Genomic DNA, 115,343 nt, shown 5'->3' on the forward strand with positions numbered 1-115,343 from the left:
GACGTGCGTGTCCACCGGGAAGCCGGGCACGCCGAACGCGTTGCCGAGCACGACGTTCGCCGTCTTGCGGCCGACGCCCGGCAGCTCGACGAGCTCCTCCATCGTCGACGGCACGACGCCGCCGTTGCCGTCGGCGAGCGCCGACGCGAGCGACAGGATATGTTCCGTCTTCGCGCGGAAGAAGCCGAGCGAGTGGATGATCTCCATGACGTCGTCGGGATTCGCGTCGGCGAGCGACTCGGGGTCCGGATACTTCTCGAACAGCGCCGGCGTGACCTCGTTGACGCGCTTGTCGGTGCACTGCGCGCTGAGCACCGTCGCGACGAGCAGCTCGTAGGGATTCGTGAAGTTGAGCGCGCACTTCGGATCCGGAATCTCCTCGCACAGCTCGGCGTACTCGAGATGCATCCTCTTCAGCCGCGCCGCCTTGCTCTCTCGTGCCACGATTCCTCCGTTCGTCGGTAGCCCGTTCCTTAGCCCGCCATTCTAGTCCTCCTGATGATGTTGCGAACCCGAGATTGCATCTCAGGATCGTGACATCACAAGAATCGGCTGAATCGGGATTTGTGTCTCGGACGCGGGGTGGAAAGGAACAAGACGGGACGAAAAGGTGTGTCGAAAGAATGGCAAGCCCAATAATATGAAGACCTCGCGATTGATGCATATTCTATGCTTATGTGCAAAAACCGACTTCGGCAATGAAGCGGGGTCGGCGACCGGTTGACAGAGAAAAGACAGAACCCATGTATCGCGGAGTCGTCGTGGCGCTGGATCCATCACCTGCTCAGAAGAAGCAGCTGGTAGGTCATGCCGGCGCGTACAGATTCGCCTACAATTGTGTTCTTCGGCACGTGCTTGAGGCGAGGAACAACGGTGACTCTATCTCCTGGAGCTTCTATTCTCTGCGCAAGTGGTGGAATCTCCAGAAAGATACAGTCGCTCCGTGGTGGCGGAAATACAGCAAGGAGGCTTTCAGCTCCGGCATTGAATCTCTCTCCCGAGCGTTGAGAACTTTTGCGGATTCCCGGGTCGGCGACAAGGGATGCGGAAAGATTGGTTTTCCGAAGTTCAAGTCGAAGAAAGGCGGTCGGCTACATTTCGCCTATACCACCGGCATATTTGGAATTATCGAAAACGATTCGTACGGTCTCAGGCTCCCAAGAATTGGCCGCGTTCATTGCATGGAGAATGTCAGAAAGCGTGTGGGGAACCGCCATGTCACTCGGATGACGATCTTTCTCGAAGCAGGACGCTGGTATGCCAGCTTGACGGTACAGGATCCAGAAACGCCAAATGCTCCCGCTCGATCTCGGGGCAAGACCGTTCGCTCTGTTGGCGTGGACTTGGGGTTGAAATCGTTGGCCACGCTTTCGGACGGCGTTGTCTTTCCCAATCCGCGCGCACTGGAAAAGCATGCGCGTAGCCTGCGCAAGGCGCAGCGCAAGCTGGCCAGAAAGCGGCCTGGCTCGAAGCGTAGAGAGCGTCAGCGTAACGTGGTCGCCCACATTCACCGACATGCCGCGAATTGCCGCAATGACGCCATTCACAAGACGACGACCTTTCTGGCGAAAACGTATGACGAAATCAGTGTCGAAGACCTGAATGTGAAAGGCATGATGCGGAATCATCGGTTGGCTGGTGGACTGCAGGATGCCTCCTTCGGAGAATTTCGGCGGCAACTTACATACAAGTGCTTGGAGAACGGGGCTGCCCTTCACGTAGTGAATCGTTTCTATCCCAGTTCAAAGACGTGTAGTTCCTGCGGAACAGTAAGAACCAAGCTGTTCCTCAAGGAAAGAGTGTTCCATTGTCCGAACTGCGGGTTGACGATCGATCGTGACCTGAATGCGGCCATCAACATCGATGTCGCCGGAAGTGCTCCGGAGACGAAAAACGCACGTGGAGTGTTGACAAGACCTTGAACTCAGTCGAGAGGCACAATGCAATGAAACGTGAACCAGAAAGTTGGTACTATCCGCGATCTGGAGCGTCTTCTGGCAACGGAAGGCTGCGGGCGCGAGCTCGTAACGGCATGGATTTGAACCATGGAAAGCATGGGGCTGACACACGCCTTTCTAAAAATGCGTGCGCGGCACTGCCTTTGTTGATGATGGTGGCATACGGATTGGGTGCCCCCCTGAGTTTGGCTCGTCGCGAGCTGAACCCCGCCGTTCCGTCAAGCCTGTATCCCCGCGGTTCGTCGGTTTCAGTTCACGCGCGAAACTGGAAGAAAAGTACTGTTCGATGATCTTTCGGACGGTATCTTGCTTCCAGTCCCGTGCGCGAACTGGAAGCAAGATACCGCCTCAAGGGCCGCGACCTCGCTGCCCTTTCCAGTTTCCGGAACTGGCTGGAAGCAGGGTCACGTTCCGAGACATCCGGGTATGACATTCCTGCCAGTTTGCCAGACGAGATGGAAAGGAAGTCACGCTTCGGGGGCTTCCAGCGTGACCCGGCTTCCAGCTGGGTCGGTGAATTGGAAGCGGGGTACCGCGATGGAAGCCGCTGGCATGACTTGTTCGATGCGACTGGAAACGGGATTGCATGGGACCGCCGTGGTTGATGGCTTTTCCCGTGTGGGGTCGGTGACGGATGCTGGTCGCCGGAGGTGACCGCCGGTTTGCGGGGACGGGACATAGCCCCGGCTGCGGCGAACCGATCCCAAAAAGGCGATGGCCTTACTTCGGAGAGAACTGGTTGCTCCCGCCACTTCGCAACTGCGCCACTCAGCGACTCCCTCCAAGGAGAGAGTTCGCCCCCCCATCTCATCACGTTTTGGGAGGAACGGGTTTCCTAATATCCGGTTGCGTCAATGAAACATGGTTTCCAGTCTGGAAAGAGTTGATGCTTCATTATCTTGAGTGCGCACTGTCATGAAAACTTGGGGGGCAACTGAGTTTTCCGTCGACTCCGTCGTTAAGGAAGTGATCTGGTAAGGCTTTGCCTCGTTGCTTCGAACAGTTCGACAGTTGTTGGATAGGTGCCTGCAGGATTTGTTGTTGAAATACGCAGAGGCCGGAAATCTTTCGATTTCCGGCCTCTGTTATTGGTAGCGGGGACAGGATTTGAACCTATGACCTCTGGGTTATGAGCCCAGCGAGCTACCGAGCTGCTCCACCCCGCGACGGCTTGCTTGCTTTCAAGCAGCTCTATTAAACATAGTCAGCAGCGGGTGATTGTCAAGCTCGGCGTGTCGGACTGAAGTTTGGTTTTATTTGGCGGTCTGTTTGGATGTCGCAAACCCGAGCTGGCAGCTCGAGTTTGCGATATCTAATACTGTCACCCGTCGTCCTCGTTGCGAGGAGGGACCGGTGGTCGGCGGTGGGCGTGCACCATCATCGTCAGGGACGACGCGAGCATCAAGACGGCGGCGATCGCGATGACGATCAGGCCGGGGACGGACGTGCTGGTCGCAAGTGTGGTCGTGCTTGCGAGTGCCGAGGCCGGGGTGCCGAGCAGCGTCAGCAGTGCCGCCAGTACCGACATCAGTTTTGTCGCAAGACTGGCGGGACCTCGCGGCGAACGGGCGGTGTCGCGGGTGCCCTGCCGGTTGCCCGGTCGGCGGCGAACTTCGACGGTGCGGCGACGTTCGTCGGGCCTACGCGGGATTCCGGACGTGAAGCTGTCGGCTGCGGCGGCCGTGGATCGGTCGACGGCGGGGCTGTCGGCCGTGCGGTCGACGAGCGACCAGCCGGACGGGCCGGGATCGGGACCGTCGGGAATGTGGACGAAGACGCCGTCGGGCATCGGGCCGTCGTCCCATGGCCAGTTGTCGCCGAGTTCGTCGGCGAACAGGCCGCCGCCGGACTGAAGCCGTGGGTCGCGATTGCCGTCGAACCCGCAGTCGTGCCGCCTGCCGTCGAACCGGCTGTCGCGGCGCCTGCCGTCCAGAGAGCGGCCGTCATGGTGGCGGCCGTCGTTGCGTCGGCGGTCGCGCTCACCGAGCGGCGGCCGGGCGTGATCGTTGCGAATCGTCATGGTTCCTCCTTCTCGTCGTGCGCGGCCTCGTCGCCGCCGCCGGAGCCGGAAGTCGCCGTCGTCTTCCGGACACCCCCGAGCTTGGCACGATCCGCACGCCGCACGGAAACCGAAAGGGGGTGTGTGGACGAATCGTTCGTTTTCCACAGGCGGTCAAAAATGCGACGGAAGCGAAGGAACCGTCCATATCTCGGGACAAAGGGATAAAAAATAGTTCATATTCGCAAAAAATCAACATTTACTTCACTTTTTTGACCTTTTCCACCATAGAATGAGGAACCATGGTTGATAACACATACGAAAACACCAACGCAGGAGCGTCCGGGCAGGCCGCTCCCGTCGGGGGCGGCGACGTCGCGGCGACGGGGGCATCCGCCGCCACGGCCGCCGCCGGCACCCCTGACGCCACCGTCAACGCCGCCGCCGGCACCGCCGCGAAGACGACGAAAACCACGCGCCGCAAGGCCGCAGGCTCGTCCTCGAAGTCCTCGAGGAGCGCCGCGAGGACGAGGTCGTCCCGATCCTCGAAGGCCGCGAAGCCGGTCGTCGAGAACGGCGCCGGCCATGCCGTCCCGATCGCGATCGGAGAGCCGAACGAGTTCGGCCGCGTCGACATCATGAGTTTCGCCCCGAGCGTGGAAGACGATGTCTTCCCGGCCCGCGTGGAGCTCGGCGAACCGTTCCATGTCAGCGCCGAAGTCTTCATGGAAGGCCGCGCGAAGGTCGGCGCGACCGCCGTGCTGCGCAACGCGCGCGGCAAGGCGATCTGCACCGTCCCGATGACCGAGACGAACGCCGGCCTCGACATCTGGGAAGCCACGCTGCAGGCGGCCGACCACTCCGACCTGCTGCCGTGGGAAGACGGCTACGCCGACATCAAGAAGCAGCTCGGCCACCACACCGTCGTCATCCAGGGCTGGGAGGACACCTACGCCTCGTGGGTGCGCGACGCCCGCATCAAGATCGAGAACGACGACGACGTCGAGAACACGCTCGAGTACGGCGCCAAGCTGCTCGTGCGCTGGGCGAAGACGAGGGACGCCGGCCTGTCCGCCGCCGGGAAGAAGCAGCTGACCGAGGCCGCCAAGGTCGTCGCGAACACCGACCTGTCCTCCGAGGAACGACTCGCCGCCGCCGACAACGACGACATCGCCGTGCTGCACGCCGAGCACCCGCTGCGCGACGGCCTGACCGAAAGCCGCCCGCACCCGTTCAGGGTGGAGCGTCCGAAGTCGAGCTTCGCCGCCTGGTACCAGTTCTTCCCGCGCTCCGAAGGCGCCTACGTCGACGAGGCCACCGGCAAGATCGTGCCCGGCAACTTCAAGACGGCCGTCTCCGGCCTCGAACGCGCCAAGGCCGAAGGCTTCGACATCGTCTACCTGCCGCCGATCTCGCCGATCGGCACGACGAACCGCAAGGGCAGGAACGGCGCGCTCGTCGCCGGACCGGACGATCCGGGCTCGCCGTTCGGCATCGGATCGGAAGAAGGCGGCCACGACGCCGTCGACCCGCAGCTCGGCACGATGGACGACTTCCGCGCGTTCATCGCCCGCGCCCACGAGCTCGGCCTCGAGGTCGCGCTCGACTTCGCGCTGCACTGCTCGCCGGACCACCCGTGGGTCAAGGCGCATCCGGAATGGTTCAACACGAAGGCCGACGGCACCATCGCCCACGCCGAGAACCCGCCGATGACGTACGAGGACATCTACCCGATCGCGTTCGACAACGACCTCGAGGGCATCGAGAAGGAATCCGTGCGCATCATGAACCACTGGATCGAGGCCGGCGTCACGATCTTCCGCGTCGACAACCCGCACACGAAGCCGGTGCGCTTCTGGCAGGACGTCATCGCCGCGGTCGAGAAGAAGCACCCGGAAGTGCTGTTTCTGGCCGAATCGTTCACGCGTCCGTCGATCGTCCGCGCGCTCGCCTACGCCGGCTTCACGCAGTCCCACTGCTACTTCCAGTGGCGCAACACGAAGGAGGAACTCGAGGAGTTCCTCGCCGAGACGAACGGCGTCGGCGGCTACTACCAGCACAACACGTTCTGGCCGACGACTCCGGACACGCTGACCGAGTACGTCCGCGACAACGGCGTGGCCGGCCACGCCGTGCGCGCCGTCCTCGCCGCGATGGGCTCGCCGAGCTGGGGCATCTACAACGGCTACGAGCTCATCGAGAACCACCAGATGCCGGGCACCGAGGAGCAGGCCGACAACGAGAAGTACGAGATCAAGGTGCGCGACTGGTCGAAGGCCGACGAGTACGGCATCTCGGTGCTGCTCGCGTCGCTCAACGCCGCCCGCGCCAAGCACCCGGCGTGCCGCTCGTACCACAACCTGACGGTCCTCAAGACCGACGATCCGTCGATCGTCGCGTTCGCCCGCCGCACCGACGGCCGCTACTCCGGCACCGGCAAGGACGACACCGTCATCGTCGTCGTCAATCTCGACGGCCACAACGAGCACAAGACGCTCGTCCACGTGCCGCTCGACGAGCTCGGCCTGCCGACCGACCGCCCGTTCAAGGTGCGCGACGAGCTGACCGGCCGCGAGTTCGAGTGGAGCTGGGAGAACTACGTCTCCCTCGCCCCGTGGGCCGACGTCGCCCACATCCTCTCCGTCGAGGTGTGAGGCAGTAGAAGCTCCTTTTCCAGGGAGCCTGGCTGTTCCGGACATGGAAAAGTCCCCTGCTGGTGCAGGGGACTTTTCCATGAACGCTTCAGTTCGGCAGTTTAGCTCACAGGCCGAGGTCCTCGGAGATCGCCTTCTGCTCGACGGCGTCCTTCTTTTCCTCTTCCTTCAGCGAGGCGGCGAGGCGCTCGCGGGCGGCCTTGATTTCCTTCTCGGCGGTCGCCTTGTCGGCCCAGTAGTCGCCCGGCATGACTTCCTTGCCCGGCTCCAGCGCCTTGTACTGCTCGAAGAAGTGCTTGATTTCCGCCTTGTGGTACTCGGAAACGTCGCTGATGTCCTGGATGTTGTCGTAGCGGACGTCGTCCGGCACGGCGAGGACCTTGTCGTCGCCGCCCTCTTCGTCGACCATGTGGTACAGGCCGACGGCGCGGCACTTGATGATGCAGCCCGGGAACACCGAGTCGCTCACCATGACGAGGCAGTCGAGCGGATCGCCGTCTTCGCCGAGCGTGCCGTCGATGTAGCCGTAATCGTCCGGGTAGCCCATCGCCGTGAACAGCGTGCGGTCCAGGAACACGCGGCCGGACGCCTGGTCGACTTCGTACTTGTTCTTCGAGCCGCGCGGGATCTCCACGACGACATTGAACGTTTCTGCCATAGTAAGTCTCCTTAGCAGTGGTTGCGGTACAGGCAACACCTTACCCGCACCGCTTCCGCGGGGAAGAAAAAGTAGGCGGCCAGCAATATAAAACGGGAGAATCGTTCCGATTTCGAACGATTCTCCCGTCCCGAAAGCGAGCTTTCCGACTCAGCACAACGCGTTCGCGAGCGCCGCGACGGCGACGATGCCGCCGAGGAACATCGCCGGCGTCAGGCCGATGCCGAGCCACGGGCAGTGCGCGCCGGGGTACGGGTCGGCGTCGCGATTCCACGTGTACGAGACGCCGCCGAGGCAGATCGCGACGACGGCGATGCAGATCCAGCCGGCGAGCCACGCCGCGTGCAGCGACGAGTTGCCGTAGAAATTGACGACGGTCGCGTTCGAGAACATCGCCGGCAGGAAGCACCAGCCGGCCACGGCGATCGACGCGATGCCGTCGAGGACGGCCGCCGACAGGCTGACGATCAGGTGGGAACGATCCTCGCGCGCCATCTGGCAGACGAACGCGGCGACGATGACGACGACGAACAGGATGGCGGCGCCGGCGAGCCACGCCTGCGGCATGATGTAGCCGGCGGCGACGGCGCCGTCGCGGTCGACGATCTGCTGGCCGTGGAAGAACGCGTTGCCGAGGATCGGCGTCGTCGCGAAGATCATCGACAGGAAGCCGCAGACGAGCGCGACGATGCGGCCGGGAATGCCGTCGCGCAGCGGGTTGAAGAACGCGTAGATGACGATCATCGCGACGACGGCCGTCGTCGTCAGCGAGAACGACAGCGAGTCGGGGTCGAGCTGGTCGCCGTTCGAGCAGGCGCCGAGCACGATCATGATCGCGTAGACGACGAGTTGCGTGAGCAATACCCAGCCGAACGGCCGGTGCGTGCCGGTCGCCGCTTCGAGCCGATCCTGCCGATCTCCGTCCGTGCGCTCCGTCATCTGTTCCTCCATGTCGTCGATGCCAATGCAATCCCAATGTAGTCGCAAGTGCCCACATAGTGCGGGCGAAATTGCGAAAAATGCCCGGGTAAGTAAACTTTATGGGCATACGGCGCCATGCGGCGCCCGCGGAAGCGCCCGCGGATGCGCTCGCGGGAGCCCCGGCGAAAAGCGCAGGGACAAGGGGGACGGCCGTGACAGACCTGACATTGATGACGTTTGCCACGGATCCGGCCACCGTCCTGCCGTCGCTGGCGCTGCTGTCGCACCGCGTGCGCGTGCTGCCGATGGACGCCGCGAGCCTCGTCAAGATGCCCGAGCAGACCATTCTCTTCCTCGACGCCCGCGACGACCTCGCCACGGCGAAGACACTGTGCCGGCTCATCCACGCGGCGTCGCTGTCGACGCCGATCATCCTGATTCTCACCGAGGGCGGCTTCACCGTCATCAATTCGCAGTGGGGCATCGCCGACGTCATCGTCAACACGGCGTCGCCGGCGGAAGTCGAGGGCCGGTTGCGGCTCGTCTCCGAGCGCGGCAACATCGTCGGCATGGCGACGGCGGGCACGATTCCCGCGTCCGGAGCCGATGGCCAGGAAGACGGCCTGATCCGCTGCGGCGACCTCGTCGTGGACACGAACGGGTACACGGCGAGCCTGCGCAACGTGCCGATCGACCTCGCCTACAAGGAATTCGAACTGCTCAAGTACCTCGTCCAGCATCCGGGGCGCGTCTTCACGCGCGCGCAGCTGCTGCAGGAGGTGTGGGGCTACGACTACTACGGCGGCACCCGCACCGTCGACGTGCATGTCCGCCGCCTGCGTGCCAAGCTCGGCGGCGAATACGAACACCTGATCGGCACCGTCCGCAACGTCGGCTACCGCTTCGACCCGCCGGAATCCACCGACTCCGCCGACTGATTTCCGGGCCTTCCGTCCCGCTACGGGGAGGGCCGTTTTGATATATCGCGGGGACGACGCGACGGGGCGCGACATAATGACGGTATGCCTATCAACATTCCAGCCGGACTGCCGGCGCGTGCGATCCTCGACTCCGAGCGCATCTTCGCGCTCGAGAAGCCCGAGGCGGAACAGCAGGAAATCCGTCCGCTCAAGCTCGTCATCCTCAACCTGATGCCGAAGAAGATCGAGACGGAAACGCAGCTGCTGCGACTCATCTCGAAGAGCCCGCTGCAGGTCGACATCGACTTCATGAAGACGAGCTCGCACGAATCGACGCACGTCAGCGCCGACCACCTCGTCAAGTTCTACGAGACGCTCGACGCGTTCGAGGACAACTGCTACGACGGCCTCGTCGTGACCGGCGCGCCGGTGGAGCACATGGCGTTCGAGGACGTCGACTACTGGGACGAGCTCGTGCGCATCCTCGACTGGGCAGGCAGCCACGTGTTCTCGACGATGTACCTGTGCTGGGGCGCGATGGCGGCGCTCCACCAGCGCTACGGCGTGCACAAGATCGACTTGCCGGAGAAGCTGTTCGGCGTCTTCCCGCAGTTCCTGCAGGACGAGTACTGCTTCCTGACGAACGGCTTCGACGAGGTGTGCCTGCAGCCGCATTCGCGCGTGGCCGGCGTCGACGAGGAGGACATCGCCGCGCGCTCCGACGAGCTGCAGGTGCTGACGTGGGGGCCGGCGGCGGGACCGGGACTGATCGCCACGCGCGACTTCTCCGAGGTCTTCGCGCTCGGCCACTGGGAATACGCGAAGGACACGCTGGCCCAGGAATACGAGCGCGACATGAAGAGGGGCCTGACGAACGTGCCGTTCCCGGCCAACTACTATCCGGACGACAATCCGGCGCTCGAGCCGCTGTTCTCGTGGCGCGCCCACGCCAACCTGCTGTGGCGCAACTGGCTCAACTGGGTCTACCAGACCACGCCGTACGACCTGTCCGAAATCCCGCGTCTGCGCGCCGAGAAGAAACTCGGCACCGACCGCACGCTGCGTCACGCCCCCGCCGGCCCCCGCGCCGACGGCTTCGAACCGCTGCTCGGCGACGGCTACGGCCTGACGGAACGGTAGCGCCACGCCTATGGCGAAGTCGGACATTCCCGGCGGCTTCGAATGGACAACACGAGGCCGCCGGACCAAACTTCGCGACATGCCGAAACGCCATCGTAACGCGGGAGTCGATGTGGGGGAGTAAAACTCCATCGTGCGTTTGCGGAGGGACCCCGAGGAAATGTCCTGCACGCGCGCGAACAATACGACAAGAGAAAAAAACGAATACGGTGACGGCATGGGCCGCCTCCCCGGCCAGCGGAACTGCAGGACTCCTGCGGGCAGCGCTGCGGCAGGACTGTGGACGATTCCGCGGGTTGACACCGCGCCGGTCGACGCAGCGGGCACCGCGGCACCGTCGCGGACGACGCTGCACAACGACGACGCGGAACATCCGCGGAACGGCGCGTGGCAAAGGGGTTTGGCACGGACCCGACCGGACGACGGCATCGACGCCCCCGACGGGACCCGATCCCCGACACGCCGCGGACAGCTACCATTCCAAAGACAGCTGAAAAGACTCGACAATTTGGCGATGGTTGCTGGACTAGACTTGACAACTGATAGAGAGATTCAGGAGGCATGAATGATTGATGCATTCAGCGCGGGCGCCGTCACGCTCGCGGCCACATCGATGGATATGCCGAGCATCGACGACTTTCTCCCCCCGGAGATCCTGTTCCAGGGCACGCCCTTCGCGATCAACCGCATCATCTTCGTCCGCATTCTCGCGACGATCATCATGCTGCTCGTGCTGGGCATCACGGCCGCGCGCGCGAAGCTGATTCCGGGCCGCTGGCAGGGTGCCGTCGAATGGATCGTCGAGTTCACCGAGAAGAACATCGTCTACCAGGTCATGGGCGAGGTGCGCGGTCGCCGCTACGTCCCGATGATCCTCACGGTGTTCCTGACGATGCTCGTCTTCAACCTGTGCGGCGAGGTCCCGGGCTTTAACATCGCGGCGAGCGCCACGATCACGTTGCCGCTCGTCTTCGCGATCTGGTGCTTCGTGCAGTACTGGATCGCCGGCATCCGCGAGAAGGGCCTCGGCCACTTCCTGCGCGACGAGATGTTCCCGAAGGGCGTTCCGGCCCCGGTCTACATCCTGCTGGCGCCCATCCAGCTGCTCGAGCTGCTGATCATCCGCCCGTTCTCGCTGACGATCCGACTGTTCGCGAACATGGTGTCCGGCCACCTCATCCTGGCCCTGTGCCTGTCCGCCACGCAGTTCTTCCTGTTCGAGGTCGTCAACAAGGCCATGATGCCGTTCGGCATCATCACGTTTGCCGCCGGCGCGTTCATGTATCTGTTCGAGATGCTGGTCGCCGCGCTGCAAGCCTACATTTTCGCCATCCTGACGACGGCGTACATCAACATGAGCTACCCGGAAGTCGACTGAGTCGGCGGGTTGCGCCGTCGCGTGCCGAATCGTTCAAATAAACAGAGAAATAAAGAAATTCACGATTCGCCACGGCGGCAAGGAAAATTTTTTGTTGCTGCAATGCAATAAACCAGAAAGGACACAACCATGGATATCGTTACCCTCGCTGAGGTCGCCGGCAACCTGAACGTCGTTGGCTACGGTCTCGCCGCCATCGGCCCCGGCATTGGCCTGGGCATCCTGATCGGCAAGACGATCGAGTCCACGGCCCGCCAGCCCGAGCTCGGCGGCCGCCTGCAGACCCTGATGTTCCTCGGCCTCGCGTTCGTCGAGGTCCTGGCCCTCCTCGGCTTCGTCGCCGCCTTCATCTTCAGCTGACCGAACGATTCTTCCATCAAGAATCCAACGCGAACCTGAAGCACTGAAAGCCCACGAAGACGAAAGGAGGAAGGCACATGATGACTCTCGCTGAGGACGGCGTCTCGCTGTTCCTGCCGAAGAGCTACGACATCGTCTGGTCATTGATCATCCTGGTGATCGTCGCCATCTTCTTCTACAAGTTCTTCCTGCCGAAGCTCCAGTCTGTGTTCGACGAGCGCGCCTCCAAGATCGAAGGCGGCATCGCGAAGGCCGAAGAGGCCCAGAAGGAAGCCGAAGAGGCAAAGAAGAAGTACGAAGCGCAGCTCGGCACCGCCCGTGTCGAAGCCTCGAAGATCCGCGACGACGCCCGCGCCGAAGCCTCGCACATCATCTCCGACGCGCGTTCGCGCGCCGAGTCCGATGCCGCCCAGATCACGGCGAACGCCCAGCGTTCGATCGAATCGCAGCAGCAGAAGGCGATGGTCAGCCTCCAGGGACAGGTCGGCGTGCTCGCCACCGCCCTGGCCGGCAAGATCCTGGGCTCCGAGCTCAAGGATGCCAATGTCCAGTCCGACATGATCGACCAGATGATTGCCGACATGGACACCGAGGCCAAGAAGTAAGAGAACCGAACCGTAAAGGAAGGGAGGTGAACGTTGCGAGGAGAAGCCTCACGCATGTCGGACCGCGATTCGCGTGACCTGATGGCGAAGAAGATCGCCGCCCTGGGCGACGACGCGTGGCAGCTCGGCAACGAGATGTTCACGATCACCGACGTCCTGGACGCCAACCCGCGCCTCCAGCGCGCACTGACGGACCCGGGCCGACCGGTTGCGGACAAGACCGCCGTCCTGCACACGCTGCTGGGCGACGAGGCGCTGCCGCTGACCGGCGAGATCATGTCCGATCTCGTCAATCGCACGTGGAGCCGCGCGTACGACATCGACAACGCGGTGGAGGACTTCGGCGTGGACGCCATGATGTACAAGGCGGACGCGGACGGAGACACGCTGCAGGTCTCGATCGAGCTGGCACAGCTCCAGTCGGCGCTGCTGAACCTTCCCGTCGTTCGCTCTCGCCTGTCCGACGCCCAGGCGCCGGCGAAGGCACGCATCGAGCTGCTGCACGCGCTGATCGACCCGATGAACATGAAGCCGGTCACCGTCCGGCTCGCCGAGCACTGCGCGTCCAATCCGCGCAAGCGCCGGTTCCTGGAGACGATCCAGTGGCTGATCGAGAAGTTCTCCCGTCACATGGGAGAGTCGCTCGTCGTCGTCACGACGGCCACGCCGCTCAAGCAGGAACAGATCGACAAGCTCGTCGAGATCTACTCGAAGAAGGTCGGCCACCCGGTGCACATTAACTCCATGGTTGATCCAACCGTGTTGGGTGGCATGCGAGTGCAGGTCGGCGATGAAGTCACGGACAACACCGTCGTCGCGCAGCTCGAGAACCTGCAGCGCAAGGCGAAGGCCGGCGCAGTCCTGTGACGGGAGAATCGTTTAGTAAATGAATGTAATAAAAATTTTACTGAACGATTCACGCCCCGCAGGCATTGAAATTTAACCAAAACAATAAGGAGTGATCATGGCAGAACTTACCATTGATCCCGCCACGATACGAAAGGCGCTTGACGACTTCGTCGACTCGTACAAGCCGTCGGAGACGCCGACGGCCGAAGTCGGCCACGTCGCGACTGCCGGCGACGGCATTGCGCACGTGACGGGACTGCCTGGTTGCATGGCCAACGAGCTGCTGACGTTCGAGGACGGCACGCTCGGCCTGGCGTTTAACCTTGACGCCCGCGAGATCGGCGTCGTCATTCTCGGCGACTTCGCAGGCATCGAGGAAGGCCAGGAGGTCCGGCGTACCGGCGAAGTGCTCTCCGTGCCGGTCGGTGACGGGTTCCTGGGTCGAGTCGTCGACCCGCTGGGCAACCCGATCGACGGCCTCGGCGAGATCAAGAGCGAAGGCCGCCGCGTCCTGGAAGCCCAGGCTCCGGACGTCATGCACCGCCACCCGGTCGACGAGCCGATGGCGACGGGCCTCAAGGCCATCGACGCGATGACGCCGATCGGCCGTGGCCAGCGCCAGCTCATCATCGGCGATCGCCAGACCGGCAAGACGGCCATCGCGATCGACACGATCATCAACCAGAAGAAGAACTGGGAATCCGGCGATCCGAAGAAGCAGGTGCGCTGCATCTACGTCGCGATCGGCCAGAAGGGTTCGACGATCGCCTCCGTCAAGCAGAGCCTCGAGGAGGCCGGCGCGATGGAGTACACGACGATCGTCGCGTCCCCGGCGTCCGATTCGGCCGGTTTCAAGTACATCGCTCCGTACACCGGCTCGGCCATCGGCCAGCACTGGATGTACTCGGGCAAGGACGTCCTCATCGTCTTCGACGACCTGTCCAAGCAGGCCGAGGCGTACCGTTCGATCTCGCTGCTGCTGCGCCGCCCGCCGGGGCGCGAGGCGTACCCGGGCGACGTCTTCTACCTCCACTCCCGTCTGCTGGAACGCTGCGCACGCGTCTCCGACGACCTGGGTGGCGGCTCGATGACCGGCCTGCCGATCGTCGAGACGAAGGCGAACGACGTGTCCGCGTACATTCCGACCAACGTCATCTCCATCACCGATGGCCAGATCTTCCTGCAGTCCGACCTGTTCAATGCCGGCCAGCGTCCGGCCGTCGACGTCGGCATCTCGGTGTCGCGAGTCGGTGGCGCCGCGCAGACGAAGGCCCTGAAGAAGGTCTCCGGCACGCTGAAGATCTCGCTCGCGCAGTATCGTTCGCTGGAATCGTTCGCGATGTTCGCTTCCGACCTCGACGCCGCGTCGAAGGCCCAGCTGAACCGCGGTTCCCGCCTGACCGAGCTGCTGCGCCAGCCGCAGTTCTCCCCGTATTCGATGGAAGAGGAAGTCGCCTCCGTCTGGGCCGGTACCAACGGCAAGATGGACGACCTGGAGATCGTCGACGTCCTGCCGTTCGAGAAGGGCATGCTCGAGTACCTGGCGAACAACACCGACATTCTCGACGTCATCCGCGAAACCGGCGACTTCACCAAGGAAACCGAGGCGAAGCTCGACAAGGCCATCGAGGCCTACCGCGAGACGTACGTCACGAAGGCCGGCAAGCCGCTCGTCAGCCACGAGGAAACGAAGGCCACCGCCACGCCGGTCGACCAGGAACAGATCAAGGCCAAGGGCAAGGCTCAGGCCGCCAAGGCTTCCGACAAGAAGACGGCAGAAAAGAAGTAACCCATGGGATCGCAACTCGCATTGAAGAGCAGGATCGCCTCCACGGGGTCGCTGGAGAAGATCTTCAACGCCCAGGAGATGATCGCGGCGTCGCACATCGCACAGGCCCGTCAGGTCGCGATGAACGCGAAGCCCTACACTGATGCGATTTTCGATGCCGTCCAGACACTGGTATCCCACTCCCATATCTCGCATCCGATCGCCGAGAAGAAGGAAGACAACCCGCGCGTTGCCGTCCTCGCCCTGACGTCGGATCGAGGTATGGCCGGCGCCTATACTTCGTCGATCATTCACGAGACCGAAGATCTGCTCGACCGCCTTGACAAGCAGGGCAAGCAGCCGGAGCTGTTCGTCTACGGACGACGCGGCGTGACGTATTACAAGTACCGCAAGCGCAACCTTGCGCGTACGTGGGAAGGCGATACCGAGAAGCCTGGTGTCGAAGTCGCCGACGCCATCTCCAGCGCGTTGCTGGACGCCTACATGAAGCCGGCCGACGAGGGCGGAGTTTCCGAACTCTACATCGTCTACACCGAGTTCATCAACATGGTGGTCCAGAAGGTCCGCGTGCTCCGCATGCTGCCGGTGGAGATCATCGAAGCCGAAGTGCATACGCACACCGAGGTGCAGGACGATGCGTCCGTCGCCAACGGCGTGCGCCCGCTGTACTCCTTCGAGCCGAGCCTCGAGGAGGTGCTCGACGCCGTGCTGCCGAAGTACGTCCGCTCGCGCATCCACGAGTGCCTGATGCAGGCCGCCGCCTCCGAGGTGGCGAGCAGGCAGAACGCCATGCACACGGCCACCGACAACGCGCGCAGCCTGATCGACGACCTGACCCGCAAGCTCAACGCTTCGCGCCAGGCGGCGATCACCCAGGAACTTACCGAAATCATCGGCAGCGCCGATGCACTCAACAAGGAAGAGTAGGAATCGCGAAATGGCTGAAACTACAAGCACTCCGGCCGCTGCGGCTTCCGATGTGACGACGGCTGCCGAGCCGATCGTCGGTCACGTGACCCGTATCCAGGGCTCCGTCATCGACGTCGAGTTCCCGGTCGGCCACATGCCGGACATCTACAACGCGCTGACGGTCGAGATCGCCGGCACGGGCTCCCAGGAAGAGGGCGAACAGAAGAACCAGACGATCACGCTCGAGGTCGAACAGCACCTCGGCGACTCCACCGCCCGCTGCGTGGCGCTGAAGTCCACCGATGGCCTGGTCCGCTCCGCCGAGGTCCACGACACCGGCGGCCCGATCAGCGTGCCGGTCGGCGACGTGACCAAGGGCCACGTCTTCGACGTCGCCGGCAACATCCTCAACAAGAAGCCTGGCGAGAACATCACGGTCAAGGAACGCTGGCCCATCCACCGCAACCCGCCGGCATTCGACCAGCTGGAGTCCAAGACCCAGATGTTCGAGACCGGCATCAAGGTCATCGACCTGCTGACCCCGTACGTGCAGGGCGGCAAGATCGGCCTGTTCGGTGGCGCCGGCGTCGGCAAGACCGTCCTGATCCAGGAAATGATCCAGCGCGTGGCCCAGAACCACGGCGGCGTCTCCGTGTTCGCCGGCGTCGGCGAACGTACCCGCGAGGGCAACGACCTGATCGGCGAGATGGACGAGGCCGGCGTTCTCGAGAAGACCGCCCTGGTCTTCGGCCAGATGGACGAGCAGCCGGGCACCCGTCTGCGCGTCCCGCTGACGGCACTGACGATGGCGGAGTACTTCCGCGACGTCGAGAACCAGGATGTGCTGCTGTTCATCGACAACATCTTCCGCTTCACGCAGGCGGGCTCCGAGGTCTCGACGCTGCTCGGCCGCATGCCGTCGGCCGTCGGCTACCAGCCGAACCTCGCCGACGAGATGGGCGCCCTGCAGGAGCGCATCACGTCGACCCGTGGCCACTCGATCACGTCGCTGCAGGCCATCTACGTGCCTGCCGACGACTACACCGACCCGGCCCCGGCCACGACGTTCGCGCACCTCGACGCGACGACCGAGCTGTCCCGTGACATCGCGTCGAAGGGCATCTACCCGGCCGTCGACCCGCTGTCCTCGACCTCGCGAATCCTCGATCCGCGCTACGTCGGCCAGGCGCACTACGACTGCGCCAACCGCGTCAAGGCCATCCTGCAGCGCAACAAGGAACTCCAGGACATCATCGCCCTGATCGGCATCGACGAGCTCGGCGAGGAAGACAAGACGATTGTCAACCGCGCCCGCAAGATCGAGCAGTTCCTGGGCCAGAACTTCTACGTCGCCGAAAAGTTCACCGGCGTCGAGGGCTCGTATGTCCCGGCCGAGGAGACGATCGAGGCGTTCACCCGCATCTGCGACGGCGTCTACGACAACGTCCCGGAGCAGGCCTTCTCGGGCATCGGCGGCATTGACGACCTCGAGAAGAAGTGGCACGACATGCAGAAGGAATTTGGTGAGTGATGGCTGGATCGACGATGGAAGTGAATATCGTGTCCGCGGCCCGTCCCGTCTGGAGCGGCACCGCGAAGTCCGTCACCATCCCGGCGTACGCGGGCGGCATGGGCATCCTGCCGGACCACGAGCCGGTGCTGACGGTGATCAAGGAAGGGACCGTCATGGTCGTTGAACCCGACGGCGGCAAGCGCTCCTTCGAGGTGACCGACGGCTTCATTTCCTTCGACTCCAACAAGCTGACCGTCGTCGTCGAGCACGCCCGTTCCATCGCGAACGCCGCCCCCGACGAGACCAGCATGATGACGGTGGGCGACGGCTTCGAGGGCCGGCGCCAGAACCGCCAGGAACGCGGTCGGAACTGATCCGCGGTCATTGTCTCCAAGCAGAATGTCACAGGCCCGAGCCTCCGGCTCGGGCCTGTGACATTCTTGTCGGGAAATGGGTGGTCTTGATGGGAAAAGAAGGGTAGGAGAATAAGCTGACCTCGCACTTTCTGAAGAGGCATTTGAAAAGTGCGAAGTTTCCGTAGGGTCCAGTCTCGCCATGGAAGCACAAGCAAGGAAAAACTTCGCACTTCTCAAATGACACCTTGGAAAGTGCGAAGTCTTGGTAAAGACTGCGGCGAATTCTCACGGCGTGTCATTATCCTAGGTACTCATGCACACTTCTCATCATTCCCTCGTGGGCCGGCTGGTCGCCGGCCTCGCGGCCGTCTGCGTCTGCATCGGCCTCGCCGGCTGCGGTTCGGGCAGCGACGCCAGTTCCGACAGCTCGACCAGCAGCTCGTCGAGTTCGTCGAGTTCGTCGAGTTCGTCCAGCTCGACGAAACTCAACCAGATCTCCGGCGTGACGCTGACCGGCACCCCGGGCGAGAAGCCGACGATCAAGCTGGGCAGCACGCCGATGACCGTCGAGGACCAGAGCTACGTCATCCTGCAGGAAGGCAACGGCGACACGATCGCCGACGGCAACCGCGTCTGCGCGCAGGGCATCGCGATCAACGTGCAGGACGGTACCGAGCTGATGAGCACCTGGGAGGACAACACGCCCGACTGCTCGATCGTCATGAGCGAGTCGGGCATGGGCAACTACTACAGCGTCTTCAAGGGGTCGAAGATCAACACGACCGTTGCGATCGGCGTCAACGACTCGAGTTCCAGCGGCGTCTCCTACATCATGGTGCTCACGTTCGTCTCGCAGTCGACCGACCTGACGAAGGCGACCGGCACGAAGGTCACCGACATCCCGTCCGACCTGCCGATCGTGACGACCGACTCCGACGGCAAGCCGTCGATCAACATGAACGGCTACAAGGGTTCCGACAGCCTCGTCACGCAGGTGCTGATCCAGGGCGACGGCGACGAGATCGGCGAGGACGACACGGCCGTCGTCAAGTACACCGGCTGGCTGCTCGACGGCACGCAGTTCGACTCGTCGTGGGATTCCGGCTCGACATTCGACGCGTCGATGTCCGGCGGCGTCATCCAGGGCTGGATCGACGGCCTCGTCGGCCAGAAGGTCGGCTCGCAGATCCTGCTCGTCGTCCCGCCGGACCTCGGCTACGGCGACACGGCGCAGGGTTCCATCCCGACGAACTCGACGCTCGTCTTCGTCATCGACATCCTCGCGAAGTACTGATTGGTTTTGATGTCGCAAACCCGGGCCACCGGCTCGGGTTTGTGACATCTTCTTGAATTCGGCTTGGTTTGGTAGGGTAGGGGAACTATGCGTATCATTGTCGCCGACTGCTCGGCTGAATACACCGGCCGCCTGCAGGCGTCGCTTCCGCGTGCCCGTCGCGTCGTGCTCGTCAAGGCCGACAACAGCGTGCTCATTTTCTCGGAGCTCGGCTCCTACAAGCCCCTCAACTGGATGGCGGCTCCCTGCACGCTCAAGGACATTTCGAACGATTCTCGCAAGTCGGACGATTCTTCCGCCGATGTCGCGGCCGACGCCGCGGCCGACACCGCAGATGCCGCCGCGGGGGAGACGCTGCCGGAGAACGAGGTGCCCGAGAAGGTCATCCGCGCGTGCGCGGACAAGGGGTGCGACGTGCTCGAGATCACGTTCCACAAGATCTATTCGGACGAATCGTTCGACCTCGGCGAGGATCCGGGGCTGAAGAAGGACGGCGTCGAGGACCATCTGCAGAAGTACCTCGCCGAGCAGATCGAGCGCATCGGCGAGGGCGCGCGGCTGGTGCGGCGCGAGTACCCGACGGCGATCGGTCCCGTCGACATCATGGCGATCGACGGATCCGGCCAGCACGTCGCGATCGAGATCAAGCGACACGGCGGCATCGACGGCGTCGAGCAGCTGACGCGATATGTCGAGCTGCTGAACCGCGATCCGCTGCTCGCGCCCGTCCGCGGCATCTTCGCCGCCCAGACGATCGCCCCGCAGGCCAGGACGCTCGCCGAGGACCGCGGCTTCGAGACGCTGATCCTCGACTACGACGACATGCGCGGCTACCAGGACGACACGCTCCGGCTGTTCTGATTCCTGTTCGCGTCGCAATTCCCCGGTCCGACCACAGGATTGTGACATGTTCGATATTCCGGGCAATTCTCCAGCTGGTTGTCAGCTGACAGGGGTATTCGCCGGGTAGACTCGCGCGTCGTGGAAGAATGGGACTACTGGGCCGCCGCCGGGCTGTCGTTGACGGCCACTGTAGAATGGATGGCGTTATGAGTGATGCAGATGAGAAGCGGGACGACTCCCGCGGCAAGAATGCGCCGTCGCGCCACGCCAAGTTCATGCGTGGCATCGTCACGCCGGTGCTCGGGTTGCTGGCCGTGCTGTTCATCGTGCTCGGCATCCTGAACCAGACGACGTGGGCGCCCAGCACCGACATCAACGCCACCGCGACGACGAGCGGCAGCGAATACATTCTCACCGATCCGGGCGTGCTCGACCTCGTCGACAGCAACGTCACGCTGACGGTGACGGAAACGTCGACGGGCTCCACCGACACCAACAACACCGACGCCAACGCGACCACCCCGACCGTCTGCATCGCCGTCGGCTCGGCGAAGGACGCGGCCGGCTGGGTGGAGGGCTTCCCGTACACCCGCATCACCGGCCTGAACGACTGGTCGACGCTGTCGACGTCGAACGAGGCCGCGCAGGGCGACAAGAAGACGTCCGACACCGACGTCGCGTTCGCCGACTCGGTCATGTGGACGCAGCATGTCTGCTCGGCCGACGGCCAGAACACCGTCACGCTGAACCTGACGAACGCCAGCGACACGTCCGTCGCGATCGTCGACCTCGGCACCGACACCGGTTCGGCCGCCGTCACGATGCACTGGACCCGCACGAACCCGCCGAACTTCGCGATGCCGTTCTACTTCGCGGCCGGCCTGTTCGTCATCGCCGCCATCCTCGCTGCATCGGTCTTCGCCTGGCCGCCGGAAAAGCGCCGCAAGCTCGTCCACCGCCACACCGAGCAGGAGCGCGAGGAGCGCCGCCGCAAGAAGAAGGAAGCCCGCGAGCAGGAAGTCTCGATCGCCGACGCCGTCACCGGCACGATCGCCGTCATGAAGCCGAAGAAGCGCGACAAGTCGAAGCCGCGCCGTCGCCACGCGCCGGGCGTCACTCCTGTCGACATCGACATGAACGATTCGTCCGCCACGGCCGGGTCCGGCGACTCCGCGCCGTCCACCCCGACCGTCGTCGACCCGGGTTCCCGCAACCTCGTCGCCGACGTCGCCGCGGCCAACGGGTCGGCAGGCGACGCCGCGGGCGCCGACACGGCAGCCGCATCCGCGACGTCGACCGGCACCGGCACGATGACCGCCGCCGACATCCTCGCGGCAGGCACTGCGGCCGCGGTTGGCGAGACGAACACCACCGCCGCCGGGCAGCCCGCCGACGCGGATAATGCTTCCAACGCGACTCCCGCTTCCGACGCCGCCGCGGCCAGTGCCACGACCGACATGTCCGCGACGGGCACGCTGTCCGCCGCCGACGTGCTCGCCGCCGGAACCGCCGCCGCGAATGCCGGCACCGCCGTCGCATCGGCGGAAGAACCGGCACGGGAATCGCAGGAATCGCCCATTACCGAGGAGAAGCCGGCCGAAGCACAGCCGACGGAGCCGACGACGGAGACCGGCGAGATCACGCTGACCGGCATCAGTCGCAAGGCGCTGCGCAAGCGCCGGCAGCGCCATCAGGACGCCGACAACGCCGCGGACAGCACGTCGAATGCGGACGAATTGTCGCCGCTCGACGGTAACGACGGCGAGACGACGTCCGTCATCACGCAGGACGAGCTTGCCGCGTACTTCGCGCGCCTGGCGCAGGAAAGCCAGGAAGCCGGGTCCGCGATCGAGGCGGACGAATCGTCCGTCATTCCGACGATCGACGCGACCGACCACGACTCCGCATCCAAGCCGGCCGGTTCCGGCGCCAAGGAGGCCTAAATGAAGAAGCGTTCACCGATCACGATCGCCGTCGCCGCGGCACTGGCGGTGGCACTGGGCGTCTCGCTCGCCGCGTGCGAGGGCGAGGTGCCGACCGTCAGCAGTTCCGCGAGCGCGAGCGCGGCCGCGAGTCCCGACCTGACCGAGGAGCAGGAGAAGGAGATGCGCGAGGCGCTGCTCAAGACGATCACCGAGTGCAACGACGCGAAGACGACCGAGGGTCTCGACACCGCGATGACCGGCCCCGAGCTGCAGATCCGCACGAGCGAGATCGAGATCGCGCAGAAGACCGGCAACCTCGACGCGAAGACCGAGATCCCGACCGACATCACGCAGACCGTCATCCCGACCGACTCCGGCTGGCCGCGCTCCGTGTTCTCGATCACGACGACGACGAGCGACCAGCAGAGCAAGCGGCTGCTCGTCTTCACGCAGGATTCGGCCCGCTCGAACTACAAGCTGTGGGGCGTCGCGAGGCTGTTCCAGGGCGTCAGCCTGCCGAAGTTCGAGATTCCGTCGATCGGATCGTCGATGGGCACCGACGACGATTCCGGCCTTGTCATGACGCCGAAGGAAGCCGTCGAGCGCTACGCCGACGTGCTGACGAACGGCGACAGCTCGCAGTACGCGGGCGATTTCACCGACGATTACTTCCGCCAGGAGCTCGCGCAGCTCGAACAGACCGTCGCCGAGGCGATGCAGAAGAACGACGGCACGTCCGAGCAGGTCTTCACCGCCGACCTCGACGAGATCAAGGTCATGCGGTCCGCCGACGGCGGCGACCTCGTCGTCGCACAGATCAACTCGGTGTGGACACGCGCGGCCGGGTCGGGCCGCGAGTCGCAGCCGGCCAGCGACGCCGAGCGCGCGCTGTTCGGCGACGGCACCGCGACGAGCACGATGAAGGTCACCTACGTCAACGTCGTCGCCCTCTACGTCCCGCCGGCCTCCTCCGGCGACAAGGTCACCGCCGTCGGCGCCGAGCGCCAGGCCATCAAGGTCGAGGCGGTCTGAGAGACCGTTCAGGCTTGGCTCCCTGGAAGGGAGCTGCCGAGCGTAGCGAGGCTGAGGGTCGACCGCCGATGCCGCCGAAGGCGGCGAGAGCGCGCCGGGACGCGTGCGCGTGATGGGACTCAAGTCACGTCGTGACGGGACTCAAGCCACGTCGTAATCGAACGTGCCAGCGCGCACTCGTCGCTACGCGACGTCGTGCGGTCGACCCTCAGTCGGCTTCGCCGACAGCTCCCTTCCAGGGAGCCAAGTGACGGAACCCCCGAAACGCGCGTAGAATCGTTCCATATTTGTCCTACGAAACGAAAGAAGGCAGCATGGCACAGCAGCAGCCGTTCAAGCCGGGCATTTCGATGGCCGGGGCCGTGGATCTCGAGGCGCTCAAGCACAAGGTCGAGGCGGAGCCCGGCGAGGCCGGCGGCGCGCCGGCGGCCGGCGGCTACGTCGTCGACGTCACCGAGGCGAGCTTCCAGTCGATGGTGCAGAATTCGGCGACGTTCCCGATCCTGCTGCTGCTGTGGGTCAAGTCGGACGACCGGCTGTTCCCGATGGCGAAGGCGCTCGGCGACGCCGTCGACAAGCTGAACGGCCAGATCCAGCTCGCCCGCATCGACATCGCCGAGAACCCGACGATCGCGCAGACGTTCCAGGTCGCCGGCGCACCGGCGCTGTTCGGCCTGATCGGCGGCCGCCCGATGCCGATTCTCGCCGGCCTGCCGTCGCCGGACGAGCTTACGCAGATCGTCGAGCAGGTCATCCCGCAGCTCGTCGCCGTCGCCGCGCAGGCCGGCGTGACCGGCACGGCTCCGTACATGGAAGCGTCGAACGATTCGTCCGCCTCCGGCGACGGCGCCGATTCCGCGGCCGCCGGCCTCGATATCGTGCCGCCGGCCCACGAGGAGGCGCACAACCTCGCGCTGCAGGGCGACTACGCCGGCGCGGCCGCCGCCTACGAGCAGGTCCTCGAGTCCGACCCGTCCGACCAGCTCGCCGCCCGCGAGCGCGCGAAGGCGCTGCTGCTGGCCCGCTCGGCGACCGCGAACGTGCGCGACGTGCGCACCGCCGCCGCCGACAATCCGAACGATGTCGAGGCCCAGCTCGCCGTCGCCGACGTCGACATGATCGGCGGCCAGATCCAGGACGCGTTCGACCGCCTCCTCGACTTCCTCGCCGCCGGCCACAAGGCCGACATCGAGCCCGTCCGCCAGCGCCTGCTCGAATACTTCCTGATTCCCGACGACGGCGACCCCCGCGTCGCCCGCGCCCGTCGCCGGCTGGCCACGCTGATGTACTGACGTACTGACGTCATATGGAAGAAGCTCCCTTTTCAGGGAGCTTCTTCTCTTTGATGTCTCAGGAGGTTTTATGACATCTCGTGGCGATCGGCCTAGACTGGACGTATGTCTGACGAATTTTCGGTGCTCGACGACTATGAATTCGAACGGCGGTTCTTCGTGCGGGAAATGCCGTCGGAGCTGGACGACGGGGACGCCCAGCTCATTATCCAGAGCTATTTCGTGCACGCCGACAGCTACGCGCTGCGCGTGCGCATGACGAGTCGGACAGCGAAGGTCGAGATGTCGGCCGCGACCGATCCGCTCGACGTCCTGCGCCGGCATCGCGACGAGTTCCGCGCGGCGACGGTGACGGTGAAGGGGCCGTCGGTCGGCGGCACCAGGTACGAAGCCGAGCGCGAGGTCGACTCGCGGATCGCCGCGGAGCTCATCATGCGCGGCGGCGACGTCATCGTGAAGAATCGCTACACGGCGTGGATTGGCGAGGACGGCTGGAATCTCGACGTCTTCGGCGGCCGCAACTACCCGCTCGTCATCGCCGAATGCAAGCGCTCGTCGCCGGTGACGAACCTCGTCATCCCGAAATTCTGCGTCACCGAGATCACCGACGAGAAACGATTCAGCAACGACGAGCTGTCCTGGAAGCCCTACGGCGACTGGGCCGACAGCTTCGAGCAGGAGCTCGCGGCCAGCGGCCCCCACTTCGGCGAGCTGTTCGGCACGAACACGATGGAGGAGTAGGACGGCCACTCCCTCCGCTGCGCCCACTCCCTCTTCAGAGGGAGTCGAACATCGCGAAGCGATGTTCGGTGGGAGTCGCGGAGCGGCGAAGCCGCGAAGCGCCGGGAGTTTCCGGCGAAAAAACGCAATCCGGCTGGACACTGTCCGCGAGTCGTGTAAAGTAGTGCCTCGGAAGGGCTCGTAGCTCAGTGGATAGAGCGTTCGCCTCCGGAGCGAAAGGCCGTGGGTTCGAACCCCATCGAGCCCACCATTGTTCTTCAGGTGTCACAGGCCCGAGCCGATGGCTCGGGCCTGTGACATTTTTGTTATCTCAACCCCTACAAGGAATCGGCGCTGCTCCCTCGGCTCCGGCAGGCACGGCGTGCATTTAATCCCCTGGAAGGGGATCGGCGAGCGCGCAGCGCGAGCCGAGGGGTCGACCGCCGACGCCGCGAAGCGGCGAGAGCGCCCATGAACGTGACAAGTACATGAGAATTGACCAGTAAGAGTGCGGGGGCTCGGGACCAGTCTCGCACTTTTCGGAAGGGCATTTGGAAAGTGCGAACTATTTCGCTGTTCCGGCCTATCTGCCGACCCGTTTTCCGGCCCTGAACCTGCGTAATTCCTCGCACTTTCCAAATGCCCTTCTGGAAAGTGCGAAGTCGCTCCTCGAACCAGACATCTTGTATGGCTTTTGTGTCCATTTTGTGGGGGTGCAGACCGGACGCGCGGGGTTTGGTAGCGTGGAGAATCGTTGACATTCCAGCGATGCAGGCCGGCGGCGCCGCCGGTGGCGTTCGCGGCGGGAAAAATTGCCGGGGAATGGATGCGCGGGGTGCCGGTTGGACATCCCGGAAGACAGACAACGTGCCTGGCGATCACGACGGCCCCGACGACAGAAAGCCCCGACCATCATGACCCGATCCCGTTCGCATGCCAGCCTGCGCAGGCGGCGTGCCCCATGGCGATTCGCCATGGGATCGATCGTCATGTTCGTCGTCTTCGTCCTGTTCGCCGTCCCGGGTCACAGCGCCGTCGCCGCCGAACTGCTCGAGGTCGGGCACGGCAACACGGGAACGTCCGTAGCCGGAACATCGGCTGTCGGAACGTCCGCCGGCGTCACGCTTGCCGATGAAGCATCCGTCGCCGACGATCCCGATGCCCAGGCCGCCACCGAGGCCGAGCTCGAGCACGCCCGCACGCTGCTGTCGAAGGCGCACTACGGCGAGCAGAGAGTCAACGAGGGCAGCTACCTGAATAACGCCGTCAACTTCACGCTCGTCATCAACCCGGCCGGCGACGACCTCGACGCCGACAGCCCCACGCTCATGCTTGACGACACGCTGTCGTACGTGCACGATCCCTACTACGGCAGCGCCCTGGTTTCCGTCATCAAGCAGTCGGTCAGCGTGTTCAAGGCGACCGACTGCCAGCAGAAGGGCTACGACGCGTTCATGCCTAACGGTGTCAACTCGGCAAACGCCGGCTGGAGCTGTCTTGTCGACAAGGAGCTCAGGCTCGGCGTCGACTACGCGATCGAGTACGAGGAGCAGCGGCCGGCGGAGTTGTTGCCGGGACAGTATCCGTACGTTCAGTATCTCGAGAATTATCTCCGGATCGTCGTGCCGGACGCCACGCCGCTCGTCATCGAGTATTCATACCGCGTAACCGCCGAATACGACATCTGGACGGCGATTGTCAACACCATCGGCATCCACGATCACACCGTCGCGCTCGCCGATCGCGCCACCGTCAACGTGCAGCAGGCGAACATCGAGGACGACTTCGAGGATGACGACTGGAACGATTCGTCCGCCGGCGACGACTCCGAGGATGGTGACGGTTCCGACGGCGAGGACGGCGGCGAGACCGATGACGATTCCTCCGTCGAAGGCGACGATCCCGACTTTGACTTTGACTTTGACTTTGACTTCGATTTCGATTTCGACATCGATTTCGACTTTGTCGGTGGCGCATGGCCCGGCTGGCCCGGTACTGGCGACGGCGACGAGTCGGAGGACCCGGACGGACCGGAGGATTCGGAAGAACCGGAAAATCCGGATGAATCGGAAGACCCGGATGATTCGGAAAACCCGGACGAGCCGGACGACGACGAGGCAATGCCCGACGATTCCGACACCGATGGCAATCCCGACGACAGCGACGGTGCCGCCCCGGACGACGAATACGCCCTGCCGTCCACTGGCGGCTCGGGCTCGATGGCGCTGCCCCTCATGCTCGCTGGCCTGGCCGTCACCGCCGTCTCGTTGGTCGCCCTGGCCTCCGCCATGCGCCCGGCCTCCCGGCGCCTCTCCTGAGCAAGTCCTTGAATACGTCTTGATGTCACAAACCCGAGCTGCCAGCTCGGGTTTGTGACATTTCGGGGGAGCGGCGAGGCTTACGGGGGACGGATGCAAGCGGTTTCGCTCTCGGGTGGCTAAACGGACAGGTTTCGTGGTCGTGCATTGGACACGCCGCGAATGATAGCCCGCCGCGAACGTCTATTTTTTCGCGCGAATCGTTTTTCTACACTCGGCAATCACGAAGCTGAAAACCATGGTTTTGCCACGGTTCTCCCAGTCTTCGTTCAGGAACGGGGGCCGCCGTGCAGGCCGCCGTTCCTCTCAGGGAGAGCAAGGAACCGAGAAGAAGGGGCAGCCGTCCGATGACTGAACCTCGCGTCAGCGCGGCCGCCGACCGGCGCGCCGTCGGCATCATCCGCAGCATCCGCCGCGTCATCGCGGCCGTCTGCAGCCTGCTGGCCGTGTTGCTGTTCGCCGTGCCGGGCAACGTCGCCTTGGCCGACGACCAGCAGGAATCGTCGTCGGCCGCCGATGCCCAGGACGCCACGTCTTCCAGTACGTCCGGCACCGACGCCACCGACACCACTAGTGCTTCCAATACGTCCAATACATCCTCCGGCAATACGTCCTCCGACGTCATCGACACTTCCGTCGACTTCTCGCCGTTCATCACGTCGGTGACGGCACAGTACCGGCCGAACGACTGGAGCGACTGGCAGACGGTCGGCGACGACACCGTCATGGACTCGGGCGGCAGCGTGCGGTTCACCGTGCGCTACTCGCTGCCCGGCGGCACGCTCGCGACCGGCCGCAACACGATCACCTACCGCATCCCCGCCGCGATCAAGCTCTCGCAGGGCAGCTCGGGCACCGTCTTCGCGAGCGACGGCAGCGAATCGGGCCGGTACGTGATCGGCACCGACGGCATCGTCACGATCGTCTTCAACGACGAGTTCGTCGCGAAAAACGCCGCCGGCGCGCCGGTCGACGGCTCGGTCATGTTCAAGGCGTCGGTCGACGACATCGCCGGCGGCGACGGCGGCAGCGTCCAGTTCAACGATTCGTCGACGCTGACGTTCCGCATCCGCGCGGCCGCCGACCTGACCGTCCAGAAGACGGCGGCGAAAGTCGGCGACGACGGCACGATCTCGTACACGATCGTCGTGTCCAGCAAGCAGGGCACCGCCACCGACGTCCAGCTGACCGACGTCATGTCGGCGAACGCCATCGCCGGCCTCGTCACCGTCAGGAAAAACAACAATTTCCTGCTCGATTCGTCCACCCCGCTCTCCGCCGACGAAGTCGGTCCGGCGGACGGTTCGGCATCGAACGATTCGTACGGCATCACCGTGGCCGCGGACGGCGCCGGATTCACCGGGACATTGCCGCAGATGGCGGCCGGCGACACCTATGTCATCACGTACAAGGCGCAGGCCGACGGCGTGGGGGAGCGCGACGTCAACGCGACGAACGAGATCACGGGGACGTCGAAGGACCACAACGGCAACGAGATCACGTCGAAGTCGTCGACGTCGACGACCTACTCCAAGCCGGCCGACCCGACCGAGCCGACAACGCCGACCGACCCCACGACGCCGACGGATCCCACCAATCCCACCGAGCCCACCAATCCCACCGAGCCCACGGAACCGACCGAGCCCACGGAGCCCACCGAGCCGGTCGAGCCCACTCCGGACCCCGAGGAACCGGCCCGCGAGGTGCTGTCGAAGTCCCATTCGGGCGAATCGTCGCCGGGCAACGGCGAATACGACGGCAACGCCGTGCTCTACACCGTCGTCGTCAACCCGAACGGCGACGACCTCGTCGCCAACGGCGCGACGCTGACGCTCAAGGACACGCTGACCTACAAGTACGACCCCTGGTACGGCAAGTACAAGGTCGCCATCGTGCCGAACTCGATCAAGGTCTATCGCGCGACCGACTGCACGGCCACGGGCGGTTCCGACTACATCCACCGCAACGAATCGAACTCGGCGAACGCCGCGTGGCAGTGCACCACCGGCGAGCAGCTCGCCGTCGGCACCGGCTACACGTTCCAGTACGCGGCGCAGGCGCACGGCAGCGAGCAGCAGATCGTCACGCTCAACGACACGCTGACGTTCACGCTGCCGGACAGCACGCCGCTCGTCATCCAGTACAAGTACCGCGTCACCGGCCAGGACAACACGTGGACGAAGCTGTCGAACAGCGCCGAGCTGACCGGCATCGGCTCGCTGACCGACATCTCCACCGTCCATGTTTTCGATTCCGGCGCCTCCGCCGACACCGGCGACACTCCGGACAAGCCCGACAACCCGACGTTGATATCGGTCGCGCTGCCGGGCACCGGCGGGGCCGGATCGGCCTGGGTGCTCGTCGCCGGCTTCGTCGCCGTCGCCGTCGCGCTCGCCGGATTGCTGCTCGCGCTGCGCCGGCACCTGTAGCGATTCGTCCGGCGGCACCGCCGCGAATCGCCGCAACCGCCGCACAACACCGCACAACACCAAGCTTCGCCTCCGCCTGTTCGGGGAGACGCTCCCGGCCAGACACCGGGAACCATGGAGAACCAAAGAGAACAACCAGAGAAGTCCACCCGAAGGGGGAACCACGATGACCACCAACCAGTTACGTCGATTAGCGCGCGTCGTCGCCGCGCTCGTCGCCGGCGTCGCGTTCATCGTCGCCGGCATGACCGGCGGCGCGCTGTTCAGCCGCCCGGCGAAGGCCGCCGAAGTCGTGCCGGCCGTGAAGGCTTCCGCCACGACGACGATCACCGTCACCGGCGGCGCGGCCGACACGTACACGGCCTACGAGCTGTTCAGCGCGACCGACCTCGGCTCCGACCTGTACTCGTACACGATCAACGAATCGTTCCGCAGCGCCATCATCGCCGGACTCGATGCCGCCGGCGCGAGCGTCGCCGACGACGCCGACAGCGCGACGATCCAGGCGGCCATCGCTGGCCTCGACTCGTCGGCGATGACGACGTTCGCGCGCACCGTCACGCAGAACCTCCCGGCTGACGCGACCGGCACCCAGTCCGAGGCGAGCGGCGACGACGCCGTCATCGCCGTCGAACCGGGCTACTACCTCGTCGTCCAGACGAGCTCGCCGGCCGACGGCGACGCCGCGTCGGCGACGATCGTCAGCACGGCCGGCAACGCCGGCGTCACCGTCTCGCCGAAGAAGGACACGCCGACGCTCGTCAAGAAGGTGCAGGAGAAGAACGATTCGGCCGCCACCGGCACCACGAACCCGACGGGCTGGCAGGACGGCGCCGACTACGACATCGGCGACGCCGTGCCGTACCAGCTCACGGCGACGCTGCCGTCGAGCGAGTCCGCCTTCGCCGCCTACCAGACCTACGCGCTGACGTTCCACGACACGCAGTCGGCCGGCCTGACCTTCAACGCCGACTCCGTCGCCGTCTCCGTCAACGGCACGACGATTCCGGCGACCGACGCCAACGGCCACGTCAACTACACCGTCACGTCGAACAGCGACGGATCGGCGCTCGCCGACGGCTGCACGTTCGAGGTCGCGCTGTCCGACGTCAAGTCGCTGACCGCCGCCGACGGTTCGTCGGTCGTCGTCAACGCCGGCGACGCGGTCGTCGTCAACTACACGTCGACGCTGAACTCCGGCGCCGTCATCGGCTCGACCGGCAACCCGAACGAGGCGCTGCTCGAGTTCTCGAACGTGCCGAACTCCACGACGAACCCGACCGGCAAGACGCCGAAGGACAAGGTGACGGTTTTCACGTTCAAGGCCGTCGTCAACAAGACCGACGGTCACGGCAATCCGCTCAAGGGCGCTGGCTTCACGCTCGAGAAGTACGATGCTGTTAATTCCACGTGGAACACCGTCCAGACGATCGCCGCCGGCGACGCGACGACGTTCACCTACTCCGGCCTCGATTCCGGCACCTACCGCCTGACCGAGTCGACGACGCCGTCCGGCTACAACACCGCGTCGCCGATCGTCTTCAAGGTCGTCGGCACGTACGACACCGACAGCGACGATCCGCAGCTCACCGGCCTCAAGGTGATGAGCGAGGACGGCACGCAGGAGCTGACCTCGTTCACCGTCGACTCCGCCGCCGGCACCGCCACGACGACCGTCGTCAACGAGCAGGGCACCAAGCTCCCGAGCACCGGCGCCGCCGGCACCAAGGTCCTCTACGCGCTCGGCATCGCGCTGGTCCTCGCCGCCCTCGCCGGCCTCATCGCGATGACCCTCCGCCGTCGCGACGCCTGACCTCCGCTCCCAACCCCCTTTCAGGGAACCCAATAGGGTCGTAATCCCCTGGAAGGGGATTGAGATCCCATTGAGCTCCCGGAAAGGCTGCAAACGCTCGCTAGCTCGCGTTGCATATTTCAGCGGCGGGAGCTAGGGCGCTTGATGAGGTAGTAATCCCCTGGAAGGGGATCGCTGAGGCGAAGCCGAAGCGAGGGGTCGACTTACGGAACGCAACCGGTCGCGTTCCGTAAGTCGACCCTCAGCCTCGCTTCGCTCGGCAGCTCCCTTCCAGGGAGCTTTTTCCTTTTGTGACATCTTGTTTTTGTACTTTCCCTGCACTTCACGAAGGTCTTGTGGAGACTGGAATACCCCCGTTGCGCGGCGTATTGGATGAGTCGTTCAATAGTCGAACTCGCCGACACGGCGGCGCAGCAGGTGCGCCGGACGCCGGCCGCACGCTCGAAAGGGGAGCCAGTCATGCAGACCGGTACCAACCGTCGTCTCGACGATCGGTCCACCGATCCGAAGCCGGACAGCAAGCAGGCTGCCGGCCAGCCGTTCGCCAACAACGACGGCATTCATTCTTCTTCCGCGTACGATTCCTCCAATTCGTACGATTCGCCCGTCTCCGCCGACGACCTGGCCTACGCCGAAGACGACGAGTTCGTCGCCGCCGAAACGCAGCCCGTGGACGCAACCGGTGCCGAGCTCCCCGGAAGGGAGCTGCCGAGCGAAGCGAGGCTGGGGGTCGACCCGGCCGCGTCAGCGGCCGGCGCTGCCGGCGCGACGGGCGGCCGCTTCCGTACGGCCGTCGGCACCGCGACGAAGCCGTTCCGCACGGCGACCGCCGCCGTCCGCACGCAGTGGGATCGCTACACGGCGACGAAGTTCTACCAGCTCTGGTCGAGGCGACCGAAGCTGTCGATCGGCCTGTACCTGCTCGTGGCCGTCGCGATGATCGCGACGATGGACATGCTGCAGATCTGGAGCGTGCGCACGTCGGCGCAGTACGATCCGAGCGCCGGCCTCGGCTTCTTCACGCAGGTGTGGCAGGCCGTCTACGAGGACATTCCGGGCGGCGCGTACTGCCTGAACTTCATCGCGCTCGCGCTCGTCTACCTCGTCATCGCGACGCTGATCAACCGGTTCTGGATCTCGACGGCCGTGTTCGGCACGCTGATGAGCGTGCTCGCGCTCGCCAACAAGATCAAGATCGGCCTGCGCAACGAGCCGGTCATCCCGAGCGACCTGATGATGATGGGATCGGGCGGCGAAGTGAGCGACAGCATCATGTCGTTCATCCCCGAAGACGCCGAAGCCATGATCGGCGTCGCTGTCAAGCGCCTCGTCGTCTTCGTCGCGATCTGCCTCGTGCTGCAGTTCCTGGATCGCCGTCGCGGCGTCATCCCCTGCAGCTGGATCCACCCGCTCGGCGGCAGGAAGCACCTCGCCGCCGCGTCCGGCTCCGCCGGTGCGGACGATCCGGCCGGCAGCAACGCCACCGCCAGCGTCGCCGGCACCGCCAACGTCGCCGCCGGCAAGCACATCGCCGAGACCCCGGCGCCGCGCAAGCGCGCCCTCCAGACGTCCCGCGGCCGTCGCGCGCTGGCCGGCCTGGTCGCGCGAATCGTCGCGCCGATCGTCGCCGTCGGCCTGCTGCTCGGCTACGCCGCCGGCCTCGCCGACGTCAACTCGAAGCTGCGCACGTTCGTCGAGGACAGCTTCGGCTACTCGCCGGCGCTGTGGGACACTGTCAACGACGCCGGCCGCAACGGCTCGCTGACGACGTTCCTGTCGCTGCTCGACGTCGACGCGATGGACAAGCCCGAAGGCTACTCGCAGGCCGCGATGACGGCGCTCGCCGACAAGTACGCGGCCGCCGCCGACGAGATCAACGCCGGCCGCAGCGCGGTCCTGACCGACAGCACGGTCATCTTCATCCTGTCCGAATCGTTCGCCGATCCGACGCGCGTCCCCGGCATCTCCTTCACGGAAGATCCGATCGACGACATCCGCGAGGTGATGGACGAGACGACGTCCGGCCTGATGGTCGCGCCGACGTACGGCGGCGGCACGGCGAACATCGAGTTCCAGCAGATGACTGGCCTCAACCTCTCGAACTTCAACGAGAGCCTGCTGTCGCCGTATCAGCAGCTGCTGCCGAACGGCAGCGAGTTCTTCTCGTTCAACCAGATGTGGAACGAGGCGTACGGCACCGACGAGGTCTCGATCGCGTACCACCCGTACTACCAGAACTTCTACCTGCGCAACACGAACTACAACACGTTCGGCTTCTCCAGCCTGCGCACGCTCGACTCGACCGACGACCCGATCGCGAACGAGGGCCAGATCGACCGCGCCGAGAACGTCTCCGACCTCGCAATCTACGAGGAGGTCATCGAGGGGCTGAAGAACACCGACCTCGAGACGAACCAGTTCATCGAGCTCATCACGATGCAGAACCACATGCCGTACAGCGACTGGTACGACGACAACCAGTTCGCCGGCGACGGCAACACGTCGACCGGCATCACGACCGACGGCGAGCGCACGAACATCGAGACGTTCACGAAGGGCATGCAGCTGACCGACGACGCGACGGCCTGGTTCCTCGACGAGCTCGACGCCATCGACAAGCCGATCACCGTCGTCTTCTACGGCGACCACCTGCCGGGCATCTACTCGACGGCCGCCGCCGACGAGGAGAACGACCTGCTGCTGCACGAGACCGAATATTTCATCTGGTCGAACGAGGCGTCGTCGTCGGCAAACGCCAAGAATTCTGACGATTCGTCCGCCATCACGTCGTCCAACTTCTTCATGGCCCAGGCCGCCGAGCACATGGACGCCTATGTGTCCCCGTATCTGGCGCTGCTGACGGCCCTGCATGAGGAGGTGCCGGCGATGGCGCGCATCTCGGTCGGTCACGGCCAGTGGGGCGCCAGCGACAAGCTGACGATCGTCGGCTCCGACGGCGAGGTGATTCCGGAGGACGAGCTGTCCGAGCGCGCGCTGGAACTGCTGGACGACTACCGCCTGGTCCAGTACGACCTGGCCGTCGGCAAGCTCTACCTCGCCGACACCGGCTTCCTGAGCCTGGACTACAACGCATAGCGAGCATTCCTCGCGAGCGCAAGCGGTTTTCGAGTGGAGGGGCCTGCGTTAGCAGGCCCCTCCACTCGAAAACCGTTCCAGCAGCCCGGCTACTCTTGGTTTCAGGCTGACAAGGACGACAGGGGGAGACGCGAGATGGACGGTACGCGCACGCGCGAGGTCGAGTTTCGGCCGCGCAATATTCTCGTGACCGGTGGCTGCGGATTCATCGGGTCGAACTTTGTGCACTATGTGCATCGGCACCATCCCGACGTGCACATCACGGTGCTCGACAAGCTCACCTACGCCGGCAATCTCGCGAACATCCAGCCGCTGCTGGACGATGACAAGCAAGTCGCCTTCGTCCGCGGCGACATCTGCGACACCGCCCTGTTGGAGCGCATCGTTCCCGGCCATGACGCGATTGTCCACTTCGCGGCCGAATCGCACAACGACAACTCGATCGCCGATCCGCGGCCGTTCGTCCACACGAACGTCGACGGCACCGTCGCGTTACTGGAGGCTGCAAGAGCGGCCAACATCCGCTTCCACCACGTCAGCACCGACGAGGTGTTCGGCGACCTGCCGCTCGACAGCCCCGAGCGGTTCACTGAAAGTTCGCCGTACCGCCCGTCGAGTCCGTACTCGTCGACGAAGGCGTCGAGTGACATGCTCGTGCGCGCGTGGCACCGCACGTACGGCCTCGACGTCACGATTTCGAACTGCTCGAACAACTACGGGCCGTTTCAGCACGTCGAGAAATTCATTCCGCGCCAGATCACCAACCTGCTCGATGGGCGCCGGCCCAAGCTGTACGGCGACGGCCGCAACGTGCGCGACTGGATCCACACCGACGACCACTCGTCTGCCGTCTGGACGGTGCTGACGAAGGGGATGCCGGGGGAGACGTACCTCGTCGGCGCCGACGGCGAGCGCGACAACCTGTCGGTTCTCCGCGCGATCCTGCGCGCGATGGGCCGGCCCGAGGATGATTTCGACTGGGTTCGCGACCGCCCCGGTCACGATCGCCGCTACGCCATCGACCCCACGAAGCTCCGCACCGAGCTCGGCTGGCAACCGCGGCACACCGACTTCCTCGCCGGCCTGACCGACACCATCCAGTGGTACACCACCCACGAATCCTGGTGGCGCCCCGACAAGGCCGCCACCGAACGCCAATACGCCGAACGGGGGCAGTGACCGATGCCAGTTCAAGCTCCCTCCCTGAAGGGAGTCGGCGAGCGGCAAAGCCGCGAGCAGGTGGGAGTCAATCAGCCCAAATTGGATCATATATCGCTCAGAAGTCCGGTAGGGAAGACGTCGTACACCGTAAGGTGCCATCTGCTGCCGCTATGAAAAATTTTTTCGTCAATACGCCCCGAATCCTTGTAGAGAGGTCTTTTGCCGACGAGCTACGGTCAATCGGTAGATTAAACGACCGTTATACGTGTCAAATGACCGGACTGCATCGGTAAAATGCCGCGCGAAAACGCCTTGAAATGCGCCTATTTGCCGACGTCGTCGGTTAATAGGCATGCCAAAAGCCCTTCTAATCTACCGTTTGACCGACGCTGTCGGCAAAAAGCCTCGCGCATTGCCTTCGCAGCCATGATTGTGCCCTATGTGCAGGCGAGAAGTCTTCGAAAAGTTCTGCGCGTTTCTGGTTCCGCTGAGGTGAAGAACTGAAGTCGGGCCTTCATGTGCGAGCGTATGCGAGATCGTGCACATCGGGAAACGCTTCAGTTCGCAGCAATGCCGCGGCATGACGGCGATGTCTGCAGTTGGTCGATTTTTTGTCCGGTACAATCAGAATCCCCGCGCTCGCTGAACGTCGTGGTTTAAGGGTGGAAAGACTGTTGGGTGTCAATGGGGATGACGACCCGTCGGTATCTCGATGTTAATGGTGATGAAGGGAGACGGCGATGTTGACGATTCGGGAACATGACCTGAAACTGGTGCTTGCCAACCGCAAGAACATGATCGGGTTGAAGCCGGTGTGGGAGAACGTGCTGACGATCATAGCGGGTATCTTCTATCTTCCCGAGGCATTGGCAGTAGAGAACTGCGTATGGCGCATTGTACTGTTTGCGGTTGGGGTTATCGTTGTGGGATACGGGGTTATCGGCCTCTGCTGTTGTCGGTACACCACAAAAACGCTGTATAAGGAGATCGCCGCCATGAATATTGTGAGCAGCTCGATTGTCGCCATGCGCAAGCCATTGGCCGGCCGATCCAACGAGCTCTTCGTGTACTGGGATGAAGGATGGGGCTGCTGGTTCTTCCCGAATCGCCGGTCGACGCCGGATATCGAGGACGATTCCCGCGACCTGATCAACTACCTGAACACTCAATTCGACGTCCCGGTCGGTGATTGCACGCTGCATCTCAAGACAACCGGCGAGGAATCCAAGAAATCGACGGAACACGGTGGCGAACTGCGCCACTACGCCTATCGCTTCTACGAAGGCAATCTGTCGTCCATGCCGTCGTCCTGGGAATCGTCGGACACTGAATTTGAAGTTGCCGGTCATCGCTGCCGCTGGATGACCCTCGACGCCATGCTTGCCGATCCGGTCATCAACCAGCGCAACCATTACGTTATCGCCACCGTGCGCGACAACCTCTGAATCTCACCGCGTGATGTGGCTGCGACAGAACAGCGAGCGGTAGCCGGATTTTCTCGGACCCTTGTGCGCGATATTGAGTACAAGACTCCCTCTTCAGAGGGAGTCGGCGAGCGGCGCAGCTGCGAGTCAGTGAGAGTAACCAGCCATGAAGTCAATTGCCTAAAGAGGGCAGCGCTGCCATACAGGAAAAAGAAAGCACCTACGTTCGCGGGGAGATTCTAGTCGTCCTCCAGCAGCTTCATCGTATTGGGCCACTTCTGCATGGCATGCTCGAACCCCTCCGTCAGCGTGTGGCTGCGCAGGCGGTCGTTGGGCTTGCCGTCAACAGAATCGAGAATGTCGCGGTCAGTGATGACAGCGACGTCGCGGCTGCCGTCGTAGACATTGCTCCACGCGCTTCCGTCGCCGTGCGCCAGCCGCACCAAGTCAAACGTTGACAGCTGGCCATAGGAATTCATCAGCGTTTCAGCAACGTCTTCCAGCAGCGGCGTCACCGTGTACGATTCTTCCGTCGCCCGAACGCAACCCCTCCCGTACCGCTGGAACGCATGATAGACATCGGGCTGCACGGGTCCGTCTTGCCACGCCTGAATAGCGTCGTCGAAGAGAGGCTGGTGGAACTGCTGGAGGGAAACCGCCTGCGCGAAATACACCAGCCTATTGATCCGCAAGCTGGTCATGTCGCCGCCCTGTCCGTAATGGTCGATGAGACAATTGGCAACATCGAGCGCCTTCAAGGTTCCGCTCCTTCCCATGTGACGACTGAGTAATCTTTCGTTATCCGTCTTGTCTCCAGCAGTCGCAGCAATACACCAGTCAACTACTACCGTTGTGCTCGTGGCCCCGGTGAAAGTTCACCTCATCCCGTGTCGTTTCGGATCCCATGGGCAGAAGGTTGTGCCACACGAGGAATTTGCAATTGCATCGAAGATATGTGGATCAATACTGTCGGCATACGTCTGGTTGACAATGCGCGCGAGGCAAAAGATCGTGACTTCCCGTGCTCCGTGCAATTTTAACTGGGCTGCCGCTGACTGCACGCTTGCGCCCGATGTCCACGTATCTTCGATGAGAATAACGTGGTTCAGCTTATCTGGCGTAGGCGAATCGGCAATGGCAAATGCGTCCGGATTGAACGACCGATGCTGCTTCACCTGTGTCGCTTGAAGTTGGATTTCGGGAATGGCCAACTCGGGTATTCCCGTAGGAGCGAACAGGGAACGGACGAGCAGGTTGAGAGGATGAGGATGTCCGTATCGGGGGCTGCTCTTGGAAGACGGTACGGTCGCCCATGCCGTCGGATAAACGCCATTGGCGATTGAAGTCAGGCAGTCCCAGTGCATGATGAAAGCATCTACCAGCAGCCACTGAAGTATGCGTTGAGACTTCGTTGATTCGCGCCGCGCCGCTTCCTTGTCGTCATGTGTCTTGTAGTCATACATGATGCGGAGCATCTGCGAATATCCCGGCGCCCAATTCGGATTGTTGCCAGAATTGCTGTTCAGTGCATAATTGGCAATACGCACCCTATCGGCCAGCAACGAGGCGTCATTCGAACCGGAGAACTGCATGCATTGCCTACTGAGTGCGGCGCATCCGTTGCATTCGACAGCTCCTCCCTCTTTCGGACCGCCGCAGGTGGGGCAGCGGAGCGAGTGCTTGCTGTGATAATGCACCGGCTTGCAGATGTTGCCGATTTGACGCCAAAGCGTTTCTTCGTACGCTCCGCGCTCCTCCGGCGTGGGCAGCATCATCGCACCGCTCCGTCTGGAAGCAGCTGGTTAATTACGTTGTCAAGATACTGTTCGCTTTGCTCTAGGGTATCGAGTGTCCGCCCCACCTCAGCGGGCGACGAGACGACGAAGACGCCAGGCTTGCCGACGTATTCCTTCGCCCACTTGGTATTCTCGACCACGGCGTCGCGCAGGATGATCGGGCGCCCATGACGCATTGCCTGCCGTGCCTGAATGCGTGTGCCCGAGCGTTCGGAAGCCTCGACGATGACGCTGGCGATGCCGTACCCGGAGATCAGCGCGTTGCGCATCGGGAACGAGAAGCGCGTCGCCGGACTCCCCGGAAGGAACTGCGACAGCACCAGCCCCTTGTCGGCGATCTCGTCCTGCAGCTCCTGATTGGTCTTCGGATAGTACCGATCGATGCCGGTGCCTATGAACGCGACAGTTCGGCCGCCCTCTTGCAGTGCAGTTTGGTGGGCGAAGGTGTCGATTCCCTTGGCAAGACCGGCAATGACAGTCAGCCCTCGCGAGACGAGCAATCGTGCGGTTTCGCGGGCGAACGCCATGCCTTCGGGCGTGCAGTTGCGCGATCCGACCACGCTTACGCCCGGATCGTCCTGACGCAGTGTTCCACGGTAGAACAGCAGGGGAGGAGCGTCGATCACGGAACGTATTGGCGTGGGGTAGTCGTCGTCGAAAATGGTGACGGCTTGCAGCCCCTGCTGCTGCCATTCGTTCCACTGCCGTGCTGCTGTATTCAACATGTCGGTCAGATTGACAGGTTCGGTTGGGGCATCGTCGTCGAAGAGTGATGGCTGGAAAATGGGTTCGGTATCGCTGCGTTGGGGATTGGCGTAACGATTCAGCACGCTCATTGCGCTGCCTTCAAGCAGGCATTCGCCGGCCAGTGCGCTCCATGAACGATTCTTGCCGTATCCCTGAAGCAGGGCGAGCAGCGCGACGTTTTCATCGCGCAATGTGCGTTGATCCATCCTCGCCGCCTTTCCTCATGTTCACCATCGTAAGCGCAAGAGCCGAACTCGCCACGGCGACGAATTCGGCCCTTTCATTATAGAACAAATGTTCGAATATTGGTACTGGTATCCAGAGTCTAGACTTCCCTCTTCATAGGGAGTCGCTAAGCGGTGCAGCCGCGAAGCGGTAGGAGCACCAGCCAGCGAGTAAAGTCCCGCAGGAATCGGACTTTACCTTCGCGAATCGACAAGAACCGGCCTTCCTCAGTACGCTCCCCTCGGGTTGAGCATCACTCCCACCGTCCGCAGGATGTAGTTGATGTCCCCGAGTATCGACCAGTACTGCACGTAGGCGACGTCGAGCTGGCGGCTTTCCTCCTCGTTGAGGTCGGAGCGTCCCGAGGTCTGCCACGGCCCGGTAATTCCCGGCTTGACCAAAAGCCGCGTTGCGTACACCTGGTCGTATTCGTCGACCTCGAACTGGCGCTGCGGCCGGGGCCCGACGACGGACATGGTGCCGATGAACGAGTCGAAGAACTGCGGCAGCTCGTCGAGGCTGGTCTTGCGGATGAAGTTGCCGACCCGCGTGATGCGCGGGTCGGTCTTGAGCTTGTAGCGGGCGCCCATTTCCTGGCCCTGCTCCTTGAGCAGCTGTTCGAGGTAGGCGTCGGCGTTGACGCGCATGGAGCGGAACTTGTGGATGTAGAAGGGCTTGCCGTTCTTGCCGATGCGTTCCTGCTTGTAGAAGATCGGTCCGCCGTCCTCGATCTTGATCGCCAGCGCGATGACGAGCATGAACGGCGACGAGCAGATGATCGCGATCGTCGAGACGATGATATCGAACACCCGCTTCTTCACCATCGCCGCCGGCGAGTATTGCGGCAGCGTGATCGTCATGACGGACAGTCCCTGCAGGTTGCGCAGTGTCGTGACATGGCCGGCAATGTCGGCGGCCGACGTCGTCAGCGCGATCTCCAGATTCATCGTCTCCATCCGCAGCGCGAACGTGTTGAGATTGTCGGAGAAGCGTTCGAGGATGTCGGTGATCATGACGGTCTGTCCGCCCATCGTCGCGATTCGCGAGACCAGGTTGTCGTCGTAGCGCATGATCGGCAGCTTTTCGTCCCAGTTCTTGCGGACTTCGGACAGCATGAGATCGTAGTCGGGCTCGGCTTCCAGCTCGCCGGTGGTCTTGTTGATCCGGATGGGACAGACGGCGATCGGTCGGTAGTTTAACTGGGAACGATTCCCCAGCAGCTTCAGTAGTGGTGGGATTTGTGTGGTCAATCCAGTTGGAATGGGGCGGTCCTTATTCAATTCGTTTGTATGCAATAATGAACCCCCGAGAGAAGACACGTGTCATAAGAAAGAAGGGAATTCGCATGACTGGAAAAGTACAGCGCTTCATTTCGTATAGAAAGCACTGGAATTATTGGAAGAAGTTCATAGCAGCGCTTTTTAGTGTATTTGGTTCTCTTTGTTTGGTGCTGGATTTTGCGTCCTTTGTATGGGATTCTCTTCCTCTCAGGGGATGGAAACTGACTCTTGTCTTTATTGTTATTGCGTTAGGTGCTGCTGCTTTTCTTACGCGGGAGCGTCCTCCAAAGAAGGAATATTCGTTCGGATCAACAGTCGAGATTGTTTCGGGTGATTTATTCGATCAAGACTGCAGCATTGTTGTCGGAACCTGTACGACATTTGATACCGATGTAGAAAGCCGCATCATTGCTTCCAGCAGTATTCAGGGACAAGTACTCTCTAAGGTTTACAGCAATGATTTGCAAAGCTTGGATGAGGATATTGAAATAGCCCTAAGCAACGAAGACCCTGTGGGGGAGATCGCAAAGGAAGGTAAAACAAAACGATATCCTATCGGAACTGTAGCTGTTCTTCGTCCCAAGAGACTGGATAGCCGCATTTATTTCGTGGCATATACTGAGATGTCAGAAACGAACACGGCTGCTTCTCGCATCGATTATCTTTGGAACTCGTTGTCTTCTTTATGGGAAAAAGTGCAGCAAAATGAGAATGGCGAACCTATTGCTATTCCTGCCATTGGCCAGGGCATGTCGCGGCTGAAGCCGTTTTTGACTTTAGAAGATTCGATCAGGCTTATTATCACGTCCTTCGTTTTTTCATCGAGGTCGACGATCATTTCCAATAATTTGCGGATAGTGCTACCTGAAAATAGTTATGAGTCAATCGACCGGGTGGCGATGCAAAACTTCATGAATCAATTAGCTTAGTGTGGAGGAGATAAATAATGGCTTATAGAAACAAGACATACGTGGCCTTTGATGGCGATGTTGATATCGCTTGGTATTGGCTGCTTAAAGCATGGGCAGCGAACGGCGGATTTGATTTTTATGATGCGCATGATGTGAATAATGCCAGAGACACAAGTTCAGAGGAGAGCATCAAGCGACAGCTGCTGAAACGATTTGATAACAGTAAAATGTTCATTTTACTGTTAGGAGAGCATACAGCGGCCTTGAGGAAATTTCTTCCATGGGAGATTAAACAGGCATTAGCTCGGAAACTCCCAATCATTGTAGTGAACCTCAACGGGAAAAGGGCAATGGATCCAAACAGATGCCCGAAGATCCTTCGGGAGTCACTCGCGATCCATATACCGTATAAGAAAGCTCTTTTGAAATACGCTATGGATAATTGGCCGGATTCGGATAAGGAATATCGAAGGAGGGGCAAGAGTGGTCCCTTCTGCTATCGATCCTCTGTCTATTCGGATCTCGGAATAGACTAACGACATGCTCCGGGAGGGCAACGACGACGAAAGTTAATTAATCGCGCGTAGTAGGTAAGCGACTTCTTGCAGTCTTGAATTGTGCTAGTAATATTGCCGTGCTCGTCGTTGCCTGTTCCCATTTTCGCCGGTATGTTTTTATCAGTCTTCTATAAAAAATTTCCTCGCCCTTAGATAAATCCGTGGCGCTCGCAGCTGTCATCATTGCGTCGAAATTGCATCTTTTTACGTAGGAAATGCGGACTGCGGTTTGCAGTTAAACTGAAGCAAGCAGTGCCACTTCGCCATTTCTGCTGGCACTATCAATCGCATCTGAAAAGCGTTCCGCCAAACTCCTCAACGCCGAAACGCCTATACATTTCCGCGAAATCTCCGTGTACCGAATTGGAAAAGCCGCTGGAAATATTCTGAATAATTGTTAGTATTTTCACAGAGACTAAAGGAATCTATTCAATAGATTCCTTCGGCTGTAAAAACATGTCGGTGAGTATGACTGCTTGCTCGCCGGCCGCGCATGGTAGACGAAGTTGTGCACTGCCATTCAACGGGACGACAAGCAGAGTTGAGCAGTGACGAGGAGGAGCGACTTCATGCGCAGTTCGCGTATTCAACGAAAAGTTGCCCAGGCCGTCGCGCAGGTGGACACGGGCTCGTTGAGCGTGGCGGATGTCGTGAAGGAAGCGAAAGCGGCCATCGCTGGTCGTCCGGAGTCTACGGACGGTACTGCCGTCGACTTGGACGATTCGTCTCAGGATAATCTCAGCGAAGTCACGAGTCCCATCACCGTTAATATCGACGAGACCTCCGGTATCATTTCGGTTCCGGACACTACACAGTCGCCGGTTGCCTCTTCGTACAGCGACGATTTTGCAGAAGACAGTCGTCCGCAATTCGTTACCGATAAGGAAGCCATCGCCTATCTCGATCAGATGAGGTTGACGATTCGCCCGAATCTGAACCGTCGCGGCTATCGCACTGTAAAGCGTCTGTTTGATCTTATTGCCAGCGGCGCCGCCCTCGTGGTGCTTTGCATTCCGGGTGCCATACTGTGTGCCGCGATCTGCATCAAGTCGCCTGGAGCAAGCCCTATTTATACGCAGTATCGCGTTGGCCGACTCAACAAGGACGGTACCTTCCGCATTTTCAAGATGCACAAGTTCCGCTCGATGGTGCCAAATGCCCATGCGATGGTCAAACAGCTTCAGCAGGAGAACCAGGCCGACGGCCCGCTGTTCAAGATCAAGCGCGATCCCCGCATTATCCCCGGTCTCGGCAACTTCATCCGTGCGCACTCGATCGACGAGATCCCGCAGTTGTGGGATGTCTTCATCGGCAACATGGCCCTGATCGGACCGCGTCCGGCCCTGCCTAAGGAGGTGTTGTCCTACGACGAAGAGGACATCGAACGACTCCGCGTGAAGCCCGGCTGTGGAGGCCTGTGGCAAGCCACGAGCCGTTCCAACTCCACGTTCAAGGAAATGACTGACCTCGACGCCGAATACATCAAGAACAGCGGTTTGCTCTACGATTTCAAGCTGATGTTCAAGACCATCAAGTCGATTTTCACGGGCGACGGTGCCTGCTGAGATTGTAATGATTTGACCGCGTAAATGTGTGAAGGCGGCGCCGAGTAACATTCGGCGCCGCCTTCACACAACAATCAGAAGTTAGTCTCTCTTGAAGAGGTCCCTCGTATACACCTTCTCGCTCACGTCGGCGAGGTCATCGTTCCAACGGTTGGCAACGATGATGTCACTGACTTGCTTGAAGTGGTCGAGGTCCTTGGTGACTTCGCTGCCGAAGAACTCGTCGTCCTTCATCGTGGGCTCGTAGACGACGACCGGGATACCCCTGGCCTTGACGCGTTTCATGATGCCTTGGATCGAGGACTGGCGGAAGTTGTCGGAACCGCTCTTCATCGTCAGGCGATAGACGCCCACGACCGGATGATCGACGCCCTCGAGTCTGGACACGATCTGGTCGGCGATGAAGTCCTTGCGGGTACGGTTGGATTCCACGATCGCACCGATGAGGTTCTGTGGCACGTCGGCATAGTTGGCGAGCAGCTGCTTGGAATCCTTCGGCAGGCAGTAGCCGCCGTAACCGAACGACGGGTTGTTGTAGTGGCTGCCGATGCGCGGGTCGAGGCACACGCCCTTGATGATCTCGGCGGCATCCAGGCCGCGGGACTCGGCGTAGGTGTCCAGCTCGTTGAAGTAGGCCACGCGCAGCGCCAGGAAGGTGTTGGCGAACAGCTTGATTGCCTCGGCCTCGGTCGTGCCGCACACGAGCTCGGGAATGCCAACGGTACCGTCGTTGTTCACGCGTTCCAGCTCGGTTGGATCGGCGCCCTGTGCCAGCAGGTCGATGAACGTTTCGGCGGCCTTGACGGCTTCTTCGCCGTCGGTCGGCGCTCCGGCCACAATGCGGCTCGGGTGTAGGTTGTCGTACAGCGCATGGCCCTCGCGCAGGAATTCGGGGGAGAAGATGATCTTCGAATCGTTCATTTCCTGGCGGACGCGGTCGGTGTAGCCGACGGGAATGGTTGACTTGATGACGATCCACGCGTCCTTGTTGATCTCGCGGATAGCGCGGATGGCGTCCTCGACGCTGGAGGTGTTGAAGTAATTCTTCTTCGGATCGTAGTTCGTCGGGGTTGCTACCACGGCGAACTCAGCATCCTCGTATGCCAGCTTCGGGTCCGTCGTGGCCTGGAAGTCCAAGTTCATCGTCCCGTCGCTCTTGCCGTCGAGGAACCGCGTGATCTCACTATCCACGATCGGGCTGACGTTGTCATTGAGCATCGCGACCTTTTCGGGAACGATGTCAAGCGCATGCACTTCGTTATGCTGAGCCAAAAGCAATGCCACAGAAAGACCTACATAACCAGTCCCCGCCACAGCAACCTTCATGTAAAACTCCATTCAATTGTCGTATTCAATGTAATTGAAGTTTGATAAATATAACTATATATGGATTAAGTAGGAAATGAAATAAACCAAAAAGTATTAAGAATAATAAGAAGAGTAATAGCAGTCCGTTTTATGTCGACTTGTTTTGTATCCAGTAGTTTTAGTGAGCTCATGATAGCGTAATTTTGTTTTTGTCTAGTGATGTGTAATCGGATTAAATGACGAGAGTAAAGACATATGAAGAGAAACGAAACAGTAAGTCCTAAAAAAGCTGCAGTGATTCAATTTGTAGCAAAATACGCGACTATAGTCATTCAACTTGTCCTTACGGCAATACTTGCGAGATTGTTGACGCCAGATCAGTTTGGCGAAGTGGCAATTGTTACTGTTTTTACAAGTTTCTTTAATATTTTTTCGGATATGGGCGTCGGTGCCGCAATTATTCAGTTTAGGCAACTGGAACAAAAAGACTTTGAGAAGCTTTTTGCCTTCTCTATTGTGCTTAGCACAGTATTGACAATCGTATTTGCAATGATGTCTTATCCATTTGCTCTCTTCTATTCCGATATGGGGCTAATACCTTTATTTCTTGCTGCAACTCCTACGCTTTTCTTCAACACTTTAAACATGGTCCCTAATGGATTGATGCTACGAGGTAAGAGATTTAAGGCCATAGGACTTCGCTTAATTGTAACTACATTGATTTCGGGTGTTGTTGCCGTTTTTTCTGCTGCCCTTGGTATGGGCGCTTATGCGTTGATTTTACAAACAGGTTTATCTGCATTTTCGGTTTTTATCTGGAACTTTTTGTCGTTATCAGTACGCAAACCAAATTTCCATTTTGTGGAGCCACTAAAACTTATTTTCTCATATTCTTCCTTTCAATTTGGCTTCAGCACGATTAATTATTTTTCTCGGAATTTAGACAATCTATTGATTGGAAAGTTCTTTGGTGATGTGCAATTAGGCTATTATGACAAAGCATATAAGCTCACCACATATCCTCTTTCTTCATTTACATCGGTCGTTTCCTCGATTGTGCAACCTTTTATGGCAGAGCATCAAGACCATAAGAAAATAATTTGGGATTTCTGGTTTCGAATTGAAAAACTGGTCAGTCTCGTAGGCGCAGTAATTACGGCAATCTTTGTTGCTTGCTCGCGCGAGGTCGTTTTACTCTTTTACGGTTCGCAATGGAGCGCTTCGATACCCCTGTTCACTCTTTTGGCCTTTTCTGTATATTTTCAGATGTTGGGAAATACGAGTGGGGCATTTTTCCAGAGCCTTGGACGTACGGATCTGCAGTTCCGAGTAGGTTTGATCAATACAGTTGTGACGGTGGGTTGCCTAGTGCTAGGACTCTGCACAGGAAAAATGCTATATGTGGCTGCACTAATCGCAGCAGCATATATTATCCAAATTTTTACTACATTTTTCTACTTGATAAAGCGAGCCTTCGGCGGAACGTTTAGTGTAGTTGTTCGTTTTATCCCTGAGATTATTATTGCCGCTGTGGCTGTAGTTGTAGCGATTTTTACCGGTTCCCTAATTAACGGTGGTTTAATTCTGCAATTCTCAATAAAAATGCTACTAGTTTGTTCAATAATGTTTATTGGATATTTATTATTTGGACAATTAAAATATCTACTTGCTATTATAAAACGAAAGAAGTGATTTTTTTTGGGGGGGGGGCTTCATACCCCTCCCAAAAAAAATTATTGAATTACTTTATTGATCCATTGCTGACAAATTGTCTCAACAGAAAAATCATCAATACGCTTGAGGCTAAGTTTTGAATATTCTCTTCTTGTATGAGAATCGTTTATGAATTCTAACAAGTTTGTTTCAAATTTAGAAATATCATCCAGAGGGGCAATAGGGAAATATTTGCCATGCTGGGATAATTCTTCAAAACAGGGGAGATCAAAAGTGCATATGGGTAATCCGCACTTCATGGCTTCTAGTGGAGCCAAGGCAAAGCCTTCCCACCGACTTGTAGAAATAAAGATACTGGAATTGAGATAATGCTGAAGTAGCTCGTTTCCATACAAGGCTCCACGCAATATTATTTTTTTCTCTAGATTTGCGTTTTTGATCAGCTTTTGAAGCGACAAAGTATCATCACCGTCGCCGGCAATTTGTATAGTCCAATCTTCTGGGATCGTTCTTGCAATATCGAGAAGATAATCCAGTCCCTTCATCATAATCGAAATACGAGAAGTGACAGAAATGGTATGGTTAGACAGATTGGAAACCTGGCCTTTAGTTTCTATAGTGCACGGATTATAGATGACGAAAGAATTCGGATTGTGTGCAAGCCATTTATTTTGAGAATAATGTTCTAGGCAAATAATTCCATCCGCTAGGGCCGCGCATTTAAATAATTGTGCAGTATAACGTTTATAGTACAGATTAACGTATATGTCGTAATTATTGTGCATCCATAAGTATATTTTTAACTTTGGAAAAGATTTTTTTATGTCTGGAACGAAGAAATAAAAATCAGGATTAAGGACTATGGTGTCATAATCCGTTTGATGGAGTTCGTTAAGTAATGCGTGTTTGTAAATACCGCCTCGGCGTCTTTTGGTTAGGCGCGAGCCAAGTCGTAATTTGAAGTTTGTAAATTTAGTATATTTCTTTGTGCCCCGCTTAAAGGTGCAGGTCACTTCATATTTATCCGGACGGTCTACGGCGGTTAGAAGGGTAATATCGAATCCCAAAGAATCTAATTCATTGGCCACAACAGTGTTGACTCTTTGGATTCCGCCTAGGGTTAGATCTCCTACAGCGAATAGTGTTTTACTCGTTGCTTTGCGCCTTTGCATGATCTTTTCTCTCCGTATATGAACGTTTATTTAGTCTACTGTTGATAATTTGTGAGTAAAGGGTTGGAGTGCCATCTGATGATATTGTTTTAAAATTTAGTTTATATGTCAGCTTATATAAATAGGTATTATCAGATAGAAATATATTTTTTTGATCATTAATCGGCTCATCGAGTCGATGTATAAGCGCGTAAACGTTCTTGTTATTTAGTGGTGCATTATCAATCATCTCTCTAACTGATTTATTATTTTGATAAATAATCGAAAGAGTGATGTCTGTTACAAAATAGTCGTACAGTTTATAGCCTTTTCCGTAATATGAAGAAAGGTACTTACTCATCGCATAGAATAAAGGATTTCCTTTGGCGGAGGCGAGATAATAACTTGTCCAGTTACGGATCGGATCTTTTCTCCCCACCGGGATAGAGAAGAACGGATAATCGCTAATATTGGTTGGTAAATCTTTTGTCAGATAACAAGTAGAATCGATCCAAATTCCTCCTTGTTGATATAAAAGTTCGCAGCGGATAAGGTCGGAGAATTCCGTAAGGCCAATTTCTCCTTGCTGTACCTTTTTGACGATTTCGGGAGGTATGGTAACAAATTGTGAAAAGTTGTCCTGAGTGATTACGTTCACTTTTCGGCCGTTTGCGTGGCTTTGGATGCTTTCTATGCAAGCGCGAATTAGGGGAGGGGTGTTGCTATCATCAGCGCCTTGCCACCACATTGTCCAAATTGGGCCATTATTTTTAGTTTCTGTTTCATAGAAAGCATTGCAAAATTGCGTGCAATCCACCTCGCACAACTCCGGGGTCTTTTTTGGGATTACTTGATATAGAGATTGATAATATTTTTTTCTCAATAAGCCGCAAATATGATACATGAGACCAAAAAAAGCAGTTTTTGTTGTCAATATCTTCTTGGCTTCGAGAAAATAAGAAAAACTCTTTCTTATTCTGAGAGACATTTTTTTAAACATAGAAAATAATTTTTTAATCATAAGTCGGCTGTATTAGAAAGATTGTGAGATAATAAATCAATTATGTTTGCAATGTTCTTGTTTATGAAATCACTTCCATCGAATACCCCATTTTCTAAAGTAAACCATAAAAGATTGAAGGTGATATTTTAATAATTTTTTGTTATGATGTGATCCTTTTTCCCATTTATGGATTACTGTGGCCGATGGGACATAGACGATTCGTCCATAACTGCTGGCTCGCTTACAGAGATCGGCATCCTCTAGATACATGAAAAAAGACTCGTCAAATCCTTGCAAATTCTTGAAAACGGCAGTACGGATAAGCAGAAAACTTCCTTGGATGAAAGGGATATCCTGAATTTGAGAGAAGTCCTTATCGCTCATTTCATGGTAGGCTCTTCTCTTGGATAGTAATGAGTTCGGCGCATTTCGTGCCAACACGTCTAGAAGAGTAATTTCTCTACGATAAGCGGGCAGCATCTCCATGCTGGGGCCTACAAGTTTTGGGGCTGCAATTGCTACGTTTTCTATGGTTTGAGCAGCGTTTACAAGTGCACTGATAGCGCCTGCCTTTACTTCGATGTCGGGGTTAACTATCAGATGAAAATCTGAATTAATCTTTGGCAAAACGACATTATGTGCTGCACCGAATCCGATATTTTTTTTCAGATCGATAAATTCTATTTCTGAATAATTTGCAAATTCATGGCGTAGCATTCTACGGCCCTGTATTACCTCCCGGTCGGAAAGTGATGCGCTATTGTCGATCAGGAAGAGTTTGCATGTCATTTTTTCAGATCTTATATCGTCTAGCAAAGAATGAGCTGCGATAATTACGTCATTATAGTTCTTGTAAATGACGATTGATGCGCTTAGTTGAGTCATTTTAAAACCTTATGATTAAGGAAGATCTGCTGTGATGGACGATTGGGAATGATCTAAGATTAATATCGTTGCAAAATAAATATTTATTGATAATTTGAATCTCTTAAATATTTGCTGTAGAAATGTATTTGACTAATTCTGCTTCCCAGTTTTTAGGCATGAAATTTGTCTCCCGAATTTTGCTTAGATCAAGTGCACTATGTATTGGTCGCGGGCTGATCGGGTCGTTGGCATTGAGGAAATATTCCGAAGTACTGATCGGCTTGACGGCATCACCATTGCCATTGGTTGCATCGAAGACCTTGGCAGCAATATCCGCCCAGTTGGCAATGGAACCGGAACCTGTGAGATTGTAAGTACCGTACGGAGCATTCGAATCAAGCAGGTGGAAAATGGCACGGGTCATTTCATCAGTAAACGTCAACCGACCAAACTGATCGTCGACGACCGTCACCTGATCCAGATTGTCATCAGGATCAGCAACTCGCTTCGACAGGTTCATCATCGTCTTGACAAAATTATGACCATCACCAATAACCCAGCTGGAGCGAAGAATGTAATGTTTCGCCGTATTTGCCACAGCAATGTCGCCAGCAGCCTTTGTCTGCCCATAAACTCCCAGCGGCGAGAATTCTTCCGTTTCTTTGTGCTCGTCAACGGTACCATCAAACACATAGTCGGAACTGACATGCACCAGCGTAATATGATGCTCCTGCGCTACACGAGCAAGCAGTGCTGGTCCCTGAGCATTGGCCTTCCAGGCAAGCTTGCGACCTTCTTCAGTTTCCGCTTTGTCGACAGCGGTGAAGGCACCAGCGTTAATGATTGTGCCGTACAGGCTCCAGTCATACTGTTCATATGCAGCCGGATTGGAGAAATCGAATTCATCAATATCGGTGAATTCGAAGCCCTTGCGATCATGGTCAGCAACATATTTGCGTATTGCATGGCCAAGCTGGCCATTCGCGCCGGTAACCAGCGTACGCTTTTGTTCCATTGGCTTAGCATCCTTGAGCATCGGATGATGTAGGTCAGCTTCGCTCAGCTCGCACTGATCCAGCGGAATCGGCCACTGAATACCAAGTTCCGGATCGGCCAAATTGACGAATGTGTACGTTTTCTTCTGTTCAAACGACCAGTGGGCGTTCACCAGATAGGTATAAGCAGTGCCGTCTTCGAGAGCTTGGAAACTGTTACCTACACCGCGTGGTACATAGATTGCGCGCGACGGATCCAGTCGCGTTGTAAATACTTGGCCGAACGTATTGCCGGGACGCAGATCCACCCATGCTCCAAAAATTTCACCGGTCGCAACCGAAATAAACTTATCCCAAGGCTCGGCGTGGATGCCACGAGTGACGCCCCTCGTCGCATTGAAGCTGATGTTGTTCTGGACCGGACCAAAATCCGGTAAACCCAATTCCATCATCTTCGCGCGCTGCCAGTTTTCCTTAAACCAGCCACGGTTATCTCCATACACTGGCAGATCGAAGACCAGCAGCCCGGGGATGTTGGTCTCAGTGACTTTCAGTTCCTTCTCGAATTCCATTTGTTTTCCTATTCCGATTAACGCCAAACCGACATGCGAAAGCCACCGACTTAGTCGCGGTGGCTTATCGTTCACTGTCCTTGAGCCTTATACTTCGCCTCGGTCGCTGCCTTCGCCGGCTCCCACCACTGCTGGTTGTCGATATACCACTTGACGGTCTGACGCAAGCCAGACTCGAAATCGGTGTGCGTCGGTCGCCAACTAAGCTCAGTTTGCAGTTTCGTTGAGTCAATGGCATAACGGCGATCATGTCCAGGGCGATCCCTGACCCAATCGAATGCATCCTCAGGCTGGCCCATCACACGCAGAATATCCTGCAGAACAGTCAGATTGTTGCGTTCGCCGTTTGCGCCAATGAGATAGGTCTCGCCAATACGGCCACGGGTCAGAATCGTCCACACAGCAGAAGAATGGTCTTCAGTATGAATCCAATCACGCACATTCAGACCGTCACCGTACAGCTTCGGACGAATGCCTTCAATAATGTTCGTAATCTGACGCGGAATGAACTTCTCCACGTGCTGGTACGGACCATAGTTATTACTGCAGTTCGAGATCGTCATGCGCAGACCATAGGTACGATGCCATGCGCGGACAAGCATGTCCGAACTCGCCTTGGTCGAAGAATACGGGCTCGAGGGATGATAGGGAGTCTCTTCGGTGAACTTGGCCGGATCATCCAAAGCAAGGTCGCCGTAGACCTCGTCAGTACTCACATGATGGAAGCGCACATCATACTTGCGAGCAGCTTCGATCAGTCGGAACGTTCCTTCGACATTCGTCTTTAGGAAAGGTTCCGGATTGGCGATGCTGTTATCATTATGGGACTCTGCAGCGTAATGAACAATCGCGTCATGACCGGGAACTAGCTCATCAAGTAGTTGAGCGTCACAGATGTTCCCATGCACGAACTCCACTTGGTCGCCAAGTAAAGGGCGAATATTTTCTATGTTTCCGGCATAGGTTAGGGCGTCCAACACCGTGATGTGTACGTCGGGATGATTGTTATAGACGTAGTGTACGAAATTGGAGCCAATAAAGCCACAGCCGCCTGTCACAATAATGTTTTTAGGAAGATTGCCTTGCATGGTTTTCATCTTATCTGTATTTGCTCTAGAAAATTTATTTTGCATGCTTCTTGAAAGTGAAATTAGCAAAAAAAGCAAAAAGAATCGGATATCTCATGAGATAATATCGTATTTTTCCTCCAAATGTAAGCTGTTTTACCGTTATTGTTTGCAATAGTATCGAAACGCTTTTTTTCAAGCTCTTTGCTAAATATAAAGGCTGAATGTCAGAAAGAAGAGTATTTGCCTTATATTCTTGAAACAAGATATTAGTTCTTTCTTCGTCGCAAGCGCGAGATAATTCTTCATTTGAAAGTAACTTATATTTATTCATGAGTTCTATGCGCTTAATTAATGCTGGATGATATGCTCCTTGAGCGATTTTTTCATAAGCACGTGAAGTGAGTGATTCAACGCGATAAATATATCCAGCGTAATCAAGATACTGCAGGGAATCTGCCAAAAAAAAGGCTTCCATGTTAAAAATATTGTCCTGCATTCTTTTCAGGGCGGGATCAAATGATAAATGCTCCGATTCTACCCATTTGCGATTGTATAGTTTTCCCCAAGGAACGCCGATCGCTGTCACTGCATTTTCTTTTTGCTGATAATGTCCATCCATTAATTGATGAAAAAGAGGAGTTTTCTCTGAAACGTTGTGTGCTGAAAACGAGCTAGGGAAGAAAAATTCCGGCGTGAGTTTACCGTCGTTTTTGTCTAGAAGGCATGAACTCATAATGATTTGGGCGGATTTTTTTGAGTATGTCGCCTTTACTAGAGTCTCTAAATAATCTGGTTTGACATAATCGTCTGGGTCAACGAAGCATAACCATTCGCCATTTGCATGATTCATTCCATTATTTCTGGCAGCGGACACGCCAGCATTTTCCTGATGTATTAGGCGAAAGCGAGAATCGTTGAGAAAGGCAGAGGCGACCTTTGCGGAATTATCCGTTGAGCCGTCATCGATTATAATCGCTTCGAAATGCGGGAATGTTTGTCTACGTAAGGAAGAAAGGCACTTTTCCACATATTCTTCTTGATTGTATAGAGGGATAATTATCGAGACCTTGGTCATAATTAAATATTTCCAGTCTGCATTGCTGCAATTGAATTTTTTGCCTTTTTTTCGAAGGTTATTAAATAACAAAAAGCGAGGGAGAAAATGAATATTGCGTCGGTTTGTACTACTGCAAAGATGAAAACAAAGACGACAAATAAAATAAAATAGCGATCTTGCCAATTACGGCTTTTGGCGATACCTAAGATTAGGGGGATGATTGCGCATAATCCCAACAAGATCCCACCGTGAATGAGCAGATACAGGATTCCGCTTGTATAGCCCAATCCGGCTCGGAAAAAGATCATATAATTCGACCAAATGAAATCATCGGAATTCAGGCCATGACCAAAAAATGGATTGTCAAGCCATATTTGTGTCCCGTAAATCAAATCTGCGAAATGGGTTTTACCTGAATGTGTATCAGAGATCTTCTCATTTATTGCAGAAGTCAAATAAATGACAGCGAAGAAAACAATAATAGTTGCTAAAAAGAGCCAAAAATATCGAATGACGGTTTTTCGTTTTTGAATTGTATTTTGATATATTTTAGGCAACCAAAGCATCGCTAGGTATATCAGCGAACCGGTAGATAGAGTTGTCAGCAAAGTAATGGAAACAATGATGCTGCAGAAGCGGTTCTCCTTTTCGCGGATATAAATATTTAACGCCAGAATAATTCCTAAAAAAGCGGCATACATAGGGGGTTCAGAAAAGACGCCACAATTCCGCCAGAATAGCGTAGAACCAACGTACATCTGCTGCACATTGTAATAGAGATTGTAGTAAGAGTAGATGGTGCCATTATCTGCCCAAAGCATCGGAAGAGTTTTCGATGCCTGCAATCCAGCAAAATTACTGAGGCTCCAGAATACTAGGGAGATAAGTGCAATAAGAGTACCGAACCAAGTCAAAGAGACAAGTATGCCTCGGCGGACAATGTCATAACCACGACAAATGAATCCTCCAGCCATTAAGGGGAGTGCTACGGTATATTGTATCCAAATACCGGAGGAAAAGCTGCCATCACTATGAACGGCTGCCAAGAGAAGCTGAATTACAAGAGTGCAACTAGCAAGTAGGATGACAATTAGTGTTGTCCTTTGCCAGACATCGCGATGGAGAAGCAAACCCAAAAGGAAATATAATCCACTAGAAATTGCAAGTGCGAAGCAGGATGCGGCGAATTTTCCGTATCCCAAAGCATAAACGCTGTTGGCGTTGAATACTATTGCAATAATTAATAAATAATCACATAAAGTAATGATTATTGATAGCGGAAAACCAACTTTTTTGGTGTTGCTCTTATCTAAAGTCATGTACAATCCTGACAAGGTTATTCCTGGACTGGCTTTATTTTTGCTTTCAGACCGTCTCTGATTCCTTGGCAATATGCTCGCATCTTTGCCCATTTATTATTTTCAAATAATAAAGAGAGGAGCATGAGTGGCGGTATCTCTATTAATGATTCGAAATGGGTATGATGCCAATATTTGCGAGCATAGATAATACGGTTTTTTGTTTGGTAATAACACCGTTGCGGAGAATATCCCAGCCTAAACACCGGTTCCCACTGCACCTTACCTTGCCTTCTTCTGGGCAACTTTATCGGGGTCTTCTCCGACTTTCCTTTTTCATGGATAAGATACGTCTCATTGGTCCGAATTATTTTCTTACCGTGTAAGAGCATTCGCTCATCGAAATCGAAATCAACATAATCGATGAAAAGGGCTTCATCAAAACCGCCAGCTGCAATTCCATCAGCAATATTCACTAACGATCCGGAAGTAATAGCCCCGTGATGAGCACCATGCTGGACATTTTCAATAGGGGGTAAATTTTTCCTTCGGTATTCTTCCTGTGTTGTTCGATTACGATCGAGGATATATGGGCAAACAATCGCAGTCGAGTCAGAGAGATGCCTCGTGAGAATATCAACCATGCCATCAGATGCTACGCTGTCCTGATCCAAAAATAGAATCTGACTGAATCCCGACCGGCGCGAATATTTCAAAAGTGAGTTGAGGGCCGCGGCAATCCCCTTATTGTCGTCTGACCATATCACTTCGGCGGGGTCAAAGTCTGTTAAAAGGCGTGAAATTTCTTTTGCATTTTTTGACCCGTTATCGAAGACATAGATCTTTGACACTTGAGGTTTAATTGCCTCAAGATTTGCCTTAAGGCGCTTGATTTCCGGATTGAAGGTTACGATACCAGCGCAAATCATATTTAAATCCTATGCTCAATTAGTATTTCTTTTACTTTTCTCTTTATTGCTTCAGCCCACCATGTGTCGTCATTTTTATATACTGGGTAATATTTGCATTTTAACTTTTTAGCGTCGACCCAGACATTCAACAATCTCTCAGATAGAAAACCGAATAGGCGGCGATTGTAATCGGAATATTTTTCCACATCTACTTCTGCTTCAACATGGCTTAAAATATCAAAGAGCCACTGCATGTATTCGGAAAATAGGCAAGAGGGCAGAACAAACATGTTGTAGCAGCACAAAGCATGCCCTTTCATTACCTTTTCAAATGAGGGAACGAATTCAGGATATAGCTGATCTATGATTCTCTTAGTCAGGGCCAAATCCTCGGCGTAATGGTATTCGCAAAATTGTTCTTGCACTGACTGACGTAGAATCCACGGCTCAGGCAGAACGGCATCATACGTTTGAAGGTCCCTTGACAATTGTCTGATTGAAACGATGCTCTTCTTTGTCGTGGACGTATAGAAAAACCGGCGGTAGTGCACAAATCCTATATTGTGGTTTTTAATGTTGTAATTTTTCCAAACCCAATATTGTGCTGTTAACTCGCAGTATTCCTTATTCTTGTCGGAAATATTAGTTCCCACATTATCTTTTAACAATATCTTGGCATTATTTTTTGAGGCTCCGGCCAAGATGGGAAAATAGCCTTCTTGGGGTTGAACGATAATGTCTCGATGGGCAACAATGAACATTGTCGTTTCTTGCGGAGCCTGAGTCATTACGTTCCTCTCAAATTGCAAATTATAAAGTTGCGTGATCGTCTTCGAAATATTCTAATGCTGATTAAACCAGATTGCCGTCATATTTACTTTTCCTCTAGGATTCTTTTTCTTCAAAATCGTGCGTCTGGGTCATAAACGAAGTACCTTCATATTTTCTTATGGAAATTTTTGTACTACGACCAATATGTATGAATTATTGATTCGTCATGGATTTAATTGGTCGATATTCTGTTTGGACTGGCATGGCTTCTTCCATTGGCGATGTCTGACAGCTGTACGGAAATTATCTTTCTTTGCTGCGATAAATGTCTTGGTGGAATATATTATTAAATATGTAATTGAGCGAAATAAAAGGTTGGAAAAATATGGTCATGGCCTGACCTGAATTAATTGCAAAGAAGATGAGGATGAATGAAAGAAGGCTGTATTATCTTGATACGCTTTCTTTCATTAGTTTTTCCGAAGAAAGAAGTGCCATGAAGGGAATTGTTCTTGCCGGTGGCTCGGGCACGCGACTGTATCCTTTGACGACGGTCACCTCAAAGCAGTTGCTACCGGTGTATGACAAGCCAATGATTTTTTACCCGCTAAGCGTGCTAATGATGGCTGGCATTCGCGAAATATTGATTATTTCGACGCCTGCCGATTTGCCTAATTTTAAGCGTTTGCTTGGAGATGGTACGCGTTACGGCTTAAACCTTTCATATTTGGAACAACCAAATCCTGACGGTCTTGCGCAGGCTTTTATTCTGGGTGAAGATTTTATCGCCGGTGAACCGTGTGCACTGGTGCTTGGTGACAATATTTTTTATGGTAACGGCTTAGGTTGCTTGCTTCGAAAAGCCGCGACGTCAGGTCGTGGCGCAACTATTTTTGGTTATTACGTTGATGATCCGGAACGTTATGGCGTAGTGGAATTCGACGAAAATCATAAGGCTGTCAATATTGTTGAAAAACCTAAGAAGCCGGCCTCAAATTATGCGGTAACTGGTCTCTATTTTTATGATGAGAGAGTCTGCGAATTTGCAAAGCAAGTCAAGCCTTCTCCTCGCGGAGAGTTGGAAATCACCGATCTTAATGAGATGTATCTGAAGGACGGGTCTCTTACGGTTCAAACGTTAGGAAGGGGCTACGCCTGGTTGGACACGGGCACGATGGATAGCTTGTTCGAAGCGGGAGAATTTGTGCGCACGATTGAACGAGCTCAGGGATTACCCATATCTGTTCTCGAAGAAATTGCGTTTGAAAATGGTTGGATTGATAAAAAATGTCTAGAAGAGGCTGCTGAAAAATACGGGAAAAGTCCTTATGGGAAGCATCTTCATGATGTGGCACAAAACCGTTTTTTTATAAACCATAAATAACTTTTCGAAGATATTCGTATCAGTTTTATAATTGTTTAGGATTTCGTGAAACTATTATCTAAGTAGGGAATATGGTGTCGCTTTGAAACAGAATAATGCAGACGTAAGTCTTATGAGTTTTTTCCATATGGTGTATAAGCATATCGTAATTGCTTGTATTACTTTCGCCATTGTCCTAATAGGGACATGCCTCTATACTTTTCTTGTCCCTACTAAGTATTCCGCTACGGTGAAAATGTTCGCAACGTATAGCGATGTGTCTGGAAATGGTTCAGATAATTACTCAAATTTAAATAATGCGGGCACGTATATTAGCAGTCAGATTAAGTCGTACCCTTCCTTGGTCACTACGTCCGCCGTTCTTGATCCGGTAATCACCAAGCTCGGACTTGATACGACTGCCTCGGACTTAGCGAAGCAGATCGAGGCGACGAATCCTTCCAATACAGCGTTCATTGATATTACTGTTACCGATGAGAATGCGGCTGAATCTGCTGCCATCGCAAATGCGGTAGCTGAATCCCTAAGTACTGTTATTCAGCAGTCGCTGTATTCCTCAGGATCGCAATCACCAATTAAGATTACGACGGTTGAATCTGCTCAGATCCCCACGGTTGCCAGTTTCCCGAATGTTAAATTGAATATAGCTTTCGGCATTTTTGCGGGAATAGTTTTAGGCGTTCTTGTCGCGCTTTTACGTGATCTTCTTAGCACTAAAATTCAGAATGAAAATGAGTTGATCAGCTATATTGACGCTCCGGTGCTTGGTCGTATTCCTGAGAGTGGATTATTACTGGATTCCATGCCTATTGTCATTGAAGAACCGGGTGGCCCTATTGCTGAAGATTATCGTCGTATTTGTACGAATTTGTCTTTCATCGCACCCGTTTCTGGCACGAATTCTCGCCTTATTGTAATTTCGGCAGTCGGCACGAATGAAGGAAAAACAACGACCTCCGTCAATATTGCGGCAGCACTAGCGGAGAGTGGTTCAACGGTTCTGCTAATTGATGCCGATCTTCGTCATCCTTCGGTTGCTAAAAAGCTTGAGATTGATGGTTCTGCAGGTTTGGCGCATGTTTTGTCGGGACAGGCGGCCGTCAAGGACGTGGTGCAGCGGTATTGGAAGCCGAATCTGCATATCATGCCGGCTGGGCCAAAACCGCCGAACGCGGCTACGCTGCTCAATTCGCCGATCATGACGGAGCTGCTCAACCATGCGCTGCATCAGTATGACTATGTCATTGTGGATACGGCTCCGATGATCGTGGCTAATGAAGCGGCCTTATTTGCCAAGCAGGGCGGCGGCTTAGTGTTGATTTCACGTCGCGGAATGACTTTGAAGAAGCAATTCGTGGAGACGGCAGACGAATTGCGCAATTTAGACGTATCTGTTACGGGTTTTGTGTTTACTTGGGCTAAGGCCGATAAGAAGGCTTTGGCTGGTAGCAGCTATTACTACTACACGAGCGCTGATGGATCGCACGAGCACCATCATGAGCACCGCAGTTCGAGCAGCAGTCACAAGGTCGTAGATTAACGCTCGGTACTCCAAGGCCGTTGAGGCTCGCTTCAACGGCCTTCTTCCATGTGACGTAACAGGTATTTGCAGAATACAAGGTTGGGAAGGTGCGCAGATATGGACCCGATGGATCAGTCTGCCAATACGGAACGCAATGAATCGAATAGCGACTGGATCGACGATGTCCAGTGGGCGAAGCCGCGGAAGCATCATCACCATCATCATGAGTCGACAAATAGAAGTGGCGACGGCCATGGGCACGACCATCATCGGCCGATGAGCCGGAAGGAGCGGCGCAAGGCGGCCAAGAAGCGCAACAAGCGCAAGGTCTGGCCTTGGGTGCTCGGCATTGTCATTGTGTTGATCTTGGCGTTGGCTGCCGTAGGCGGATACTTCGGGTTGAAGTTCTACAAAGAAGCGCAGGAAGTCAAGGCGCACGAGGAGAAGGCGATCTCGCTGATCGGGAATATCTCGTCGGCGTCTGACCTCGACAACCTTTCCAGCCTGTCATCGAAGATTTCTGACGTGCAGAGCGAGACATCACAGGCGAAGGATATTGCGCATGGATCGTTATGGAATTTCATGGCGAAGCTGCTCTGGATCGGTGACGATGTCACGACGGTCCAGGGCATGACCGATGCCGTGGACACGATCGCTAATGGGGCCGTACCGCAGTTCATCGACGTCGTCAAGACGCTTGAATCGTCCTCGCTGACGACGGCGGATGGATCGTTGAACTTGCAACCAATTATCGACAGCCAAGCCAATATGAAGGCCGCCAACTCCGTGCTACAGACGCAGGTCGACGAATACAATTCGCTGCCGACGACGCATATCTCGACGGTGACGAAGGCCTACGAAGCTGGACAAACCGAGCTGAACTCGCTGGCGACGACGATTAACCGGTTGTCGAATACGTTCGCCATGCTGCCGGGGCTGCTGGGCAGCGACGGCCAGCAGGACTACGCCGTCATGGCCGTCACGCAGTCGGAACTTAGGTCGTCGGGCGGCCTGGTCGGGTCGGTCGGACTGATGACGACTGATGACGGACAGATTACCGTCGGTGACTTCCATTCCAATAGCGATTACATGGCTCAGTACAGCGGATCTGCCGACCTATCCAACGACGCGGCGAAGGTCTTCAAGGAGACCGGGCCGATGAAGATGTCGTTCGACATCCGCGACATTGCGGCGCTGCCGAATACCGCCGACGTCGCATCGGCAATGCGGTCCATCTGGAACAAGACGAGCTGGGGTGCCGGCACCACGCTCGACGGCGTGCTAGTGCTGGATCCTGTCTTCCTGCAGGAACTCATTGGCATCAATGGCAACGTGACGTTGTCCAACGGCACCGTGCTGACCGGCGAGAATACCGCCGAATACCTGCTCAATACTGTCTATGTCGATTACGGCAACAACAATGCCGCTCACAATGCCATCTTCGCCGAGACGGCGGAGGCTGCCATTGCCGAGATGTTCGACAACATGAACGTCGCCAAGCTCATCAAGACCGGCAATGCGCTGGCCGAGATGGCCGAGCAGCGGCACTTCTCGATGTATTCGTTTAACGAGGACATTGAGCAGAACATCGCGGCCGCCGGATTCACCGCGACGGTACCGTCGTCGGCTTCGTCGCCGACAATCGGCGTATATCTCAACGAGCAGCAGGGCTCGAAGATGGGCTGGTACCTCGAGCGCAAGGCGACGATCACGACGAACTCGTGCGGTTCCGACAACACGACCGCCGGCGCGTCCTACCACGTCGACTATGTGCTGACGAATACGATGACGACCGAGGAAGCCGCGTCGCTGCCGACGTACATTACCGGCACCACGAAGGGACAGGAAGGATGGCTGCTGGAGAAGACGCTGATCTACGGACCCGTCGACGGCGCGATCTCCGGACTGACGATCACCGGCAGTGGCTCCGCGACCACGCCGACGCAGGTCTCGATGGACGGCTCCGAGCCGTATATGTCCACGATCACGCTCAAGCCGGGACAGACGATGACGATTTCGTTTGACGTGAGGGTGTCTTCTTCCGCCACTTCCGTGCTGGCGGTGGACCAGACGCCACTCAACTCTACCGAGACCAATGTCACTTACGAAGGGAAGACGTGCGCGGTGGCGAGCGGGAAGTGAAGGGCCTCTAGAGCTTTCTTCCTCCTGAGCGTTATAAACCCGAGCTGGCAGCTCGGGTTTATAACGCTCAGCATTTATTTGGTATTTGGAACTCCGGTAAAAATTGCGCTGCAGCTTTCCGTTACGATCGCTGGACCTTTACGCTTGATTGTCATGGAGACCACATCAACGACGACGGCCACCGTTAAGCATCATCTTGATCTTGCGGGTCGCACTGTTCTCGTAACGGGCGCGGCCGGCTTCATCGGTGCTGCGCTATGCCGTCGGCTCGTTGAGCAGTTTGACGATATTACTGTCGTCGGTGTTGACAACTTCAATGATTATTACGACGTCTCATTGAAGGAATCCCGTGTCCTCGACATTGAATGTGCAGTTGATGCTCGTCGATGCCTCGCTGTGGAAGATAATGATGCAGATGCACGGTTTGAACTCCGTCGAGGGAACATCGCTGATCGGGACTTTGTGAATGCTGTATTCGATGAGACAAGACCCTCTATCGTCGTTAATCTTGCTGCCCAGGCTGGCGTGCGCAACTCGATCGACCAGCCGGAACGCTATGTCGAGTCGAATATCGTTGGCTTCTTCAATGTGCTCGAGGCTGTGCGAAACCATCCGGTAGATCATTTCGTCTTTGCCTCGAGCTCGTCGGTATATGGCAAGAATCGTGTTGTTCCGTTCTCGACCGAACATTGCACCGACCAGCCGGTCAGCCTCTACGCGGCTACCAAGAAGAGCAACGAACTTCTCGCGTATTCGTACAGCGAACTGTACGACATCCCAACTACGGGACTTCGATTCTTCACCGTGTATGGCCCGGCTGGCCGGCCAGACATGGCCTACTTTTCGTTCGCCGACAAGCTAACGCGCGGCGAAAAGATCCAGGTGTTCAACTACGGCGACTGCGAGCGCGATTTCACCTACATCGACGACGTTGTGGAAGGAATCGTGCGTGTGCTTGCTGCAGCTCCAGTCATCACGATAAGTCGTTCACCCTTTGCGATATACAACATCGGGAAGGGACATCCCGACAAGCTGGTGAAGTTTATCATTCTGCTGGCTGATGAGCTTAAGCGGGCCGGAGCGGTCGCGCCCTGTTTTGATGCGTCTGCGCACTTGGAGTTTCTTGATGCGCAACCCGGCGATGTCCCCGTTACATTTGCGGATACAGTGCCGTTCGAACGTGACTTTAGTTACTGTCCATCCACGTCGCTGAAAGACGGGCTGGAAGCATTCGTCCAATGGTATGTTGCCGCCTGCGAACAACAGGGCAGGGGGCATGCGACATGATCGGCGTTGTCTTGTGGCGTTTCCGACGTCCTCCGTTGCGTGTGCGCGTGAGGGAGCTTCGCCTCGTTTCTGATGGACAGGAGACGAACACGTGAGCTACCTGAATATGGCTGCGGAGCGCAGCCATGCTCATCGGCCATTGTTATCAATCATCGTGCCGGTCTACAACCAGGAACGCTATCTTCCTGACATCCTCGTCAGTATCCTGAATCAGACGTTTCAGAATTTCGAAGTGATTGTCGTTGACGACGGGTCGACAGATGGTTCCGCTGAGATTATTCGTCATTTCGCCGATATGCATGAGCAGTTTATTCTTCTCAGCCATTCGACGAATCAGGGTTTGCCGACAGCCCGGAATTCCGGTATTGACCGTGCGCGCGGCGACTGGATTACGTTCATTGATCCCGATGACTACGTTGTCGACGACTATCTTGAACATCTTGCGGATTTTGCCGTCGAAGCGCCGACAGCTGACATCATTTCTACCGATGCCTTCAGCGATGACAATGGAGTGGTTCGACGGGAGCATTTCTTATCTGGTCCCGTCCACTTCGATGCCTCCGCCTCCGGCGATACCTGGAAAGTGCCGTTGTTCGCGAACCTATTGGTCACTCGGTCAGTCAATGGCGTTGTGCCGCGCTGTGGTTTTGCGGTGACCTGGGCCAAACTATACCGTCGCGACTTCCTCAACAAGTTCGGTCTGCGAGACGACCCGTTCTTGCTTCGCAAGCAGGATTTGGTGTTGAATACCAAGGTCCTGTATCGGTGTCGAGAGTTTGTCCATCACAGCTACGCCGGATACCACTACCGTCTTGACGGCATATCCTCCCGCATTACCAATGCCGTGCATCACGGACTGTACCTGAGAGCGTTGCGTGAGGAGCTTCGGCTGCTGCGAGAATGGAAGTTGCTTGGCCATCCGTGCATCCGCCGAAGCTGGTCGGAGTTGGTCGTTCAGTCAACATTCCGCGAACTTAGGTTGCTGATGGACGAAGAGCGGTATTCTGGCATGATCGCAATGATCAGTCATGGACGCCGCTACTCCAAAGACGTTGCCGATATTCTTGCGTCCATCGACATCAGGTCACTTGGCAAACGTCAGCAACTCCAGTACGTGATGCTGAGGTGCCCGGTCCTGATACTGCCGCTTTTCGAATTCTTCTCCCGCTGCCGTCGGCGGCGAAGTAACTCGCTCTCCCGGCCGTCAGAAAGGATCTTGTAATGTCCGACAACATAACTGTTCCCAACGCTTTCTCAACATGTGGCTCATCGCCAAGTGTCACTATCGTCATTCCCACGTATCGGCGTTCATTGTCGCTCCTCCAACGGGCGGTGGATTCGGTGCTGATGCAACGCTATGACGGGCCGATGGAATTGATCATCGTCGACGACAACCACGGCGACGAGTTTGCGTCCTCTGTTGCAGATTTCGTCACTTCTATTGACATTGACGATCGTTTCCGTGTTATGCTGCTCGTCAACGATGGAATCAACGGTGCCGCTCGCGCTCGCAATCTTGCCCTTGCGGGGAAAACTCGGGGAAAGTACATCGCCTTTCTTGACGATGATGATTACTGGATAGACGAAGACAAGCTCGCCAAACAGGTGGCGGCTCTCGAAGTTGATGAGGAAGCGGTCCTGACATTTTCTCATGGATATTATGAGGAGGACGATGGCGACAGGACGCCTTACTTTACTGTCTCATTCCAGTCCTCACAGCCTACGCTGGCCGACATGCTGGAAAACGACTGCGTCGGTACCCCCTCCCAAGTACTGATTCGCAAAACCGCATTGGACCGAACAGGAGGATTCAACACCAGCCTTCCTGTTCAAGACGACTACGAACTATGGGTACGACTTCGTCAATGTGGCACCTTTATTAGATTGCCGGAATACACTTTCGTCCGCTCCCGGCATGCCGGAGAGCATGTGACAGGTTTTGCCGGCGATCGGGCTCGCGCTTATGCGCAAATCCTCGCCATTCATCGAGATGTGTATGGGATGGTTCCAATGGCTTGGGGGCACGTCGCCTTGATGCAGCGACGCTATGCACGGCAATCTCATGGTGCCGTCGCCCCGGTCTCCGTCAAGAATCACTGGCGGCCCATTGCACAGTATGTGCTCAAGCATCCAAGGGGATATCTCGCCATGCGACGTGATGAATGGCGAGCCAACCGCAAATCGATGATCACTTGAAATCACTGATAGAAAGACCGCTTATGCCTTCCAATCCACGCCTTTCCGTCATTGTTCCTGTCTATCGCATCAGGGACGACTATCTCGCCACGTGCCTGGACAGTCTGATCAGCCAGACTCTCTATCGCGAGAACGCCATGGAAATCATTGTCGTCATCGACGGTACGCCAAATCCCCGGACCATCGAGATCTGCAAGCGGTATGAAAAGTCAGCCGTGGAAACCGATGGTGCTTTATGCGTGATTCAGCAGCCTAATCAGGGTGTTTCGGTTGCACGAAATACTGGCATGACCCGTGCTCGCGGACAATGGATTGCTTTTGTCGACGCCGACGACTGGTGCGAGGCTACCATGTTCGAGACCCTGGTGCGGCAGGGAGAAATCGGTGCCCCGACTCCCGATGTCATCGTATGCAATGCCCTCATCGAGGATGAAGATCAGGTCATTGTCAATCACTTTTTCCCGATACCGGATTGCCCGACAAGCTCTGGACAGCCGACTTTCTGCTGGGATGAGACAACAAAGTTGCACGCTCTTCTCCAGCTGTTCGGCAAGAACAAGTTCCATAACCCCGAGGTCATGAATATCGGCGTTCCCTGGGCCAAGTTGTACAACGCCGACTTCTTGCGCCGGAATAGCCTGACTTTTCTCCCCGAGCTCCTGCGCATGCAGGACAATATTTTCAATCTCTATGCGTTTCACTATGCCGAGAGAGTCACCTATTTTCCGGAAGCACTGTATCACTTTCGCCGGTTCCAACCTGGCAAAAGGGGCGAATACTCGGAAAACTTCGCCGGGCATCTTGAAAAGGTCCTCGTGGCGTCGACCCATTTCTTGGCGGAGACCATCTCGACAAGAACACCAGACGAGCAGGCCACCTTACAACATGCGCTCAAGATTAAAACGGTCCAGGGCATTCGCTTGTGTCTGGAACTCGACATGTTTCATCCGGACAATCCGGACTCGTTCGTAGCCCAGAAGAAAAAACTGAGGAGCCTTGTCGCAAGAGAACCGTATAGCACGTCTCTTCGTTCCCTGAAGATCACTGCAAGCCCAGCTTCTACGCTGGCATTTGCAGCCATGCTTCGGTTGGGAATGTTCAGAGTATTGAAATTCCTCGTCAGATCTAGGTCGTAGCATGCAGGGCACTGGGGGAATCGCCTTGCCTCATATTCCTGCTCCGCGCCGAGTCCTTCCCGGTCTGCACCACCGGTAAAACCGGAGCATGGCAGTATAGGCGGGTGTGCACCAGCCGAGCGCTAGAAACTGGATGCATCGTTCCTTCGGCATGGGTGCTCCTGCCTGGGCAAGCGCCAACCGTACCTTCTTGAAATTGGCCCGAATAAACGGGCGGAGTTCCGTCTCCAGCTTGCGAAGCAGCCGGTCTTCTTTCTCGGTTGCCGTAGCTCCGCGCTTCCACTGATTCAGCGCTCCGCCGACCGCCTTCATGTACCCGTATTGCGCATACGGTACGGATGACGGATACTTGATGTTCACTAAGTCCAGCATCTTTTGGGCGGCCAAGGCTCCCGATAATGACACATGCGGGCTCTCGGATAGGCTATCGCTACGGATCCGGTAATGATATAGCCGCTGCGTATCATAAACGATCGTCGTGGCGGCGTCGATTGCCCAGTAGGATGCTTCCACATCCTCGCCGCCACGCCATTCTTCGTTGAAATGGAAAAGCGGTTCGATAGGCCCGGTATCGCCTGTGAAGAACAGGTCGCGTCGAACCAGTTTGTTCCACATGGCCACGCCTAGTCGTCCGACATTGATCTCGCGGAACGCGGCCGCCGAATCCATGACGCTGTATTCGCCCAACGGAAACTGCGAATATCGGTTTCCGTCGTCAAATTCATCCCAACTCGCGATGACAGATAATTGTGCATCTTCCCGCAGGGCATTAGCCACCATGGTTTCGATCATCGTCGATTCCAGCCAGTCATCGGGATCGACGAAGATGAGATATTCTCCTCTCGCACATTGCGCTGCGACATTTCTGGCGCTGGCGGACCCGCCGTTGGGTTTGTCGACAACGATAATCCGATTATCGTGCTGCGCCCATTGACGGCAAATGTCTCCGCTGGCGTCAGGTGAACCGTCATTGACCAACAGGATCTCGAGGTTGCGGTACGTCTGTTCCGTCACTGTCTTGAGGAAATAGTCGAGAAATCGCTCGACGTTGTACACCGGCGCGATCACCGTCACCAATGGTCCATCAGTACGCTTGGTCAACTTTCTCCTCCTCCAGTGCGAGCTCTCGCGAAGTCGTGTCTGCGAAATCATGCGGGCGCGATTCCTCCTTCCGGAAGATGAATCGTGCCGCGGTCACCTGCCTGCGCAAACGTGTGGATACGGTACGAAGCAGTCCCATGACGAAACGCTCGCGCATAATGACCAGTGACATGCCATAAACAGCAGCAATGACGGCGCCGTCAATGACGATCTCCAGAAGATAGTGACAGCCTCCGAGGTATCCATCGATGAAAAGACCGCAGCACATGGCCAATCCGGCACTGATCACGCTCTTCCACGGATCAAGCCACGCAAGGATGACACGCAGTTCTTTTCGTAGAACGACCAGACGCATTGACAATGAAACGGTTTCATACAGCAACACTGACACGGCGGCTCCGAGAATACCGAACGTTGGAATGAGTATGAGGGCGAACACGATCTGCACCACGAGGCCGACAACGTTGAGCGTGGCGGCTGTCTTGTCCCGATTGGTCGACACAAGATAGTTGGTCAGCGTCGCGGCCGAGGCTGACAACAAGGGAACCCACGCGGTGACGATGAGTGCTGGGCGACCAGCGAGGTAGTCGGCACCCCCGAGAAACAGGATGATGGGATTTGCGCACACTGTCAACATGACTCCTGCCGCAAGTGCCATCATGATGAGTAAATTGAAATTCTTGGCGAGGAGGTCCAGTGTTTTCCTCCGTTCTCCGTGACCCTCATGGTAGGAGAATCGGGGGAGCATGACACCGCCTACGGAATCGACGGCGGCAAATGAGAAGCTACGTACCTTGAGAACTATGGAATAACAGCCGACAAGGGCATCCGGCAGGAAGAAGCCGCAAACAAGCATGTCCGCGTTACTTCGCATGCCACTGGCCATGCGGTTGATTGAATACCATACCATGGGCCTGAGGTGCCGTACGCAGTTGAAACCGGAGAGGTTCTGGAAGCTGACATACTTGTGGAGGCGTGCAATATTGAAGATGTTGGTGCCGACTGTGCCGGTGCACAGCACGATGGCATACTGCACCGCGTCATTAGCGTGCCGGACCAGAGCGAACATCAATATCAGCGACACCAGCTTGCACAGGATACTACGGGCGGTGATGTACCCGTATTGCTCAATGGATTGGTAGAACCATTCGTATCCGCATGACGTCAGCATGATATTCACGCCGAAGATAAGAGAGATCCATATGTTCTCCCGAGCTTGTGGGACCAAAGCGACTGCGGCAACGTACAATGCGAGCGCCATTGTCATTGCGCATATCTGTAATAGGGCGAGCTCGACCATGGTCCGGTTTAGCAATCGCGAATTGTCCCGAATCTTGGCGCATTCCCGTTGGCCATACAGCGAAAAGCCCAGACCGGCAATTACGGAAAAATACGAGGCGAAGGACACGGCCCATGCCACCATGCCCAGCCCTTCCGGAGAAAGGATGCGTGCTACATACGGCGTGGTGATGAGCGGGAAAACGAACGATGACGTCGTCAGGATGAGGTTCATGGCGACGTTGTATCTGACCGACCGAATTTTTGGCTTGCACTGGGTTGACTGCACCATTACTCCTCACCCTCATCGGCACCATCGTACCGGTGCAAGTTGCTGTAATGGGGATTCGCCCACGATATTTGCGGACTCTGCAAATGCTTGTTGTAATGCTTTTTCTGTTCGCTTTCAGCCCTTTACGATGGAAAACCGAACCAGAAGATCTCGGCGACGATTTCACCAAAGAAGGCGGATATCATTATCATGCACAGTCAGCCCATTCATGTCATGCATGTCATGGGAGGCATGACCGGCGGAGGAATCGAATCCGTCGTCCTCAACTATTGCCGCCACATGGATCCTCGAAGGGTGGTGTTCGACTTCCTTGTCCACGACCATTCTCCGGTTTTGCCGGTCCGGGACATGACAATTCATGGCGGCCGAATCTTTACCGTTCCGTCTTATGACAGGTACCCTGTCCAGTATTTACGCGAATGCGAGCGCATCTTCCGTCGGGAGCATCCCGATATCGTTCATGCCCATATGAATGCGTGGAATGTGTTGTCATTAGGAATGGCACATGTAGCTGGAGTGCCTATCCGTGTTGCCCATAGTCATACTACAAGCAACGCTACGGGATCCGCGAGGAGCATGATCAAGTCTTTAATAACGAAACCTTGGTCTCGTTCCCATGCCACTCATTATGCGGCTTGCACTGCGCAGGCAGCTTCGTGGCTTTTCGGTGCACATCATCTGTCGCAGGTGTTTCTCATGCGCAATGCAGTCGAACCTGGTCGTTTTGCCTTCGATGCACATGCGCGGAAAACGGTACGTCGTGAACTTGGCCTTACGGATGGCCAATTGCATATTGGCCATGTAGGTCGTTTTTCCTATCCGAAGAATCATCCCTTTATCCTGGATGTGTTTGCCGATCTGCTCCGCTGCAGACCAGATGCGCATCTGACTCTTGTCGGTGAGCAGAATGACGTGGACGTCCCTGCCCTCATTCGGGAACGGAATCTTGAACGCCATGTCACTGTTGTGGGATTCCGCAATGATGTTTCCGCCTACTATAGTGCGTTTGATGCGTTGCTCTTTCCCTCGCATTACGAGGGTTTCGGCATGGTTGGCGTGGAGGCGCAGGCCAATGGGCTGCCCGTCCTCATGAGTTCCAATATTTCCATGGATGCCGATTTAGTCCCTGGCCTTGTCAAGCACCTACCCTTGGAGGCCGACGTCACTCTGTGGAGTCAGACGCTCGAAAAACTCGCTTATGATCACGTCGGCAACCGTGATGATGCGGCATATGCTGCGACTGTTGCTGAGCGGGGATATGGCATCCAGGCCAATGCCGAATCGCTGATGCAGTGGTATGAATCATTGCTTGTCACCTAGGAGAAGACCTTAATGAAAACTCGGGATCATCAGATGGGAACGTTACCGCAGGTAGCCCTTATTACTGGTGGCACATTGCCGGTGCCGAATGTGCAGGGTGGCGCCATCGAGTCGTTGGACATGCTGCTCATTGAAGAAAATGAAAAGCAAGCTGTATGCCACTTCACTGTTTTCTCCGTTTGGAATCCCGCCATTGAGCAATTCCTTCGGGACCGAGGTCCATATCGCCACACTTCATTCGTTTTCATCAAGACTCCCAGACTCTTTCATGTGGGAGACCACGTCATGTACAGGCTGGCAAAGGCCGCTCATCGTGCCAACTTGATGGGGTACAAGTACATTCTGCAACGACTCTGGTTTCTGCGTCAGGTCAGTCTTCATTTGGCCAGGGCGAATGCTGAATTCCACAAGGTGATCATTGAAAACAGCGCTGCCTCGTTTCGCATCTTCAAGAGACATGGCAACGGAGCTCAATATCTCGGCAATACGTATTTCCATTTGCACAACGAAGTCTTCCACGCGTTTGGTTGTCTCCGGGAACTACAGGAGATTCGCAAGGTCCTTGGCGTCTCGAAGTACATTACGGACAATTTCCATAATTATTTGCTGTCCCAAGGAGGGCGAGGGCTGCTTGAGAAGCAACGAGGAGTCTGCCATAACGGAATTGACACTGCAGGGTTCGGCACTGCCAAGGCAATCCGGGAAGCCAGGAATCTTCGTGCCAGGCATGGCATCGCGGAAGATGAGCTCGTGTTCTTTTTTGCTGGCCGCCTTACGGAAGACAAGGGTGCCAAGGAACTGGTGGAAGCCTTTATTGAGGTGGCCCGTAGTGTTCCCGAGGCCCGTCTGGTCGTTGCCGGAGCGTTCTTTTTCGATACTTCCATGAGCAGTGCCTATCAGGAAGAACTCCGCAAGCTGGCTTCTAATCCGCAGGTTAGGAATCGTATCACTTTTACCGGGTACATTGACCATGACGACATTCCTGCCGCCTACGCCATGGCCGATATCTGTGTCATGCCGTCGACTTGGCAGGAGCCTGCCGGCTTGACGATAATCGAATCATTGGCGGCCGGCAAGCCGTTGATCACCACGCGTTCCGGTGGCATTCCCGAATATGTTGATGACAGTTCGGCCATTCTGATCGATTGCAATGACGACTTGCGGAGTTCGTTGACGGATGCCATGCTGCGGCTGGCCACTGATCCGGATTTCAGGACTCGACTGGGGCGTCGGGGAAAAACCCGGGCATCACGCTATTCGGCTGCGGCCTATTACCGTCGGATTATCGATAGCGTGCTGGAGTAGAAAGTCCACGGTGACAAGCACCGTGGACCCCTGTCAATCCACCCGATCTGTCTGCGGTGTTGTGCGGTAGTAGTAAGCATGATTGCCGTAATGTGTGTCGCGACTTCGCTTGTCGGAATTGATAATGGTGCCCAGCATGCGAATGCCTAGCGTCTCCATTTCGGCGACAATTGTCTTCAGGTCCCGCTTCAGCGTGACATTTCTTCGACTGACCAACACCAGCCCATCGCCACGTCGCGCGAGCAATGCCGCCTCGTTGACAATGACCAGCGGCGCCGTGTCCATCACTACGAAATCGTAATGCTGCACCGCCTGTGTCATGATTTCATCCATGGCGTCGCTTTTCATGAGTGAGGCGACATTCGGAGGTGTCGGTCCTGCCGTCAACACATGGAGATTGTTCCGCCAGTAGGGCATGATTACATCGCTTAAGGCCGCCCGGCCCGACAGGACATGGCTCAGACCGGTCCCGAATGCTGCGGCATCCATGCCGAGGGCTGTCGCGACGGAAGGATGGCGCAGATCGGCATCGATGAGCAAGACGTGTGCCCCGTGCTCTGCCAGCGCAGTGGCAATATTGATGGCAGTCGTCGTCTTGCCTTCGCCGGTATTAGTGGACGAGACTACGATCAGGCGTGAATTCGTTCCACTCACTGGAATACTGAATTCCAGATTGGAACATATACGCCGGATATCTTCGGCAATGGCCGAGGAAGGCTCGGAAACAACAACCGGCCTACGGTGTTCCAGTAATTCGTCTTGTGGAATACGGCCTAAAATCGGCGCCTGAGTCAGTTCCTGCAGTTCCTGTTCGTCCTGCACCGATCTGCTGAACAGGTCCTTCAACAGCGCTGCGACCACGCCGGCAATCAGGCCAAGGACCACGGCAAACAGCATGATCATCTTCGATTTCGGCGAGCTCGGTGATGTCGGCAGGTCAGCGGACTGAACCACGGCAATGTCGACAGGTGATCGTCGATTATCCCCGTACAGATCCATTTCCACCGTGTTCTGCAAGCTTGTCGCTACGGCATTGGCTACATCGTATGTCCACTGAGGATCTTCCGCTTCCGCCGTAATCGTGATGAACGTCGTGTTGGAAGGATTTTCGACGGTCAGGTGCTTGGCAAGCTGCGCTGCCGTCATGTCCAGATCGAGCTCCTCGATTACCGGTTCCAGCACTACCTTCGTTGTGGCTAGGCGGGGATATGACTTCACCTGCGAACTGATGTAGGAGCTGCCAGTCGATAATGTGCCAATTGAGGTCGACTGTTCTTCGTTGTCCTCGGTGTCCATCTCACTGAACGAGGCAAACAACTCTGCCGTGGCCTGATACTGCTTCGGTGACACGGCAAGGAACGCAACAGCTGCCAGCACTACCACGACCAGCGTCACCATGAGCGTCGTCACATGCTTGCGAATCATCGTCAAGATGTCAGCGAGCGTCAATGCCTGGTCTGTCACGCCATAGACGCCATTTGTGCCTGTCATCGCATCCTCTCCTCATGCTCGTCGTTTTTCTCGTGGCCGTTTAGCTCCTCGTCGACCACGGAGATGCCTGGACAGCCGACCAAGTCGCCGAACTGGACTGCGTAGTATTCGCGGTTGAATGTGGTTCCGCGCAACAACGCCGCTTGGCCCATTGCCATCCTGCGTGATTCGTTACGAGCCAGTTCGATCATCGACTGCGCCAGCCTGTCCGTCAGATCCTTGTCCCGCTGCAGCAAGATGGCGCACTCCTCGTCGACATATTCGGGAATGCCGCCGGAATTCGTCGTAATGATCGGTTTCCCGGAAGCCAATGATTCAATGACGGTCAGCGGAGCCGGATCCTCCATGATGGATGGCAATACGCTAATATCCGCGGCGTGATATAGATAATGGATGTCTTCATAGTCCACGAATCCGGCAAAACGGACACGATCTTCCAGGCCGTGATCCGCAATGGCTTCGTGCAGGCGTTTCCGAACCGGATCCCTGGTGTTATCACCCATGGAAAACGGTTCGCCGGCAATGAGCAGCACTGCTTCCGGAACATGGGGAGCCATGGATGCAAAAGCGTCGACCAGATGAACCGCTCCCTTTTCCGGAATCAGTCGACCGGTAAATAGAAGCACCACATTGCTTTCATCCAGCCCGAATCGTGCTCGCGCCAACCGGCGTTCGTCTGTAGTGGCCGGTCGAAAACGTGCACCATCCACGCCGTTTCGCCAGACGGCCCGCTTGCTCGTGGGGAGGCCTTCGCCATCCGCGTCCTGTAGGTAGCGGTCCATCGTGTCCACAACAAACTGGCTCACGCCAAGCACCTTGGCCGAGTGGTGTACTTCGTCATTGCAGCCGAAACAGCTATGGGTTTCCGAGTGCAAATGCAGGAACACGCGGCCGTCAAACTGGCGGCGGTTGCCGTGTATCTTCAATGCCCAGAACAACGAGCAGTGGTCTTCGAGGACAATACGGTCGAATCGGGGCAATGCCACCGACGATCGCAACCGGCCGCGGCCCTCGCTGGCGGCAAGCAATCGGCCGACCTGGTCAACGAACCACAGACGCTGCATCAGGAATCGAAACGTGACCGTGCGACGGCGGCGAATAGCGGCGGTGGCTACGCGAAAGATCACGCGATCGGCCATCGTTACCGGTGACGGCGGCTTGAGCAGCACGACAGAAGTGTGACGGTACTGACGATCGCGGACGAATCGTTCGACTTCTGCTGTCCAGATCGAGAAGATCGTGAGATCGAGCGCTCCGGTGTGGTCGTTGTCGTCGATGAGCATCGTGACGAGCGACTCGACGGCACCGCCACTGACAGCAGGAATCGGCAGATAGCCGGAATTGATGATGGCTACCTGCGGTCGACGAGTGCCGGCATGGTCGGAGTTCGACGACGTCGTCTGCCGCTCCATGGCCGGAATACTGATGATCATGTCGCCTCCTTCGGTGCACGGTCATGCTCGGTTACTTGCCGGTCTTCTCCCGGTTGTTTCACGTGACGAAAGAGTACTGGCCCCTGTCATGAAACCGGTCTCTCATCGTACGGGAAACAGGGTGCGCAGGCCATGCGTGATGGCGGAATTTTGGAAAAGTTGCACAAGTGCGCGGCTTGCGCATGCGGGGGAACGGCGGCTATCCGTAGGATGAACTGACGGGCTGGTCGAAGAACGGGAAGGAAGGAGTTGCCATGCTGGATACTCTCTTCCAATTCGTCACGATGGTTATTCCCAAGTCGGGAATTGTCGTCGGCGCTCTCTCGCTGACGCTGAACCTTGTCTTGTTCGCCGTTATCGTGATCCGTGACCCCAACCAGACAGTGCGCTCGCTTCAGCTCCTTCGCTGGATAGGCATTTGCTATGTGCCATTGCTGGCTTTCGGAATGGTGACGTTCACGCTCGGGATGATCAGTAGCGGCGTCGAACCATTGAAGCTGGCGCAGGTCATTATTGTCGTCGCATCGCCGCTGGCCATTGTCGCGACAACGCGCCGCTTGCCGGAAGTCGATCATGCAGAACGCAGGAACTCGCTACCGAAACCGGGCGCTCGCGCAATTCGCGCCACGCAGCGGGCGTTCCAGCTGGTGGCTGTCGCATTGCTGATTGTCAATGCGTACGGACTGCTGCAATATTTCATGGGCGTCAGCAACGTTACCGTCGAGGGACTGACCACCACATACGGCCAGGCTATCGAGCAGAAGACGATCGGGTATTCGTCGAGCGGCGACACTGCCAAGAAAATCCCGTCAACGTTCCAGAGCGGTACGTATTTCGGCATCTTCTGCGTGCTCGGCATGGGTCTCATGCTGATCTGGCGGCCTATGCTGTCACGTTCGGCGCGATGGAAAGTGATCAGAGTGGCCGCCATCATTGCCGCATTGGTCGGCTTGCTACTTTGCGGAGCCCGTGCCGTGCTGCTTCCGTTCGCCGTCGCCGGGATTGCCATCCTGCTTGGCCGCATTCGCGTTTGGCCTTCCCGGACACTGCGTCGCAATTTCGTGGCGTTGCTCATTGGCGGAGGCTTGCTTGTCCTGTACCTGCTCGTGTTCCAGCAGGAGATCATCTCGAGCTTCGTCTCCCGCAACATTGTCGAGACGCTCAACGATTCCACCGCCAGCGGTCGCACCGGACAGTGGTCTGGCTTGTGGTCCCGTTTTCGGGATCTTTCCCTGTCTGACATGATCATTGTCCTGCTCCTCGGCAACGGTAGCCACTACAATCTCGGCAGCGAGGGATTACCGGCCCTCCTGGTCCAGATGGGCCTGCCGGCCACGCTTGCTTTCCTGGGACTCTTTGCCGCTCCGATAGTCCATTTCTTCCGGCGTCCGGTCACGCGCCCGATGGCTTGGTGCCTTGGCGTGGTGCTGGCCACGTTCTGCGTGGATCTCGCCTTCGACTATCCGCCCAATATCATGCTGGTATTCATGGCCGTCGGTCTTGCCCTGGCCGGCCAGCGGTGCGGCTTGCTCATGGAATCCGTTTCGCATCGTGCTGTTGTTGCGCTGGGTGCCACGGACTAGGGTGATGCCCGGCAATGTCATGACGCCGGTCGAATCGTGCACAATTCCTGCAGCCTGCTTTTGCGAATACTGCAAACTTTGTTGACACAGCCTTACCTCGAGTGCCGAATTTTTTTACACTGAACGCAACCGATGCGAGTGCCGGACGACCGATGTCCGCGGAAGGGGGTGGGCCTTGACGACTCTGCCGTACCCGAATGCCGCCAATCCGGCGGGACGTGCCGCCGGGCTTGCCGCGCCGACTGCCGTTCTTGACGCCGGCTTGCCGGCCGCTGCCCTTGCCGTGCCGTCCGCCGCGTCCGTCGACGTGCCGATCGGACGTCCGCTGCGAGTCCTCCATGTCGTCGGGTCGATGTTTGCCGGCGGGGTGGAGTCGACGATTCTCAACCATTTCCAGTACATCGATACCGACCGGGTCGTCTTTGATTTCCTCGTCGAGGAGGATTCGAAAATCGTGCCCGTCGACGAGATCGAGCGGCGCGGCGGCCGAATCTACACTGTCCCGCCGATCCACCAGCTGCCGTCGTATCTGCGCGCCTGCGAGCGCGTCTTCGCGAGCGCGCGGCCCGACATCGTCCATTCGCATGTCAACACGCTCAGTGTCTTCCCGCTGTCGGCGGCCGCGCGGGCCGGCATTCCGGTGAGGATTGCGCACAGCCATTCGACGACGACGCGGACGGAGCTGCTGCGGCACGTCACGAAGCAAATCCTGCGGCCGTTCGCCTCCGTCTTCCCGACCCACTTCGCTGCCTGCTCGCGCCACGCGTCCGACTGGCTGTTCGGCAAGCGCCACGAGATCGGCGGCGACGTCTTCTTCATGCGCAACGCCATCGACCTGGATCGTTTCTGCTTCAGCGATTCGCGCCGCCGGATGCTGCGCGCGGAACTTTCGCTGGCGGAGGGGCAGCTGCACGTCGGGCAGATCGGGCGCATCAGTCACCAGAAGAACCAGCGATTCACGCTCGAGATCTTCGCCGACCTGCTGCGCCGCCGTCCGGACGCCAGGCTGACGCTGATTGGCGAGCAGTACAACAGCGACGTCGCTTCGCGGATCGAATCGCTGGGGCTGACGGGGCATGTGAATGTGCTGGGAGTGCGCGACGACGTCGCTGATTTTTACAGCGCGTTCGACGTGCTGATGTTCCCGTCGCAGTACGAGGGCTTCGGGATTGCCAGTATTGAAGCTCAGGCGAGCGACCTGCCAGTGCTGGCGAGCTCGTCCGTCCCGTCCGAAGCGGATCTGGTTCCCGAGCTGGTGCGACATCTGGATTTGTCCGAGAGCGTGGACGTGTGGAGCAAGACCCTCGAAACCCAAGCATCCCTGCGAACCGTCGGCACCCGACGCAGCCGAACCGCCGACCTGGCCGCCCAGGGCTACGACATCCGCACCAACGCCAAGATGCTGGAAATCTGGTATAGGTCGCTGGCGAATAGCGCTCAATGATTACCTACGCAAACGGCTCCCCTCGGCAGGGGAGCCGTTTGCGTTTCGTCGTCGACCCCTCGCTTCGCGGCGTTGCCGCTCAGCGATCCCCTTCCAGGGGATTATGATCGGTCACGCGGCGCGGTGGTGGCCCTTTTTCGGGAGGACGCTGTCGGCGATCGTGGCGATGGCAGCGCCGAGTTCCTCGTGAGCCTGCTCGAAGACTTCGAATTCCTTGCGGTATGGATCCTTGATGTCGGCGGAGGGCGGGAGCATCGGACGGATCATCGACGCGTTGTCGAGGACGCTGGCGATGCGCTCGTCGAGCGTCGATCCGCTGATCATGCCTTCCTTGGCGCAGTAGTCGCACATCGCCGCGAAGTCGCTGACGGTGGCCGTGCGCTTCGCAGCGGTCGGCGCGACCGACGCGATCTGGCGCTGCTGGTTCTTCGTGAAGCACAGGATCAGGTCGCTGTCCTTCGCGAGCTGCGGCGTCAGGCGCTTCGAGCGGAACTTCGACGAGTCGATGCCGTCGCTTTCGAGCAGCTTGCGGCTCGACGGATCGATCTCGTGATCGATGAGGCCCTGCGTGCCGGCGCTGTCGACGACGAGATCCTCGCCGTCGAAGAACTTCGGGAACAGCAGCTCGCCCATCGGGGAGCGGCAGATGTTGCCGGTGCAGACAAACAAGACTTTCATTCTTCCTCTATTCCTCCGTTGGCGGTCACCTTCGAACGTTCAATATTGTTAGCTTCCTGCAATATATCGGGTCGGCTGTACCGGCGGTAGGGGGCTGGGGTGGAGGTTTGGAGTGGGATTGCCTCGCTGCGGGCAGGCCTGCGGCCTATCCTTGTGAGGCAGCGATCGACTGCGTCGATCGCGTCGACCCTCAGCCTCGTTTCGCTCGGCAGCTCCTGGAAAGGCCGCAAGCGTTCGCTGGCTCGCGTTTGCATGGTTCAGCGGCGGGCGCCAGGGAGCCTTTCTCCGCGAGAAAGACGGCCTTATTTTTATGTAAATAAAATTAATTAAATGTGCGCAAACCAATGCTTACTTCGCAATTGATGATCATTATTTGAAGTCAAATTCATTTCTTGTTCCGAAGAGAAGCGAGTCGAAATTTTGGATTGCCATGCGGAGAAGATCAAAAAGTGGACATTGATAAAAATTGTCTCACAAAAACAATCATTTGAACAGACGAGTTTTGCAAGGGCGATTATTGAAAGTCGCGGATCGATTTTGCTAATTCCGGATATGAAACGCCGATGAAATGTGAGATTGGTCATGCTTGTGAATCGTTATGGATAAAACGTTTCATCGAAGGGCGGTCGGGGGTGGTTGGGATGAATCGTAGTAATTTAAAGCCGTTTGATGGAACTTTTTTGTAAAGATGGCTGGCGAAGCTTGTCCGAAGATGACCGATTCCCAGATTATTTTCAGGAAGATAGTCTTAATTAATGTCGTAATGGGGTGTAATTATTGGCAGGTTGAATTCTATTAATATATACTTGAATTCAATCTTCAGAGAGACGACGAAAGGATGTGTGCGATGTCGTTACTGCAGGGTTTTGAAGCTGTGAGCACGTCGAATGGCGGCGGCAAGGCCGTGCTGACGATCACGAAAACCAGTGTCCATTTCAACAAGAGCGCGGTCGAGGCGCTGGGCGGCCCCGAGCACGTCAAGTTCCTGATCAACCCGAAGACGAAGCAGTTCGCCGTGCAGGTGTGCGGCGCCGAGGATCCGAACTCGCTGCCGTTCTTCAAGGAATCGAGCACGCGCAAGTCGGTCACGCTCAAGACGCCGGTGCTGATGGACGCCGTGCTGCCGTACTTCACGTTCGAGGACGCGCCGGAGGGCGAGATCGCGTACGCGTCGCTGCACGGCACGAAGGTCGATGACGACACGCTCGTCTTCGACGCCAAGGAACCGAACTACGGCGTGATGAAGAAGCGCGGCCGCAAGAAGGCCTCGCTCTGACCGGCAGGTCTTCCTGCCGGTTCTGCTGGCGGTTCCTTTTATATATAGGTATATGAGGCGGCTTTCCGTCACTGCCTTGTTGCCGCACTGTTGTGATGTCGCGAATCCGGGCTGCGAGCCCGGGTTCGCGACATCAATTTGTATGGATCGAGCTTTCCACTCCCGGCTTACTTCGGGGGAATCCGGAACAAATTACGCTAAGTTCGGTTGCAAGGGATGACGGCCGGGCCGGCGGGGATCAACGGGCCGGCGACGCCGTCTTGACGGGAGCTGCAATCCGCAGCTTTCGAACAGAGGCTGCAAACCGCAGCTTCGGCAATACGAAGGAGCAACAGATGGCAGCTCACGAAATTACGTCCGCGGACTTCGAGAAGGTCATTGCCGACAACGAACTTGTCTTCATCGATTTCTGGGCGAGCTGGTGCGGCCCGTGCCGCGCGTTCGGCCCGATCTTCGAGAAGGCCGCCGATGCGAACCCGGACATCTACTTCGGCAAGGTCGACATTGACAAGAACCAGGATCTTGCCAACTCGGCCGGCATCCAGGCCGTGCCGACGCTGATGATCGCCAAGAAGGGTCACATCGTCTACCAGCAGGCCGGCGCGCTGCGCGAGGCCGATCTCGATTCGATCATCGACCAGGCCAAGAAGCTCGACGTCGACGCCGCCCTCGCCGAGGCGGCCGCGCAGCAGAAGTAACTGTCGCCGATCAATCTTCTACTCTTTAACCTGACTCACGCAACCATGGGGCTTCCTCCGGAATGTTTCGGAGGAAGCCTTCTTGCGTTGGAAGCATGACTGTGACGGGCAATGCCGATGCGTACAGGCGCCGACGTTGGATCGGTCGATGAAGAGCGTATTGGTCGCAAAAATCTATTTTGGAGAAAGCTCCGAAAAGTCCTGTAAAGCATGTTTCTCCTCGGACTCATGGGGTTCTATATGCGCTTAACGGCACTTACCTGCATATGGAACCCCCCCCTCCGCGAGGGGAAAACGTATATGCTTAACGGCAGTTACGCGCATATATTTTCCCTTGGCGCGGGTGATTTATATGCGTGTAACGGGCGTTACGCAACTACGTTTGCCCATGGGGATGGGGATCTATGATCGTGTAACTGTCGTTAGGGAAACACGGAAACCCATCGTGCTGGGGCAACGTGCATGAACGACGTCAAATGGTGGCGATGCCGGCCATGAAGACTCATCGCGTGAAGAGCGACGTGTGTGTCGAGCTGCTCTTTTCTTGAACTTTCTCCGCGCTGAGGCGTGAATGAGTCTTGGATGGGTCTCGGATGGGTTCTGGATGGTCTTGGGCGAGTATTGATAGGTCTTGCGCCGGGCTCCGCGTGGCAATTAGCCGGAGGCGTTCGGCCAGATGGCAGATTAAATTGGATTTAATCTGCCGTTTTGCCGACCTGCTTCGGCGAAATGGTTCGTTTCGAGGCGCTCCCGCGTGGCGTGTTACTAAAGGTGTTCGGCAAAATGACATGCGAAACGGGCCTGAAAGAGGACAGCTGGCCGAGCGCCTCGGCAAAAGGACTCCCTACAAGGGTTTGCGTAGGTTCATCGAAAAAAAATTTTCGGTCGCCAGCAGGCGACCGTCGGTTCGCAAGGGTAGGGCGAAGCCCGGCCCGCGGCGAACCGATTCCCCTAGGGGTAGCGGAAAATACAATGTCATGATCCTGAGAACGGATCTCGGGATTGTGACGTCCGTATACGTATAACGGGTAGGGCGCTTTCCGGCGCGCTCTCGCTGCCTTCGGCAGGTCGGCGGTCGGCTCTCGGCCTCGCTTCGCTCGGCAGCTCCCTTCCAGGGAGCTCATGTTTGTTTGGAAATGGCATTTTGAGTGAAGATTGTGTGGGATTGGGTAATTATTTTGCCCTGAGCGGGGTTGGGAACAGCAAACGTTCAGAACCGGAAGTACAATCTGAACCAGTATGCGCTTCGGCACGTGGACGCGGCCTCGTTATGGGACCTCCCGGAGGACCGGCGGACACGGCGCAGCGCGGCGTCGGGAGACGGACGGAAGAATCGTTCGAGAGAGCGGAGGAATCGTTCAGTAGAGAAGTGTGACCCGACAACGAGAGGCCGCGCGAAGAGCCGACGGAACTGTAGGCAACTTTGAGGAGCAGAATGGCCAACCATCGCAAGGCAAGCGTCCCGACGCTGCGCTCGTTGAGCAAGCGTCAGTGGATCAAGATTTGCACGGCGATCGCGGCAGTCGCACTCGTGGCGACCGGCGGCGTGGTAACGAGTTCTTTCTATTCCAAGGCGTCGGCCGAGCCGACGAGCACGGCGACGGCGTATTCGGCGACCGATCCGACGGCCGCGAGCCGCGGCAACGCGCGTGACGCGCTCGGCGGCGACACGGCGACTGTCAAGGTCGTCGTGAACGGCGCATCGCAGACGGTGCTCGGCACCGACTTCACCGATGTCAAGTCGGTGCTCGAGGCCGCCGACATCACGCTGCAGCCCGATGACACCGTGTCGCCGTCGCTGACGACGCCGGTCGACGAGTCGACGACGATCACGATCAACCGCGCCGGCGCGCAGATCGAGACCGTCGACACCGACATCGCGTTCAACACCGTCCGCAAGGAAGATCCGAACCTCGCCGAGGGCACCGAGAAGGTCGAGACCGAAGGCGAGAACGGCGTCCTCGAGTCGACGAACCTCGTGACGAAGTCCGGCGACACCGTCGTCTCCTCGAACACGCTGACCTCCTACGTCAAGAAGGCGCCGGTCGACAAGGTCATCCTCGTCGGTACGAAGAAGGCCGAGGCCACGACGTCCTCGTCCGGCTCCTCGTCGTCTTCGTCCAGCTCGTCGTCCTCGAGCTCCTCGTCGTCGAGCTCGGCGGCGTCCTCGATCGGCACGACGACGCCGGTCGGCGACATGCAGCAGTGGGCGCACGACTACCTGATCGCCAACGGCTACACCGAGGCCGACTTCACGGCGACCGTCTACATCATCTCGCACGAGTCCGGCTGGTCGGTCACGGCGACGAACCCGAGCTCCGGCGCGTACGGCCTGCCGCAGGCGCTGCCCGGCTCGAAGATGGCGTCGGCCGGCAGCGACTGGGCGACGAACTACCAGACGCAGCTCAAGTGGTTCTGGAGCTACTGCGAATCGCGCTACGGCTCCATCCAGGGCGCGTACAGCTACTGGCTGGCGAACCACTGCTACTGATCGGCAACTACCGAACTGCTGACCTGATCCCCGCTCGCGGCACCGGCCGCCGGCGGGGATCTTTCGTTCCGCGGTTTTTCTGTTTCGGGGTTTTCTGTTCCGTGGTTTTTCTGTTTCGGGGTTTTTCTGTTCCGTGGATTTCGGAAGGGCTCGGCTGGAGCCCTTCCGTTTTTCGCGGAAACGGGGTGGTTCCGTGGATTTCGGGAGGAGTGGACTGGAATCCTTCGGAAATTCTTGCTGGGAGGCGAGTTTGCGTGGATTCTGGAAGGCCTGGGCTGGAACCCTTCCGGAATATGTGCCGGGAGGCGGGTTTGCGTGGATTCCGGAAGGGCCGAGCTGGAGTCCTTCCGGAATACGTGGAACGGGCGCGCATCCGGACAGCCGCGCTTGCCCCCGACTGCTCTATAATGGGCCCATGCCAGTTTTGAATGATGAGGTGCCGGACGACGGGGATTTCGATGCCGGCCGCCGTCGCGGGGAGTTCGACAATATCCGCCCGGAGGATTTCATCGACGGCCACGGGAACGGCCGCGGCAATCCGCCGGGATGGCTGGGGCGCGAGGATCTCGAACGCAACCGGCGACAGGTGCCGATGGCGTACGTCGAGATCGTGCCGGTGCGCATTGACCAGCTCGGGCGCGTCGAGGAGATCGGCACGCTGCTGCGCATCAGCGACGACGGCTCGATCGTCGACCGCACCGTCATCACCGGCCGCATCCTCTACCACGAGTCGATCCGCGAGGCGATCGCCCGCAACGTCGCGAAGGACCTCGGCGACCTCGCGTTGCCGATGATTCCGCAGTGCCTGCAGCCGTTCGGCGTCGCCGAGTTCTTCCCGACGCCGGGAGTCTCCGAATATTACGATCCCCGCCAGCATTCGATCGCGCTGTGCTACGTCATCCCGATCGCCGGCGACTGCAACCCGCAGGACGAAACGCTGGACGTCGAATGGGTGACGCCGCGCGGCGCCGACGTCGAGAACGCGATTGCCCAGATGAGCAACGGCCATGGAACGATTGTCCGTCAGGCGCTCGCGTGGATTGACCTGTGATCGCAAGCTTGCGTTCCGCAAGTCGATCCCTCGCTTCGCGGCTACGCCGCTCGGCGATCCCCTTCCGGGGAATTATATGGAAGGGGATTATATGGAAGGATTCTTATGACATTCGACATTGTCAATCATGTCTATCGCGACGGCGAGGGGCTGCCGCTGGTGCTGTGCCACGGGTTTCCGGTGGACCACCGGATGTGGGACCGGTGCGCGACGGCGCTGATGGAGCTGTCGGACGCGAACGGCGCCGTGCAGTATCCGATCTGGGCGCCGGACATGCCCGGCGCCGGTGATTCGCCGGCGGTGCCCGCCGCGGAGGTCGGCCGGATCGCCGACGACGGCGCGTATTTCGACGCGCTCGACCTGATGGCCGACGCCTACGTCGACATGCTGCACGCCGCCGGGTACGACCGGGCGATCTGGGCCGGCCTGTCGATGGGTGGCTACCTCGTGCTCGACATCCAGCGCCGCCACCCGGACGCCGTCGCCGGCATCGCGCTGCTGGACACGAAGGGCGACGCGGACTCGGCGAAGAGTCGCGCGAATCGTATCAGGATCGCCGCCGAGTGCGAGCGCGACCGCACGACGCAGCCGGTGATGTTCTTCGTCGACGTCGCCCCGAACGATTCGTCCGTGAAGAAGTCGGCCGCGTACATCGAGCAGTTCGGCGAGTGGATCCGCGAGCAGGAGCCGGAGGGCATCGCGTGGCGCGAGCGCATGGCTGCCGGCCGACCCGACCTGAATGACGTCTTCGGGACGATCGCCGAACCGGCCGCCGTCGTGTGCGGCCTGAACGATCCGTCCTCCCCGCCGGCCGTCATGGAGCCGATCGCCGCGCAGATCCGCTCCGGCGCCGTCGTCACCGAAATCGAGGACTGCGGCCACTTCAGCGCCTGGGAGCGTCCGGAAGCCGTCGCGCAGGCCCTGCACAACCTGCGCATGCGGGTGGAGCGGCGTTCCTGATGCTGTAGTTCCCTGAAGATGTCACAAACCCGAGCTGTCAGCTCGGGTTTGTGACATCTTCAGTCCGTCGTGACTACTATGGACGCATGGCTCAGTTTTCTTCCCTTGCGCTCACGCAGGCGCTGCCGTTCTTGCCGCTTGCGCAGGGCGACATTGACTATCAGGTCGAGCGCCGCGGCGAGCCCGACTTGATCGAGACGGTACTGCTCAACCCGGCGACGAAGGTCATTCTCGTGCGTGACGGGCTGCTCGCCGTGCCGTTTGGCCAGTCGAACATCGTCAACCACGCCGCCGTCAAGATGCGGCTCGCAGCGCTGCCCGGCGCGTACGTCGCCGCCGAATTGCGCCGCCACCCCGAAGTCGTCGCGATGTTCCTCGGCAGCTACGGCGGCGCGCGCAACGAGGAAGTCGTCGCCGTCGACATCACCGACATCCGCCCGCTGTCCCGCGATTCTTCCTTCTCGGTCGACGCGCGATTCGACGACTCGGACATCGCCGGCGCCATCGAGGGCAGCGCGTCGTTCGAGGGCGGCGTGCCGGCGGGTGCCGGTGCCGTTGGCGCCGGTGCGGGTGCGCCCGGCGCGGCCGGTTCCAGGGCGGGGCGGAGCGCCGGACGGTACGAATCGTTGCTGGAAACAGCGACAGAACGATTCGACTGGGTCGACCTGCGCGGCTTCGCGCCGCACGCGTCGGCGCGCGAGGTCGGCCAGGCGACCACGGCCGTCTCGCTCGGCGGCTGGCACGAAGTACAGCACCACTGCCCGGCGTGCGGTGCGCCGACCAAGCCGGCGCTCGCGGGCTGGGCGCAGCGGTGCACGAACGAGGCCGACGGGTTCCGCGAACTGTTCCCGCGGATCGAGCCGGCCGTCATCGCGTCGATCGTCGACGCCGACGACAGGCTGCTCATCCAGCACAACCGTGCGTGGGACAATCCCACCCTGTACTCCGTCTCGGCCGGATTCGTCGAGGCCGGCGAAAACCTCGAGCACGCGTGCAGGCGCGAGGCGATGGAGGAGACCGGCGTGCGGCTCGGCGAGGTGAAATACCTCGGATCGCAGCCGTGGCCGTACCGCGCGTCGCTGATGATGGCGTTCAAGGCCCGCGCGCTGACGACCGACATCCGCGTCGACGGCCAGGAGACGTCCGACGCCCGCTGGGTGACCCGTGACGAATACCGCGACCTGCTGATCGCCGGACAGATCACCGCCCCCGGCAAGGCCACGATCGCCCGCACGATGATCGAGGAGTGGTACGGGCGGGAGCTCTGATCTGAATAGGGTTTTCTCGCGGGGGGCTTCGCCCTCCGCTCGAAAACCGGCGTTCGGCTGCGCCGAACGCGTCGACCCTCAGCCTCGCGGCTTCGCCGCTCGGCAGCCCCCTTCCAGGGGGCTCCTGTGGATCCGATGCGTAGCCGGGATGCACATCAGGCATGGCAGCTCCCGGAGAGGCCGCAAACGCTCGCTAGCTCGCGTTTGCATATTTCGGCGGCGGGCGCCAGGGGGGGCTGAGAGGCTCTTCCTTTGATGTCATGTCAAGTATTTAGACGACCTTCGGCTGGTTGGGCAATGCGGGGGAATCGTGCCGGATGTTGGTTAGGCTGGAAGCTGACGAATGAAAGGGGGCCACGATGGCCGACAACAGCAAGCTCAATCTCGACGTGCCGAGGCATCTGTGGTATTCGCAGGAACACGTGTGGGTGGACGATTCGGTCGAGCCGGCGGTGCTCGGCATCACCGAGTACGCGGCCGACCAGCTCGGCGAGCTCGTCTTCGTCGACCTGCCGGCGGTCGGGTCGCGCGTGGAAGCCGGCGACGAAATGCTGGAACTCGAGTCGGCGAAGTCGGTCGAGCCGATGATCTCGCCGGTCTCCGGCACCGTCAGGTACGTCAACTCGGCGCTCGAGGACGACGCCAGCATCGTCAACGACGATCCGTACGGCGAAGGCTGGATCGTCAAGATCGAGCTCGACGACGAGGAGCCCGAGCTGCTCGCCGCCGAACAGTACGAAGACCTCATCAAGTAAATTCGGCACGATTCCCGCGCAGGGTTGGTTCGCGGGAATTCCAACGATTCACGCCACCGACCTGACGACGGGATGACCTGCATGGACGACAACGCTTCCGAACGCGAACTGCGCAATGTCAAGAAGATCCTCGGACGCGCGCTCGAGGACGTCGAACGCGAGACGATCGAGATCCGCAAGCGAACCGCGAGCGGCAGCTCGAACCATCACGGTGTGGTAATCCATCACCGTAATGGCGCGGCGAACACGAAGATCGAGCCCGACGGCGGCGTGCGCGGCGGCAAGGCGATGCAGCGGTTGCGCGCGGGCGGCGGTCCGTGGACATCGCGCATCGTGCGCTCGGGCGCGGGGGCGGACGGCGACGGTACTGGCGAGGGCGCTCGCGAAGGCGTCGACGGGGACGTGCGTGAAGGCACGGGTGAGAATGTTCGCGAAGGTGCCGGTAAGGGGTTGGCCGAAGTCGCGGGCGAAAGCGTTGCGGCGACCGGCGCCGGTACCGGGTCTTTCGCGGACTCGGCTTCCGGCGTGCCGAGTGCGCGCGAGGCGTGGAGGTCGGGCGAAGATTCGGACGTGGGAATCGTTCATACTGGCGACGACGGCGCGATCAATGCCGTCGACGAGGAGCTGCTGCCGGACGACATTCCGCCGATCGTCGGGCCGGCGGTCGCCCTGCCGACGCAGTCGGCGGCGACGTCGCCCGACGACATGCCGACCGTCGCCGTGCCGCTCGGCGGCAAGGCAGCACCGCGGGTGACGCGAGAGTCGCGGGACCGGAAGCCGTTCGGCAGGCTGCGCAAGCATCGTGGCCTCGTCCGCCGCGTGAAGGACGTCATTCGCCGGCTGACCGTCGAGCTGTTCAATTTCTGGCTGACGATCTCGACGACGCTGTGCCGCGTGCTCGGCTGGTACCCGTGCGTGAAACCGTATGTCGGCTACGGCACGGAGGAATATTCGAGGCTAATCTGCCGCACGATCTACGAGCCGCGCAAGTCGACGATCGGGCCGGTGCGCGGCATCCAGGCGATGCTGGAAGTGCCGGCGGCCGGGCAGCGCGTGCGGATCGAGATCGACGGCGTGCCGCTGCGCACCGTGCAGGTCGGCACGATGGAGATCTACAACCGGCAGGATTCCGCGCGCTCGAAGACCTCCGACTACGCCGTTTCCGACTCGTCCGGCTACCTCGACCTGCTCGCCGAGCATCACCTGCTGCCCGGCACCCACTCGGTGACGTGCCGCGTGCCAGCGCGGCCGCCGGTCGACGCCGAGCTGTTCACGATTCCCGACAACTGCCCCGTCGGCGTCATTTCCGACATCGACGACACGATCATGGTCACGCAGGTGCCGACGGTCTGGAAGGCCGCCTACAACATGCTGCTGCTGTCGCCGCGCAAGCGCGCGTCGGTGCCCGGCATGGCGGTGATGTACAACAAGATCCGCGAAATGTTCCCCGAGTCGCCGTTCTTCTACCTGTCGACGTCGCCGTGGAACATCGAGAGCTCGGTGCGCGGGTTCATCCGCGACTACGGCTTCCCCGATGGGCCGCTGCTGCTGCGCGATCTCGACCCGCGCCCGAAGACGTTCGTGCCGTCCGGCGTGCAGCACAAGCTCGAGTACGCCGAGCAGCTCATGGGCGATTTCCCCGACATGAAGTTCATCCTGATCGGTGACGACGGCCAGAAGGATCCGACGACCTACGCGACGATCTGCCGCCGTTTCCCGGGCCGCGTGCTGGCGATCGGCATCCGGCAGCTGTCCCCGCGCGAAGCCTCCGGCGGCTTCGGCACTGTCGCCGGCCTGTCGATGACCCAGCCGATTCCCGACGTCGACGTCCCCGTCTTCACCGGCACCACCGGCGCCAACATGATGAAGACGATGCTGCCGTACCTCGAGCAGTTCCGGACCAAGTAGTACTTCGCGTATAATCGCTGCCAGAAAATTCGGGTTGGCCCGGGGACTGCTTGGGCCGGCGGTGACGAAGGCGAGTGAAAGACAGATGACGGAAGAATCGTTCGAGCAGGGCGAATCGTTTGACAATATTGCCGTGCCGACGGCGGTGCGCAGGCCGAGCGAGCGGCGGTTCCATGGCGACGTGTTCGTCGACGACTACGAGTGGCTGCGGGACAAGAATGCCGCGGAAACGAAGAGGTTCGTCGACGAGGAGAACCGGTACTGCGAGTCGCGCATGGCGCCGCTCGCGGGGCTGCAGCGCACGCTGTTCGACGAGTTCCGGTCGCACGTGCAGGAAACCGACATGTCGGTGCCGACGCGCATGGACGACTACTGGTATTTCACGCGCACGCAGGAAGGCAAGCAGTACGCCGTGCAGTGCCGCCTGCCGATCGCCGGCCCCGACGACTGGACGCCGCCGGCCGTGTCTGCTTCGGACGCGCCCGGATCGATGCCCGGCGAGGAGATCGTCTTCGACGCCAATCGTGAGGCGGAGGGGCACGAGTTCTTCCGCGTTGGCGGCATGGACCTGACGAAGGACGGCCGCTGGCTGCTCTACGGCGTCGACACGGACGGCGACGAGCGCTACGACTACCGCATCCGCGACCTGGCGACTGGTCGCGAGCTGGATGAGCGGTTCGACGGCATCTCCGGCGCCTGCTTCACGCCCGACGGCCGCTACGTCTTCTACACCGAGCTCGACGACGCGTGGCGGCCGTGGCGAATCCGGCGTCACCGCGTCGGTTCCGGCACGCCGGCGGACGAGGATGCAATCGTGTTCACCGAAGACGACGAGCATTTCTGGGCCGGCGTCGGCATGTCGTTCGACGAGCGCAGCGTCGTCATCGGCACCGGCTCGAAAACGACGACGGAAGTCCTGATGCTGCCGGTTGCCGACCCGGAAGGCGACTTCAGCGTCTTCATTCCGCGCCAGGAAGGCGTCGAGTACGACGTCAGCTTCGCCTGCTTCGAGGGCGGCGACGGCGGGAACGATGCGCGCGATGGCAACGATTTGCGCGACGAAGGCGAGCGTGCAGGCGCGGGAGCGAGCGTGAATGCGGGAGCGGGCGCGGGTGGCGCTCGCGGTGGCGATGGCGCGGTTGCCGGTGCAATCTCCGGCAGTGCGACCGGCGTGACCGCGACTGCCGCCGAGCATTCCGATGACATCCCCGTGGCGATTGTCTATCACAACGCGACGAACCCGAACTTCGAAATCGACGTCATTGACCTGCGCGATCACCAGCCGCCGTTCAGGCTTGGCGAGGGCGTGCGGGTCGTGGCCGGGTCGCCGTATGGCTGCGAGGAGGGTGACCGGTGCGAGCCGGGCGCGTCGGCCAGGCCGATCTCGACGCCGGTCAATGATCCCGTCAACCCGGCGATCTTGCAGGGCTGCACGGGTCTCGCGATCGAGGGGATCGCGATGCATCGTCATTACGTCGCGATGTCCTACCGCGCCGACGGCCTGCCGCGCCTGGCCGTGATGCCGAAATCCGTCGCCCGCGAGGATTTCCTCGCCGGTCGTCCGTGGGAATTCCGTGAACTCGTGCCGCCGGAGCTGGCTCCTGCCCAATCCCCGCTGTCGGAGACCGCGGAGGCTGCCGAGGCCGAGGAGGCCGTGGCGCCGGGCGAGGGCGTGGAGCCGGGCGGGGTGACGGCGACGCGGGAAGCGGACGGCCACGAAGCGGCTCGATCCGCTGCACCGGACTCCCCGGATGGCATGTGCGCGGACGAATCGTGTCAAATTCTGCCGGCGCAACTCGAGGCGACAGTCGGCCGACTTTACTCGATTGGCAACGGCGGCAACCCGTCGTACGACGCGCCGCGGCTGCGGTACTCGTTCAGCTCGTTTACGCGGCCGGCGGAGCTGCACGAGCTCGACGTCGCGACCGATGCCGACACGCTGCTCAAGGTCGCGAACGTGCTCGGCGGCTTCGACGCGCGCGACTACCGCGAGGCGCGCGCGTGGGTGACCGCCCGCGACGGCGAGCGCATCCCCGTTTCGCTTGTCTGGCGCAAGGGCGCCGTGCTGCGCGACATGCCGATGTTCATCCTCGGCTACGGCGCGTACGAGATCAGCTCCGATCCGGGCTTCTCGGTCGCGCGCCTGAGCCTGCTCGACCGCGGCGTGCTGTACGCGCTGCCGCACGTCAGGGGCGGCGGCGAGATGGGTCGTGCCTGGTACGAGCAGGGCAGGCGACTCAACAAGAAGAATACGTTTGCGGACTTCGTCGACGTGACGGCCGCGTTGCAGAATTGCGGGCTGGCGGACGCGGGCCGGACGGTGGCGAACGGCGGCTCGGCCGGCGGCCTGCTGATGGGCGCCATCGCGAACATGGCGCCGGACCGATACGCGGGAATCGAGGCCGACGTGCCGTTCGTCGATGCGCTGACGACAATCCTCGACCCGTCGCTACCGCTGACCATCACCGAATGGGACGAATGGGGCGACCCGCTGCACGACGCCGAGGTCTACCGCTACATGAAAACGTATTCGCCGTACGAAAATGCGCCGGCGCCGCGAACTGTCGAGGAAGCGGACGTGAGCGACGGTGGCGTGCCGGAATGCGCGGAATGCTCGGAATGCCCGAACGGCGAGGACCGCGTGGCGGACGGCGAGCCGTCGTATCGCTGGCCGGACGGCCGCGTGACGCACGCATTCCCGAAGATCTTCGTAACGACGTCGATGAATGACACGCGCGTGATGGTCGTCGAGCCGCTCAAGTGGATCGCCAGGCTGCAGGCCGCCGGCGTGGACGCCGTCATCCGCATCGAGGGCGAAGCCGGCCACGGCGGCACCAGCGGCCGCTACCGCCAGTGGGAGCAGATCAGCTACGAAAACGCCTGGTGCCTCGCCACGATGGGCATCACCGAATAGCAGCCGTCCGTCCCGTTGTTCCTCTGTTCGAAGATTCTTTTTGATGTCATGAACCCGAGCTGGCGGCTCGGGTTCATGACATCAAAGTAGAAGCTCCCTGGAAGGGAGCTGGCCGCGAAGCGGCCTGAGGGTCGACCGCACGACGTCGCGTAGCGACGAGTGCGCGCTGGAATGCGTGGCAACAATAGGACTCAAGTTCCGTATGGCACGTTGCGTTCCAGCGCGTCCGCGCGCCTTCGGCGCGACGGACGGTCGACCCTCAGCCTCGCTACGCTCGGCAGCTCCCTTCCAGGGAGCTCATTGTGGTTGTTTCGCTCTCTTTTCTCACTATTTGGATGGAAGAATCGTTGCAAAATTGGGAGGAATTGACTGCTGATCTCGAAATATGGACGGTTCGGAAGAATCGTTCCAACTGGTGAGTGGAGACGACGAAGCCCAAGCGAAACCCGGTAGGCTCGCCGGCATGAGCACTGATTTTCCCGACATCAAGAAGAAGTACACGATCGCCGTCATCCCCGGCGACGGCATCGGCAAGGAAGTGACGCCGTGGGCGCGGCGGGCGCTCGAGAAGGCGGCCGGCAGCGTTGCCGATTTCGACTACGTCGAGTTCGACCTCGGCGCCGAGCGGTACCTGCGCGACGGCGCGATCCTGCCCGACGAGGACCTCGAGGACATCAAGGAGACCGACGCGATCCTGCTCGGCGCCGTCGGCGACCCGCGGATCAAGGCGGGCATTCTCGAGCGCGGCCTGCTGCTCAAGCTTCGCTTCGCGCTCGACCAGTATGTCAACCTGCGGCCGTCGAAGCTGTACAAGGGCGTCGAGTCGCCGCTCGCGAACCCCGGCGACATCGACTTCGTCGTCGTGCGCGAGGGCACCGAGGGACTGTACTGCGGCTCCGGCGGCGCCGTGCGCGTCGACACGCCGGAAGAAGTCGCGACGGAAGTCTCGATCAACACGGCGTACGGCGCCGAGCGCGTGGTGCGCTACGCGTTCGACCTCGCGATGAAGCGCCGCAAGAAGGTCACGCTCGTGCACAAGAAGAACGTGCTCGTCAACGCCGGCGACATGTGGCAGCGCATCGTCGACCGCGTGGCCGGGGAGTATCCGGAGGTCGAGCACGACTACTGCCACATCGACGCGGCGACCATTTACCTGGTTTCGGATCCGGGCCGGTTCGACGTCATCCTCACCGACAACCTGTTCGGCGACATCCTGACCGATGAGGCGGGCGCCGTCGTCGGCGGCGTCGGATACTCGGCGTCCGGGTGCATCAACGCGGCGAACGAATATCCGTCAATGTTCGAGCCGATCCACGGCTCCGCGCCGGACATCGCCGGTCAGGGCAAGGCGAACCCGACGGCCGCGATCCTCTCGGCCGCGATGCTGCTGCGCCACCTCGGGTTCGACGAGCAGGCCGCCGCGATCGACGCCGCCGTCGAGGCCGACATCGAGGAACTCGGCTCCACCGTGCGCTCGACCGACCAGGTGGGTCGGGACATTCTCGACCGGCTGTGAGACGAGGCTGTGCGAATGAGGGACGAATCGTTCGAAAAGAAAAAGGAAGTGAACGGCCGTCTGTGACGTTCCGTAAACTGAGTGGCGGAATCTGTGCGGAACGCGACGTTTTCCAAGAGCCGATTTTCCGGCGGCTCTGGACGGGGAACGGGCGGTCGGCTAGATTGAAACTGTCGATCCGGCGGCCTCGGAATGCCGGCGGGTCCCAACGAAACGAGGTAATTATGTGCAACTGCAATCCTTGCAACTGCGGCGACAACTGCGCCTGCGACGATAACTCGAACGCCAACTACCTGCACTGCTCGACCGGCAAGCAGTCCTACGCGAACCCGTCCTTCGGTCCGTACATCGCTTCCGAGCATGTCCCGGGCGAGTTCGGCCCGGTCTACGTCGCCTGATTGGCGCCGAGCTTCTGGCTTTTGCTCGGAGGGGAAGTTCCGCACTGCGGAGCTTCCCCTCCTTCGTTGTCCCCAGTCGGGGAAAAATCGGGGGAGAATCGACGAAAAAGTTTTCCACATGTGCAAAATCCCTCGGGAAACTTTTCCACTCGTCCACAGCCCCTCGTCCGGCTTGCCTGCCGCGCCGTTGCCGACGTACCGTCGCCGCATGACGATGAACGAAGAAGTCGCGTGCCTCATAACTGAAGCCGAATCCCAGCAACGATGCGCGTTTGTGACTACCAGGGCGCTGCGTGACGCCTGCGAGCGCCGCGTAGTCGGCGGCCCGCGCGGCGCTGACGGGAAGATTTCGGCGCGGACGCAGCCGGGCGGTGACGAATGCGGTCGCTCGTCGAGCGAGGAGGCTGGAGACGTCAGGAAAAAGCAACATCGGCGGATTCACAGGAATCTGGTGCGGCCTTTTCCGGGAATGTACATTTCCAAGACGGTGTGGAGCAAGCTGGCGCCATGGGAGCAACGGCTATATGTGGCCCGGACGCTCACGGTGATGCATCCCAATTGGGTTTTTGTTGGATTCGTTGCGGCACTGGCCTATGGATTGTGGGTGCATACGGACCTGCTGGCCGAACCGATGATCGTGATGACGCAAACACATCACAGAAATAGGAAACAGGCGGGGCTTGAATTCGTTGAATGCCACAACATGCCGACTGACATCCTCATGGCCGATGGCGTGCGTGTTCCGCCGATTGAGTTCGTGATTGCGGATTGCATACGCAGATATCCATTCGTCTTCGCCAAGCCCGTGCTCGATGCTGCCCTTCATATGGGTCACTGCTCGATCAAGGAAGTCTTGATGGCTGGAGAGCAGTGGCGAGTTGACAATAATGCGCTGCTGCGATGCGGATATTATGCACATGGGGAATTGGAGAGCGCTGCGGAAGCGTTCGCTCATGCCGTCATCATCGACTTGAATTTTACCGAGCCTATCTTGCAGAAGACATTTACTGATCCTGAAAACGGCAAGACCTACCGTACGGACTTTGCGTGGCCTCGCGGAGACGCCTTCTGCGTGCTGGAAGTTGATGGCTTGATCAAGTACAGGGAAGAACCCTATTTGCGGCAACGTAGTCTGGCGCAGGTGGTTAATGATCAGGAGTCGCGTTCGCGGGCGCTGCAGATGCGTTGCGGCGTTATGACCATGCGACGCGTCAAGTACTCTCAAATCTGTGATTTCGATTACATGGAACAAATGCTGAAATCCATGGGAGTGCCACGCGATTATGGACCGGTGTGATCTTCGGCAGGAATGGATCGAAGGTATAGATACATAGCCGGTATCGCGACTGGCAGCGGCGCCGTACGGGTGATCGCCAGAGCGTTCGGGTCTTTTTCATCCGGGTGCTTGAAATTCCGGCGAAAAAAAATTTTGCGAGGAAGACAGAAGATGGCTGTGGGGAGTCCTTTTGCCGGACTCGTCGGCGAATTTTCCTATTTCAAGGCCTTTTCGCATGGTCTTTTGCCGGAGTAGGTCGGCCGATTGGCACATTTGGAGACGCTTTCACGTGGTCTTTTGCCGACTAGGTTCGGCAAAATTGCAGATTAAATCGGAGTTAATGCGCTTATTTGCCGAAGGTCGTCGGTCAATTGTCGCATTCCATAATTGCGAAGATGCCTCGCATCGCCATATGGCATGCGTGAGAGCATCCGGAAGAACCTAACGACGGAACGAAAGCGGCATGCTGACCATACTTGGCGGTCTTAATTCCCAACGTGTTTCGTTGCGGGGAGGCCTGGCAATGGCAATAGAAGGCGAAGTGGCTCGGAGGATGGTGACGAAGCGAGAATAATTGATAGCTTCACTACGCTGGGGAGCATGGGAAATGAGCAATGCGGATATGGCGAATGCAAGGTCGCCGGGGGCAAGATGGTTCGGGTGGATATCGAGGCGGCGGCGACCTCGATAACGGAAGGTGTCTCCGTAACTGGCGTGACAGGGGACGACTGGACGGCTGGAGGCGGCCCAGGGAAACGTGTCATGTTGACGTCCGGAAATCGGGGCTTGACGTCCGGAAACCGGGACGAGGTTCCGGATCCGGTGTTGCATTGCCGAATTTCCGGGGATTTCTTCGTGGGGGACGAGGAAGAAGCCGAAGCGGCGCTCGCAGCCATGACCGGGATACTCGATGAAGTACTTGCAGCCGTCACGCAACCGGCCGAAGATGCATTCGCGAGTGTTTCGCCTGTTTCGAACGAGAAAACGGATAGCAAATCGGCTAGCGGATTGGACGACGGATCGGTCGAGAGCTTGGACAGTGTGCCAAGTGGGGGCTTGGACGGAGCGTCGGACGGCGGATTGACGGCGTTGGCATCGCGGATTGACGGTGTTCTGACGGAACATCCGGAAGCGATTACCGGCGTGGATGCCCGAGCCATTGTGACGGCGTTTGGTCGCGCCGTCGAAGATATGGCACCGGAGGCTTCGGCGTTGGAGGCTGCCGCGCCGGAAGCTACCGACGTCGCCGCGCCGAAGACTGGCGTGAATGATGACGGGCTGCTAGACAACGCCGAAATAACGCGGCGCTGGCATTGGCTGGGGGAGCGGCTCGAGATCGTCGTCGACCGACCGCGGGGGCCGGCGGAGCAGATGGAGATCGAGGATCGGTGGGCGCAGGAGGTCGCCGACGGGGTGCGACGCCCGACGCTGCGGATCTGGAACTGGGCGTCGCCGGCTGTCGTAGTCGGCCGCTTCCAGGCTATCGCCAACGAAGTCGACCTCGACGCCGCCGCCCGCGAGGGCTTCGCCGTCGTGCGACGCTCGACCGGCGGCGGCGCGATGTTCGTCCGCCCGCAGGACACAATCACGACGTCGCTCTACGTTCCGCTGGAATTCTGCGAGGGCCTGACCGTCGAGCAGACGTTCCGCCTGTGTGATTCGTGGCTCGTCGCCGCCCTGCGTAGCCTCGGCATTCCTGCGCGCTTCGCAGGACTCAACGACATCGCCGGCCCCGTCGGCAAGTTCGGGGGCTCGGCCGAACGCCGCTATCTTCCAGCCGCACACGGTCTGTCTGTCGCGCCAACCGTGCACAGTTCAGCCGTCGCAGCATCCGCGCACGAGCCATCGGTTGCATCAGCCGCACAGGGTTCGTCCGTCACGCCAATCGCGCACGGGTCATCGCTTACGGCATCCGCTCATAGCTCGTCCGTCGTGCCATCCGCACAGGGGTCACCCATCGCGTCGACCGCGCATGAGCCGTCGGCTACGTCAACCATGCACGGACCGTCGGTCACGTCAACCGCGCACCGATCATCGGGAGTGGCTTCTCGCGATGTCTCGGCGCGGCGATCGGACGGTGTTGTTGGCGAACTGGCAGACCCTGTCGCGCAGAGACCGGGACGTTCGCCGGATGCAACTTCGGCCGCTCCGGAGTCGAGCTTGCCGGAGAAGTCCGGCGGCGCCCTCCTGCACCACACGACGCTGGCCTATGATATCGACGCCGACCTGATGACGCAGGTCTTGCGCATCTCGAAGGAAAAGCTCGTCGACAAGGCCGTCTCCTCGGCGAAAAAGCGCGTCGATCCGATCTGCGCCCATACATCATTGACCCGCGACGCCCTCGTGGCCGCATTGCCAGGCCAGGCCCGCGCCTTTGCAGGCATGTAGGCATGCAACTGCCGGCAAGAAACTTGGAGGAGGACGGGATCCGGGAACAATGGCGACAAAAGGCATTGCGCGTGCACTGCAGTCGCGACACTGCGCGGAGGCCGGTTGGTAGAATGGGATGCCGTATTGGGGACAGCGAACGGAGGACCGATGGACGACGAAGTTGAGGCGGGCGAGAACCCGCTGCTGAGCACCGCGCTGTTCAAGCAGGTGTCGCCGGATCAGGCACGCAAGCTCATCCCGCACATGAAGCGCGCCGCGCTGCGCAAGGGCGAGTACGTGTTCCACGAGGGGGACACCGACCACCGCCTGTACTTGATCGAGGACGGCCGCGTCAAGCTGACACGCCAGTCGGCCGACCGCCGCGTGCAGCTGCTGAGCATCCAGTCCCGCGGCGAAGTGCTCGGCGAAATTCCGGTGTTCGACCCGGAAGGCGGACCGCGCACGGCCAACGCGATCGCGATGACGAACAACACGCGCGTCATGTGGCTCGAACGTGACGCGCTGTTCGCCTGGCTGGACGATTATCCGGGCGTCGCCGTCGACATGTTGCAGGTCCTCGCGCATCGCATGCGTGCAAACAACGAGCGCATCGCCGACCTCGTGTTCATGGACGTGCCGGCGCGGCTTGCGAAGACCTTGCTGGATCTGGCCTCGCGATTCGGTCGTCCGGTCGAGGCCGGTCTCGAGGTGCCGCACGACCTGACGCAGGAGGAGATGGCCCAGCTTGTCGGCGCCTCGCGCGAGACCGTCAACAAGGCCCTCACCGACTTCGCCAATCGCGGCTGGATTGCCCGCGAAGGCCGCACGATCATCATCTACCAGCCCGGCGCCCTGATCCGCCGGTCGAAGAGGTAGGAAAGGACAGTCAAAAAGAGGTAGGAAAAGACAGTCAAAGCGGCAGGAAAAGGCAGGAAACGGGGAGGGGAAAGAACCGGAAGGAACCGGAAAGAGTCGGGAACAACGAGATCCGGGTACTCCCCCCGAAACCGCTGCGCGGTTTCGACCCCCTCTAAAGAGGGGGTCTTTTTTGGTGTTGCAATCCCGAAATCCGACCTCGGGATTGCGATGCGACGATGATGCCGACGACCGGCAGGAAGCTCGTCGCAGTCCCGGGATCCAACCTCGGGATTGTGATATTCACATAGAGAAACATCGAGACTCGAAAAAAGACAAAGGCACGAGGCAGTGACCAGGAGAACTCGAGAGAACTGGCCAAGGGCACTGATCAAGCGAATGGATTCGCGCGGTTTCAGCTGCCAACCCCCTTCTTTTCACTGGTTTTTCAGTGGTTTCACAGACACGCGGATCGGCGACCGGACACGGATTCTTCACTTGTGGGGCGCAAGGCCCGGGAACTGGTGGAACGCTTGGAGATTCTTGCAATTGTTTTGCAAGAACTCGTGGACCGTTCTCAGGAATGGTACGGGTTCCGCCCTAGAATGGAGCCTATGCCCAAGAACACCAACACACCCAAGAAGAAAACTCTGTCCGCGCGCCGCGTGCTCGCGCTTTTTCTTGCCTTCATCACCCTCTGCGTCGCCGGCGGCGCGGTGACGAGTCTCCTGTTCCTGCCGGCCGTTCTGGGCGCCAACTCCGTGGTCAAGGCGGTCACGCCGTCGCTCGAGGTCGAGGGAATCAGCTTCGACGTGACGAGCCTGCCGCAGAAGTCCACGATGTACGCGAACGACGGCACCACCGTCATCGCCGAATTCTATGCGCAGAATCGCGAGGTCGTCCCGCTCAAGGACATCTCGACGGCCATGCAGCAGGCCGTCGTCGCCCGCGAGGACAAGCGATTCTTCGAGCACTCCGGCGTGGACGTGCAGGGTGTCCTCCGCGCCTTCGTGCAGACCTATGTCAAGGAAGGCGACCAGCAGGGCGGATCGTCGCTGACCCAGCAGTATGTCAAGAACGTCCTCGCGACGCAGGCGCGCGAGGATAACGATCCGATCGCCGAATACCACGCGACCGAGGACACGATCGCCCGCAAGATGCGCGAGATGCTGATCGCCGTGCAGATGGAGAAGACCTACACGAAGGCCGAAATCCTGCAGGGCTACCTCAACATCGCGCAGTTCGGCTCCAACTCGCTGTACGGCGTGCAGGCCGCCGCCGAACGCTACTTCAACACGACGGCCGACAAGCTCACCGTCGTCCAGGCGGCGACGATCGCGGCCATCACGAAGAACCCGAGCCAGTACGATCCTTCCATCGAGGCGAACCAGGCGGAGGCCGAGAAGCAGCGCAACATCGTGCTCGAGCTGATGTACCAGCAGGGCTACATCACCGAGGACGAGTACACGACGGCGAAGAACACGCCGCTCGTCGACACGCTCGACATCCAGGACGTCTCGCACGGCTGCATGGCCGCGAGCTACGACGCTGGCTTCTTCTGCGACTACGTCGTGCACAAGATCGAGAATTCGTCCGAGTTCGGCGACACCGAGGCCGAGCGCGAGAAGCTGCTGCAGGAGGGCGGCCTCAAGATCGTCACGACGCTCGACATCGACGCGAACACCGAGCTGATGGAGACGGCGAACGCGACCATCCCCGCCGACGACGCCTCCGGCATGGAGATAGTCATGGCGTCGGTCAAGCCGGGCACCGGCGAGGTACTGGGCTTCGGCCTCAACAGGACCTACGACGCGACCGACGCGGCCGCGACCGACCAGACGAAATCGTCGATGAACTACGCCGTCGACCAGATAGACGGCGGCGGATCGGGCTTCCCGATCGGCTCGAGCTGGAAGCCGATCAACCTGGTCGCGTGGATGCAAAAGGGCCACTCGATCATGGAGAACCTAATCAACCCGACCGACTACGTGACGAGCGAGTTCAACTGCGACGGCTACACCGGCGGCACCGACGTCTGGCACGTCACGAACGCGTTGACGAACGGCACCGTCTCGCCGGAAAGCCCGTTCCTCGGCCTCGTCCATTCGCATAACACGACGATGGCCTCGCTCGGCACGAAGATCGGCCTGTGCGCCGTCGCCGACGCGGCGAAGGCGATGGGTTACCACAACGCGATCACCGGCCAGGAGGACGTCTACAGCTCCGTCTCGATGCACCCGTCGCTGCTGATCGGCGGCACGACCTCCGTCTCGCCGCTGACGATGGCGAACGTCTACGCGACGATCGCGGCCGACGGCGTCGAGTGCACGCCGATCGCGATGAAGTCGGTCACCGATGCCGACGGCAACGCGCTGACCGTCCCGTCCGCGAACTGCCACCAGGCGATCGACAAGGACATCATCCAGACCGTCGCGTACGCGATGAACCAGGGCGTCGTCCGCTCGGACGGCGCGGCCACCGTCGCGCAGCTCGACAACAACCGCAAGACGTTCGCGAAGACCGGTACGAACGAGGACACCTACGTGACGACCGGCGGCTTCATACCGAACCAGATAGCCACGTTCGTGCTCGTCGGCGACGTGCAGGACCCGACGAACAACCCGATCGCGAACATCTCGATCAACGGCGAGTATCACTCGTACTGGGATGGTTCGACGATCGCCGCGCCGGCATGGAAGAAGTTCATGAACGCCTACGCGGAGAAGAAGAACCTGCCGATCGACAACGACTACGGCACACCAGCCGAGAAATACATCTCGACTAGCACGTCGAGTTCGACAAGCAGTTCGAGTAGTTCGACGAGCAGTTCGACTACCACGCAGTAGTGGAACGATTCATCCGCGAGGGGGCTCCCGCCGATCATCCGGCGGGAGCCCCTCTCGTTCTTCTTGTAATTTTGTAATTTTCTGGATGTCACAAGCTCCCTGGAAGGGAGCTGTCGCCGAAGGCGACTGAGGGTCGACCGCGTGATGCCGACGAAGTCGGCGAACGCGCGCTGGAACGGGTTGTAACGACGAAACTCAAGTTCCGTCCAGCACGTTGCGTTCCAGCGCGTCCGCGCGCCTTCGGCGCGACGGACGGTCGACCCTCAGCCTCGCTACGCTCGGCAGCTCCCTTCCAGGGAGCTGGAAAGGCTCAGTGCTGTCCCTGGCCGGAGCCGCCGGTGGCGGGGTTGGGGTAGGCGCCGCGCAGGTACTGCGTCGGGTAGGGCATCGCGTCGTTCGGCAGGCCGAGCTTGTGGAAGGCCCGGAGCGGCCAGTAGGGCTCGCGCAGCGCGGCGCGGCCGATCTCGACGAGCGTGCAGTCGTCGTGCTCGAGCAGCTTCTCGGCCTGCTTCGGCTTCGTGATCAGCCCGACGGCTGTCGTCGGGATGTCGGCCTCGCGGTGGATGCGCTCGGAATACGGCACCTGGTAGTTCGGTCCGATCGGCATCGTCACGTCGTCGATCAGGCCGCCGGTCGAGACGTCGATAAGGTCGACGCCGTGCTCCTTGAGCAGCTTCGCGAGTCGCACCGTCTGGTCGCAATCCCAGCCGTACACGTCGTCGGCGGCCGCCTCTCCGGCGGCCATCGCCTGCTCGACGGCGATATTGTACGATTCGCGCGCCCGCGCCTCGTCCACGTGCTTGCCATGGCCGTGTTTCACGGCCTTGTTCTCGTGTTTCACGTCGCCGGACGAATCGTTCGACGATTCCTCCCGCAGCTTCTTCGAGATCGCCTTCCAGCCGGCGGTCGTTTCCGACCAGTCGGTCGCCGAGACGCGCACCATCAGCGGCATGCCGTCCGGCATGACCGAGCGCACGGCATCGACGACCTCGAGCGTCAGGCGGCAGCGGTTCTCGAACGAGCCGCCGTACTCGTCGGTGCGGCGGTTGACGAGCGGGTCGAGGAATTCGGAGAGCAGGTAACCGTGCGCGGCGTGCACCTGGATCGACTCGAAGCCGGCCTCGACGGCGCGGCGGGCCGCGTCGCGGAAGCGGGCGACGATGTCGTGGATTTCCGGCACCGTCAGCTCGCGCGGCACCGGCATGTCGCGGCTGAACGCGATCGGCGACGGACCGACGATGTCCCAGCCGCCGCGCTCCTTCGGCACATACTCGTGCGCCGGGATGCCGAGATGCGGGCAGCCGGACGACGCCTTGCGGCCGGCGTGGCTGAGCTGGATGGCCGGCACGGCGCCGGCTTCCTTGATGCCGTCGACAATCCAGCGGTACGCGTCGACCTGCGCGTCGTCCCACAGGCCGAGGTCGCACGGCGAGATGCGGCCCTCCGGCACGACGGCCGTCGACTCGACGATGACCATGCCGAAGCCGCCGTTCGCGCGCGAGACATAGTGCTGGTAGTGGAAGTTTGTCGGCCGGCCGTCCTGCGCGTACACCGAGTACATGCACATCGGCGGCAGCACGAGGCGGTTGCGCAGCAGCTTGTCGCCGAACGCGTAGTCGCGCGCGAGCAGCACGTCGCCGACGCTCTTGTCGAGCGTCTTGAGTTCGGCGGACTTCCGCCGCGCCTTCGCCCGCCGCCGCTCGGCCGCCGGCGCCTTGTGCCCGGCGATGTCCTCGAGCTGCCGGTCGATCAGCTTGCGTTCCTTCTTGCTCTTCTTCGGCTTCTTCGGCAGCGTGTCGTCCCCGGCCGGCTTGCCGTTCTTCGGCGACGTGGTCGCCTTCTTCGCGTTCTTCGCCATCTTGCACGATCCTTCCGTCACCTGCACGCGATCCGTCATCGCGCATCGGGTCCCCGTGTTCGCGCGGCCCCGCCACTCATGCTTTCCCTTCCGGGTCAGTGGACGGGCTCGCCGCGCTCGCGCGGCCCGGCCCAATGCCTTGCGTGCCTTCCAACCTACCCGCAAATCCGCGTCTGCGCCGACGGTGCAAGCGGGAGCCCCGCTGTTGACTCACAACCGTCCTGTTTGACTCAAAAGTGTCCTTCGGATGTCGCAAGCCCGAGCCGAGAGAGCTCGGGTGTGCGACATTCGAAGGAATGAAAGCGCGGGAAGTGACTGATAGGAGTCCTCAAGGGGTTTGTGGGGAGGTGGGTTCCGGAAGCGACTTCGCACTTTTCTAATGCCTCCTTGGGAAGCGCGAAGTCACCTCCTGGGGACGAGCCGCTGGAAGCCCCATTTGGTGACCTGGATCATGGCCTCGCGGACGATGGAGCCGGTCATCTTGCTTTCGCCGCGGACGCGCTCGGGGAAGACGATCGGGAGTTCGACGACGCGGCCGCCGGCGCCGACGACCTGACGGGTCATGTCGATCTGGAAGACGTAGCCGTTGTCGCGGATGTCACGCAGCGGCAGCGCGCGCAGGATGCGCGCGCGGTAGACCCTGAACCCGCACGTCATGTCCTTCACGTGCAGCCCCAGCATGAATCGGGCGTACATGGAGCCGGCGCGGGAGATGAAGTCGCGGTACCACGGCCAGTCTTCCGTCTGGCCGCCGGCGACTCGCCGCGAGCCAAGCGTCAGGTCGATGTCCGGATGCGTCTCCATGAACTCGAGCATGCGGCTCAGGTCCTCCGGCCGGTGGGACCCGTCCATGTCCATCTCGCAGATCAGGTCGTATTCCTGCCCGAGCGCCCACGTGAACCCGTCGATGTACGCGGACCCCAGTCCCAGCTTGCCCTTCCTGTGCATGACGAACAGCCGCGACCCGTTGATGCATCGGCGCAGGCGGTTGGCGATGGCGATGTCGGAGGTGTGGACGGACGAATCGTTCGAGACGGTGTGCACCGGGCACGCCGCGCCGTCGTCGTCGAGCAGGTCGACCGCCGTCGCCTCGGCGATCAGGTCGGCGAGGTGCCCGGTGCCGTCCGGCGAGCCGTCGTCGACGATCAGCACGTCGACGCCGGGATTGCGCGCGAACAGCTCGCCGAGCGTCGGCTCGAGGTTCTCGCGCTCGTTGTACGTTGGCATGACCACGCACACCCGCTCCTTCATTTCGTCATCCCCTTTGTCTCGGTTTCGTCAGTTCCGCTGTCGCACTTGCTGTACGATTATTGCCCGTTTTGTCCGGATGGTACAAGCCCGGGCCGCCGACCCGGCCTTGTGACATCCGGAGAAGATTTCCGGTTCCTTTCCCGAAGTCTGTCCACCGGTTCGCAGGCCTGGATTCGCGGCATTCGGGGAAAAGTCCGGCTCTCTTCTGTCGTGATTTTGCGACATCAAGAAAGAAGATAGCCACTCGGGCTCCCAGTGTCGGAAGAATCGTGCACGATCCAGCCCTCAGCTGAGTTCCCGCCATGCAAGCCGGGCGGCCGGCATGGCACAATGGACAGTATGACTTACGTTTCCGAGAACTTCCTGCGCGATTCCGTCAACAAATTTTCGACGGACGTGGTGACCTGGGCCTACAAGTACATTGTCAAGCCGAACTTCGTGTTCAACCACACGCCGGACGTCGCGCACGACCAGATGATCGAGTTCTGCAAGACCACCCGGCACATCGCGCCGCTGATGTGGGCCATCCGCGGGTTCCTCGACTACACCGACCCGGTGCTCGAGACGAACGTCATGGGCATCAACTTCACCAACCCGTTCGGCCTGTCCGCCGGCCTCGACAAGGACTGCGAGATGCCGATCCTGCTCGATCACATCGGCTTCGGATTCGAGACGGTCGGCTCGACGACGGCACGGCCATGCGACGGCAACCCGCGGCCGTGGTTCCACCGGCTGCCAGAATACGATTCGATGATGGTGCACGTCGGCCTCGCGAACAAGGGCTCCGACGTTGTCATCGAGAAGGTCGAGGACGCGTGGCGGTCCGCGCGGTACATGCAGATGTCGGTGTCGATCGCGCGTTCGAACGACGCGCTCTGCGGGGACATTGCCGAGGGCATTGACGATTACTGCATCTCGATGGAGCGCGCGGCAGGGCGGTCAGCGATGATCGAGGTCAATATTTCCTGCCCGAACACGACGGCCGGTGAGCCGTTCAACGAGTCGCCGGAGAACCTCGACAAGCTGTTCACGGCGCTGGACAAGATCGACCGGCCGCAGCCGGTGCTGGTCAAGATGCCGCTCAACAAGTCGTGGGCCGAGTTCAGGGAGCTGTGCGACGTGCTGGCCGAGCACAATGTGCAGGGACTGACGATCGCCAACCTGCAGAAGGACCGCACGGGCCTGGAGATTCCGCGCGACTGGCTCGGCGGCCTCTCGGGCGGCCCGTGCACGCTGGATTCCGAGGCGATGATCCGCAAGACGTATGCCGAATACGGCGACCGGTTCGCGATCGCCGGTGTCGGCGGCGTCTTCACGCCGGAGCAGGCCTACCGCAAGATCCGCGCCGGCTCCTCGCTGATCATGTTCATCACCGCGCTGATGTATCGCGGTCCGCAGACGATCACCGTGCTCAAGCGCGGCCTCGCCGACCTGCTCAAGCAGGACGGCTTCGCCCACGTCTCCGACGCCGTCGGCGTGGATGCGTGAATTTCCTCCCTGTCTGGGATTCTCTTTGGGACATTAGCGGGAGCGACTTCGCACTTTCCAAGTGGTCACTTGAAAAGTGCGAAGTTTTTTCTTTCCTGCGGGTCCTTTTCCGGCCCTTACTGGCTCCTATTGGCTCCTATTGGCCTTTTCCCGTTGGAATACTTCGCACTTTTCAAATGCCCTTCACGAAAGTGCGATATTGCCTACCCTGACCAACCCCTGTTGCCCAAGGGCGTGTGCGATTGTGTGAGATTTTTGGAGGAGACTGGGCGAAAAAGTCATATGGAGAGAGGAGCGTGCGGGCGGAAAGGCCGTAGAGGAGGAAAGATCATGCCGGAAAGGCTGTGCGGGCGGGAAGACTGGACAGAAAAGGGAGAGACTGCACTGTCTGAGGGGATGCGGTGCGCTGGTTGGAGTTCGGCCTGCGGGTCTTGCGGGTCGGAGCTCGGCCTGCGGGCGGCGCTGGTTGGAGTTCGGCCTGCGGGACATGCGGATTGGAGTTGACCTGCGGGCCGTGCCGGCCCTTGTGGGGCGCACAGAAAGGGACGACGCGCAGGGCAACACGCGGAACACCCGGATTCTCACCGAATTTCATGGCCCTTGAACGGGCCGTTTTTGTTATACAGGGATCAGGCACGGCGGCGGCGCGGGCGGTTCGACATGTGAGACAATTGCTCAGTAAGGCTACTGCTGTCTAGGATACGGCGTCCATATAATGAGACATCTGGGCCACGGTGGAACACTGTCGCTTTGCCGGTTGTGAGGTTCGGAGGACATCGTTGCGCGGGAAACGCTCATGAGAGTTCGCAATCTGCAATTTTTTGTGCGATAATGTTCGTATGATTTCGTCACAACGTCAACATCTCATCGTGAGTCGATTGAGGACTCGCGGGGCGGTGCGCATCACCGCTCTCTCCAAGGAGCTGGGTGTTTCCGCGATGACCATCCGCCGCGACATCGCCGAGCTCGCCGACAAGGGCCTGCTCAAGCGCGTTCACGGCGGTGCCGTGTCGACGTCGACGCTGCTGAGCGAGCCGCTGTTCTCCGTCAAGTCGCAGATGGACATCGGTCTCAAGGACGCGATCGCGCAGGAGGCCATCAACCTGGTCTCGCCCGGCGACGTCATCGCGATCGGCGGTGGCACGACGGCCTACGTGTTCGCGCAGCACCTGCTCGAATCGCAGCAGTCGAGCGGTGTCACGATCCTGACCAATTCGATTCCGGTCGCCGAGCTCGTGCAGGCGCTCGAGTCGAAGGACGTCGAGGTCATCGTGACCGGCGGCGTGATCACGCGTTCGAACTCGCTGGTCGGCCCGATCGCCGACAAGGTCATCGCGTCGCTGCGCGTCAACACTGTATTCCTCGGCACGCACTCGGTCTCCATCCCGCGCGGATTCCTGATGCCGAATTCGCTCGAGGCGGCGACCGACATGGCGATGATGGACATTGCCGACCGCACGATCATCCTGACCGACCACACGAAGTGGAGCAGCACCTCGCTGTCGCTGTTCGCCCGCTTCGACCAGGTCGACACCGTCATCACCGACGATGGCCTCGACCCGGACTCGGTCATGAAGACGCGCGACCTCGTCAAGGAACTCGTGCTCGCGCACCAGACCGAAGACGAGGGCGAGGAAGCGAATCTCGACCTCGGCGAGTAGCCCCGACCGCGGTTGAATTTGCACGATTCTTCCGTCGGATTGCCGTCCGGAGGCAGGCATCGTGCAGCGAACTGGCCGCGAGCGAACCGTGAACCATCGCGAAAGCCTCGGAAAATCTTCCGGGAATCCGCGAAACATCAGGGCTCGCATGCGAACTGCCGCGGGAATCGCGCCAAGTATTGACGGGCCGGCGTGAAACGCAACATGCCGGCGCGGTGACGAACTGTACCCAAAATCAAACCAACCAACCCCATCCAGACCGACGAAAGTGGACAATGATGACACAGGAAACCGCGGCGCAGGCCGACGAGCAGTTCAAGTACTATCATCCGGGCGAGTACGCCAGGGAGAACATCCGGATCACGCCGACGACGCTCGCCGACGGCCGCCAGTTCTTCTATCTCGATGACGATCCGGCGTACGTCAGCGGCGCGAAGACGCGCGAGCTGACCGACCCGCGGCCGCTCGTCGACCGCTTCGCCCCGCACCTCGACGCCGACGGTAACGAAGTGCCGTACGCCGCGCCGCAGATGCGCCGCGACCCGCTGACCGGCGACTGGATCCCGATGGCGACGGCCCGCATGAACCGCCCGATCACCGCCGGCCCCGGCGCCACGGCAAAGGGCAACCCGCTGGCCGCGCGCAAGCCGGGCGATCCCTACCAGGACGGCGAGGTGCCGGACACCGACTACGATGTCGTCGTCTTCGAGAACCGCTTCCCGTCGATGGTCCGCGTGCCGGGCGTCCCGGACACCGTCAGCTACGTCGACGGCAACCACCTGTGGGAGCAGAAGCCGGCGTCCGGCCGCTGCGAGGTCATCTGCTTTGACCCGAACGAGAACGGCCTGCCGGCCGACTTGCCGGTCAGGCGACTGCGCACCGTCGTCGAGGCGTGGGCGTTCCGCACCGCCGAGGATTCGGCGATCGAGGGGATCGAGCAGGTGTTCCCGTTCGAGAACCACGGCCAGGAGATCGGCGTTTCGCTCGCGCACCCGCACGGCCAGGTCTACTGCTATCCGTTCATCGCGCCGAAGCTCGAGACCGAGTTGCAGCACACCGAGGCGTACATGGACGTCAACGGCACCAACCTGCTCAAGGACATCATGCAGGCCGAGCTGGCCGCCGGCGAGCGCGTCGTCATGCGCAACCACTCGTGGGTCGCCTACGTGCCGGCCGCCGCGCGCTGGCCGCTCGAGGTGCACGTCCAGCCGGTGCGCGACGTGCTCACTTTGGATGAACTGAACGATCAGGAGCGCTGGGACCTCGCCGTCATGTACTCGCAGCTGCTCAAGCGCGGCAACATGTTCTTCGACAAGGGCGATGGCAAGGGCATGGACCTGCCGTACATCGCCGCCTGGCACCAGGCGCCGGTCCGCGACCCGCGCCGCGTCAACTACCGCCTGAACCTGCAGTTCTTCTCGTTCCGCCGCGCCGCCAACAAGATCAAGTACCTCGCCGGCTCTGAGTCGGGCATGGCCGCGTGGGTCTCCGACACGACGCCGGAGCTCATCGCCCAGCGCTTCCACGAGCTCGGCCCGGTCGACATCAGCGGGATCGGCGACTGAGCCGTTCGCGAGAGCGGCGGAAGAATCGTACAATACTGAACAACCAACCGAAGAAAAGAGAACAATGATGTCTCAGGAAGTCGAATTTATCGAGCCGATGGGCGACGACGCGGGAGCCGACCGCGCGAGCACGCTGTTTACCGAGAGCTTCAGCGAGGAGCCGATGGGCGTCTGGGCGGCGCCGGGCCGCGTGAACCTCATCGGCGAGCACACCGACTACAACGCCGGCCTGTGCCTGCCGATCGCGCTGCCACACCGCACGTACATCGCGCTCGCGCCGCGCGCCGACACCCGCGTGCGCGTCGTGTCCGACATCAACCCGGAGGAGATCATGGAAGTCGACCTCGCCGGGCTCGCCGCCGGCGACGTCAAGGGCTGGGCGGCCTACCCGGTCGGCGTCGCGTGGGCGCTGCGGGAAATGGGCTTCGACCAGGTGCGCGGCTTCGACGCGGCGTTCTCGTCGTGCGTGCCGCTCGGCAGCGGCCTGAGCTCGTCGGCGGCGATGACCTGCTCGACGGCGCTCGCGCTCGACGACGCGTTCTCGCTCGGCTTCGGCTCGACCGACGCCGGTCGCGTCAAGCTGATCGAGGCGGCCATCAAGTCGGAGAACGACATGGCCGGCGCCTCCACCGGCGGCCTCGACCAGAACGCCTCGATGCGCTGCGAAGCCGGCCACGCCATCCGGCTCGACTGCCGTCCGGGCCTGAGCGCCGTCGAGAGCGTCACGCAGGAGCCGGTCGACTTCGCCGCCGCCGGCGTGGAGCTGCTCGTGCTCGACACGCAGGCGCCGCACCAGCTCAACGACGGCCAGTACGCCGAGCGCCGCTCGACCTGCGAGCGCGCCGCCGCGCTGCTCGGCGTCGACAACCTGCGCGTCGTCGCCGATCAGGTCAACGGCGCCGCCGGTTCCGCTTCGACTTCGAACGATTCGTCCGAAGCTGTCCCGTCCGCGGCCCCGACGCTCGACTCCGTCCTCGAGCAGCTGACCGAGCAGGCCCGCGTCGTCGGCGGCATGTCCGACGAGGAGATCGAGCGCATGACGAAGCGCGTGCGCCACGTCATCACCGAGATCGGCCGCGTGGACGAGTTCGTCGACGCGTTCGGCCACGGCGACATCGAGACGGCCGGCCAGCTGCTCGACGCGTCCGGCGACTCGCTGCGCTACGACTACGAGGTCACCGTCCCCGAGCTTGACGTCGCCGTCGACACGGCCCGTGCCGAGGGCGCCTACGGCGCCCGCATGACCGGCGGCGGCTTCGGCGGCTCGATCATCGCGCTCGTCGCGGCCGGCCGCAGCAAGGAAGTCGCCCAGAAGATCGCCGACGCCTTCGCCGACCACGGCTTCGGCGCCCCGCGCGCCCTCCCGGTCCAGCCCGCCGCCAAGGCCGAGCGGATTCGCTGAGCCCGGACGATCGCTGGTTGCGTGCGGTTGGCGGGGACCTTCCGGAAGGTTCCCGCCTTTCGCACGCAAATGGGCCAGTTTGCGTGCGGTTGGCGGGCGGGTTCCCGGAGGATCCCGCGGACCGCATGCTGGAGAGGCAGTTTGCGTGCGGTTAGTGGGCGGGTTCCCGGAGGATCCCGCGGACCGCACGCTTTTTCGAGGGAAGTTCGCAAAAGCGAGGCGAGGATCGCCGATTCCGGAAGCCGGGTTGTCAAAACTAGACAAGTCTGGTTGAATCGAACTGTCGGCGACGGCGACGGAACGACGTGGTTCCGCGGGGTCGGCGGCGCAAACAGCACAGCGTGGCTGCCGGCGGACTGGCCGGTGGCAAGGAATAAGGCGGCGACGGAGCTGTTGAATCCTGCACAACGAACGACAGTCAATGAAGACTCGAGAGGTGACATCATGAACAACATGAAGACTTGGCTTGGAGTGGGGCTCGGCGCCGTCATCGCCGGCTTCGTCGGCGTGTCCGGCATCCTCGTGCGCATGTGCGCGCTCGCTTTCTGAATCCTCCCCGCAGTACGCAACCCGCCGCTGGCCGGCGGGTTTCTTGTTGTTCGGGACTGTTGGACGATTCGTCCAGTCTTATGATGCATCCGGAAACTGGGTCTACCGGATTTCGTGCGTTCCAGCGCGCTCTCGCCGCCTTCGGCGGCATTGGCGGTCGACCCTCAGCCTCGCTACGCTCGGCAGCTCCCTTCCAGGGAGCTCCTTCTTCCGGGGTGAGCGGGGAGGGGCCGACCGCCTACGTGAACGATCATGCAGCCGCCGGCCTTCTTCCGGGGTGAGCGGGAAGGGGCCGGCACGCCGCGCGGGGATTGGGTTTTACAAGGTTAAGGGGGTAAGTTGAAGGAATGGGGGAACCGCGAGCGATCGCGGGGCCCTTTTTTGTTGAAGAAGAGACGAAGTACCGTGCCGGATCGGGGCGAGGAGCATCCTTGAGGAGCCTGGATAGCCAAGGAAAACTTGGGGAACCAAGGAAAGTCCGGGGAAACCGGAAGCAACCTCGAGGAACGAGAACCCGACTGGCATGGTGGTCATGGTTGAAATCAGGAGGCCCATGATGTCCCCGGGCGAAGATTTCTTCCGTACTCCGGCCACGCCGCCGGAGCGGGATGGCAAGCCGGCCCATGCCGGAACTCGAGCGCGGCATGCGAAGCCGCGCAGTGCGCGGAACTGGATTGGCGAGATAGTGGCGTGGCCAGCGCGGGTGCCGGTCAGGTTGGGGATCATGCTGGTGGTGCTGGCGGTCATCGTGGCAGTGGGCATGCCGACGCTGGCCGCGTCGGGAGCCGGCGCGCAGCTCGGGCCGGACACCATTGCCGAGGCGGCAGTGGACACGGATCTTGGACAGATGACGGAATCGCTGGTGGAGAAGGGGCAGGCGTACGCGGATATCGTCGGGGTGGACGAGCAGACGGGCAATCCGGACAGTCCGGATGATCCGGACATCACGGATGGCGACCCGGACGACACGAATGGTTCGGATGGCACGGATAGCCAGGACGGTTCGGTCTCTTCGGACCCCTATGATCTTGGCCAGTACATCACGTCGGTCACGCTGACGACATCGGACGGCCGGGACCTGCTCGATCCGGACAACCCAGTCGAGAGCTTCTCGGGCGCCGTGCTGACGCTCGCCTACCAGGTTTCGGCGGACATCGTCACGTCGGAGCACAACACGTTCACCTACCAGTTGCCGGACGTGATCGAGCTGAGCGAGGCGATCGAAAACGAGCAGCTCGTCAGCTCGGGCACCGGCATCACGGTCGGCTACTACTCGGTGACGACCGACGGCCTCGTCACGATCGTCTACACCTACGACGCCTACACCGACCACAGCGCGGCCGGCGCCGTCATCAGCGGCGCCTTCTCGGTCGAGTTCGAAGTCGACGAGACGACGGTCTCGAAACTCAACGGCGTCGAGATCGGCAGCGCCACGCTCGAAACGTACATCAAGCCGGCCACCGACGTCAGCGTCAGGAAAACGGCCACGTCGGTCGACAAGGACGCCGGCACCGTCAGCTACACGGTCAAGCTCACGTCGCAGAACGGCTCGGGCGGCGACATCGACATCGCCGACATCATGAGCGATAATCTCCAGCTGGCCAGCGAGGTCGTCATCGTCAAGACAGGGGTGGACGATTCATCCGGCGAATCGTTCACGACCACCTCGACGCAGGACACGATGCCGACCACGCTCGGAGAATTGGCCGCGGGAGAATCGTACGAAATTACCTACACGGCGGCGCTCGCCGGCGGCGTCGAGAACGCGGCGACCGTCGAGACCGTCGGCAACACCGTCACCGTCACGTATCCCGACGGCGGCAACGGCACCGAGACGGCGACCGACGGTACGACGACAACGCTCGACTACCGCAACGCGACGGTGAGCAAGACGGCGACCACGACGACGGACGCCGATGGCAACGCCGTCAACGTCTGGACGATCACGCTGACCGGCGACGTCGCCGGCTACCTCGTCACCGACGTGCTCGCCGGATCGGCGCTGACGTCGGCGGCACTCGCCGACGGGTCGGCCATCGTGCTGGCCGGCGCCGACGGCGCGGTGATCGACGACACGATCGCCAGTCTCGACGGCTACGTACTGCCCGGCGACCTCGAGACCGGCACCTACACGATCACGTACGTGACGCCGGCCAATACGGGCGTCGGGTCGGCGACGACGAACACCGTCACGATCACGCCGTCCGACGCGCCCGACTATCCGATCACCACGACGGCGACGGCGCAGGACGGCGTCGGCGTCGGCGTGACGAAGGAAGCCGGCGGCGCGACGGCGTCGGAGGACGGATCGACGCTCGAGATCATGTGGACCGTGACGATCGACACGACCGACGGTGCGCTGCCGGCCGGCTGGACGCTGACCGACTCGACCGACTACGACCGCCACCAGCACGGCGGATCGGCGTTCACGAAGGCGCAGTTCACGGCGTTCCTGGAAGCGCTCGAGGCCGCGCTCGAGGTTGACGGGGTCGAATCGTCCTACAGCTACCAGGTGGCGACGGCGAACTACCGCAGCTACACCGACATCGCCGACATGGACGAGGACGACCTCGTCGACTGGTTCGAGATTACGTTCGACGAATCGTTGCCGCAGGGCGTGACGATCACGCTGGCCTACGCGACGACGGCGAACGCGCCGGCGGTGACGACGACGTTCCGCAACACCGTGCAGGTCGGCGCCAACGGCGTGACGGTCGGCTCCGCGACGGCCGAGCAGCCGGTCACGGTGACGGCGCCGGCCGTCTCGAAAGTCGACCTGGCCAGCAGCTACTCGACGTCGGACACCACGCACGAGTATGCCGACGGCCTGACGCTCTCGTGGGGCATCGTCGTGTCCATTCCGTCCGAATATCCCGAGGACGGCGGCGCGATCACCGTCGACGAGCAGCTGCCGGAAGCCCTGCGCGACCGGCTCGTCTCCATCGCCTTCATGGACCGGTACAACGAAAGCGGCGCGGTGAACTTCACCGTGAACGACGGCACGGCGCTCGCGAGCGAGACGATCACGTTCGGCGACGGCACGGTGACGCTGACGACGAACGACGACGGCACGCTGACGTTCGTCATCTCCGGCGAGCTGGCCGCGCAGTACCGCAACGGCACGCTGCTCATCGCCATCGTTTGCGACGTGCCGGAGGCGGACGGCTCGGCGGAGGGTTTGGAGAGCGGCGACGATTCTTCCGGCAATGGCGCGACCGGCACGACGGTCGCGGACGGCATCGCAACCGCGACGAGCTACGAGAACAGCGTGACGCTGACGAGCGGCGAAGGCGGATCGTCGGCGTCGCAGACGCAGACCGTCACCGTGCCCGAATCGACGACGAGCACGCGGGACGTGCTGTCGAAGTCGTTCACCGGCAACTCGACGGCGCTGGCCAACAACCTGCTGCCATATGAAGTCATCGTCAACCCGGACGCCGAGATGCTCGTCGAAGGCACGCACGTGCTGTACTTCGAGGACGTGCTCTCGTACTACGCGTTCGGCAGCAACGGCATCAAGGTGCTCAACATCGCGCTCGTGCCCGGATCGCTCGCCGTCTATGAACTCAACGAGAACGGCGATGTCATTCGCGAGCTCGACAGCACCGAGTACGCGTACACCTACCGGCAGGTCGATCCCGAACACACGTGGGAGCTCACGCAGAACATCATCGGCATCGAGCTGCCCGACAACATGGCGCTCAAGGTCGTCTACCAGTACGTCGTCACCGTGCTGTCCGGCAGCGGCATCACCACGCTCAACGACCGCCGCGTCTCCAACAGCGTCTCGATCAGCGGCGTGGCGGAGACGACCGGCGAGTCGGTCGGCGCGACCGTCAAGCAGACGTCGGCCGCCAGCACGCACATCGAGGGCGTCAACGCGTACAAGGTCAACGCCGACGACTACTCGATCATGGTCGCCGACACGACGTTCGAGCTGTACCGGTGGGGCGTGAACGACGCCGGTGCGGAGGACTGGATCTATGTCGGCACGATGACGACGAACGAGAGTGGCTACATGCTCATCGCCGAGGACGCCGAGGCCGGCAGCGTGGTCGGGCTCGCGACCGGCGTGGCCTACCGGCTCGTCGAGACCGAATCGGCGAGCGGCTACCGGAAGAGTTCGTCGCCGTACGATTTCTACGTCTACAGTTCCGTTGACAATGCCACGGCGCCGACGGCCTCCGCGGACTATGATCCGACCGGCCTCATCCTCGGCTCCGCCATCAACCTCGAGAACACGAGCACGAACGCGCGCATCCGGCTCGAGAAGCTCTGGGT

At 59.4% G+C, this 115,343-nt stretch carries 84 protein-coding genes and 2 tRNA genes (2 of these 86 cut by a window edge); 60 read left to right on the top strand and 26 right to left on the bottom strand.

Translation table 11 applies throughout. From position 1 onward, the window contains the following. Positions 1 to 408, bottom strand: partial view of an endonuclease III gene (nth, locus tag F6S87_RS06820; RefSeq protein WP_163228057.1) — the 5' portion only. 285 nt of this gene lie to the left of the window's left edge; only the first 408 of its 693 coding nucleotides appear in the window; the start codon lies at positions 406 to 408; the stop codon falls past the left edge of the window. Between the two features lie 335 nt (positions 409 to 743). On the opposite strand from nth, the gene tnpB reads away from it, so the two are divergent. Continuing rightward, positions 744 to 1,922, top strand: a complete 1,179-nt coding sequence (gene tnpB, locus F6S87_RS06825) for an IS607 family element RNA-guided endonuclease TnpB (protein ID WP_163228058.1) — start codon at positions 744 to 746, stop codon at positions 1,920 to 1,922. A gap of 1,125 nt (positions 1,923 to 3,047) precedes the next feature. Here the strand turns inward: tnpB and F6S87_RS06830 are convergent. Both F6S87_RS06830 and F6S87_RS06835 read right to left on the bottom strand, forming a co-directional pair. Next, positions 3,048 to 3,124, bottom strand: a tRNA-Met gene (locus F6S87_RS06830). A gap of 155 nt (positions 3,125 to 3,279) precedes the next feature. Next, a complete protein-coding gene (locus F6S87_RS06835; RefSeq protein WP_163227916.1) occupies positions 3,280 to 3,978 on the bottom strand; it encodes a hypothetical protein in 699 nt (232 codons plus the stop codon). A gap of 281 nt (positions 3,979 to 4,259) precedes the next feature. Between F6S87_RS06835 and F6S87_RS06840 the strand changes: the two genes are divergently transcribed. Next, the gene (locus F6S87_RS06840) at positions 4,260 to 6,611 is read left to right on the top strand and encodes a maltotransferase domain-containing protein (protein ID WP_163227917.1); all 2,352 of its coding nucleotides are present in this window, start codon (positions 4,260 to 4,262) and stop codon (positions 6,609 to 6,611) included. Between the two features lie 106 nt (positions 6,612 to 6,717). Here the strand turns inward: F6S87_RS06840 and F6S87_RS06845 are convergent, their stop codons facing one another. Beyond that, positions 6,718 to 7,269 (bottom strand): inorganic diphosphatase, encoded by a 552-nt coding sequence (locus tag F6S87_RS06845; protein WP_163227918.1) that lies wholly within the window; start codon positions 7,267 to 7,269, stop codon positions 6,718 to 6,720. A gap of 150 nt (positions 7,270 to 7,419) precedes the next feature. After that, positions 7,420 to 8,208: a transporter gene (locus tag F6S87_RS06850; RefSeq protein WP_163227919.1), complete on the bottom strand. Its 789-nt coding sequence runs from the start codon at positions 8,206 to 8,208 to the stop codon at positions 7,420 to 7,422. Positions 8,209 to 8,420: 212 nt separating this feature from the next. Between F6S87_RS06850 and F6S87_RS06855 the strand changes: the two genes are divergently transcribed. The 23 genes from F6S87_RS06855 (at position 8,421) to F6S87_RS06965 (ending at position 37,377) form a co-directional block, all read left to right on the top strand. Beyond that, complete coding sequence (locus F6S87_RS06855; protein WP_163228059.1) at positions 8,421 to 9,128, top strand: winged helix-turn-helix transcriptional regulator; 708 nt, start codon at positions 8,421 to 8,423, stop codon at positions 9,126 to 9,128. An 84-nt stretch (positions 9,129 to 9,212) separates the two neighbouring features. After that, complete coding sequence (locus F6S87_RS06860; protein ID WP_163227920.1) at positions 9,213 to 10,250, top strand: homoserine O-succinyltransferase; 1,038 nt, start codon at positions 9,213 to 9,215, stop codon at positions 10,248 to 10,250. 565 nt (positions 10,251 to 10,815) lie between these two features. Continuing rightward, the gene (atpB, locus tag F6S87_RS06865; protein ID WP_163227921.1) at positions 10,816 to 11,628 is read left to right on the top strand and encodes a F0F1 ATP synthase subunit A; all 813 of its coding nucleotides are present in this window, start codon (positions 10,816 to 10,818) and stop codon (positions 11,626 to 11,628) included. Between the two features lie 129 nt (positions 11,629 to 11,757). Further along, positions 11,758 to 11,988: an ATP synthase F0 subunit C gene (gene atpE, locus F6S87_RS06870; protein WP_163227922.1), complete on the top strand. Its 231-nt coding sequence runs from the start codon at positions 11,758 to 11,760 to the stop codon at positions 11,986 to 11,988. A gap of 80 nt (positions 11,989 to 12,068) precedes the next feature. After that, positions 12,069 to 12,593, top strand: a complete 525-nt coding sequence (locus tag F6S87_RS06875) for a F0F1 ATP synthase subunit B (protein ID WP_163228060.1) — start codon at positions 12,069 to 12,071, stop codon at positions 12,591 to 12,593. 33 nt (positions 12,594 to 12,626) lie between these two features. Beyond that, on the top strand, positions 12,627 to 13,460 hold the full coding sequence (locus F6S87_RS06880) for a F0F1 ATP synthase subunit delta (RefSeq protein ID WP_163227923.1): 834 nt from the start codon (positions 12,627 to 12,629) through the stop codon (positions 13,458 to 13,460). 97 nt (positions 13,461 to 13,557) lie between these two features. Next, positions 13,558 to 15,231: a F0F1 ATP synthase subunit alpha gene (gene atpA / locus F6S87_RS06885; protein ID WP_163227924.1), complete on the top strand. Its 1,674-nt coding sequence runs from the start codon at positions 13,558 to 13,560 to the stop codon at positions 15,229 to 15,231. Between the two features lie 3 nt (positions 15,232 to 15,234). Next, the gene (locus tag F6S87_RS06890; RefSeq protein WP_163227925.1) at positions 15,235 to 16,158 is read left to right on the top strand and encodes a F0F1 ATP synthase subunit gamma; all 924 of its coding nucleotides are present in this window, start codon (positions 15,235 to 15,237) and stop codon (positions 16,156 to 16,158) included. Between the two features lie 10 nt (positions 16,159 to 16,168). Next, entirely contained in the window at positions 16,169 to 17,671 is a 1,503-nt protein-coding gene (atpD, locus tag F6S87_RS06895; RefSeq protein ID WP_163227926.1) for a F0F1 ATP synthase subunit beta, read from the top strand. Next, positions 17,671 to 18,027: a F0F1 ATP synthase subunit epsilon gene (locus F6S87_RS06900; protein WP_163228061.1), complete on the top strand. Its 357-nt coding sequence runs from the start codon at positions 17,671 to 17,673 to the stop codon at positions 18,025 to 18,027. Before atpD ends, F6S87_RS06900 begins: the two co-directional genes overlap by 1 nt. Before the next feature lie 295 nt (positions 18,028 to 18,322). Beyond that, on the top strand, positions 18,323 to 19,303 hold the full coding sequence (locus F6S87_RS06905; RefSeq protein ID WP_163227927.1) for an FKBP-type peptidyl-prolyl cis-trans isomerase: 981 nt from the start codon (positions 18,323 to 18,325) through the stop codon (positions 19,301 to 19,303). Positions 19,304 to 19,390: 87 nt separating this feature from the next. Continuing rightward, entirely contained in the window at positions 19,391 to 20,164 is a 774-nt protein-coding gene (nucS, locus tag F6S87_RS06910; RefSeq protein ID WP_163227928.1) for an endonuclease NucS, read from the top strand. A 188-nt stretch (positions 20,165 to 20,352) separates the two neighbouring features. Next, on the top strand, positions 20,353 to 22,089 hold the full coding sequence (locus F6S87_RS06915) for a hypothetical protein (RefSeq protein ID WP_163227872.1): 1,737 nt from the start codon (positions 20,353 to 20,355) through the stop codon (positions 22,087 to 22,089). Next, positions 22,090 to 23,103, top strand: a complete 1,014-nt coding sequence (locus F6S87_RS06920) for a hypothetical protein (protein ID WP_163227929.1) — start codon at positions 22,090 to 22,092, stop codon at positions 23,101 to 23,103. A gap of 314 nt (positions 23,104 to 23,417) precedes the next feature. Next, a complete protein-coding gene (locus F6S87_RS06925) occupies positions 23,418 to 24,395 on the top strand; it encodes a tetratricopeptide repeat protein (protein WP_163227930.1) in 978 nt (325 codons plus the stop codon). Between the two features lie 105 nt (positions 24,396 to 24,500). Beyond that, positions 24,501 to 25,136, top strand: a complete 636-nt coding sequence (locus tag F6S87_RS06930; protein ID WP_163227931.1) for a CYTH domain-containing protein — start codon at positions 24,501 to 24,503, stop codon at positions 25,134 to 25,136. A gap of 174 nt (positions 25,137 to 25,310) precedes the next feature. Next, a tRNA-Arg gene (locus F6S87_RS06935) sits at positions 25,311 to 25,386 on the top strand. A 703-nt stretch (positions 25,387 to 26,089) separates the two neighbouring features. Beyond that, complete coding sequence (locus tag F6S87_RS06940; RefSeq protein ID WP_163227932.1) at positions 26,090 to 27,433, top strand: DUF2457 domain-containing protein; 1,344 nt, start codon at positions 26,090 to 26,092, stop codon at positions 27,431 to 27,433. Positions 27,434 to 27,780: 347 nt separating this feature from the next. After that, entirely contained in the window at positions 27,781 to 29,862 is a 2,082-nt protein-coding gene (locus F6S87_RS08635) for an LPXTG cell wall anchor domain-containing protein (RefSeq protein WP_196779156.1), read from the top strand. 166 nt (positions 29,863 to 30,028) lie between these two features. Further along, positions 30,029 to 31,675, top strand: a complete 1,647-nt coding sequence (locus tag F6S87_RS06950; protein ID WP_163227933.1) for an isopeptide-forming domain-containing fimbrial protein — start codon at positions 30,029 to 30,031, stop codon at positions 31,673 to 31,675. A 372-nt stretch (positions 31,676 to 32,047) separates the two neighbouring features. Beyond that, entirely contained in the window at positions 32,048 to 34,771 is a 2,724-nt protein-coding gene (locus F6S87_RS06955; protein WP_163227934.1) for an LTA synthase family protein, read from the top strand. Positions 34,772 to 34,906: 135 nt separating this feature from the next. Beyond that, entirely contained in the window at positions 34,907 to 35,950 is a 1,044-nt protein-coding gene (gene rfbB, locus F6S87_RS06960; RefSeq protein WP_163227935.1) for a dTDP-glucose 4,6-dehydratase, read from the top strand. A gap of 722 nt (positions 35,951 to 36,672) precedes the next feature. Continuing rightward, the gene (locus F6S87_RS06965) at positions 36,673 to 37,377 is read left to right on the top strand and encodes a hypothetical protein (protein WP_163227936.1); all 705 of its coding nucleotides are present in this window, start codon (positions 36,673 to 36,675) and stop codon (positions 37,375 to 37,377) included. A 218-nt stretch (positions 37,378 to 37,595) separates the two neighbouring features. Here the strand turns inward: F6S87_RS06965 and F6S87_RS06970 are convergent, their stop codons facing one another. The 4 genes from F6S87_RS06970 to F6S87_RS06985 form a co-directional block, all read right to left on the bottom strand. Continuing rightward, the gene (locus F6S87_RS06970; protein WP_163227937.1) at positions 37,596 to 38,114 is read right to left on the bottom strand and encodes a Panacea domain-containing protein; all 519 of its coding nucleotides are present in this window, start codon (positions 38,112 to 38,114) and stop codon (positions 37,596 to 37,598) included. Between the two features lie 117 nt (positions 38,115 to 38,231). After that, positions 38,232 to 39,131, bottom strand: coding sequence for a hypothetical protein (locus F6S87_RS06975; protein WP_163227938.1), 900 nt, complete (start codon positions 39,129 to 39,131; stop codon positions 38,232 to 38,234). Next, on the bottom strand, positions 39,128 to 40,105 hold the full coding sequence (locus F6S87_RS06980; RefSeq protein WP_163227939.1) for a DNA-processing protein DprA: 978 nt from the start codon (positions 40,103 to 40,105) through the stop codon (positions 39,128 to 39,130). Before F6S87_RS06980 ends, F6S87_RS06975 begins: the two co-directional genes overlap by 4 nt. A gap of 246 nt (positions 40,106 to 40,351) precedes the next feature. Further along, positions 40,352 to 41,374 carry a sugar transferase gene (locus tag F6S87_RS06985; RefSeq protein ID WP_231129432.1) on the bottom strand — a complete coding sequence of 341 codons (1,023 nt, stop codon included), beginning with the start codon at positions 41,372 to 41,374 and terminating at the stop codon, positions 40,352 to 40,354. Between the two features lie 95 nt (positions 41,375 to 41,469). Here F6S87_RS06985 and F6S87_RS06990 point away from each other — a divergent pair, with 95 nt between their 5' ends. The 3 genes from F6S87_RS06990 (at position 41,470) to F6S87_RS07000 (ending at position 44,437) form a co-directional block, all read left to right on the top strand. Then, on the top strand, positions 41,470 to 42,333 hold the full coding sequence (locus F6S87_RS06990; RefSeq protein ID WP_163227941.1) for a macro domain-containing protein: 864 nt from the start codon (positions 41,470 to 41,472) through the stop codon (positions 42,331 to 42,333). 17 nt (positions 42,334 to 42,350) lie between these two features. Then, positions 42,351 to 42,851, top strand: a complete 501-nt coding sequence (locus tag F6S87_RS06995) for a TIR domain-containing protein (RefSeq protein ID WP_163227942.1) — start codon at positions 42,351 to 42,353, stop codon at positions 42,849 to 42,851. Between the two features lie 590 nt (positions 42,852 to 43,441). Then, positions 43,442 to 44,437 (top strand): sugar transferase, encoded by a 996-nt coding sequence (locus F6S87_RS07000; RefSeq protein WP_196779158.1) that lies wholly within the window; start codon positions 43,442 to 43,444, stop codon positions 44,435 to 44,437. A gap of 81 nt (positions 44,438 to 44,518) precedes the next feature. On the opposite strand, the gene F6S87_RS07005 is transcribed toward F6S87_RS07000, so the two are convergent. Continuing rightward, on the bottom strand, positions 44,519 to 45,763 hold the full coding sequence (locus tag F6S87_RS07005; protein ID WP_163227943.1) for a nucleotide sugar dehydrogenase: 1,245 nt from the start codon (positions 45,761 to 45,763) through the stop codon (positions 44,519 to 44,521). 237 nt (positions 45,764 to 46,000) lie between these two features. Here F6S87_RS07005 and F6S87_RS07010 point away from each other — a divergent pair, with 237 nt between their 5' ends. Next, positions 46,001 to 47,437, top strand: coding sequence for a lipopolysaccharide biosynthesis protein (locus F6S87_RS07010; RefSeq protein WP_163227944.1), 1,437 nt, complete (start codon positions 46,001 to 46,003; stop codon positions 47,435 to 47,437). 41 nt (positions 47,438 to 47,478) lie between these two features. On the opposite strand, the gene F6S87_RS07015 is transcribed toward F6S87_RS07010, so the two are convergent. The 9 genes from F6S87_RS07015 to F6S87_RS07055 form a co-directional block, all read right to left on the bottom strand. Continuing rightward, positions 47,479 to 48,591: a glycosyltransferase gene (locus tag F6S87_RS07015; protein WP_163227945.1), complete on the bottom strand. Its 1,113-nt coding sequence runs from the start codon at positions 48,589 to 48,591 to the stop codon at positions 47,479 to 47,481. Next, entirely contained in the window at positions 48,566 to 49,591 is a 1,026-nt protein-coding gene (locus tag F6S87_RS07020) for a capsular polysaccharide synthesis protein (protein WP_163227946.1), read from the bottom strand. Before F6S87_RS07020 ends, F6S87_RS07015 begins: the two co-directional genes overlap by 26 nt. A 69-nt stretch (positions 49,592 to 49,660) precedes the next feature. Next, positions 49,661 to 50,458 carry a glycosyltransferase family 2 protein gene (locus tag F6S87_RS07025; protein WP_163227947.1) on the bottom strand — a complete coding sequence of 266 codons (798 nt, stop codon included), beginning with the start codon at positions 50,456 to 50,458 and terminating at the stop codon, positions 49,661 to 49,663. 103 nt (positions 50,459 to 50,561) lie between these two features. Next, positions 50,562 to 52,007 carry a sugar nucleotide-binding protein gene (locus F6S87_RS07030; protein WP_163227948.1) on the bottom strand — a complete coding sequence of 482 codons (1,446 nt, stop codon included), beginning with the start codon at positions 52,005 to 52,007 and terminating at the stop codon, positions 50,562 to 50,564. A 71-nt stretch (positions 52,008 to 52,078) separates the two neighbouring features. Next, complete coding sequence (rfbB, locus tag F6S87_RS07035; RefSeq protein WP_163228064.1) at positions 52,079 to 53,095, bottom strand: dTDP-glucose 4,6-dehydratase; 1,017 nt, start codon at positions 53,093 to 53,095, stop codon at positions 52,079 to 52,081. Positions 53,096 to 53,129: 34 nt separating this feature from the next. Further along, complete coding sequence (locus tag F6S87_RS07040; RefSeq protein ID WP_163227949.1) at positions 53,130 to 54,152, bottom strand: glycosyltransferase family 2 protein; 1,023 nt, start codon at positions 54,150 to 54,152, stop codon at positions 53,130 to 53,132. Positions 54,153 to 54,154: 2 nt separating this feature from the next. Next, positions 54,155 to 55,453, bottom strand: coding sequence for a hypothetical protein (locus tag F6S87_RS07045; protein WP_163227950.1), 1,299 nt, complete (start codon positions 55,451 to 55,453; stop codon positions 54,155 to 54,157). A 17-nt stretch (positions 55,454 to 55,470) separates the two neighbouring features. Then, the gene (locus tag F6S87_RS07050) at positions 55,471 to 56,361 is read right to left on the bottom strand and encodes a glycosyltransferase (RefSeq protein ID WP_163227951.1); all 891 of its coding nucleotides are present in this window, start codon (positions 56,359 to 56,361) and stop codon (positions 55,471 to 55,473) included. 2 nt (positions 56,362 to 56,363) lie between these two features. Further along, positions 56,364 to 57,131 (bottom strand): DUF4422 domain-containing protein, encoded by a 768-nt coding sequence (locus F6S87_RS07055; RefSeq protein WP_163227952.1) that lies wholly within the window; start codon positions 57,129 to 57,131, stop codon positions 56,364 to 56,366. Positions 57,132 to 57,610: 479 nt separating this feature from the next. Between F6S87_RS07055 and rfbA the strand changes: the two genes are divergently transcribed. From rfbA to F6S87_RS07090, 7 genes are all read left to right on the top strand, one after another. After that, complete coding sequence (gene rfbA / locus F6S87_RS07060; protein WP_163228065.1) at positions 57,611 to 58,498, top strand: glucose-1-phosphate thymidylyltransferase RfbA; 888 nt, start codon at positions 57,611 to 57,613, stop codon at positions 58,496 to 58,498. A 112-nt stretch (positions 58,499 to 58,610) separates the two neighbouring features. Beyond that, complete coding sequence (locus F6S87_RS07065) at positions 58,611 to 60,038, top strand: polysaccharide biosynthesis tyrosine autokinase (RefSeq protein WP_163227953.1); 1,428 nt, start codon at positions 58,611 to 58,613, stop codon at positions 60,036 to 60,038. Positions 60,039 to 60,137: 99 nt separating this feature from the next. Continuing rightward, on the top strand, positions 60,138 to 62,162 hold the full coding sequence (locus F6S87_RS07070; protein WP_231129433.1) for a DUF4012 domain-containing protein: 2,025 nt from the start codon (positions 60,138 to 60,140) through the stop codon (positions 62,160 to 62,162). Between the two features lie 78 nt (positions 62,163 to 62,240). Further along, positions 62,241 to 63,449 (top strand): NAD-dependent epimerase/dehydratase family protein, encoded by a 1,209-nt coding sequence (locus F6S87_RS07075; RefSeq protein WP_231129434.1) that lies wholly within the window; start codon positions 62,241 to 62,243, stop codon positions 63,447 to 63,449. A gap of 91 nt (positions 63,450 to 63,540) precedes the next feature. Further along, positions 63,541 to 64,671 (top strand): glycosyltransferase family 2 protein, encoded by a 1,131-nt coding sequence (locus F6S87_RS07080; protein ID WP_163227954.1) that lies wholly within the window; start codon positions 63,541 to 63,543, stop codon positions 64,669 to 64,671. Further along, positions 64,671 to 65,645 carry a glycosyltransferase family 2 protein gene (locus F6S87_RS07085; protein ID WP_163227955.1) on the top strand — a complete coding sequence of 325 codons (975 nt, stop codon included), beginning with the start codon at positions 64,671 to 64,673 and terminating at the stop codon, positions 65,643 to 65,645. The genes F6S87_RS07080 and F6S87_RS07085 overlap by 1 nt, the downstream gene beginning before the upstream one ends. Further along, positions 65,612 to 66,781, top strand: a complete 1,170-nt coding sequence (locus F6S87_RS07090; protein WP_163227956.1) for a glycosyltransferase — start codon at positions 65,612 to 65,614, stop codon at positions 66,779 to 66,781. The genes F6S87_RS07085 and F6S87_RS07090 overlap by 34 nt, the downstream gene beginning before the upstream one ends. Before the next feature lie 30 nt (positions 66,782 to 66,811). On the opposite strand, the gene F6S87_RS07095 is transcribed toward F6S87_RS07090, so the two are convergent. Beyond that, the gene (locus tag F6S87_RS07095; protein WP_163227957.1) at positions 66,812 to 67,882 is read right to left on the bottom strand and encodes a glycosyltransferase family 2 protein; all 1,071 of its coding nucleotides are present in this window, start codon (positions 67,880 to 67,882) and stop codon (positions 66,812 to 66,814) included. Next, positions 67,866 to 69,452, bottom strand: coding sequence for a flippase (locus F6S87_RS07100; RefSeq protein ID WP_163227958.1), 1,587 nt, complete (start codon positions 69,450 to 69,452; stop codon positions 67,866 to 67,868). Before F6S87_RS07100 ends, F6S87_RS07095 begins: the two co-directional genes overlap by 17 nt. Before the next feature lie 231 nt (positions 69,453 to 69,683). On the opposite strand from F6S87_RS07100, the gene F6S87_RS08885 reads away from it, so the two are divergent. Both F6S87_RS08885 and F6S87_RS07110 read left to right on the top strand, forming a co-directional pair. Further along, positions 69,684 to 70,772: a glycosyltransferase gene (locus F6S87_RS08885; RefSeq protein ID WP_331270777.1), complete on the top strand. Its 1,089-nt coding sequence runs from the start codon at positions 69,684 to 69,686 to the stop codon at positions 70,770 to 70,772. Between the two features lie 12 nt (positions 70,773 to 70,784). After that, on the top strand, positions 70,785 to 72,077 hold the full coding sequence (locus F6S87_RS07110; RefSeq protein ID WP_163227960.1) for a glycosyltransferase family 4 protein: 1,293 nt from the start codon (positions 70,785 to 70,787) through the stop codon (positions 72,075 to 72,077). A 33-nt stretch (positions 72,078 to 72,110) separates the two neighbouring features. On the opposite strand, the gene F6S87_RS07115 is transcribed toward F6S87_RS07110, so the two are convergent. Both F6S87_RS07115 and F6S87_RS07120 read right to left on the bottom strand, forming a co-directional pair. Then, a complete protein-coding gene (locus tag F6S87_RS07115) occupies positions 72,111 to 73,568 on the bottom strand; it encodes a polysaccharide biosynthesis tyrosine autokinase (protein ID WP_163227961.1) in 1,458 nt (485 codons plus the stop codon). Beyond that, entirely contained in the window at positions 73,565 to 75,001 is a 1,437-nt protein-coding gene (locus F6S87_RS07120; RefSeq protein ID WP_163227962.1) for a glycosyltransferase family 4 protein, read from the bottom strand. Before F6S87_RS07120 ends, F6S87_RS07115 begins: the two co-directional genes overlap by 4 nt. 254 nt (positions 75,002 to 75,255) lie before the next feature. On the opposite strand from F6S87_RS07120, the gene F6S87_RS07125 reads away from it, so the two are divergent. Together F6S87_RS07125 and F6S87_RS07130 are read left to right on the top strand one after the other, a co-directional pair. Then, complete coding sequence (locus F6S87_RS07125; protein WP_163227963.1) at positions 75,256 to 76,584, top strand: O-antigen ligase family protein; 1,329 nt, start codon at positions 75,256 to 75,258, stop codon at positions 76,582 to 76,584. 175 nt (positions 76,585 to 76,759) lie between these two features. Then, positions 76,760 to 78,028, top strand: a complete 1,269-nt coding sequence (locus tag F6S87_RS07130) for a glycosyltransferase (protein ID WP_163227964.1) — start codon at positions 76,760 to 76,762, stop codon at positions 78,026 to 78,028. Between the two features lie 111 nt (positions 78,029 to 78,139). On the opposite strand, the gene F6S87_RS07135 is transcribed toward F6S87_RS07130, so the two are convergent. Beyond that, a complete protein-coding gene (locus tag F6S87_RS07135) occupies positions 78,140 to 78,706 on the bottom strand; it encodes an arsenate reductase/protein-tyrosine-phosphatase family protein (protein WP_163227965.1) in 567 nt (188 codons plus the stop codon). Positions 78,707 to 79,553: 847 nt separating this feature from the next. Here F6S87_RS07135 and F6S87_RS07140 point away from each other — a divergent pair. The 15 genes from F6S87_RS07140 to F6S87_RS07205 all read left to right on the top strand — a co-directional run bounded on the left by F6S87_RS07140 (position 79,554) and on the right by F6S87_RS07205 (position 101,288). Continuing rightward, positions 79,554 to 79,982, top strand: a complete 429-nt coding sequence (locus F6S87_RS07140) for a hypothetical protein (RefSeq protein ID WP_163227966.1) — start codon at positions 79,554 to 79,556, stop codon at positions 79,980 to 79,982. A gap of 335 nt (positions 79,983 to 80,317) precedes the next feature. Further along, complete coding sequence (trxA, locus tag F6S87_RS07145; RefSeq protein ID WP_163227967.1) at positions 80,318 to 80,680, top strand: thioredoxin; 363 nt, start codon at positions 80,318 to 80,320, stop codon at positions 80,678 to 80,680. Positions 80,681 to 82,115: 1,435 nt separating this feature from the next. Then, positions 82,116 to 83,171, top strand: a complete 1,056-nt coding sequence (locus tag F6S87_RS07150; protein ID WP_163227968.1) for an aggregation-promoting factor C-terminal-like domain-containing protein — start codon at positions 82,116 to 82,118, stop codon at positions 83,169 to 83,171. A 415-nt stretch (positions 83,172 to 83,586) separates the two neighbouring features. Then, positions 83,587 to 84,222 (top strand): NUDIX hydrolase family protein, encoded by a 636-nt coding sequence (locus tag F6S87_RS07155; protein WP_163227969.1) that lies wholly within the window; start codon positions 83,587 to 83,589, stop codon positions 84,220 to 84,222. A 105-nt stretch (positions 84,223 to 84,327) separates the two neighbouring features. After that, on the top strand, positions 84,328 to 85,182 hold the full coding sequence (locus F6S87_RS07160) for an alpha/beta fold hydrolase (protein ID WP_163227970.1): 855 nt from the start codon (positions 84,328 to 84,330) through the stop codon (positions 85,180 to 85,182). Between the two features lie 86 nt (positions 85,183 to 85,268). Then, complete coding sequence (gene nudC / locus F6S87_RS07165; protein ID WP_163227971.1) at positions 85,269 to 86,450, top strand: NAD(+) diphosphatase; 1,182 nt, start codon at positions 85,269 to 85,271, stop codon at positions 86,448 to 86,450. A gap of 359 nt (positions 86,451 to 86,809) precedes the next feature. Then, positions 86,810 to 87,205 carry a glycine cleavage system protein GcvH gene (gcvH, locus tag F6S87_RS07170; RefSeq protein ID WP_163227972.1) on the top strand — a complete coding sequence of 132 codons (396 nt, stop codon included), beginning with the start codon at positions 86,810 to 86,812 and terminating at the stop codon, positions 87,203 to 87,205. A 705-nt stretch (positions 87,206 to 87,910) separates the two neighbouring features. Continuing rightward, positions 87,911 to 89,113 (top strand): App1 family protein, encoded by a 1,203-nt coding sequence (locus F6S87_RS07175; RefSeq protein WP_163228068.1) that lies wholly within the window; start codon positions 87,911 to 87,913, stop codon positions 89,111 to 89,113. Positions 89,114 to 89,198: 85 nt separating this feature from the next. After that, the gene (locus F6S87_RS07180; RefSeq protein ID WP_163227973.1) at positions 89,199 to 92,027 is read left to right on the top strand and encodes a S9 family peptidase; all 2,829 of its coding nucleotides are present in this window, start codon (positions 89,199 to 89,201) and stop codon (positions 92,025 to 92,027) included. A gap of 484 nt (positions 92,028 to 92,511) precedes the next feature. Beyond that, the gene (locus tag F6S87_RS07185) at positions 92,512 to 93,543 is read left to right on the top strand and encodes a 3-isopropylmalate dehydrogenase (RefSeq protein WP_331270778.1); all 1,032 of its coding nucleotides are present in this window, start codon (positions 92,512 to 92,514) and stop codon (positions 93,541 to 93,543) included. A gap of 224 nt (positions 93,544 to 93,767) precedes the next feature. Next, on the top strand, positions 93,768 to 93,941 hold the full coding sequence (locus tag F6S87_RS08640) for a hypothetical protein (protein WP_196779159.1): 174 nt from the start codon (positions 93,768 to 93,770) through the stop codon (positions 93,939 to 93,941). A gap of 208 nt (positions 93,942 to 94,149) precedes the next feature. Continuing rightward, positions 94,150 to 95,238, top strand: coding sequence for a hypothetical protein (locus F6S87_RS07190; protein WP_163227975.1), 1,089 nt, complete (start codon positions 94,150 to 94,152; stop codon positions 95,236 to 95,238). Between the two features lie 579 nt (positions 95,239 to 95,817). After that, the gene (locus tag F6S87_RS08980; protein ID WP_163227976.1) at positions 95,818 to 97,605 is read left to right on the top strand and encodes a lipoate--protein ligase family protein; all 1,788 of its coding nucleotides are present in this window, start codon (positions 95,818 to 95,820) and stop codon (positions 97,603 to 97,605) included. Between the two features lie 150 nt (positions 97,606 to 97,755). Further along, positions 97,756 to 98,463 (top strand): Crp/Fnr family transcriptional regulator, encoded by a 708-nt coding sequence (locus F6S87_RS07200; protein WP_163227977.1) that lies wholly within the window; start codon positions 97,756 to 97,758, stop codon positions 98,461 to 98,463. A 593-nt stretch (positions 98,464 to 99,056) separates the two neighbouring features. Further along, complete coding sequence (locus F6S87_RS07205) at positions 99,057 to 101,288, top strand: transglycosylase domain-containing protein (protein WP_163227978.1); 2,232 nt, start codon at positions 99,057 to 99,059, stop codon at positions 101,286 to 101,288. Positions 101,289 to 101,598: 310 nt separating this feature from the next. On the opposite strand, the gene F6S87_RS07210 is transcribed toward F6S87_RS07205, so the two are convergent. After that, positions 101,599 to 103,185 (bottom strand): NADH:flavin oxidoreductase/NADH oxidase, encoded by a 1,587-nt coding sequence (locus F6S87_RS07210; RefSeq protein ID WP_407925116.1) that lies wholly within the window; start codon positions 103,183 to 103,185, stop codon positions 101,599 to 101,601. Positions 103,186 to 103,548: 363 nt separating this feature from the next. Next, a complete protein-coding gene (locus F6S87_RS07215) occupies positions 103,549 to 104,397 on the bottom strand; it encodes a polyprenol monophosphomannose synthase (protein ID WP_163227979.1) in 849 nt (282 codons plus the stop codon). 339 nt (positions 104,398 to 104,736) lie between these two features. Between F6S87_RS07215 and F6S87_RS07220 the strand changes: the two genes are divergently transcribed. The 5 genes from F6S87_RS07220 to F6S87_RS07240 form a co-directional block, all read left to right on the top strand. Next, positions 104,737 to 105,885, top strand: a complete 1,149-nt coding sequence (locus F6S87_RS07220) for a quinone-dependent dihydroorotate dehydrogenase (protein ID WP_163227980.1) — start codon at positions 104,737 to 104,739, stop codon at positions 105,883 to 105,885. Positions 105,886 to 106,724: 839 nt separating this feature from the next. Next, positions 106,725 to 107,546, top strand: a complete 822-nt coding sequence (locus tag F6S87_RS07225; protein ID WP_163227981.1) for a DeoR/GlpR family DNA-binding transcription regulator — start codon at positions 106,725 to 106,727, stop codon at positions 107,544 to 107,546. Positions 107,547 to 107,824: 278 nt separating this feature from the next. Further along, positions 107,825 to 109,111, top strand: a complete 1,287-nt coding sequence (galT, locus tag F6S87_RS07230; RefSeq protein ID WP_163227982.1) for a galactose-1-phosphate uridylyltransferase — start codon at positions 107,825 to 107,827, stop codon at positions 109,109 to 109,111. Positions 109,112 to 109,178: 67 nt separating this feature from the next. After that, positions 109,179 to 110,513 carry a galactokinase gene (galK, locus tag F6S87_RS07235; RefSeq protein ID WP_196779161.1) on the top strand — a complete coding sequence of 445 codons (1,335 nt, stop codon included), beginning with the start codon at positions 109,179 to 109,181 and terminating at the stop codon, positions 110,511 to 110,513. 1,273 nt (positions 110,514 to 111,786) lie between these two features. Next, on the top strand, positions 111,787 to 115,343 hold the 5' portion of the coding sequence (locus tag F6S87_RS07240) for a prealbumin-like fold domain-containing protein (protein WP_163227984.1). The gene runs 907 nt beyond the window's last position; 3,557 of the gene's 4,464 nt are visible here — the first part of the coding sequence; it begins with the start codon at positions 111,787 to 111,789; its stop codon lies off the right edge, out of view.

Origin of the sequence: Bifidobacterium choloepi, assembly GCF_010667615.1 — a bacterium.
Classification (GTDB): Bacteria; Actinomycetota; Actinomycetes; order Actinomycetales; family Bifidobacteriaceae; genus Bifidobacterium; species Bifidobacterium choloepi.

What these genes read in the sequence shown, in the direction of transcription:
- F6S87_RS07215 (WP_163227979.1), bottom strand. Translation starts at nt 104,397, where the DNA reads ATGAAGGAGCGGGTGTGCGTGGTCATGCCAACGTACAACGAGCGCGAG.
- F6S87_RS07135 (WP_163227965.1), bottom strand. Translation starts at nt 78,706, where the DNA reads ATGAAAGTCTTGTTTGTCTGCACCGGCAACATCTGCCGCTCCCCGATG.
- tnpB (WP_163228058.1), top strand. Translation starts at nt 744, where the DNA reads ATGTATCGCGGAGTCGTCGTGGCGCTGGATCCATCACCTGCTCAGAAG.
- F6S87_RS06850 (WP_163227919.1), bottom strand. Translation starts at nt 8,208, where the DNA reads ATGACGGAGCGCACGGACGGAGATCGGCAGGATCGGCTCGAAGCGGCG.
- F6S87_RS06905 (WP_163227927.1), top strand. Translation starts at nt 18,323, where the DNA reads ATGCACACTTCTCATCATTCCCTCGTGGGCCGGCTGGTCGCCGGCCTC.
- F6S87_RS08885 (WP_331270777.1), top strand. Translation starts at nt 69,684, where the DNA reads ATGACCGGCGGAGGAATCGAATCCGTCGTCCTCAACTATTGCCGCCAC.
- F6S87_RS07015 (WP_163227945.1), bottom strand. Translation starts at nt 48,591, where the DNA reads ATGCAAAGGCGCAAAGCAACGAGTAAAACACTATTCGCTGTAGGAGAT.
- galT (WP_163227982.1), top strand. Translation starts at nt 107,825, where the DNA reads ATGACACAGGAAACCGCGGCGCAGGCCGACGAGCAGTTCAAGTACTAT.
- F6S87_RS07090 (WP_163227956.1), top strand. Translation starts at nt 65,612, where the DNA reads ATGGCGAGCCAACCGCAAATCGATGATCACTTGAAATCACTGATAGAA.
- F6S87_RS07150 (WP_163227968.1), top strand. Translation starts at nt 82,116, where the DNA reads ATGGCCAACCATCGCAAGGCAAGCGTCCCGACGCTGCGCTCGTTGAGC.
- F6S87_RS06840 (WP_163227917.1), top strand. Translation starts at nt 4,260, where the DNA reads ATGGTTGATAACACATACGAAAACACCAACGCAGGAGCGTCCGGGCAG.
- F6S87_RS06975 (WP_163227938.1), bottom strand. Translation starts at nt 39,131, where the DNA reads ATGATGCTGCCCACGCCGGAGGAGCGCGGAGCGTACGAAGAAACGCTT.
- F6S87_RS06940 (WP_163227932.1), top strand. Translation starts at nt 26,090, where the DNA reads ATGGGATCGATCGTCATGTTCGTCGTCTTCGTCCTGTTCGCCGTCCCG.
- F6S87_RS07055 (WP_163227952.1), bottom strand. Translation starts at nt 57,131, where the DNA reads ATGACTCAGGCTCCGCAAGAAACGACAATGTTCATTGTTGCCCATCGA.
- F6S87_RS06900 (WP_163228061.1), top strand. Translation starts at nt 17,671, where the DNA reads ATGGCTGGATCGACGATGGAAGTGAATATCGTGTCCGCGGCCCGTCCC.
- atpA (WP_163227924.1), top strand. Translation starts at nt 13,558, where the DNA reads ATGGCAGAACTTACCATTGATCCCGCCACGATACGAAAGGCGCTTGAC.
- F6S87_RS07155 (WP_163227969.1), top strand. Translation starts at nt 83,587, where the DNA reads ATGCCAGTTTTGAATGATGAGGTGCCGGACGACGGGGATTTCGATGCC.
- F6S87_RS07115 (WP_163227961.1), bottom strand. Translation starts at nt 73,568, where the DNA reads ATGACAGGCACAAATGGCGTCTATGGCGTGACAGACCAGGCATTGACG.
- F6S87_RS06930 (WP_163227931.1), top strand. Translation starts at nt 24,501, where the DNA reads ATGTCTGACGAATTTTCGGTGCTCGACGACTATGAATTCGAACGGCGG.
- F6S87_RS07025 (WP_163227947.1), bottom strand. Translation starts at nt 50,458, where the DNA reads ATGACTCAACTAAGCGCATCAATCGTCATTTACAAGAACTATAATGAC.
- F6S87_RS07005 (WP_163227943.1), bottom strand. Translation starts at nt 45,763, where the DNA reads ATGAAGGTTGCTGTGGCGGGGACTGGTTATGTAGGTCTTTCTGTGGCA.
- F6S87_RS07140 (WP_163227966.1), top strand. Translation starts at nt 79,554, where the DNA reads ATGTCGTTACTGCAGGGTTTTGAAGCTGTGAGCACGTCGAATGGCGGC.
- F6S87_RS06990 (WP_163227941.1), top strand. Translation starts at nt 41,470, where the DNA reads ATGACTGGAAAAGTACAGCGCTTCATTTCGTATAGAAAGCACTGGAAT.
- F6S87_RS06855 (WP_163228059.1), top strand. Translation starts at nt 8,421, where the DNA reads ATGACGTTTGCCACGGATCCGGCCACCGTCCTGCCGTCGCTGGCGCTG.
- atpB (WP_163227921.1), top strand. Translation starts at nt 10,816, where the DNA reads ATGATTGATGCATTCAGCGCGGGCGCCGTCACGCTCGCGGCCACATCG.
- F6S87_RS06980 (WP_163227939.1), bottom strand. Translation starts at nt 40,105, where the DNA reads ATGGATCAACGCACATTGCGCGATGAAAACGTCGCGCTGCTCGCCCTG.
- nucS (WP_163227928.1), top strand. Translation starts at nt 19,391, where the DNA reads ATGCGTATCATTGTCGCCGACTGCTCGGCTGAATACACCGGCCGCCTG.
- F6S87_RS07175 (WP_163228068.1), top strand. Translation starts at nt 87,911, where the DNA reads ATGCCGACCGTCGCCGTGCCGCTCGGCGGCAAGGCAGCACCGCGGGTG.
- F6S87_RS07110 (WP_163227960.1), top strand. Translation starts at nt 70,785, where the DNA reads ATGAAAACTCGGGATCATCAGATGGGAACGTTACCGCAGGTAGCCCTT.
- F6S87_RS07180 (WP_163227973.1), top strand. Translation starts at nt 89,199, where the DNA reads ATGACGGAAGAATCGTTCGAGCAGGGCGAATCGTTTGACAATATTGCC.
- F6S87_RS07070 (WP_231129433.1), top strand. Translation starts at nt 60,138, where the DNA reads ATGGACCCGATGGATCAGTCTGCCAATACGGAACGCAATGAATCGAAT.
- F6S87_RS06950 (WP_163227933.1), top strand. Translation starts at nt 30,029, where the DNA reads ATGACCACCAACCAGTTACGTCGATTAGCGCGCGTCGTCGCCGCGCTC.
- F6S87_RS07040 (WP_163227949.1), bottom strand. Translation starts at nt 54,152, where the DNA reads ATGACCAAGGTCTCGATAATTATCCCTCTATACAATCAAGAAGAATAT.
- F6S87_RS07020 (WP_163227946.1), bottom strand. Translation starts at nt 49,591, where the DNA reads ATGATTAAAAAATTATTTTCTATGTTTAAAAAAATGTCTCTCAGAATA.
- F6S87_RS06965 (WP_163227936.1), top strand. Translation starts at nt 36,673, where the DNA reads ATGTTGACGATTCGGGAACATGACCTGAAACTGGTGCTTGCCAACCGC.
- galK (WP_196779161.1), top strand. Translation starts at nt 109,179, where the DNA reads ATGTCTCAGGAAGTCGAATTTATCGAGCCGATGGGCGACGACGCGGGA.
- F6S87_RS06995 (WP_163227942.1), top strand. Translation starts at nt 42,351, where the DNA reads ATGGCTTATAGAAACAAGACATACGTGGCCTTTGATGGCGATGTTGAT.
- rfbA (WP_163228065.1), top strand. Translation starts at nt 57,611, where the DNA reads ATGAAGGGAATTGTTCTTGCCGGTGGCTCGGGCACGCGACTGTATCCT.
- F6S87_RS06955 (WP_163227934.1), top strand. Translation starts at nt 32,048, where the DNA reads ATGAGTCGTTCAATAGTCGAACTCGCCGACACGGCGGCGCAGCAGGTG.
- F6S87_RS07010 (WP_163227944.1), top strand. Translation starts at nt 46,001, where the DNA reads ATGAAGAGAAACGAAACAGTAAGTCCTAAAAAAGCTGCAGTGATTCAA.
- F6S87_RS06875 (WP_163228060.1), top strand. Translation starts at nt 12,069, where the DNA reads ATGACTCTCGCTGAGGACGGCGTCTCGCTGTTCCTGCCGAAGAGCTAC.
- F6S87_RS07030 (WP_163227948.1), bottom strand. Translation starts at nt 52,007, where the DNA reads ATGGAATTCGAGAAGGAACTGAAAGTCACTGAGACCAACATCCCCGGG.
- F6S87_RS07125 (WP_163227963.1), top strand. Translation starts at nt 75,256, where the DNA reads ATGCTGGATACTCTCTTCCAATTCGTCACGATGGTTATTCCCAAGTCG.
- rfbB (WP_163227935.1), top strand. Translation starts at nt 34,907, where the DNA reads ATGGACGGTACGCGCACGCGCGAGGTCGAGTTTCGGCCGCGCAATATT.
- F6S87_RS06915 (WP_163227872.1), top strand. Translation starts at nt 20,353, where the DNA reads ATGAGTGATGCAGATGAGAAGCGGGACGACTCCCGCGGCAAGAATGCG.
- F6S87_RS07100 (WP_163227958.1), bottom strand. Translation starts at nt 69,452, where the DNA reads ATGGTGCAGTCAACCCAGTGCAAGCCAAAAATTCGGTCGGTCAGATAC.
- F6S87_RS06890 (WP_163227925.1), top strand. Translation starts at nt 15,235, where the DNA reads ATGGGATCGCAACTCGCATTGAAGAGCAGGATCGCCTCCACGGGGTCG.
- F6S87_RS06835 (WP_163227916.1), bottom strand. Translation starts at nt 3,978, where the DNA reads ATGACGATTCGCAACGATCACGCCCGGCCGCCGCTCGGTGAGCGCGAC.
- gcvH (WP_163227972.1), top strand. Translation starts at nt 86,810, where the DNA reads ATGGCCGACAACAGCAAGCTCAATCTCGACGTGCCGAGGCATCTGTGG.
- atpD (WP_163227926.1), top strand. Translation starts at nt 16,169, where the DNA reads ATGGCTGAAACTACAAGCACTCCGGCCGCTGCGGCTTCCGATGTGACG.
- F6S87_RS07220 (WP_163227980.1), top strand. Translation starts at nt 104,737, where the DNA reads ATGACTTACGTTTCCGAGAACTTCCTGCGCGATTCCGTCAACAAATTT.
- F6S87_RS07225 (WP_163227981.1), top strand. Translation starts at nt 106,725, where the DNA reads ATGATTTCGTCACAACGTCAACATCTCATCGTGAGTCGATTGAGGACT.
- F6S87_RS06925 (WP_163227930.1), top strand. Translation starts at nt 23,418, where the DNA reads ATGGCACAGCAGCAGCCGTTCAAGCCGGGCATTTCGATGGCCGGGGCC.
- atpE (WP_163227922.1), top strand. Translation starts at nt 11,758, where the DNA reads ATGGATATCGTTACCCTCGCTGAGGTCGCCGGCAACCTGAACGTCGTT.
- F6S87_RS07160 (WP_163227970.1), top strand. Translation starts at nt 84,328, where the DNA reads ATGACATTCGACATTGTCAATCATGTCTATCGCGACGGCGAGGGGCTG.
- F6S87_RS07000 (WP_196779158.1), top strand. Translation starts at nt 43,442, where the DNA reads ATGCGCAGTTCGCGTATTCAACGAAAAGTTGCCCAGGCCGTCGCGCAG.
- F6S87_RS06860 (WP_163227920.1), top strand. Translation starts at nt 9,213, where the DNA reads ATGCCTATCAACATTCCAGCCGGACTGCCGGCGCGTGCGATCCTCGAC.
- F6S87_RS07200 (WP_163227977.1), top strand. Translation starts at nt 97,756, where the DNA reads ATGGACGACGAAGTTGAGGCGGGCGAGAACCCGCTGCTGAGCACCGCG.
- F6S87_RS08635 (WP_196779156.1), top strand. Translation starts at nt 27,781, where the DNA reads ATGACTGAACCTCGCGTCAGCGCGGCCGCCGACCGGCGCGCCGTCGGC.
- F6S87_RS06920 (WP_163227929.1), top strand. Translation starts at nt 22,090, where the DNA reads ATGAAGAAGCGTTCACCGATCACGATCGCCGTCGCCGCGGCACTGGCG.
- rfbB (WP_163228064.1), bottom strand. Translation starts at nt 53,095, where the DNA reads ATGCAAGGCAATCTTCCTAAAAACATTATTGTGACAGGCGGCTGTGGC.
- F6S87_RS08640 (WP_196779159.1), top strand. Translation starts at nt 93,768, where the DNA reads ATGTGCAACTGCAATCCTTGCAACTGCGGCGACAACTGCGCCTGCGAC.
- nudC (WP_163227971.1), top strand. Translation starts at nt 85,269, where the DNA reads ATGGCTCAGTTTTCTTCCCTTGCGCTCACGCAGGCGCTGCCGTTCTTG.
- F6S87_RS07050 (WP_163227951.1), bottom strand. Translation starts at nt 56,361, where the DNA reads ATGATTTGCGCTGGTATCGTAACCTTCAATCCGGAAATCAAGCGCCTT.
- F6S87_RS07045 (WP_163227950.1), bottom strand. Translation starts at nt 55,453, where the DNA reads ATGACTTTAGATAAGAGCAACACCAAAAAAGTTGGTTTTCCGCTATCA.
- F6S87_RS07065 (WP_163227953.1), top strand. Translation starts at nt 58,611, where the DNA reads ATGAGTTTTTTCCATATGGTGTATAAGCATATCGTAATTGCTTGTATT.
- F6S87_RS07205 (WP_163227978.1), top strand. Translation starts at nt 99,057, where the DNA reads ATGCCCAAGAACACCAACACACCCAAGAAGAAAACTCTGTCCGCGCGC.
- F6S87_RS07085 (WP_163227955.1), top strand. Translation starts at nt 64,671, where the DNA reads ATGTCCGACAACATAACTGTTCCCAACGCTTTCTCAACATGTGGCTCA.
- F6S87_RS06845 (WP_163227918.1), bottom strand. Translation starts at nt 7,269, where the DNA reads ATGGCAGAAACGTTCAATGTCGTCGTGGAGATCCCGCGCGGCTCGAAG.
- F6S87_RS08980 (WP_163227976.1), top strand. Translation starts at nt 95,818, where the DNA reads ATGGGAAATGAGCAATGCGGATATGGCGAATGCAAGGTCGCCGGGGGC.
- trxA (WP_163227967.1), top strand. Translation starts at nt 80,318, where the DNA reads ATGGCAGCTCACGAAATTACGTCCGCGGACTTCGAGAAGGTCATTGCC.
- F6S87_RS07190 (WP_163227975.1), top strand. Translation starts at nt 94,150, where the DNA reads ATGACGATGAACGAAGAAGTCGCGTGCCTCATAACTGAAGCCGAATCC.
- F6S87_RS07120 (WP_163227962.1), bottom strand. Translation starts at nt 75,001, where the DNA reads ATGATCATCAGTATTCCGGCCATGGAGCGGCAGACGACGTCGTCGAAC.
- F6S87_RS07210 (WP_407925116.1), bottom strand. Translation starts at nt 103,185, where the DNA reads ATGACGGATCGCGTGCAGGTGACGGAAGGATCGTGCAAGATGGCGAAG.